Below are 114,287 nucleotides of genomic sequence, written 5' to 3'. Positions count from 1 at the left end.
CTCAACCTTGCAGGTCCAGGGCAACTCGTCAGCGCGCTTGTTTCGGCTGGGGTCCGCCCGGAAGATGCTTCTGCGGCTGCCGCTGCGGCTGCTCCATACCTTGCCAGCGGAGGAGAAATTCACGCCATTCTCGTGCTGGCGACCGGCACTGGTGGCGCGCAGTTGCAGCAACTGCGCGCTGCTCATATCGATGGTTCGGGCGCGATGCTCACGCGGGCGGCAGATGGCAGCTATGCGGTCACGCCGCTGCTCGCCTCCGTCACCCGCAAGATCGAAGTGCTGCGCGGCGAGATTGACAGCGACAGCTTCTATTCCTCTGCTGTTTCGGCGGGTCTGATAGATTCGCTGATCCCGGAATTCATCAACGCCTTTTCCTATGACTTCAACCTTGCCGCCGAAGTCAGCCCCGGCGATGTGTTCGAAGTGGCCTTCGATCAAGAGGTCAATGCCGAAGGGCAGGCCATCGGGCAGCCAAAGCTGTTGTTCGCCCAGCTTACCACCCCGCAGAAAAGCCTTGCGCTCTATCGCTTTGAAGCGCCGGGCGCGGAAGCAGGCTGGTTTGATGGCAACGGGGCGACGACCAAGCGCGGCCTGATGCGCACTCCGGTGGATGGCGCGCGCATCTCCTCGAAGTTCGGCATGCGCTTCCATCCGGTGCTGCATTACAACAAGCTGCACGGCGGCACCGATTTCGCGGCCCCTACCGGCACCCCGATTTTTGCTGCTGCCGATGGCACGATAGAGTTTGCGGCGATGAAAGGCGCGAACGGCAATCTGACTGTTCTGCGCCACGATAATGACTGGAGGACGCTCTATCTGCATCAGAATGTCTTTGCCCCCGGGATTGCCACAGGTGTGCGCGTGACACAGGGGCAGCGCATCGGCGATGTCGGAACCACCGGTCGTTCGACAGGGCCGCATCTGCATTACGAGGTCCACATCAATGGCGAGCGGGTTGATCCGCAAAGCATCCCGGCCGACGAAGCCAGTCGCAAACGCCTTGAAGGCACAGCCTTGCAGGCTTTCCTCAAAGAGCGCGATCGCATTGATGCTGCGCGCGCGCAAGGCGCATCGTGACTTCAGGCATTGGCAACTGCGGGTTTACTGCCTGTACTGACCAGTAGCGGTAGTATAATAGCGCACAATACTACTGCTGCACCAAGACTGGCATTCAGTCCTTCTTCGCTGCCACCCCACCACGCACTACCAACAAGATCGAAATCCATGATCGATCCGAACATCTCATTGCCGGGATTGGGCACAAGCCCGAACACAGAATCCTCGCTGATATTCCATGCGGCATGCGCCATAACCGGGGCGATTATGCCACCACTGCGCAACGCCAGCAGTCCGAACACTACCCCAGCCAGCGCAATGACCAGCATGGACATCGGCTGGATAGTGCCACCGATAAGGTGAAACGCCATGAATGTGATAGAACAGGCAGCTATCCCGGCACTCTGACCGACCCGCTGAATCAACACTGGCTGAAGCCAACCCCGGAACAGCAATTCTTCCATTGCCGATTGCACCAGCGTCAGCATGATTGCTGCCAGCACCATTGCGCCAATGCCGGTCGCATTTCCGCCGGGCACGGTTGCGCCGTTCAGCCAGCTCATCAGCAAGGCGCTGCCGAGCCCGCCTGCCCCCAGAGCCAAACCGATCAGCGCCCAACGCATGGGCGCATTGCCCGTGCGCAGGACTTTGGTTCCGCTCAGCCAACCAGCCAGCAGCGCAAATGGGAGCAATGCCCCGTAAAGCACCAGCGTGAATGCCGCCAGAATGCCCGTTGAAGCCTCTGCGCCCAGAATATCTGGCGCAAAATGAACGATGACCAGCACCCAGCTCCACGTGAGCAGCAGGCCAAGGCCAATCGCAGCCCATTGCCGCCACGCAGGCGCAGGGGTGCCAGCCATGCCAGTACCGTCAGCCGATCTTGGTTGCGCCATCGAACAACACTCCTTCGGCCAGACGATAGTGATGAAGGGCCGTTCCGCCTGCCGATTCAACCGAGAATTGCTGAATGCCCGCAAACCAAGGCACCCGCTCTTCCAAGGTTGCGGCGCGAATATAGGTGTTGAAGACCCGGGGATCGTAGTAGCGGAACAGCACGAGCATGCCATCGGGCAGCTTGGCCTGCAAAAACCGGCGCAAATGGCGGTGCAACTGCTCCAGCGAAAGCTGCGACAGGATCATGATGCCCCAGCTTGCACCATGGCCATGCTGTTGCCAAATGCCCAGCAGTGGATCTGCATCATCGATCCGCACCAGCCACGGCGATGCCGCCAGCAGGCGCTGATCAAGATTGCGCCCCTTGAAAAGGCACATGTGATCGCGACAGGACCGCACGAGATCGATCAGCCGCGGGTCTTGCGCGCAATCGATAACCGCATACCAGGCAGCGTCCATCCCGCGCCTAGCCGATCTGGGCCTTGCTGCACTGTTCGCAGAACGGAAGGCCCTCCTTGGCTGCAGCGATCATGGCATCGACCATCTCGGCAAAGGCGGTGCCTTGTCCTTCAACTCCAATTGGCAGATTGACCATAGCTTGCGACAGACTACCTGCACTGCCACTGCCTGCATCGCCGATCAGCACATTGGGAAGGCCCAGCAGTATCACGCCGCCATGCGCGGTCATATCGCCCATCCGCGCGGCCATGCTGCCTTGGACGAGTACCGTAACGGACCCCATCATGATAACATCCGGTGGGCCGACGCAGAACGCCTGATCGCCAATGCGCGCCTGCGGGAGCGAACCTGTCAGCACCTGAATCGCAGCAGGAGGCAGGATCGGGCCACCAACATGCGGAACCAGACCCGTCACCATCGGACAAGTGTGCATATCAGACACGCGCGCGGCAGGTTTACCCATAACGCTTATCCTTGATCGTCAAGCCACAGCTTGCCGTGCGCAAGATCACACCATGACAAGCTTTATTGCAAGGGTGGCAGTGGATGATCTTTTGCAAGAAACATCATCCCCGCGCGCCCTAGCCAATCCAGCCTCCCAATCATTTGCCAATGCCCTGAGCCAAGGCATTGGCAAAGAGTCATCTACCAGCCGTTGTCGGACCAACCGCAACTGGAGCCACCGCCGCCACTGGCGCAATATCGCGTGGTTGCAATGCGGCTCTTGCCTGTCCGCTCAGCAACGACTTCTGCGCATCGCCGACCAGCACGAACGCCCCCCAGAACAACGGGTGCGAACTGTCCCGATTGGCCATGAGCGAAACCTGCGCCTTTTGCAGAGCACCGCCAATGGTATCGCTGCGCGCATTGGCATAAAAGTCGGAGATCAGCTGAACGCTCTCACCCGCATCCGAAATTGGCCAGTAGGTGGAAAGAACTGCCTGAGCGCGCGCTGCAAGGAATGCACGAACGAGGCCGTCAAGCGACGCACCGACATCTTCCTGCCCCGCAGCGCGTGCGGCACCGATGTTTACACCAGCAGAAGTATCGCATGCCGACAGCACCACGAGGTTTGCATCAAGCCGCAATTGTGCCACTTCCTCGAACGAAAGGATCCCGTCGGAATTGCTTTCGCCAATGCTGGTGACGAGCGCGGGCGGCGCCTTGGCGCAGCCCCACTGCCCTTCGGTCAGGCCATGAGTGGCAAAGTGCAGGACCTGGAACTGATCAAGATCGGTCCGGCTGCGCACGTTCGTATCCGTGAATTCGGCACCGGTAACTTCGGGTGCGTTCTCTACACCAAGTGCGGCGGTGGCCTCTTTCAGCTCTGCGGCATCAATAGGTTCAAGCATGCGGCTGAGTTCAGCAACCTTGCTCAATTCAACTTCGCAGTTGGAACCGATACTTACCATCGCACCACCGGCCGCCGCCTCCACCGGCGTTGGCATGTGTTGTGCAAAACCGATGAAAGGATAAGGAGCCTTCGATGGTGCCAGATTGCGCGATACGATCAGCGATCGCGGTGACAGCGCCGTCGACAGCGCCATCTTGCGGGCAAGGAAAGCAACAGAAGTGTAGTTGTAAGGGTCCTTGCGCCGGTTCTTGGCGAAAGTTGAAGCCGATGTATCATCAGTCACCAGCACGCCTACCGGTAGGGTATCAAGAACGCCCGAACCATCAATGACCAGCGCCGAATAGTCTGCAACGCGGCTTGCCGCAGGCCCGATCAGCAGCTTGTAAAGCGCGTTTGCCCCGCCAACCGAATACACCGGCACATTTTCACCGCCGCCAGTGATCGAAGCGCGTACCGTCTTGATCAAAGGCTCGATCTCTACGGCTGGGCGAGCAACGCGATAGATGCGTGATCCGCTTGCATCGATCAATGCGCCAAAGATATACCCGCCAACCTTGCTGAGCTTGAGATAGCCTTCGCCGGGCTTTAGCACGGTGCGGATTTCCGCCATCGAGGCCGGTGTATCGACCACCTGCCGGAAAGAGCCGTTGGCAGCCAGTTCATTCTGCAAGCCAAGCGAACGGTTTTCCAGCACGGTTCTACGTGCCTCCAACTCTGCAATTTTGGCCGCATCCGTGGCGGAAGCGATCTCGAAGCGCAGGCGGTTGATCTCACGCTCAACCTCTTGCCGGTCTTGCACTTTTGCGGCAAGTGCCGGGTCCGAAGCGATCAAGGACTGCAGTTCAACAAACTGACGCGCAATCGCCGGAGTCGACGCTGCTTGCATAGCGCGGAAAAAGCGCTCTGGCGAAGCGCCATCGGGTCGCTGTGCCGCATCGTTGACCAACGCATCAAGATAGCTGCGGGTCTGCGCCGGGAGGCCGCCAACCCCGGCATCTGCCGAGATCAGGCTGGTCACCGCATCATCGAACTGGGCCAGGACTTCTTCTGCCGAACCACCGCCGCCGGAAAGCACGGCTGCACGCTCCAGTTGGACTTGTGCCAAGGCTGGTCCGTTGTCACCTGCATCTTCGGCAAGCCGCAGATAACCAATGGCCTTGTCGAGCGAGGCCAAAGCAGCAGCCCGGTCTCCACCGCGCAACTGGATGCGCGCGCGTTGACGCTCGATTCGGGCGGCCAGCCACAACAATTGCTGCTGCGGGATCGGCTGTTTACGTAGCGCTTCGAAACTTGAATCTGCAAATGCCAGCGTGGTTGCTGCCTCTTCCGGGCGGTTCTGGCCGAGCAACGCCACGCTCCGGGCCCAGCCCGCCTGCGCATCAATCACCAACTGCGTGCGGCTGCGGTTGTCCCACGCCGAAGCAAGCGCCGATCCAGCCGAGCCGCTGTTTGGCGCCTCGTTCAGCTTCTGCACCTCGCGCGTGTCCATCAGCGGCTGGCCTTCGGCAGCAGCAGACATGCCCGACGTATCAAGCGTAGATGCGGCAACACCAAACTCGCGCTTGTTGATCAAGTGCAGGGCCGCATAGTTGCGGCTCTTCATCTGCAGCACGTCTGCGCCAGGAATGCCCGCGTTCTGTCCAAGCAGGGCGTTGGCGCGGCCAAAGTAATCATCTGCTGAATCGAAGAAGCGCAAGTTGGAATCGGCAAGGCCCGCCAGCAACAACAGATCGATGCGGGTTGCCGGAGCAGTGTCAGCAGGCAAACGCGCCAAGGCATCACTGACAATGCGCGCCGCATCCAGATGCAGCCCTTGCCGCACCAGACGCAAGCCCTGCTGCAGGGCATCCTCGGCATTGGCCACGGCGCCTGCTGCGGAGATATTCACAGCTGGCGATGGTGCCAAGACCCCAATCTCGACCGCCGCCTGCGTCGTGCGTCCACGATCATTGTTTGGCGCCGCAGCGCCGGCCAGAAACCGCAGGCCTTCTTCTGCTGGTCCTTGTGCAACGGCAATCGCGCTTGACGAAAATACACGGCCATCGCGCGAGAACCGCGTTTCGATGGTTTCCTGCCCTAGTAGCTTGTCAAAGCAGCGCCGTGCCGTTGCCGGACCGATGCCTGGAATGGTCACTGCCATGCCCGGCCCACAATCCAGCAGCCCGTCAATCGCATCGATGGAACTGGAACGAACCGCGCGCACGATGCCAAGATAGCGGTTGGCCGTGGGGCCGCGACAAGTGAACGTATAGCTGCCCTTGAACGCGTCCTCTTTCCAGAATGGCGTGGCTACGCAAGGATTCCCCGCACCATTGCGCCCAAGTTCGAGTTGGTCTGGAAGATCTGCAGGCTTGGCCGCAACCGGTGCGGCCGAAACCGCAAGCGCCACTACTGAGAGTGAGGCCAGAAACAAGCGCTTCATCAGTTGCCACCCTTCTTTACTTCGCAGCCGCTTTTGTTGGGATCGCTGCATTCGATCGGAGTCATTGGAAGTTCGCCAAGCCCGAACGATCCAACATCGTCGAACAGGGCATCATTGTTGGTGCCGACCAGCGGGTCGAACGGCACTTGGAAGTCTGGCTTCACGTTGAATATCGACGTCCTGATGTTATCAAGTGACGTCAGCGACGGCGTAAGGTTCTGCACCGATTGGCAGTTACCGCCACCAATCAGACAGCCATTGATGCGCGAGGCGCTGATGTTGTCATAGTGTGCAAGCGGCGGATTGCCCAACAGCGCGGTGGCGATATTGATCACGCCATTGATCGAACCGAACATCGCAAAGACTGGCTGGGTTGCCCCGCTCTGAATATCCAGCGCGACCGCTTGCTGATTGCCATTACCCAGTTTGACACCGGTTGAAAGCAGGCTGCGCGAAGCATCGCTGGTGTTCTGGAACATGGCAAAGTTCGAGAAAGTGACCTTCATCGAGCCGACATCGATCATCGCTTCTCCGGTGCCACCGATGTTGTTGTAAAGCGAACTGCCCGGCGTAAGATTCAGCCGGCTAGCTTCAGCAACCGAGCCAGCGCCACTTACGGCTTGCAAATCATTGGCAAAGGCTTGCGTACCAGCAACAATGCTGGCCGCGGTCAGTTCAAGCACGCCTCCGTTGCTGACAATCGCCCCACCGGCCCCACCAGTCCCAGTCTGCAGGCGGATGATCGAATTTGCCGCCGTGCTGCCGCCAAGCCTCAAGGTGGTGTCAGCATCGAAGGTGATACGGCCGGTAATGTCGATCCGTCTGCCGTTGGCTAGTACCCGGACCGTTTGCGGAACGATGAAATCAACCTGCTTGATTTCGACATTGTCACTGCCATCAGCGCCTAAAGTAAGCGTTTCGGTAGCCCGGAGCTGTGCGATTTCGGTGCGGTTCAGCACAAACTTCCCAGCTTCGGACGCTGCCGTTCCGCCGATCACCAGATTGCCGCTGCCCGAATTGGTCACTTCAATCGTGCGAGCATCTACTGCGCCACCGATCAAGGCATCGGTTGCCGAAAGCCTGACCGCACCCACCGCATTGGCACCCTGCATCAGCGCAACAGGCCCATCCACCATAACCGTGATGTCGGTTGCCGATGAAATCTCGCGATTTGCAGTAAGCCCATCACCAGTCACGGTGACGGAACGGCCATTCGCCGCACCAATCGCAGTGGTCGTGCCCGATGCCAGCGCAATCGCCGATTGCCGTGCTGGCCCGCCATTAAGCGTGGCATTGCCAAGAGCAATCGCGCCAGTCGTGGTCGTCAGTGACAGCGGATCGCCGCCGCTACCATCGCTGTCCGATGTCAGCGTCAGGCCGTTGGCACCCTCGCTAATCGATGCGCCATTGATCGTGATCCCGCCACGCGCCGTCTGCACTTGCCCTGCGCCATTGCCCAGAACAACTGCGCCTGTCGCCATGACAGTGTAGTTGCTTGCAGATGTGACGCGGCCAATGCTGGCGCTAGCGGCATTTACGGTAATGCCGTTGCCCGCGCCCGTGGTCTCGATTTCATTGATCGAGGCCGCATCGCCCGCTGTGATCCCCGCCACGCCGGCTGCCATGATTGTGCCATTGCTCGTAAAATCGCCCCCAGCGGTGGCCGTGAACGCTGCTGAATTGGCATTGGCAAAGCGGATGTCGGTGCCAGCGTCCAGCGTCACCGTCGTCCGCTCTGCTGCTGTCCCGCCAATCAGCGTTGCTCTTGCCAGCGCAATCCCGCCTTCTGCATCTAGCAACAGTGATCCGCCGCCTGCGCCATCAGCATTCGATGTCAGCGTCAGGCTGTCAGCCCCACGCGTGATCGATCCGCCGCCATTGGCCGTGATCGCGATAGATCCCGCAGCAACATGGGTCTGGCCGACGCTCTCGCCCAGCGTCACCCCGCCCGCACCAGAGCTGGTGACGGTGTAGTTACCCGCAGAATCGGCGGTGCCAATCACTGCACCGGCTGCCGTGATGCTGATGTCGTTTCCAGCCCCCGCCGTCCTGATCGCATTGACCGAAGCCGCCCGTGCAGCGGTGATTGTGGCATCGCCCACCGCCATCACGTTGCCGGTGCTGGTAAAGTCACGCACCGTGGCCGTCAGCGCCGCCGAATTGGTATTGGCCACTATGGTATCGGTGACAGACCTCAGCGTAACCGCTGTCCGCTGTGCCATCGTGCCGCCATTCAGCGTGGCCGTATCGAGCGTGATCGCACCTGCTGCACCCTGAGCGTCAAGCAGCATGTCGCCACCGCCCGTGCCATCGCTGTTTGCGGTGAGCGTCAAGCTGTTGGCATTTGCGCCGCGCACAATTGATCCGCCGGTGCTGACAATCGATATCGCACCGCCTGCAGCCTGCGTCTGGAACGGTGCTTTGCCAAGCGTTACGTCGCCATCGGCGCTGATCCGATAATCGCGACCGGCTGTAACGCTGCCAATGCCAACAGTATTGCCGCCTGCCAGCAGATCAAGCCCAGCCGATGCGCTGGAAATGTCGATGGTCGTGGCCTTTACGTCAACCGATCCCGTCCCCGCCGTAACCGTGCCGGCCACAAAGCTGGCGGCACGGGCAGCAGCAGGCCCGCTTGCCGTTACATTGCGTGCTGCGGTGATCCGGTCTGCACTGATCGCCTCGTTCGAAACGAGCGAGACATCATGCCCGGCGCCTTCTGCTGTCACAGTATCGAGCGTAATGCCGTTCAGCGCACGGATGCTGACCGACCCAATCGCCGAAACAGGCCCACTAGCGGTAAAGCTACCGGTAGATTGCGACGTGAAGTTGGCAGAATTGACCCGTGCCAGTTGCACCGGACCGAGCGCGGTCAGCGTGACGTCAGATTGCTGGGCGGGGCCGCCGTTCAGGAAGGCCGCAGGCAATTCAATCTGTCCGCCTGATGCGGTCAGTTCAATCGTGCCGGTGCCGGTGCCCGTGCTGTTTGACAGCAATGTGAGCCGGTTGCCGAGCACGGCATCGCCTTGCCGGATCGAACCGGAAGCGGTGGTCATGCGGATCGCGCCGACCGCCGATTGCGTCTGATTGGCGCCATTGCCCAGTACGATATCGCCGATCGTCGAGTTGACGGTATAGTCTGCCGCCGAAGATACCTGACCGATCCTGGCCGTCTGGGCACTGATCGAGATACCGTTACCCGCGCCGGTCGTGATGACGCGGTTGACGAGCGCTTCGCCCCCGGCGGTGATCATGGCCGGACCCGTTGCGGTGATCGTACCGGTGCTCTGGAATGATCCACCCGCATCTGCGTTAAAGGCTGCCGAATTCGCACTGGCAAATTCGATGCTGCCGTCTGCCAGCAGCGTCACCGCTGTGCGCTGTGCCGTCGTTCCGCCATTCAGCGTAGCGCCTCCCAGACCGATGCTGCCGGTGGCATCAAGCAGCATTGCGCCGCCATTTGCACCGTCGCTGTTAGCCGTCAGCGTCAGATTGTCTGCCCCAAACCCTTGCACAATTGTACCGCCGCCATTGGCGGTGATGATCAGTGCTCCGGCCGCTGAATGGACCTGCCCAGCCACCTGGCCGAGCGTGACACCGCCCGCACCCGACGTGGTAATGCTGTAGTCGCCGGAAGACCTGCCTGTACCGATAACCGCGCTGGCCGCACCAATGGTAATGTCGCTGCCGGATCCGGTCGTTTCGATGCCATTGATCGTGCCAAGACCACTCAGCGTGAACAACGCGTCGCCTGAGGCCCGGATCTGGCCGGTGCTTTCAAAATCACGCGCGGTTACCGTAAGCGCAGCAGAATTGACACTGGCAAGCGTGATCCCGCCAACCGCATTGAGCGTAACGGCGGCACGCTCAGCCGTGGTGCCGCCATTAAGCGTCGCCCCGGCAAGCGAGAGTGCCCCATTTGCACCCTTCGCATCCAGAAGCATCGTGCCACCGCCACCGCCAGCGCCATCGCTGTTCGATGTAACGATCAGTCCGGTGCCGCCTGCAAGGATCGATCCACCCGTGCTGGTGATCGAAACGTTCCCGGCGGCAGACTGGCGCGCATTGTCGCCCAGGCCAAGCGTTACGGCACCTGCAGCGCTTACAGTGTAATCTCCGCCAGCATTGACGTTGCCGATCGTGGCTGCCCGGCCAGCGGTGACCAAGGCCGCACCTGTCCCGGTGTTGAGCGCTTCGATAAACACATCACCCGCCGCACCGGTCGTCGACGTGAACGAAAGTCCGTTGGCTGTGCCGATTGTGGTATGCGATCCAGAGTTCAGCGAGATGGCAGCCTGCCTTGCCGAACCACCATTCAGCGTCATGATGCCGATTGCACCAACCGGGGCAGAGAGTGTCAACGAGCCAACACCGTTGCCGTCACTGTCAGATGTCAGCGTCACGCCCGAGAAGCCTTGCCCGATCGTACCGCCAGTGCTGGTGATCGATATGGCCCCAACTGCCGAGTGGACCTGATTGCCCGAAAAGCCGAGCGTGATGTCGCGAGTGGCATTGACCGTGTAATCACCACCCGCTGTCACGCGATCAATCATTACGTCGCGGCTTGCTGTAATCAGGGCCGCACCGGTTCCGGTCGTCAGCCGCTCGATGATCACGTCACCGGTCGCGCCGTTGCCGGTCGCGGTGACCGACAGCCCATTGGCTGCGCCAACTGCAACTTGCGTTGTGGAATCTACCACGACCGCCGATTGCCTTGCCGGACCGCCATTAAGTGTGGCCGTGCCAAGGCTGATCGGCCCGGCCAGCGTCGCAACTTCAAGATCGCGCGCTCCACTGCCGCCGCTGTCCGACGTAATGACCAGCCCGCTTGCGCCTTCAACAATCGTGCCGCCGGTAATCGACACGGCATCGAGCGCCGTCTGACGCTGATTGTCCGCCTTGCCCAGCGTAACCAGACCAGTGGCGTTGATCGTGTAGGAACCCGTCGTGCCACCAAGCCCTGCGGTAACATTGCCGAGCGTAACGGTCGTGCCTGAAACCGCCACGTCTTCTCCGGCGCGGGTCGTGCCAATATCGGTCGTAACCGCCCGTATGTCGACACTCCCTCCAGTCGCTTCGGCCGTGCCTGCGGTGAACGACAAGGCGCTTGCACCGCTGATTGCCGAAACCGACAGGTCCGTTCCTGCCGTGGCCGCACCAGCAACCTCGATTGCACCGTTCGAGCGCAAATTGATCGCCTGCCCGGCATTCATCGCGCCGACGGTCATCGACTGCGCGAAGGCGTTGATCGTACCCGTTTGCGCGGTCATGGACGTTGCCGACAGGCTTGATGCCGGATTGGCAAGGCTTCCAACTGTCAGATTATTGCGCGCCGCCAGCGTTGTTGCGCCGATCGGGCCATTGCTCGTCAGCACGATGTTCTCGCCGGTTCCGGCGGTCCGCACGGTCTGCAGGTCAAGCCCGGTCAGGCCGGTGATGCTGATGGTGTTTCCACCAAGTGCCGCGGCACTGTCGGCAAGGATCGATCCGCTAGCGGTGAACGTCGTCGCCGCATTTCCGGCAATGCTCGATCCCCGCGCACTGCCGATCACCACATCTGCAGTCACGGATTCAACCGAAACGGAAGCCGATCCGGTGGTGCCGCCAAACAACGCGGCGTTGCCAAGCGCCACAGCATTCTGGCCGGTAATCGCCAGAGCATCGGCAGGTGCCACGTCCCCGTCGTTTGAACGGATGGTGAGCGCGGTTGAACCCGCGCCACGCCCGATCGCGCCAGCCGTCGATGTGATCGTCACTTTGCCATCGGCAAGCATGCTCTGCGCGCCAGAAGTGCCAAGGGTGATGTTGCCAGCAGTCGTCACCAGCAGGCTGCCGCCCACATCGGCAGATCCCAGCGTAACGGCCATCGTTCCGTTCAAGGTGGCGTTCGTTGCGGCCCGAACCGAACTGACCGTCTGGGTATCGGCTTGAATATTGACCTGACCCGTCCGGCTGTTGATGATTCCACCGGTAAAGGATGCCGCGCGCGTTCCGGTCAGGCCCGAAACGGTGAAGTTGCCAGACGGCAGAGTGTTGCCTGATGTGCCTGCCGTGGTTACCTCGACATTACCATCAGAGCGCAATCCGATGGCAAGCCCTGCGGTTGCCGCACCAATTTGCATGCTGCCCGCCGTAGCGGTGATCGAACCATCGGTGGCGGTAAGCGAGCCTGCCGTAATGCTCAGCGCCTGGTTGGCAGAACTGCCGATCGTGAGATTGCGCGATGCCGTCACCGACGTGGCTTCGAAAGCCCCAGTGGTTGACAGGGAGATATCCTGATCTGTGCCAGTAGTGCGTGCCGAATTCAGCGTGATCCCGCCTGCTGCACTGATCGAAAGCGCCGTACCTGCAGGCACCAGAGCCGAATTGTCAGCCGTGATCGAACCGGTTGATGCAAACGTGGTTGCTGCCGATGCGGAGAACCGGCTGGCCACTGCCGACCCAAGGGAAATCGCCCCCGTATTGGAAAGCACCGTGAGGGCCGCTGTGCCAGTGGAACCGGCAGCAAGCGTGGCGTTGCCGAGTAGGGCATCACCGCTTGCCTGAATGAACAGCGCTCCGTTGGCAAGGCCGGTATCCGAGTGCGAACGGATGGCCAGCGTTCCCGGCACTGCTCCGCGTCCAATCGCTCCGGTTGAACGGATCGTTGCCGTACCGCCAGCCTGAATCACGTCTGCCGCACCCACGCCAAGCGTCATGTTGCCGGTTGAGCGCAATTCCAGATTGCCTCCGGCCTGCACTGTGCCTGCGGTTACGGTATCGGTCGCTCCAGCGCCCGAACGGACCAGAACATCACCAGTCGCATCGATCCGTGCGACCGAAACATTGGCGTTTGACGTAACGCTGACATCGCCACCAAGCCCCAGCGTGCGCAAACGTCCGTCACTGACAATGTTGGCCCCAGTTGCCGTTTCCATCGCGGTGGGATTCGCTGCGGTCAGAAGTGTTACACCGCCGCCATCAGCCGTAGCCGTCAACTGGCCACCGACATCCACCTGCAACAGATTAGCAATCGTGCTGGTGCCGTTGGAGGCGGCCACCACGATGCTGCGCCCCTGCACATTGCCGCTGGCCAGCACTTGTGCACCGTTCAACCGGGTCCCGGCGGCAAAGTTGAAGCCAACCGGGCTGCCTGCCTGCGATGTGATGCGCACGTCGCTTGCGGCTACAATGTAAACATCGCCCTGCGCGGTCAGTGATTTGCCGACAGTCACCTGCTCACCCAGCAACAACACCGAGCCGCTGGACGTGAGCGTGCCGGGGCCGGTTTCGAGCTTCAGTTCCACCACACCAAGAGCAGATGCCGGATCGATCACGACATTGCGGCTGTTCAGCGCCGAAGTCCGATCTCCCGCCCCAAACACCTGGCTTCCCGTGCCTGACGCAAAATCGAGCGTTGAGACCACAAGGCTACCACCATTGAAGCTGCCGCTTGGCCCGAACATCACGCCCGACGGGTTGATCAGCCACAGCGCGATATTGCTTGTGGAATTGATGCGCCCATTGATAATCGAAGGGAAGAAGGTGTTCGTGCCGCCAACATCCTTGCCGATCACACGGTTGATCACCGTGACCGGCGTGGCCACGGCCCCGCCTACGCCATCGGTAGACACGAAGTTCACCGTGTTGTTCTGCGCAACCGAGAACGTGCCCCAGTTGATGACCTTGTCAGCCGCAAGAGCATCTACTGTCATCGTATTGCCAGAGGTGCTGACGTTTGCGCCGCCCGCATTGGCCAGTTCAGGCAGCGATTGTCCGAATGCCGAATGCGCCAGCACGATGGTCGATACGCAGGTTGCAATGCCAGTGCCGAGGCGGAGGGCACGACGCTTGCCGTTGATGGCCTTGTTCATCGGTTTATCTCCCCCGGGCTTCAAATGCTGAACGGAACGAACTGGAAGGTCATCGACACAAGCACCCGGTCATCGGGCCTGCGCGAGAAGGCACCTGTCAGCAAAGGCTTGTCGAGCGCGTGCGTGTAGGTCACATCAAGCCGGATGGCTTGCGCCAGCGAGACTCTTGCCCCCCCACCGACTGACGCAATATACCGCTCTCTCTCGGTCGCATTAGGCCCGATGTTCCAGAGCTTTACGCCTTCGTAAAAGCCATAGACCTGCGCCTTGACCTTGGGATCAAGCTTGAAGTTGATGCGCGGTTCGATCACGAAACCCACTGCCCGGTCGCCCGTGTTGGCACCCGGATCATAGCCGCGGCCGATCGTGAAGTTGCCGATGGCATAAGTATCGTAGTTCAATAGCGCACGGTTGGCCCATTGCGCGTTCACTTCACCGGCCAGTTCAAAAACGGGTCCCAGCTTGTAGAAACCTTCGATGTTGCCGCGCACGACCGTGGCCAACGAGCTGCCGTCGGTGCGAGAGATGCCATAGCCATCAACTGGCGTGGCATTGCGTGTTGCGCCGAATACATCAATGCCGCGCCGCACTTCCAGCGATCCGTTCACGCCGCCGATCTGTTCGCCACCTGCATCAAGCTTTGCGCGCGATCCATCAAGGCGCAGATAGAGCGCCGAAATGCGATCCCGCGACAGGGGGCTTGAAGGCCCTCCCGGCTGGAAGAAACGCGAACGCTGCAGGGAATATTCAAACCCGCCACTCAACTTCACCCGGTCTGTCACCGTCCGCAACAGCGGGTGCGCAAAGCCAAGCCCGGCCACGACCGAAACGGTGCGCTGATCCAGCGACAGAATGTCCGGGCGCGCTTCGGCCACAGTGCCGCGCAGTTCCATAGTGGTACCGGCACTGTTCAGCACCATCGCATGGCGCAAAGCGGCGATGCGCTGCTCCTTGAAATCGAACGTGCTCTGCCCGGTCAGCGTCGTGATATCGCCCTGACCCGTAAGGCCGTAGAATTCGGCATGCAAAAGGCCCGTTTCCCGGCCGAGGAAATCCGCATTATAGTTCTGCAGATTGGCAAGCAGCGAGAACGACCGGAACGAAACCGCCAGTTCACCAATCAGATCGCCGGGACGGCCGCTGGCCGGGCTCAGCGCCAGTTCCACGGTCAGGCCCGGGATATCATTGGCGAGGAGCAGAATACGCTCAGCTTCTGCTTCGTTCAGCGGATCAAGTTCTTTCAGTCGTTCGATACGGCGTTGCAGCAGCCCTTCATATGGCCCCACATCCCCGCGCACGCGCATTTCAACAATGCGACCAGATACCACTTCCAGCTTCAGCACGCCCGAATCGATGCGCTGCTGCGGAACCTGCACGCTGGCCACATAACGGGCCGCGCGCAGCCGCGATTGCACTTCATCGCGCAGATCGCACACTTGCCGGATAGGCTGTTCGCCAGCGGCCGGAGCAATCCCTCCGAGCAACTGCGCGATCTCGCCCGGCAAGGCCACGCCACCAGGCGCGGTGATTTCGACACTGGTGATCGTCGTGCGGATATCGCTTGAGGCCAAGGGACACGGCCCTGCCTCGATGCCATCAGAACGCACACGGGCACTGGCTGGTGCTGCCTCTGGCTTGTTTACTGGCAGATCAAGCTGGTCTCTGGTCTGGACGGCCTGTTGTGCCTGAGCGGCGACCCCGGAGACACCAATAGCAACGACACCAGCAAACGTGGCGAACAAAGGCTTCTTCAATTTCGTGCCCCCTGAAACAGTCTTCAGGCAGGCACAATGATGCCCACCTTCCAAACTTCCTTCGCGGCCCGAAATTGTTTTTTTAATCGCTTACAGTTTCTGCCCGAGCACCGTGATCGAGTCAACGCATGTTAACCAACGCGGTTCTGCCAGATCGCCAAGCCTGTTATCCTGACGTTTGACGCCTAGCACCCGTAAGAGTCCGAAAATGTGACAGAGAACACCAAGCTGGCCAGATTGCGCATACACCGATGGACAAAATGCAAAACGGCCGGGCTTTTGCCCGACCGTCTCAACTTGATCCATTTTGGATTTAACCAGCAGCGCCGATATACGCCTGCAAATTTTATGCAGGCAGCAGTTTACGCTCCACCGCGATCCTCTGAATCGCCTTTTGCAGCTTTTCAAATGCCCGCACTTCGATCTGGCGCACACGCTCACGACTCACGTTGTAAACCTGCGAAAGCTCTTCCAGCGTCTTCGGTTCGTCAACCAAACGGCGATCAGTCAGGATATGGCGCTCACGCTCATTCAAACTGTCCATCGCTTCGACCAGCAGCTGGTGGCGATAGCTTGCCTCTTCGGCATCAGCGACCGTTTCATCCTGCAGCGGACGGTCATCGGTCAGCCAATCCTGCCACGACCCTTCGCCGTCCTCGCGCATGGAGACGTTCAGCGACGCATCGCCCCCCATCATCATGCGCCGGTTCATGTTGATCACTTCCTGTTCGGGCACGCCCAGATCGGTTGCAATCTTCTTCACGTCATCGGGATGAAGGTCTGAATCCTCGAAAGCTTCAAGGTTCTTCTTCATGCGGCGCAAGTTGAAGAACAGCTTCTTTTGCGCTGCGGTCGTGCCCATTTTCACGAGCGACCAGCTGCGCAGGATGAATTCCTGCATCGAAGCTTTGATCCACCACATCGCATAAGTCGCCAGACGGAACCCGCGATCAGGCTCAAACTTCTTGACGCCTTGCATCAGGCCGATGTTGCCTTCGGAGATCAGCTCGCTCACAGGCAAGCCATAGCCGCGATAACCCATGGCGATCTTCGCCACCAGCCGCAGATGGCTCGTCACCAGCTGGGCAGCCGCTTCGGGGTCCTGATGTTCCTGAAAACGCTTGGCGAGCATATATTCCTGCTCAGCCGTCAACACGGGGAACTTGCGGATTTCCGATAGATAGCGATTGAGGCTGGCCTCCCCGCCAAGGGCAGGTACGCTTACAGCTTTCTTTGGCTCACTCACCTGAACTTGTCCTTTCGTTGCGTCGGTTCCCTGTGATCGGCCCCCTGATGGGCGACCGGCGGCGGGACCACACTGTGCGGAGCCGCTTCGAGATTTTCGGCCCGACTCCATAGGCTGTATTTACACACCAATTTTTATATCAGCGCCATAACCTTTGCATCATGACCTTCAGCGCACAATTCGACGATCAGTTCCCGCATGTCGACGGGCGTTGTACTGGTAAAGCGGTGCACTGTGCCCGTGACGGGATGGATAAAGCCCAACTCAGCCGCATGCAGCGCCTGCCGCTGAAATCCGAGCCGCTGCAACAGCGGCCGAAGCCTTGAAGGTGTGCGTCCATACACTGGGTCACCCAGTAACGGATGGCCGATTGACGCAAGGTGAACGCGCACCTGGTGGGTTCTCCCGGTTTCCAGCCGACACTCGACCAGCGCCGCCCCATCAAGCGCGGCCAGCGTCCGGTAATGCGTCACCGCGTGTTTACCGCGACCTTCCTCCACAAGCGCCATCTTCTTGCGATCATGGCTGGACCGGCCAATCGCCCCGCGCACGGTATCAGCCACAGGCACAGGCAGACCCGCCGTTACGCATTTATAAGCGCGCACGATCGAATGATCGGCAAACTGTTTGGCCAGCCCCTCATGCGCCACGTCGGTCTTGGCAACAACCAGCAGGCCCGACGTATCCTTGTCGATCCGATGCACGATCCCCGGCCGCGCAACCCCGCCAATGCCTGAAAGCTGCCCTCGGCAATGATGCAGCAGCGCGTTGACCAGCGTCCCGTCAAGATTCCCCGCTGCAGGATGCACCACTAGCCCGGCAGGTTTGTCCACCACGATCAGCGCATCGTCCTCATGGACGACGGAGAGCGGAATATCTTGCGCGATGGCCTCAGCAGGTGCGGCTTCGGGCACACGGATCTTGAACGAAGCGCCCTCGGCGACCTTCACCGAAGCTTGGGCCACGACCTGCCCTGAAAGGCTGATCCGGCCCTCCCCAAGCAACGCCTTCACCCGCTCGCGCGAAAGACCAGAGGCATCGGCCAGTGCCTTGTCGAGCCGCTGCCCGGCAACAGTTACAGTCCCGGAAATGATCGTATCGGCGGCCCCCATTTTGCAGGATATGGGGAGGTTCCGGTGGAGGTGCAAGGCGGTAAACGAACGTAAGGCTGTGAGAGGTTGCAGGGACCAAAAGTAGTGGATTTAGAACGACACCACTGCGATTTCATTTCATGCCATCATGCTGGCGTAGGCCCATAAAGCCAAGAGCCAGCCGCTTACGAGTAAGGCCGCAATGCCAATTGCCTCGATGGAGCGAGCCGGGTCAGATGGCAGCCGTGGACGAGAAATCTCAATTTCCGGCAGTCCGCAATCCGCCTCGCGTTCATAAAATTGATCGAAATCAGATGAATCTGCTTGATGTCGATCGACGAGCTCTCCTGAGTCGCTGGTCACAGCCATCATCCAATCGCGTTTCGTACGCGCACTTTTGGTTCATCAACTTCATGATGAGGTCTTTCGCCCAGCGCTTCTTCAGCCAAAAGGTCGTACATCATCTGAAAAGCCGAATCCGTCAGTTCAATCCAGCGAACCCTATGATCGACCGTGTCATCTGAACGCGTGATCAGCCCGTTTTGTTCAAGCAGACCAATCCACCGCAGGGCCGTTGTTGCCGGAACACTGGCCGCGATGCAGGCATTTTTGATCCTGACCCGGCTGCCCCGCAACCGCATGACAAACAACTCAAGCAGAATATCCCAGGCTGGCTCGCCAAAAATCTCGCTGGGCAACCTCGTCGCCCGTCGCCGACGAAAAGCATAAAGTTGCCTGGCATAATCAAGAACCGTTTTGTCCTTGTCCACCATTTCGTCAGTTGTGATGCCAGAAGGGTAACGTCTAATGCGCCCATCTCGCCCAGATATTTGAACAACAGACAATGCCAACGTTATCTGCTCGGACAAGTCCAAAACCTTGGACAAAGCTTTCTCAATATGTTGGCTTTCTAGTCGGTCTTTAGATGACTGCACCTGAATGCCCCTTGCTATGCATCGAATAAGACGATGACAGTGCCCAATTACAAGCTAATCAAATGCGATTTTTTTCTTCTTACTCAGTAAAGTTTCAATTAATCCAAATATTAAGCCCAATGGAAACATCAACCACAGCGTGAAGATGGCAGTTTGATTTTCACCGATATCGTTATCTATTCCAAACCGAGATAAACATAGAACAGTCATCCTTGCCAAAAGGGCTCCTGCAGAAAAAATCAGCCATAAGCTTTTGCCTGTCAGCGCCAAAGGCAGAACCATCAGCAGGTCCAAAACCGCCAGACTAGCTGCAACTAAATCGGCGACTTCAAGAATTCTTCCACCCATTATTCCGGCAGCAAGATGAAAAATCATGGAGACCAACAATATAGTCCCTGCATTTCTTTCATCTCGTTCACCAAAGCTGACCGAAAAAACGCCGATGATAAAGCTTATGAAAGTTGCAAAAAGCAAAAATTTCATCGATGCCTATCGACTTTCATTCTCTCGATATTCGTCGAAAATTCGCAAACTGCATTCTTGCATAAGCTTCATCATGATGCCCCGGTAAAAATCAATACTTCGTCAATATCACGATCATCATCATTAGAGAGGCTGCTGTCACGGATATCGCCGCCAGCCGTCCAGCGATTATGCCACCAGCATCTATCTGGCTCATGATTGCGGAAGATCGATTGCCGGATGGCCTTTCAGTGCCAGCTTGCGAAAACTCTAATTCTTTCTCGTGCCGATGCTCGAGTCCGTGTTCATTGAAGTTGTCCTCAATCAATTGCTTGCTATCATCCACGCTCGCGCCGCTTTGATCGACCTGAAATTTCGAACCTGTGGATTCTTCACAGGTATCAATTAGTTTCTGATACGCTCTGGCTAAGTCTCCTCGCCGGTCGACACCAAGCTTGCGGCGCGCCGATTGGAGCCTTTGCTCCACCGCTGAAGAAGATATCCTGAGTTTTGCGGCAATCTCCTTGTTTGTTCTCCGATCAACAACGAGATCAAGGACTTCCCTCTGTTTTTCGCTCAGCCCTTCAACCGAAGGTTGTGATTTTTGATCAGTCGCCATTCATCACTCCTTGCCTCAGCAGACTTGATTTCAAGAAGCACGATGTTCGTAAAGCAGGTCAAATGACCTAATGATAAATTCCTCCATTTTGGAATAAATCAGCAATAACTACTCACATGCCTCTCCAGATTGTCTTTTAGCTTTATCAAAATGAACCGTCGTCGCACTTAGGTCTTGGACCGTTTCAGACTGTTTTAGGTGCAGAACGAAGGTGCGGCCGTCTTTTGATTGCCCGGACGAACTGCACAGCAAACGAAATGGCGCTGCGACACTGATGCAGCCAACTGGCCTACATCAATCTTTATCACTCTGTTGTGCGCATTGTATTGTCAGACGCCAATAGTCTCGGCACAGCGGCATAGTGACAGTGACTGTAAGCCAATTTGCGTATGCAACGATCCTCTGCGCCACGCATGCTGCCGCGCCGAACGAAGCCTGTGGCTTGCTGCTCGGCCACGGTTCCATGATAGAAACCGCCTTCCCTACCGCTAATGTCGCCTCCGATCCCGCATTCCACTTCGAGATCGATCCTGCTGCCCTGATCGCTGCGCACCGGGCCTCGCGGGATGGTTCCGGGCCGCAGGTGCTCGGCTATTTCCACTCGCACCCCAACGGCCTTGCCCGCCCTTCGGCCACGGATGAGGCCAGCGCTGCGCGGGATGGGCGGATATGGGCCATTGTGGCCGACGGCGCGATTACGTGTTGGCACGATGGGACGGATGGGTTCGAACCGCTTTCCTACTGCGTCGTGCAAGGCTAAGGCAGTGGCAAGATGATGAGAACAACCCGCCCTGTTGCCCAATCGACACCCGCTTTTGCGGTCGTTTCGTCTGGGCACAAACCGGGCGCGGCAAAGTTTCTCTGGACAGTGTAAACTGTGTAAACCCCTTCAGGAAAAAGGCGCGAAACCTGAACATGCCAGCCAATTCCCACGATCTTGCCAGCCTGCTCTGCTCGCGCCTGTGCCATGATCTGCTCAGCCCGGTGGGCGCGCTTTCCAATGGACTTGAACTTCTCGCCGAGGAGAAGGACCCCGAAATGCGCAAACGGTGCATGGAACTGCTGGAGCAGAGCGCGAAGACCTCGGCCGACAAGCTCAAGTTTTTCCGCCTCGCCTTCGGTGCGGCGGGCGGCTTTGGAGAAAGCGTGCCTGTTGCCGAAGCGCGCGCGCTGGTCGATGCGCTGGTGGGCAACAACGGGCGCGTCAGCGTCAACTGGATGTTCGGGATCGACAGTCTGGCCAAGCCTGCCGTCAAGATCCTGCTCAACCTCGCGCTGATCGGGCTTGATGCGCTGGTGCGTGGCGGCACGCTCGATATCGGGGCCGAAGTGCGCGACGGTGTGGCCGAAATCGTGGTGCGCGCCGCCGGACAGCGCGTGGCATTCGATCCTGCAATCGGACAGGCACTGGAAGGCACGCTGCCATCTGCCGAAATGTCCAGCCGCACAGCGCCTGCTGCGATGGTCCAGCAGCTGGCGACGTCAGTGGGTGGTGCGGTGCAGGTTCATATTACAGCAGAAAGCCTGGTTCTGGGCGCGGTGTTGCCGGTCGCCTGACCGATGCGGCGCTGGCTCGTTCATCGCGAGGTCCCATCGCCCAACTGGAACGCGCGCAAGCTTCCGGTAAACATGGTGGTGCTGCATTATACCGGCATGGAAAGCGCGCAGGCTGCGCTCGATCGGCTGTGCGATCCGGCAGCGGAAGTATCGGCGCACTACCTGATCGACGAGGACGGGACAGTCACCGGCCTTGTCGATGAGGACAAGCGGGCTTGGCATGCTGGTCGGGGATCTTGGCGCGGCATCACCGATGTCAATTCGGCCAGTGTCGGGATCGAACTGGTCAATCCGGGCCACGAATTCGGCTATCGCCCCTTCCCCGATGCCCAGATCGAAGCGCTGCTGCTGCTGCTGGCCGACATAATGAAGCGCCACAACGTGCCACGCGCCAATGTCGTCGGCCATTCCGACATAGCCCCTGCGCGCAAGGATGATCCGGGCGAGCTGTTTCCGTGGGAACTCCTGGCTCGCCACCGCCTGTGCCTGCCCACGCCCAAGCTGAAAATGCGGCTGGTCTATGATAACGAGGCCGCGTTCTTTCTCGCGCTCGAACGCTTCGGCTATGACATTTCGGACCAGAAGGCCGCCGTCCGCGCGTTCCAGCGGCGCTGGCGGCCGCAGCGGATCGATGGCGAAGTAGACGGACAGATCGGGGCATTGCTGTTCGAACTGCTGTTGGAACGCGATCTCGGACATGCTAGGTGACCGCTCGCCAGGGGGCCGGGCAGCCGCGTGATCGCAAGATCCCGAGGAAAGTCCGGGCTCCACGAAACAAGGGTGGCGGGTAACGCCCGCCGGGCTTGGGATTAACGTCCCCGGTCAAGGGAAAGTGCCACAGAGAGCAGACCGCCTCTTTTTGAAGAGGTAAGGGTGAAAGGGTGCGGTAAGAGCGCACCGCGCGACCGGCAACGGAAGCGGCACGGCAAACCCCACCCGGAGCAAGATCGAATAGGGACTGCGCGTTTCCGCAAGGAAACAGGCCTGTTTCGGGCCAGCAGTCCGGGTTGATTGCTTGAGCGTTCCGGCAACGGTCCGCCTAGAGGAATGGCTGCCAGTGCCGATACGGTGCCCGCCAAAGGGAAACCTTGGGCATACCGTCGGCGCTACAGAACCCGGCTTACAGGCCCCCTGGCGCAACACCTGTTTCCTACAAGCCTGCAAGGCGTTAGAGAGGCCCCATGTCCGGCGGCCACCACCATCATCATGACCATCATGGCCATTCTCACAGCCATGCTCCAGCCAGCTTCGGACGCGCCTTCGCGGTCGGGATCGGCCTGAACCTTTGCTTTGTGGTGGTCGAGGCCGTTTACGGCGTGATTTCAGGCTCGATGGCACTGGTGGCCGATGCCGGGCACAACTTGTCTGACGTGCTGGGGCTGGTCATTGCATGGGTGGCCAGCGTGCTGGTGAAGCGTCCGCCTTCGGCACGGTTTACCTACGGGCTCAAATCCAGCTCGATCCTGGCAGCGCTCGGCAATGCGGCGTTTCTGCTGATGGCATTGGGTGCGATTCTGGTGGAGACGATCCGCCGCCTGTTCGAACCTCAGCCGGTGATCGGCGGAACGGTAATGATCGTCGCGGGCATCGGCATCGTGATCAACACCGCCACAGCGCTGATGTTCATGCGCGGGCGTGCGCATGATCTGAACATTCGCGGGGCCTATCTACATATGGTGGCCGATGCGGCGGTTTCGGCAGGCGTCGTGGTATCCGGCCTTGCCATCATGCTGACCGGGCTGACATGGATCGACCCGGTTACCAGCCTGATCATCGTGGGGGTGATCGCATGGGGCACCTGGGGCCTGCTAAAAGATGCGCTGCGCATGAGCCTGCTGGGCGTGCCCTCTGGCATTGACGAGCGCAAGGTCCGCAATTTCCTGCAAAGCCTGAACGGGGTTGAGGCGGTGCATGATCTTCACATCTGGCCGATGAGCACAACCGAAACCGCCATGACGGCGCACCTCGTCATGCCGAGTGGCCATCCGGGCGACAGTTTCCTGCACCTGCTGGCCCATGAACTGGAACAAGATTTCGGAATCGGCCATGCCACGGTGCAGGTTGAAACTATTGATGGTCACGAATGCGTGCTGCTGCACGATTATACCGTCTGACCTGACCTTGCGGGCATAGCCCCAAGGGCCATGTCGCAATGGTGGCTCGCAAAGGCCATTTTTGTTCACGGAGACGTTCTAACCGGGCTTGATTTACCCCTCCAGTCCGGTTCCTCCCCTGACCTCCCGGCTATCTCGTTCCCTTCAGCCGGGGTCCAATTCTATGAGGCGCGCTGCATCTTTGCAGCGCGCCTCTTTTTTTGTTTTGCGCTTTGTAATCAATACCCTGTCCAAAAGGGGCCATGCCCCAAGGGGTATGTGGTTTGTGGGACCCGTAACACCACCTTGTGCATTGGAAGGGCGGACCGGCAGCCCACTGTCTTGCGCCGGCCACAGTCGTGTTTCCATCAAGGAGTTTTCCGATGACAGCTAAGTTCCTGCTCGCCGCGCTCGTTGCCACCACGGCCACCGCAGTGCCCGCACTCATCACCCCGGCCTATGCCCAAGCCGCACCGACCACCACCATCGTTGACACCGCCGTAGCCTCGCCCGATCACACAACGTTGGTTGCCGCCGTAAAGGCAGCTGGCCTTGTCGATACCTTGAACAGCGCCGGTCCCTTCACCGTGTTCGCGCCCACCAACGCCGCCTTTGCCAAGCTGCCCGCTGGCACCGTCGACACGCTGCTGAAGCCTGAAAACAAGGCCACGCTGGCCAAGGTCCTGACCTACCATGTCGTTGCCGGCAAGGTGACGGCTGCCGACGTGCTCGGCCTGATCAAGGCTGGTAACGGCACCGCCAAGATCACCACTGTTGCCGGTGGCACGCTCACCGCCTCGCTGATGGGCAGCACTGTGATGCTGACCGATGAAAAGGGCGGCATGGCCCACGTTGTGGCAGCCGACCTGATGCAGAAGAACGGCGTAATCCACGTGACCGACGCAGTATCGCTGCCAAACTAAGCCTTCGATCTCACCCCTCATTGGGGGCGAGCAAACCCAAAGCGAAAAGGCGAGCACCACGCGGGGCTCGCCTTTTTCTTGGCCAGCACGCACGGTCAGGCCGTTGGCAGGAAGCGCACCATCTTTGCCTTCAGCAAAGACACCAGCGCCGGGTCCATGAAAGCGTAGTCGTCGGGTATATCCAGACAGATGATGCGCTGCCCTGCAAGCGCGGACCGGAACTTGCGCTGCAACTTGTTGCGGTGCGTCTTTTCCATCACCACGATGACGTCCGCCCACGCCACCAATTCGCTGGTCAGCGGATTGTCCGCATCGTTGTTGGTCCCTGCAGAATCCACTTCGACGCCCGGCCAAGACGAAAAAACCTACTCAGCCGTAGGGCTTCGCAGGCGGTTTTGGCTGCAGATGAAAAGGAAGCGCTTCACGCGGGGAGCATCTGCGCAACAGTAACTAGCGGAATACCCCCCCTCCCCGCCGAAAGTGGCAGGCGAGGGGGTATCTTTTGACTTCAGGCCGCTTCTTCTTCCTTGCCCTTGTGGACGCGGATGGGGTCCTTGCGGCCTTCGACCACATCCTTGTCGACCACGACTTCGGCGATGTCGGTTTCGGTCGGAACGTCGAACATGGTGTCGAGCAGCAGGCTTTCGACGATCGAGCGAAGGCCGCGTGCGCCGGTCTTGCGTTCGATGGCGCGCTTGGCGATGGCTTCAAGCGCATCGTCGGTAAAGGTCAACGCCACATCTTCGAGTTCGAAGAGCTTGGCATACTGCTTGATCAGCGCGTTCTTCGGCTCCTTCAGGATCTGGACGAGTGCGTCGATATCCAGATCATTGAGGGTGGCGATCACCGGCAGACGGCCCACGAATTCGGGGATCAGCCCGAACTTGAGCAGATCTTCCGGCTCTGCCTTCTGCAGCAGTTCGCCGATCTTGCGCTTATCGGGATCAGCAACGTGCGCGCCGAAACCGATAGAGCGCTTTTGCAGGCGGTCCGAGATGATCTTGTCGAGCCCGGCAAACGCGCCACCGCAGATGAACAGGATGTTCGTGGTATCGACCTGCAGGAATTCCTGCTGCGGATGCTTGCGCCCGCCCTGTGGCGGCACCGACGCGGTGGTGCCTTCCATCAGCTTGAGCAGCGCCTGCTGCACGCCTTCGCCCGAAACATCGCGCGTGATCGAGGGATTTTCGGCCTTGCGGCTGATCTTGTCGATCTCGTCGATATAGACGATGCCGTGCTGCGCCTTTTCGACATTATAGTCGGAAGCCTGCAGCAGCTTCAGGATGATGTTTTCCACATCCTCGCCCACGTAACCCGCTTCGGTCAGCGTGGTAGCATCGGCCATGGTGAAGGGCACATCGAATGTCTTGGCCAGCGTCTGCGCGAGCAGCGTCTTGCCGCAACCGGTGGGGCCAATCAGCAGGATGTTCGATTTCGAGAGCTCGACCTCGCCACCCTTGCCGCTGTGCTTCAGCCGCTTGTAGTGGTTGTGGACCGCCACCGAGAGCACGCGCTTGGCGCGGTCCTGGCCGATCACATAATCATTCAAGGTCTCGAAGATATCACGCGGCGTAGGAACGCCGCCATCCTTCTTCCCGGCGATACCGGCCTTGGTCTCTTCGCGGATGATGTCATTGCACAGTTCAACGCATTCATCGCAGATGAACACGGTGGGCCCGGCAATGAGCTTGCGCACTTCGTGCTGCGACTTCCCGCAGAAGCTGCAGTACAGGGTGCTCTTGGTATCCGATCCGGAAAGCTTGGTCATTCTTTCATCCCAGGCGCCTCTCCACGAGAGGCGGGTGCGGTTATCCTACTACCCCAAGGGCATTAATCAACCGGACTCGATAACTAGTATCATGTCCCTAGCGGTCAAAATCTTTCGCGAGGCTTAAAACTTTGACCGCAAGAGAAAATCGATCAGGCCGGCGCGCCGCCGGTGCCTTCTTCAACGCCAACCGCATCGGTGGCGGGCCGCGACTCGAACACCTTGTCGACGAGGCCGAACTTCAGCGCTTCTTCGGCTTCGAGGAAGGTATCGCGGTCCATCGCCTTTTCGATCTCTTCGAGCGAACGGCCGGTGAACTTGACGTAAAGATCATTCATCCGCTTGCGAATACGCAGGATTTCACGCGCCTGAATTTCGATGTCCGAGGCCATGCCGCGCGCACCGCCCGAAGGCTGATGAACCATGATGCGGGCGTTGGGCAGGGCGATGCGCATGCCCGGTTCACCCGCAGCAAGCAGGAATGAGCCCATGGACGCTGCCTGACCGATGCACACGGTGGACACGCGCGGGCGGATGTACTGCATGGTATCGTAGATCGCGAGACCTGCCGTAACCACGCCACCGGGCGAGTTGATGTACATGGCGATGTCCTTCGACGGGTTTTCCGATTCGAGGAACAGCAGCTGGGCGATGATCACCGAGGCCATATGGTCTTCAACTTCGCCGGTGACAAAAATGATGCGTTCACGCAGCAGGCGCGAATAGATGTCGAAGCTGCGCTCACCACGGCTCGATTGCTCGACCACAACCGGGATCAGCGCGCCGGTTACGGGATCGTGGGAAAACTTGCCCTGAGAGCCATAAACATTGGCGCCGGAAGCGCCGAACAGGTCGAGCATGGGAATCCTCATCTGGTTAGACAGTGCTATGTCGCGTGCCACGGCAAGATGTTCAAGGGCGTTAACTGCAAATCCGGGGATTTGCGTGGAACTCCACATACACAAAGGTGTTGCTAGGCGCGTGCGCGCTTGCGACGAACAACCATATCCTGAACTGAACGTGCTGACATGCACCTTGCAAGGAACGCCCATGAAACTGCGCTGGTCCGCCTGTGTTTTGGCGTTTTTTGCGGGGACAGCACCTGCATCGGCGCAGACCGTCTACGATTACCTCGCGCGGATTGCCGCCATTGATGATGCCGGGCCGCAGTTGAATGCCGTGCTGGCCATCAACCCCGATGCTCTGAAAGAGGAAGCCGCCGCCCGCACGATCAAGGGGCCGCTGGCGGGCAAGGCGATGCTGATCAAGGACAACATCGAAGTGGCAGGGCCAATGCCGACCACCGCAGGAAGTCTTGCACTGAAAGACAACGTGACCGGGCGCGATGCGCCGCTGGTGGGCACCTTGCGCAAGGCGGGCGTGGTGATTCTGGGCAAGACCAACCTTTCGGAATGGGCCAACATCCGCTCGTCCTCCTCGTCCAGCGGATGGAGCGCAGTGGGTGGGCAAACGAAGAACCCGCATGCGATTGATCGTTCGGCCTGCGGGTCATCCTCGGGCAGCGGCGCGGCGATTGCGGCGGGACTGGCGTGGGCGGCAATCGGCACCGAAACCGATGGTTCGATCACCTGCCCTGCTTCGATCAATGGCATCGTCGGGTTCAAACCCACCGTGGGGATGGTGAGCCGCACCCACATTGTGCCAATCAGCCACAGTCAGGATACGGCAGGCCCCATGACGCGCAGCGTTGCCGATGCTGCGCTGGTGATGAACGCCATCGCCGGGACCGACCATGCCGATCCCGCCACCGCCGAAGCCGATCGCCGCAAAAGCGATTTCACCGCAGGCCTTGCCACGGCCAGCCTCAAAGGCCTTCGGCTGGGCGTGATGCGCAAACAGGCAGGATCCCATCCGGTGCTGCTGGCCTTGTTCGAAAAGGCTTTGGCAGACCTGAAGGCGACTGGCGCGGAATTGATCGATATCTCTTTCGACACCCCGCCCGACATGGGGCGCGATGAATATACCGTGCTGCTTTATGAACTGCGCGCGGACATAAGCGCTTATCTGCGCTCGCTCCCCGCAACGAACAGTCCGCGCACGCTGGCCGATCTGATCGCCTTCAACAAGACGCACCCCGAGGAACTGCGCTGGTTTGGGCAAGACATCTTTGAACTGGCCGAGACGACGAACGACAAGGCCGCCTATCAGGCGGCGCGTGCCAATTCGCTCAAACTGGCAGGGCCCGAAGGCATCGACCGATTGCTGCGCGAACATCGCGTGGCCCTGCTGATCGCGCCAACCGATGGCCCGGCATGGCCCATCGATCTTGTGCTGGGCGATCATTTCAGCAGCGTGGGCGCAGGCGGACTGGCCGCGATAGCAGGCTATCCGCACCTGACTGTGCCGATGGGCGCGGTGGAAGGGCTGCCGATTGGGCTATCGTTCATCGGTGCCAAGTGGGACGACAAGCGCGTGCTGGAAGCGGGCGCAGCCTTTGAACGCGCCCGCACGGAACGTGCACCCATGCCAACCCTCAGGCGGTGGGGTGAGCCGGCTCTGCTTCGGCCAGAAGCTGTTGATAACGCGCTGTCGCCTGATCGAGCAGAACGCGACGGGGCTGCAAGCGGCGTAAGTGCGCGCGGAAACGACCCTGGATTTCCTGCCACAGGACAGCGATGATGGATGGCTGGTCAGCAGACTGTCCTTCATGCCAGCCATAATCTTCGATTTGCGATGATCGCAATTGATCGCCTCGCATTGAATCGGCAGACGCTGCGGCAGGTTGCATCCGCTTTGCCGGACGGGCCATTGTGGCACGGGCTTTAGGATATTTCTTGCGTGCCGGAACCGGGACAAGGGCTTCGCCATCAATGCGCCGGTTATGACGCTTGGCCGCTGGCAACTTGACCGCAACTGCCATGGCAGGCCGCGGTCCAGGAGCAGAAACTCTGCCACCAGGCGTTTCAGAACTGGCACCGCCGGAACCAGAGGCATTGCCTGATTGAGAGCCAGAACGCGCTGAACGGCGGTTTCGCGGTTTTGATGCGGAAGCCATTGTACTATCCTGCAGAGCAATTCTGCGTCCAATAATATTGACACATTTTCACTTATTTGAAACCGCAAACGCACGGACGTTCGTTTCGGTTCGAAATAATCCCGTAATTACATGATTGATCTAAGTATTCATACTGATGGCATTCTTCATGGGATCGACAGCATAACGGTGGGTTGGAACGTAGAAAACGCCCCGATTTCGTATCTGTAAGAGGTGGCATTTGCGTCATACCCAGCAGGCAAGGTGCAAATGCCACCTTTCTTGAACGATGGTGATCAGACAGGGTTGGTGAGCGCAGGCGCGCCCTGGAAAGCATCAATGATCGCCTGTCGCATCGGTTTTGCTGCAAAATCCCGATCGTAAGGACAAGGACGCTGCGGCGTGCCATCACTACGCGGCGCGAAGCTTTGCAGCCAACTGTAACGGTCGGACATGCCCCATGCCAGAACATCGCGGCACTGGCTGTAGCTAAGGGCAATATCAAGATAGCCCTTGACCAAGGTTGCCGTGTCCTGATCACGCACAGCGATGCTGCTGTTGCGGCCGCTGTCGTTTACATCGAGTTCGGTGATCACCAGATCATAACCCAGCGCGACCACGGCATCAAGAAACGCGATCCAGTCTGCCCGCCGTGAGTCCACCACTTGGGTGGCCGTCTGGCCGGAATAAAAGCCGATGTGGCCCTGAATGCCGAGAGCATCGACCGGCACGTTGCGCGCACGGAAACCGCGCAGCAGATCGAGCACGCCGGCACGGTGCCTTGGCGCATCACCGCCGCCCCAGTCCATGTAATCATTATAGACAAGCTGGGCATTCGGCGCCTCTGCCCGCGCCGTGCGGAAGGCAAGATCAATCAGGCTGGTATCTTCGCCCGCCAAGCGGGAAAAGCTGTTTGATCGCAAACGCCCGGTGGCCGGATCAATCGCTTCGTTGACCACGTCCCAGCTGTAAATGCGGTTGCCATAGCGGCGGATGACTGTTTCCACATGCGTGCGCACCAGATCGGTGACGCTGGGCACGGCCGTAGCGCTATATCCGCGCGCCCACGTGGGGAAGCGATCCTCGACGTACCACAGCAGCGTGTGCCCGCGCATGAGCATCGATTTGGACTCGGCATACGCGAGCATGTCGTCAAAGCGCGAAAAGTTATAGGCGGTCGCGCTTGGTCGGATGGATTCCCACTTCAGTTCATTCTCTGCCACCAGCACGCCGCAATCGCGCTCCAGCATGGTGGCGTAGTTGGGATTGGCGAAGGAACCCGCATCAGCACCCGCAGAAGACCACGCAACCGCCGATCCGAACCGCCGCCCCTTTGCTGCCGCAACCGTGTGAATGCTGGCTGCGGGAGTGGCGGTTGGTGAAGGTGTTGGCGCAGGAGTGGGTGTGGTTGTGGGCGTGGCGGTAGGCGTCGGGCTAGGGAGCGTGATCGGGCCTGCGCTGGTCCCGCCGCTGCTACCACCGCCGCACGCAGTAAGCGTGCCTGCGGCAAGAAGTGCCAAGTGCTGCCGCCGGGTCAGTGAATCGAGATTGATGGGGGGCGTTTCTGACATGATGCTCTCCGTTGCAAAGGGCGGCCATGACTGATCAGACACCGTGACGCCGCGAGCTCATAGGCGGCTGACAGCGGAGGTTCAGGGCAGGCTGGCAGAGGACTGGGGTGATTTGGGCGCTAAGCATGGCACCACAATTGTAGCGCTCACATTTCTGGTTACGAAAATGAGGTTCGTGCTGGTGCAGGTTGGATGGAACCAAGGTGTGAAGGCCGTATGCGGATTAAGCCCTGCATCGGCTGGATTGCCAGACCTTGACCGGGACACGCAGGAGCATCGGCAATGCGTAGCAAGGGCCAACTACTGGTATCTTGGTGTTTTTTGCCAAGGCGAACCATGTTGTGCGCTGCTGATTTCATGGCTGTGTGCATGCGAAACATGCTTGCGGCCCACAGACCACGCATGGTCGGTTTCATGACGCCTTCTCCCGATTGTCAATCAGCATCACGCCGTTCCGTGATGATAGCGCTATCGTAACTCGGCAAGCTCCGGTGTCAAGCGGTTCGCATCAAGCCCGGCTGGCCCTGCCCTTTTGGCCACTACCCTGCGTGACGGTGGCAGCAGGTTATCCCCAACGCACAACGGCCCGGCGTGCCTAAGCGCGCCGGGCCGTCCGATATCCAGCCCCGTCGGGCCGGATCAATCTGGTGCGAAGATCAGCCTTCGGTCTTCTTCTTGGCCGGAGCCTTCTTCTTGGGAGCAGGCGCAGCCTCTTCAGCCGCTGCTTCGGCAGCAGGCGCGTCTTCGGCAGCAGCCTTCTTCTTGGCCGGAGCCTTTTTCTTCGGTGCTTCCTCGGCAGCGGCGGGAGCGTCTTCGGCCGACGCATCCTCGATCACTTCCTTCGAAGCTTTCTTCTTTGGCGCAGCCTTCTTGGCCGCAGGCTTGGCTTCGGTGGCAGCGCCATCCTCAGCCTCGATCGCGGCCTGCAGTTCTTCCTTGGTCACTTCACGTTCCGTGACTTCGGCCTTGTCGAACAGGAAATCGACAACCTTGTCTTCATAGAGCGGCGCGCGCAGCTGGGCAGCAGCAAGCGGTTCGGACCGCACGTATTCGACGAAGCGCTGGCGGTCCTGTTCGCGGTACTGCTGCGCCGCCTGCCGGATCAGCATTTCCATTTCCTGGCCCGAAACCTGCACGCCATTGGCCTGGCCGATTTCCGACAGGAGCAGGCCGAGGCGTACGCGGCGTTCAGCGATCTTGCGGTAATCGTCCTTTTCGGCTTCGATTTCCTTCAGCGCGTCTTCCGGGTTCTCTTCGTTCTGGGCTTCCTGCTGAAGCTGGGCCCATATCTGTTCGAATTCGGCTTCGACCATCGACGGCGGCACGGCAAAGTCATGGCCCGCAGCCAGCTGATCGAGCAGCGCGCGCTTCATCTGGGTGCGGGTCAGGCCTGCCGTTTCCTGCTCAAGCTGGCCGCGCAGCAGCGTCTGCAGCTGCTCAAGGCTTTCAAGGCCGAGCATCTTGGCGAATTCGTCGTTGGCTTCGAATTCACCAGCAACCTTCACCGCTTTCACGGTGATGTCGAAGGTGGCGTCCTTGCCCTTCAGGTTTTCGGCCGGATAATCTTCCGGGAAGGTCACGGTGATGACCTTTTCGTCACCCACCTTCACGCCGACCAGCTGCTCTTCAAAGCCGGGGATGAAGCGGCCAGCGCCCAGTTCCAGCGGAGTGTCTTCGGCTGCGCCGCCTTCGAAGGCAACGCCATCGACCTTGCCAAGGAAGTCGATGATGACCTGGTCGCCATCCTTGGCTTCGGCGCCTTCAGGAGCGTCGGTGAAGGACTTCTGGCCGTTGCCGATACGCTCAACCGCTTCGGCCACTTCGGCGTCGGTCACGGGAACAACCAGCTTTTCCAGCTTCAGGCCATCGAGCGAGGGCACTTCGACCTGCGGCAGCACTTCCAGCTCAACCGTCAGTTGCGCGTCCTTGCCCTCGTCATAGCCATCGGCCATCGAGACGGCTGGCTGCATGGCAGGGCGCAGCTTGTTGTCGATGACAAGCTTGTCCATCGCTTCGCGGATCGAGGTCTGCAGCGCTTCCTGATGGATCTGGGCGCCGTGCATCTTGCGCACGAGGTTGGCGGGCACCTTGCCGGGGCGGAAGCCGGGCATTTTGATCTGCGGCGCGATCTTTTTGACCTCACCATCAACCTTGGCGGCAATGTCCGCCGCAGGGATGGTGACGGTGTAGGCGCGCTTCAGGCCCTCGTTGGTGGTTTCGACGATCTGCATCCTGATCCAACTTCCATGTCTGTCTCGCGCCTGCGTAGCGCGGAAAAAGCTGACTCGGACGCCGGCGCGCGGACTGGTGCGGGCGAAGGGACTCGAACCCCCACATCTTGCGATGGCAGGACCTAAACCTGCTGCGTCTACCAGTTCCGCCACGCCCGCATCCGGCGAAAAGCGAGCGGTGCCCCTATCGCAGTGGCTGGAAAAGGGCAAGCGCCTTGGATTTGGGGAGTGAAAGGAACGGTGGAACTGGTTCCGATAGCGGCGAGTTGTGGAAGGAACACTGCTTTAGAGGAGCTGCATGATGGCCACGACCCCCGATTTTCCGTCTCCCGACCGACTCGAGCCGCAATCCCCACCGGAAAGTCCTCCCGTTACCGAGCCGGACGGCGTACCCCCGGTGATCCAGCCTGACGAGATGCCGGTGCTGGAACCGGACCGGGTGCAACCGGGTGCGCCAGATGAGGTGCCGACCGCGCCGGATTGATTCGGAGATCAGAGCATGGGTTGTTCGTCATTGACTTGGCAGAGCAACAACGCTCTCAACCGCAAATATCTCAAGCGGATTGACAGTCATGACACCCCATGCCCTTCTTGCGCCGACCTACCTCCAGATGCTCAGGGCCTTGTCGCAGTGGCTGGACAAGGCAGTGGCGCAGCGGTCCGATGCCGCTGATGATCTCATGTCAGCAAGGCTGGCGACCGATATGTTCCCGCTGGCAACGCAAGTGCGATTTGCTTGTGTGCAAGCGCAGGAAGGCATGTACCGACTGGCAGGCAAGGACTTCCCGCCATCCATCGAAGCCCTGCTGAACGACGGCCGCGCAGCGGGGGACAACCCCGGCACGGTTGCACAGGCGAAGGATCGCATTGCCGAGACGCTGGCTGTCGTGGAGGCGATGATGGAACCTGCTGCGGCGGCCGACGATGCCAGCCCGATCGCCCACGCCCTGCCGATGGGCCTGATCTTCGACTTTACCACGGAGCAATACGCGCGCGATTGGGCGCTGGCGCAGTTCTATTTCCACGTGATGACGGCTTATGCGATCCTGCGCCATCATGGCGTCGCGCTTGGCAAGGGCGATTATGTCGCCCACCTATTCCCTTACGCCCGGCCGGGGACCGTGCCTGGGCAGTAATTGGCGACCCTTGGCCGCGTTGACCAAGGCCGTCGCTCAAAGCATACTTTGCGCACGCCTGCCGCGAAGGAGTGCGCCATGCCCCACGCGTTTGATGCCGTATTCGCCGACCTCCGCTCAATCATGATGGAGCAAGCAAACGGCATGGTGGCCACACTCGACGCCCCAGGCCATCTGGCGATGAAAACGCCGTGGAACGAACCGGGCAAAAAGGAGCCTGCGTGGTTCGGGATGGTGCAGATCAAGAAGGCCTACGTCTCGTACCACCTGATGCCGCTCTACGCGCTGCCCGCCCTGCTGGACGGCGCATCGCCCGAATTGCGCAAGCGGATGCAGGGCAAGAGTTGCTTCAATTTCAAGAAGGCGGAAGCCGACCTCTTCGCCGACCTCGCTACCCTCACCCGCCGCTGCGCCGAGGCTTATGCCGAGCCTGTAGGGGCGGCGGGGTGTTGAGTATGAGCGGTTCAGAGCTTCTACGTAAAAGAGCAGGTAAGATAGTCGCCCCAAAGCCTTTTGCAGCTAACGAGATCGCCACCAAACAACTTTGTAATTGAATCTGGCGCCCGAAATTTCCCAGTCTCAGGATCGAAACCGTTAGCTAGCAGCATTTCCCCAGTCGGATCGTAAATGATCGCTGACCAGTTATCGAGCATACCGGCGGGTTCAAATGCAACCCTAATCGGCGGCCCAATATCAACCGAATAGGTCACTCCGGCATCATCCTCTGCGTACCATTCGGCTCGCCGGGCAGTGCGCGCTTTGGCAATGATTCGTGCATATTCATTTTGGTTGAAGGCAAGTCGGCTCAAGTCACCAATAAATCCGCCAGCAAAGAGTGACGGCCAAGCTATCAGCAAAGCCAGTGAGCACATCATCGGACCTATCAAAACGTAAAACGCGGCCATTGCCTTGCGGTCTTGGCTCTTTGCCTGCCTTACCCCGCGCACCAACCAAACAATTGTCGTTATCGCCAAAGCGATTAGCAACGTTGGCAAGCCAATGAGAAACAGAAGAAAGCCTACTCCGGGAAAATAGGCGTTGATCAGCCCAATCAGAAACGGCGCAAAAGCAAGACAAGCGAAAGCCGAGATCGCTTTTGCTAGAAAGGGCTTCATAAAGATGAGCCTGCCAGACACCTTATAAGTAGACAATCGCGTTGTGTGGGCACACCGACTTGGCCAAAAATCGCCCTACCCCAACAACCGCATCAGCAAACCGAGCACCCCAACCCGCGTCTGCCCATCCTGTGCAGAAACCGCCGCGCGATCCTCCCCCGCACACTCCAGACAGTAAGCCTTGATTCCCCCGTCCGTGGTCAGCCGCACCAGATCCGCCTCCAGCCTTGCCAACAAACCCTGCTGACGCGCTGCCAGCGCACCTGCCAAATCATGCGACCGGCCAGCCGGAGCCTCGCCGGTTTCCATCTGGCGGAAGAACTGGGCGAAGGGGCTGGGTTCGTCTACCACATAGGCCGCGTGGAATATGTCAGCCTTGGCCTGTTTGGCGACCCATGCCACGGCCTGATCCAGACCGCCGAATTCATCGACAAGGCCAAGCTGGCGGGCGGTGCCTCCGTCCCAGATGCGGCCTTGGGCGATCTTGTCGATATCGGCGGGAGATTTGCCGCGTGATTTGCTCACCAGCCCGAGGAAGCGGCCGTAGATGCGTTCCACTTGCCCCTGCAGCACGGCGGACACTTGCGGGCTGAGGCCGCCGAGGATGTCGGGCTGGCCGGACATCGGCGTGGTGCGGATCGCATCGGTGGTGACGCCGATTTGCGGCAGCGCTTTTTCGAAGCTGGGCAGCACGGCGAAGACGCCGATCGAGCCGGTGATCGTGCTGGGTTCGGCAAAGATGCGCTGGGCGGGGGTGGAGACCCAGTAGCCCCCGCTGGCGGCAAGGCTGCCCATCGAGACGGCGACGGGCAGGCCCTTGGCCTTCACCCGCTCCACCGCCTTGCGGATGCGTTCGGACGCCATGACCGAGCCGCCCGGCGAATCGACACGCAGGACCATACCGGCGTAATCGTCGCTTTGCGTCACGCCATCAATCAGAGCGGCGATGCGATCTCCTCCGGCTGTGCCCGGCCCCACATCACCGTCCACGATCTCGCCTGCCACGGTGACCACGGCAATGGCCTTGCCCGCCTTGGATGGCGTTTTATCGGCCAGATAGATGGCAAGGTCGGTGGACTTGAAGCTGCCAAGGCCCGCGTCGGCATCGGTATCAGCGCCAACCAGTTCGGCCACGCGCTTGCCGAAGTCCACGCCATCACCCACACGGTCAACCAACCCGGATTTCACCGCAGCCTGCGCGGCATCGCCGCCGCTGTCGGCCACCCACTTCTCGGGATCGGTCAGCATGGGGGCAAGGTTGGCCTTGGGGCGGGCCTTCTTCACCTCGTCCTGCCAGTTCTGCCACACCGCGCCATAGACGCCCTGCATCGCTTCACGTGCTTCGGGCGACATATCGGTACGCAGGAAGGGCTCGACCGCGCTTTTATAGGTGCCCACCTTGAACACGTGGACGGTGGCTTTCAGCTTGTCGATCAGGCCCTTGTAGAACAGCAGAGAACCGCCAGGACCGGTGACGACAACGCCACCCATCGGATCGACCCAGACTTCGCTGGCGTGCGCGGCCAGTTGCATCGCATCGTCAGTGTAGATCAGCGAGCGGACCAGCACCGGCTTCTTGGCCGCGCGCACTTTGTCCATTGCTGCGCCGATCTGGCTGAGGTGGACCATCGATCCGCCGCCGAACGCCTCCAGATCAAGGACAACCGCCTTGATCCGCTTGTCGGTGGCGGCTTCGGAAATGGCGCGGGACAAATCGCGGGCGGGATATTCTGCCACCGGTGTATTGCCGGAAAGAAACGCGGCGGGAGAAATCTCGCTGGCTTCTTCCACCACAAAGCCGGTCAGCGGCAGATAAAGCGCGCCGTCATTCACTTGTCCCGGAGCCGGGCGGATCGACAGCACCGCGTATAGCGCGGCGAAGAACAGCAGCAGGAACAGCAGGACGAGACCGTCCTTGATGGCGACGAGGATCTTCCAGACCGATTTTGCAAAGCTCATGGTTGCGACTCTATTGTGGACGACCCGGCAAAGCCAGCGGGAAACCGCTTGAGCGCAGGGCACCTGCCCTCTAGGGAACTGGTTTCAATGCAAAGCCCAAACCTTCCCCAAGCAGGCCGCTATCCAGCGGGCGGCCTTGCCTTTCCGCACCGTGACCTGACCGGCATAGGTCAGCTTGCGCGCCACGAAATCCTCTATCTGCTCGATGAGGCGGAGCAATGGGTAGAGCTGAACCGGCAGCCGAAGAAAAAGGTCGATATGCTGGGCGGGCTGACGATCATCAACGCCTTCTTCGAAAACTCCACGCGCACACTGCTTTCGTTTGAAATTGCAGGGAAACGGCTGGGCGCGGACGTGGTGAACATGCATGCCGCCACCAGCAGCGTGAAGAAGGGTGAAACGCTGATCGACACGGCAATGACGCTGAACGCGATGCGGGCCGATGCCATCGTGATCCGCCATGCCAGCTCTGGCGCGGTGCGGCTGATCGCCGAGAAGGTGGACTGTCCGGTGCTGAATGCGGGCGACGGGCAGCATGAGCATCCGACGCAGGCATTGCTGGATGCGCTGACGATGCGGCACGCGCTGGGCCTGCCTGTCGGCGCGGACCTCAACGGCCTGAAAGTGACGATCTGCGGGGACATTCTGCACAGCCGTGTGGCGCGCTCAAACATCCTGTGCCTGACGGCGCTCGGCGCAGACGTACGTGTTTGCGCGCCGCCTGCGCTGATGCCTGCCGAGGTGGAGGCAATGGGCGTAACGCCGTTCTTCGATTTCGATGCGGCGCTGAAAGGCGCGAACGTGGTGATGATGCTGCGGCTGCAGCAGGAGCGGATGTCGGGGCAGTTCATCCCTTCCCCGCGCGAATATCGGCATCTTTATGGCCTTACGCCCGAACGGCTGGCCAAGGCGGAACCCGATGCCTTCGTCATGCATCCGGGACCGATGAACCGGGGGATCGAGATTGATTCGACCGTGGCCGATCATCCAACGCGCAGCCTGATTACGCGGCAGGTGGAGATGGGCGTGGCGATTCGCATGGCCTGTTTGGAAGTGCTGACGCGCCGGGTGCGCGGCTTGCCGGGTTGGGAAGCCGAAGGGACAGCAGCATGATCGCGCGGCCTCTGACGATTATCGGTGGCAAGCTGGTGCTGGGTTCCGGCGAGCCGGTTCCCGGAGCCTTGCGTTGCGAGGGCGGGCGGATCGTGGCGCGGGGTGATGTCACCCCGCAGGATGGCGACGACGTGTTCGACGCTGGCGGCAGGCTGATCGCGCCGGGGCTGGTGGACCTTGGCGTGTTCGCCATCGACAAGCCTGCGTTCCACTTTGGCGGGATCACGCGCGCGGCGCTGATGCCGGATCAGGGGCCGACGCTCGATCACCCGGCGCGAGTGCGCTTTGCCGCGCAATCGGGAAAACCCGACATGTGGGTCCACCCGCTGGCCGCCGCCACGCGCGGGCTGGATGGCAGCGAATTGGCCGAATTGGCGCTGATGCGCGATGCGGGGGCCAAAGCGGTGGCCACCGGTCGCGGGTGGATCAGCGATTCGGGCGTGATGCTGCGATTGCTGCGCTATTGCGCGATGCTGGGGCTGGTGGTGGTGACCCACGCCGAGGATGCGGGCGTTACCGGCAGCGCTGTGGCAACCGCGGGCGATGTGGCAACACGGCTTGGCCTGCCCAGCGCGCCTGCTGAGGCTGAGGCGCTGGCAGTTGCGCGTGACATTGCACTGGCTGAGCTTTCCGGCGCACACGTGCATTTCCGGCAGGTGACGACCGCGCGCGCGCTCGATCTGGTGCGGGCGGCCAAGGCGCGGGGCGTGCGGGTGACGGCGGGGGTTACGCCTGCGCACTTCATGCTCTCGGACCTTGAACTCGTTGGTTTCCGTACATTCTGCCGCCTCTCCCCGCCCCTGCGGCAGGAAGCGGACCGGCAGGCCGTGGTCGCGGCCATTGCCGACGGCACGATCGATGTCATCTCATCAGGCCACGATCCGCGCGGGCCGGAGGATAAGCGCCTGCCCTTTGCCGATGCGGAACCCGGCATGGCCGGTGCCGAAACGCTGCTGCCCTTAACGCTCACGCTGGTGCGCGATGGTGTGATCGGCACGGGCCGCGCGTTCGAGCTGCTGGCTGCCAACCCCGCCCGGCTGCTGGGGGTTGAGGCTGGACGGCTGGAGGTGGGAGCAGAGGCCGACATCGCCGTGGTCGATCCGGCGCGTCCGTGGATCGTCAATTCCGACAAGATGGCAGCCGCTGCTGGCAATACCCCGTTCGACCGCCGCCCGGTGGAAGGCCGAGTCACCGCGCTGTTCAAGGGCGGCAACCGGGTTACCTGACTTCCCGAAATGGATAGGGCGTGGAACCGGATGGTCCCACGCCCTGCGTCGCTCTCAACCAAGATGGAAAGTTCAGCGCTTGGCCATACGCGTTTCAACAGCGCGCTGCTGGTCAGGGGCGGTGCCGCGCATCACAAGGCAGTTGCCGCCGCGCGCCTTGACCGAGCCGCACACGGAGTTTGCCGAAGCATACCCGGCAAAGCCTGCGGCCTTGACCCGCCAGTACTGCTTGCCATTGACGGTGGCCTGCGTGGTCACGTTGGTAAAGCCCTTCAGCGCGGGATTGCGCGAGGTGTAGTGCCGCCAGGCACGGCGTGCGCCCTCAGCGGTCGCAAACGAACCAAGCTGGATCATGTGCGTGCCGCCTTTGGCCACGATCAGCGGTTTCACGGCGGGCCTGCCAGCGCGTGCCAGCAGCTTCGGCTGCCGCTGCGCCTCTACGCGCAAGGGAACTACTGGCTCGGCCAAAGCCGGTGGCTGATCGATCAGCGCAAGTTGCTCTGCCTTGGGTTGCGAGGATGAATCGGCCAGCGCCGGTGCCGGTGCATCGGATTGATCAACGGCAGGCAGTTCATGCACAGCGGCTTCCGCCAGCGCGGGCGCTGCCGCCGCAACCGGCTGCACGCGTGCTGCTGCTTCGGCAGAAAGCTGCTCAGTGCCCGGAAAATTCTTGAGCGCAAGCGCCGCAGGCTGCCCCTTGTCGCCGCGCAAGGGCACATCAAGCAGGCTGGCAATGCGATGGCGGCTATTGTCGGTATAACTCATCAAAGCCCATTGTTCCATGCGGTCTCCGAGTTGCTCAACCGGGACATCTTGCGCTGCCATGGTCCGCGCTTCACGCCAGCGGCCCAGCATCGCATAAGCAAGCGCCAGATTCTGCCGGGTTTTGGGCGTATTGTCGCCCCGGCGCAGCGCATCACTCAGAACTGCAACGCCTTGTGCGGGTTGCCCGGCCAGAGCAAGGGCAAGGCCGTAATCCGAAGGTGCCACAGTATCGCGATAGGAATTGAGCGTATCAACCGCTTCGGCGTAGCGCCCAAGCGCAAGGTCGGCGAGCGCAAGGCTGAGCGCGGTGCGGCTGCTGTCCTCACCCAGTTCCATCGATTCATCATAAGCTTGCCGCGCGGATTCAAACCGGCCAGCCTTCAGATAGGCATTGCCAAGCAGCACGCGGTAGGCCGGGTTGCGCGGGTCGGCCAGCACCGCCTTTTCGGCATTGCTGACCGCTGTATCTACACTGCCCTGTGCCAAAGCCGCCTGCGCCGTAGAGGCAAGCTTGGCATGCTGCACCCCGGCAGCACCGCAACCGGTAAGCAACCCGGCTGCCAGCGCAGTGGATACGATCAACCGCGATGAGCGCAGCGGGAAGAAGGCGGAAAGGTGTGTCATGCGCAATGGTCCTGATCAGTTCCCGCTGCCCACACGGCGGGCCAGCGCGTCGACTTCCGGTATGTCTGCAAGAAAGCGGTCAAGCGCTTCGGTAACCACCGCTTGGGCGCTGCGATCAGTCAGCGTAGAGGCAAGGCGCAAGCGCAAATGGCGGTAACTGTCCAACCGCAGCGTGAACGCGGCCTTGCGGCCTTCGGCCAGCGCCGATCGCACTTCCTTGCCACCTTTCATCCGGCGTGAGGCCAGCGGCGCGTCTTCGAATGGCGCAATAGCGTCGGCCAAAGCCTCCTGCTGCTGCACGACAACGGGCTTTTCACTCTGCTCGAACGGCGGCTCGAAAGCGGGCTCGCCCAGATCGTTCCAGCCCAGATCATCAAGATCCAGAACCGCTGCTGGAGCCGCCTGCCCGCTACCAACAAGCAATGTACGCTGATCATCGTTATCCAGCGCCAGTTGCGGGCGCATGGCTGGCCGAGCGCCGCCCTTGCGCGCCAAAAGGCCTGACGATAGCGATGCGAATGGCTTTACTGCGCTCATCACAGGCGCCTCCCATTGACCGATTGGCCTGTCACAGGCTGCCCCATGATCAAGAGCCGACCACGCGGCGGCCAAAGCCGCCCATCGGGCGTGGCACGCCGGCCATCGGCATGGCGGCGGCCTGCTGCTGCGGCACGGCAAAAACGGTGCGGCGGAAGTTCTTTTCCAGCCGTTCGGAAATGTAGGTCCATAGCGCCGTGACTTCAGCCGCTGACCTGCCGTTGGGGTCCACTTCCATCACCGTACGGCCATCGATCATCGATGCGGCAAAATCAGTGCGATGGTGCAGGGTAACAGGCGCAACGGTGCCATGCTGGGACAGAGCCACAGCAGCTTCGGCCGTAATGCGGGCCTTGGGTGTGGCGGCATTGACCACGAAGATGAGCGGCTTGCCAGCGCGGTCGCAAAGATCGACTGTAGCCCCCACTGCGCGCAGATCATGAGGACTCGGCCGCGTTGGTACCACGATCAGTTCGGCAACCGAAATGACCGACTGGATCGCCATCGTGATGGCAGGCGGCGTATCGATCACGGCCAGCTTGAACCCTTGCTGGCGCAGAATCACCAGGTCTGTAGCCAGACGCGACACTGTGGTTTGCGCAAAAGCTGGAAATTCGGCTTCACGCTCGTTCCACCAATCGGAAAGCGAGCCTTGCGGATCGATATCGATCAGAACCACCGGGCCAGCGCCCGCCCGCTGTGCCTGAACAGCGAGATGACCGGACAACGTGGTTTTGCCCGAGCCGCCTTTTTGCGATGCCAATGCCAGTACGCGCAAAACCAAATCCCCTGAAAAACGCAATCTCGTGATAAGGGGTTTGGCAGACGTGCCTGAAATTTTGGTTAACACCCCAACTTGTCCGATGTGGTGCCACCCGGGTAAAGGTGCAGACGAGCGGACGAAGTTGCGCTAAGACTTCGCTAACGCCTTGTTGACTATATTCCCGCGAAATCGTTCCGCGCTTGCAGAGCACTGATGGCATACCATGCCAGTTTGGCAGCGCCTTCTGGACAGCGGCAAACGAATTACTGGCTAAATCATGACGGGCATTTGAAAGATGGGTGATTTGAAGCAAGCCACGACGACCGCAATGGCTTTCGGACTATCGCTTTCGGCGCTGGTTCTGGCGATGCCGGTCCATGCAGATGTCAAAGCTGGTGTCGACGCTTGGTCACGCGGGGAACATGAGGCGGCGGTCAAGGAATGGCTTGGTCCTGCAGCCAATGGCGATGCCGATGCGCAGTTCAACATGGGTCAGGCCTACAAGCTGGGCAAAGGTGTGCCGCAAGACCTGAAGCGCGCAGAAGCGTGGTATCGCAAGGCGGCCGCCCAAGGACACATCAAGGCTTCGGACACTCTGGGACTGCTGCTGTTTCAGGATAACCGCAAAACCGATGCCCTGCCCTTTTTGCAAGCATCGGCCGAGCGGGGTGAGCCGCGCGCCATGTATATTCTGGGTATTGCCCACTTCAATGGCGATGTGGTGGGGAAGGATTGGGTCCGCGCCTATGCACTGATGAGCCGGTCGGCATCCACCGGGCTGGATCAGGCCAAGCGCGGCCTTGCCACGATGGACGGGATGATCCCGCTTGAACAGCGCCAGATGGGCGTCTCGCTGGCATCAGAACTTGAACAGAAAGCGCAAGCCCGGCGGACCGAGCAGTATGCAGCGGCAGACCTTGGTGTCAAAGCTGCCCCTACGGCTCCGATCCGTGCGACGGCATCGGGTGGGGCGCTTGAAAGAGCCGAGATGCCCCCATCGGTGATCACGGCAGGAGCGGATTTTGCCAATCCTGTCACCCTACCCAAGCCGAACCGCGCAGCAGCGCCTGCGGCGTCTGCACCGGTAACACAGCCCAAGACCCTGCCCGTGGTGCCAAAGCCTGCACCGCCCAAACCACAAGTCGCTGCAGTGCCAGTCAAGGTCGCAGCACCTGCTACCGCTCCTGCACCCATGGCAACACCGGGCCGTGGCAACTGGCGCGTCCAGTTGGGGGCATTCGGGGTAAAAGCCAATGCCGATGGCCTGTGGAACAAGATCAAGGGACGACCGGAAATTGCCGGACACAGCCGGATCGACCTTCCATCTGGCGGTGTCACTCGCTTGCTGGCAGGCGGCTATGGCAATCAGGCCGAGGCTGAAAAGGCTTGTGGCGCGCTCAAGTCTGGCGGATTCACCTGTCTGGTGGTAAAGCCCTGATGGCTTGGCCGAAGATTTAAACCCGCAACGCTCCCATAACCGGATTGAAGCGCTGGATTTCCTGCGCGGCTTTGCCGTGCTGGGCATTCTGGCGGTCAATATCACCGGCTTCTGGGGGCCTTCGCTGGCCGTGTTTTCCCCGGCCCTGCCCTATCCCGAAGCCGGAGCCGACGGCTGGTTTGCCCTGTCGTTCGTGCTGTTCGAAGGCAAGATGCGCGCGCTGTTCACGCTGCTGTTCGGGGCCAGCATGGTGCTGTTTGCTAAGGCGGCGGAGCAGCAGGGTACTGATCCCGGCGTGGCGCAGGTGCGCCGTCTGCTGTGGCTGATGCTGTTCGGCTATCTTCATTTCGCGCTACTGTGGTGGGGCGATATTCTGTTTGCCTATGCGCTCTGCGGGCTGGTTGCGCTGCTGTTTCTGCATCAGTCGCCCCGACGTTTGCTGGCGATGGCAGTGCCGTTTTATGTGCTGGCACAAGGCCTCGAAGCCATGCTCGATCTGCCCGGCGTCTTCACCGAACAGGCCGTGCTGGCAGGGACCGCTCCGGCTGCAGACATGGCCGAACAGGCCACGATGATGGACCGCATCGCCGCATCGGCCGCGCAGGACAATACCGTGCTGAACGCCGGATTCGCTGAAGCGATCCGCCTGCGCCTTACGCAGTCTGCGCTGCAACCGCTGACCAGCGCGATCTCCAACGTCACAGAAACGCTGCCGTTGATGCTGATCGGCATGGCGCTGTTGCGGATCGGCATGTTTTCGCAATGGACGAAGCGCAGCCTTGGGCTGGTCGCCCTATCGGGAATTGGCATTGGCCTTGTTCCCACTGCGCTGGCTCTGCATTGGCTGATGGCCCGCAGCTGGCCCCCGCGGGCAATGTTTGCCGCAATCGAGCATGGCATGGCAATGCCGCATCTGTTGATGGCAGTCGGTTATGCTGCGGCTGTCGTACTGGCGTTTCCCTACATGCAGGCAACCGCCATAGGCATGCGGCTGACGGCAGCCGGGCGCTGTGCCTTTACCAACTATATCGGCACGACGGTGCTGATGGGCGCAATTTTCAGCGGTTGGGGCGTTGGCCTGGGTACTGGGGGACCGGGGCCTGAATTGCCAAGAGCATGGCTGCCTGCGTTTGTTGTGCTGGGTTGGGTCGCGATGCTTGTCTGGCCACGCTGGTGGCTGGCGCGATACCGGCAAGGGCCGCTCGAAGCGCTTTGGCGCGGGCTCGCTCTCCCGCGCGTTAACCTTGTTTCGTAACCTGCGAGCATGGCCCCGTCCCGGCGCGGGACGCCGCCGGATCGGGACTCGTAAGGCCCTGCGTTAATGCCTATTCCTTAAGGCGAAAGGAGCAGGCGGATGATGAAACTGACAGGTCTTTTGAGCAATCGCTGGGTGCGGATGCCGCTGGGCATGCTGGCCACGGGCGCCGCCTCGCTGCTCGCTTTCCATGCAGGCCAGGACATTGCGGGCACCGTGTTCAGCAACAGCATCGCCGAGGCCGCGCCGCTGATCACTGCTGCGGCCGATCCTGCCAATCCCGCCAGCCCTGCGGTGATAACACCAGCAGTTGCTACCCCCAAACCAGCTGACAGTCCCTTTGTGGTCAAATCGATCCTGCCGATCAATGAGCCGATAAAGTTCGGCAAATTCTATTGGGACGAAACCCGCGCCCCTGCCACCGGCCCGCTGGTGGTGACGGTAGACCTGACCGCGCGCGTCATTTCGGTCTTCCGTGATGGACACGAAATCGGCGCTGCCGCGATTCTCAAGGGCTATGGCGAAAAGCCGACGCCGACCGGCGTGTTCCCGATCACCCAGAAAGACGCCGATCATATCTCGAACATTTATGACGCGCCGATGCCGTACATGATGCGCCTGACCAACGATGGCGTGGCGATCCACGGCAGCAAGGTGGAAAAGGGCTATGCCACCAACGGCTGCGTCGGCGTGCCCGACGAATTTGCCCAGAACCTGTTCAAGCTGGCCAAGCTGGGTGACAAGGTGATCATCACCGATGGCCGCAAGATGACCATCGGCGATCCGATCCTGACCGGCGAACACGCTTCCTGATCTGCCAGCCTACAGGATTTCGTACCCCTCACCCAATGCGCTGCGCAGCTTGTCGAGCGCTTGCGCTTTCAACTGATGCACGCGCGGGATGCTCACGCCCAGCACTTCGGCGATTTCGGCAAGGTTGAGCTCTTCAACAAAGTAAAGCTGGATGATCATCTGCAGGCGTTCGGGCAGATCGGTAATCGCAGCCACGACCGAAGCACGCATTTCCTCATCGGCCAGCAGGGCAAAGCTGTCGGGCCGGTCGTCGGCAAAGGCGGCGTTGCTGTCGGAATAGGCATCGTCGATGGCTTCGAAGCGCATCGGCTCGTCCGCTGCTTTCTGGTCCGCCAGCTCCCGTTCGGTCAGGCCCACGGCTGCGGCCAGTTCGGCATCGCTGGGCGGACGGCCCAATTCATTGGTCAGGACCGATGTCTTTTCGCGCAACACCCGCCGCCGCTCAGTGGCAGAGCGGGACAGCGGCGTGGACCGGCGCACCAGATCCACCATCGCCCCGCGCACGCGCAGCTTGGCATAGGCGGCGAAGCCATCCTCGGTCGGCCCATCATGCCGCTGCGAACATTCGGTCAAGGCCACAAGCCCTGCCTGCACCAGATCCTCGATCTCGATCCCGGACCGGCCCGATCCGTGGACATGCCACGCCAGCCGTTTCACCATAGGCAAAAAGCGCCGGATGCGGTCGGATGTCTCGTCTTTCTTATAGGCACGTGCGGCGGCAAAACCGCGGTGGTCATGTTTCATGCGGCAATTCCCTCAAGGGTCGGCTGCTCTTCATGGGGGGGTGTGGTTTGAGCTGACTGGGGAGCCTCGCCTCCGATAACCGAGATCACCTCGATCGGCTGCGCAGGCGGCAGTTCGGCAATGGACAGCACCAGACAGTTGGGCGCACGCAGGCGCAGCAGGCTGGCGAGCGGACGGCGCGCGCGCGGCTGCACGATCAGCGCAATCGGCGGGGCGGCAGGGCCGCGTTCGGCAATGAGGTCAGACACCCGCTCGCCAATCCCGCGCGCCAGATCGGGTTCGATCACCGGCTGTCCGGTGGCCGGATCGTGCATCCCCGATACGATCATCTGCTCAAGCCCCGCTTCCAACGTGACCACGGGCAAGCGATCGTTCGGCCCGCAAATGCGGCCCACGATCATGCTGCCAAGATCGGCACGGAGCAGATCAACCAGCCGTTCGTGATCGGTGGTCTGCTGCAAGGCCTGGCTGAGGGCCGAGAGGATCGGCAGCGGGTGAGCGATGGAAATACCGTCATCAAGCAGCGCGTGGAACAGGCGGGTCAGCGCGCCCAAGGACAGCGGCTGCGGGTGGATCGTATCGACCAGGCCCGCCGAGCGGTCCTTCACGCCTTCGATGATCGCCTTGACCTCGTCCGGCCCAAGCAGCGCCGATGGCCGGTCACCCAGCACCTGATTGAGGTGCGTGGCGATGACCGTGCTGGCATCGACCGTCAGGAATCCTTCGGCAATCGCCAGATCGCGCTGCGCAGGATCAATCCAAATCGCGGGGCAGCCAAAGCTGGGATCGACGGTGCGTTCACCACGCAAACCGTGATCGGGGCTGGCCTCGCCTGCATCGATGGCCAGAATCTTCTCAGGCCGCATGTCGCCCAGCGCAATCGGCACGCCGCCCAGCAGCACGCGATAGGAATTGGGCGCAAGCTCCAGCGAATCGCGCACCCGGAACTGCGGCACGATAAAGCCGAAGCTCTGGCTCAGCTGCTTGCGCACTCCGGTGATCCGCGCCACCAGCGGTGATCCGCGCCGCTCGTCCACCAGATGCACCAGACCATAGCCCATCTCGACCGTGACCAGCGTATGATCGCTGACATCTTCGAGCAGGATCCGGGCAGGATCGATGGCTTCGACAGGCTCAACCACCACCGGCACGGGCCGATCTGAGCGCTTCTTCAGCGTCCACCACAGCCACCCGGAAAGCCCCGCTGCAGGCAGGAAGATCATCTGCGGCATGGCCGGGATCACACCGATGGCCCCCATGATGATCGCCACCGGCAGCCAGATGGCCGGATTGGCAAACTGCCCGCTGATCTGGTCGGTCAGGTTGCGGGCATCGGACACGCGGGTCACGATGGTCGCCGCCGCGATGGACAGGAGCAGCGATGGCACTTGCGCCACCAGCGCATCGCCAATGGCCAGCGTGATATAGAACTCGGCCGCCTGTGAAGCGGTGAGGCCATGGGTAATCATGCCAAGGCAAAAGCCTGCGATGATATTCACGCCAAGGATCAGCAGGGCGGCAATCGCATCGCCCTTCACGAACTTGGACGAACCATCCATCGATCCGTAAAAGTCGGCCTCGGTCGCCACTTCGCGGCGGCGCGCCTTGGCCTCGTCGCCGGTCAGCAGCCCTGCGGCCAGATCGGCGTCAATCGCCATCTGCTTGCCCGGCAAGGCATCAAGGGTGAAACGCGCCGAAACTTCCGAAACGCGGCCCGCACCCTTGGTGACCACCACCATATTGATGATCATCAGGATCATGAACACGAACAGGCCGACCACAAAGTTGCCGCCGATCAGGAACGCACCGAATGCCTCGATCACATGGCCCGCCGCCGCGCCACCTTCGTGCCCGTTGACCAGCACGATGCGCGTGGAGGCCACGTTCAAGGCCAGCCGCAGCAGCGTGGCAAACAGCAGCACCGAAGGGAATGACGAGAAATCGAGCGGCTTTTCCGCATTCATCGCCGCCATCAAAATCGCCACCGACAGCGCGATGTTGAGCACGAAGAACACGTCGAGCAGCACCGCCGGGATCGGCACCACCATCAGCACGATCAGCGTGAGGATGCCGCCGGGCAAGGCAAAGGCAGCGGGAGAACCAAGGCGCTTGAGCATCGCTTAAAGCCCCAGCGCCGAAAGGCGGCCATAGGCCTGTTTGACGTGCGCAGGCGCAGAGCCGCCTTCGTTGAGCGCGAACGTCTGGCGCAAAGTGTCGGCCATTGAATTGCCGCCCGATGGCATCAAACTAGGCGGCAGCGGATTGCCGCTGGCTATTGCTGCGCCTTGAAACTCGCGGGCAATAGGACCGCCGGAAAACTGCGGCGGTGCAACACCAGTGGCAGGCGTCACGCCCATACTGGCGGCCCACTGCAAGGCCTCCTCGCCCCCAGCGCCATCGCTGGCCCGCGCCATCCGCGCGCGGATCAGCTCCATAACTTCGCCCACCGAACGCGCGCCATCGGCATCGTAGAAAGTAGACTGGTTCGCTGCTGCTGCGGCAGGCAGGATGCCAGCGGCACTTTGCGAAGGATCACTGGCCAGTGCGGACAGAAACCTTCCCGCCCCTTCGGCACCAAAGAAATGCGCCAGATAAAGCTCGGCATGATCAGGCGCACGGCCCAGCACACCGCTCAGATGCTCACCGTTATCACCCGCCAGCTCGCCCGCCATGACCGAGGCGATCTGCGGATCGAAGCGTAGTGCCAGCAATTGCGCCCGCGCCGCCGGATCACGCACCGTGCCGCCTTCGATCAGGTCCGCCGCCCAGCCCAGCCCGTGCTTGGCGCCATGCTTGTCCAGCGTGCGCAGCCAGGTTTGCGTGGTAAACTGGTACAGACCGCTGGCGCTGGATGTGCGCGCCTTGGCCGCAGGATCGAGGCTCGATTCCAGCTTCGCCTGCGCCATCAAATAGGCAAAGTCGGTGCCGGTCGCCTGCGCTGCCCCGGCAATCGCGACACGCACATCCGCCCCGGCACCGCTGGTTGCGGCCGGGGCGAATGGGTATGCGGAAATCTGCGGTGAACTCACAAGTCTGCCCTTCCAGCCGCTACTTTGCGGCATTGCGGAAGGGCTTCAGCAAGCCCCGTGCCAAATTGAGATCAGGCGCTGCGCAATCGGTAAATCTGCGCGCTGTTGGCCCGGTAAAGCTGCGCATTGCCGGTCAACGCATCAAGCCTTGCCGAGACATTGGCCGCAATCAGATTGCGCACCTTGCGGTTGGCTTCGTTCAGGCGGCGGGCGGCATCCAGCAGCCCCCGGCACTCCTCGTCCACTAGCGCTGGATCGACATCGGCCAAGGTGCCACACAGGCTGGCCTTGTTCGAAGCGCAGCCCATGATCATGTCCAGATCCATCCCGGCAAGCGCATGCCGTTCCTGCTGCAGCACGGCAAGCATCTGCCGTAGCGTATCACGAACGTCGGTCAGGCTGCCGCCGGTGCCAGTGGGTGCGGTGCCTGTGGCTGCAATGGTTGTAATCGTCATTACTGGTGCGTCCTCAGCAGCATCTGGGCAGCGATCATGGCATCTGCGATCTTGGTCGGGATCACAGGGTAACTGCCTTTCTCAATGGCCTGACGGATAACCTTGACGCGCTCGAAATCGACAGGAGCTGCCTGTCCGGCATCAAGCGCATTTGACCGTTCGACCTGAGCCGCAGCGGCGTTGCTCGCAGCGGTTGCGGCAGCGCCGTCTACAGATGCAACCGGCGCGCCAGTAGCAGTCTTGCCAGTAGCAGTCGTAGCGGTGCGCGCGTTATTGACCTGCACCGGCCCAACCGGGCGCATTGCACCGATTTCAATAGGTGACATGGTTCCGCTCCTCGCGTTTCATGAGAGGCAGAACGGATGCCAAGAAGGTCTTTTAAGGGGCAAAGCGGAAAATTTTTGCCGGTTTGTTAAAATTATCCCGGCAAGATTTGTCACTCAATCGGCACGATCACCAATCCGGGGCGTTCAATCCTGGCGCGAATCGGCACAGCCTTGGCGCTGGTGCGCACACGGATCCATGCGCCAACCGGGCCTGCTTCCATCGCTTCGCCGGGTTGCGAAACGGCAAAGCCATCGCCAGCCACAGCAATAGTTACAGCCTCCCCTCGTGCCACAGCAGGCGGGGCGGCAGATTCCTGCCGGGGGTTGCCGGATGTGGCCACGAACAACCGCCAGCCGCCCGGATCGGGGCAGCGCACCATCACGTTGTCCTGGCCATTGCCATACCACGATGCCACCAGCGGCGAATAACACGGCGCCAGCCGCAAACGCCGGTCCACCGGCATCACCGCCCCACCGGGCAGCCCCGCGCCCGCACCGGTAAAGGCGGCTACAGCTGCGTCTACCGTCGTCAGATCATGATAGCCGGGCGGCTGCGCCATCGCGGGTGACGCGGTAAGCAGGGACAGGGTTAGCGTCAGGGCGATCTTGCGCATTGGTCTGTATCCAGATGTTGGCTTCACACATCTGCACAGCAATCATCGTGCCAATGGCATCGGCTCGGACACCGCCCGTTCGGATGCGTAGGTCAGCGATACACTCGCCCCGGTGCGATCACCCGGCTCCACCAGAATGCGCGCCTGCTTTGCCCGGGCACCCCCCGTTTGCGCCAGTTGCAGCGCCTGAGCGATGGCCGCTTCACGCTGGCCGTCGGCGTAGCGGACCACGATCCGCACCTCCAGCCGGGGATCCTTGCCAGCCTGCGCCAGCCAACTGGCCAATGGTGGCGCGTCTGCGCCTGCGCTCCACACCGCCACAGGATCGCTGTCCAGCGCAGCTGCAACAGCGGATGGTGCAGACGCGGGGGGGGCGACCGACGGCTCACGCTTGCCTGTCAGCGAAAGCGCCGAGGCCGTTGCCAGAAACAGGATGAGCGACAGATCGGCCAGCGCATATTGCCAGCCAGAGCCCGCACGGATGATCATGCAGACTGCCTTTCGCGCGCCGCAGCGGCTGCACGCACGCTACGCACGCCATGTTCGCGCTGCAAAGGCAGATGCGGCATGGCCGGTTCCAGTTGAACGGCCAGCCAGTCAATCACGTCCTGCCGCGCCTGTTCCTCAGCCTGCGCCTGCCGCTCTATCGCCCGGGCCAGTGGTGCCAGCAGGAGATTGGCAAGCAATAAACCGTAAAGCGTGGTAACCACCGCCATCGAAATTGCGCCATTGAGCGCCGCCGGATCAAGCCCGGCTGCAGGCAGGCGGCTGAGCGAAACCAGCGTGCCGACCATGCCGAACACCGGCCCCAGTTCTGCGGACTGTGCCAGGGTTCGCACTGCTACATTGGCCTGCGCCATGCGATTGCGGCGATGCACATGATGGCGCTCGACCAGTGGATCGATAGAGCGCGCGCGGATCATGGCATCGGTCGCGTCGTCGAATTCACGGTCGCCTATGGCGCGCGGGTTGGCTCGCAGGACACCGTCGTTGCGGATGGCATTCACTTGGCCGGCAAGATCGGCCTTGGCCTGTTCAGCCGAAAATCGTGGGTGAAACAGGCCGCCCAGCGCGCGCGCTGTCTGCAAAAGTTCCTTTGGCCCTGATCGCAGCACGGTGGCCAGCGCCGTCCCGCCCAGCACAATGGTTGCGGAAAGCCCGTCGATCAGGGGGTCGAATGCCATGTGCCGAAAAGCTCCTCAGGCCCACAGAACGGCGGCGCATGCCAAAGTTTCAGCCTGCCGCCTGCAATTTGCCGCCACCCGGCAGGACTTTGCCGCCTAATCCCGCTCTTTCGCTGAAAATCCCCGCATTCGGGCAATTGGCACGGCCTTTGCTGAAACATCGACAGCAATCCGTCAGCCAATGAAGGCATAGTGTATGAGCGAGACCCTGTTCGGCATTCACGGCACCGCGCTGGAACTGCGTTCGCAGCGTATGGGCCTGCTCACGTCCAACATCGCCAATGCGGCCACGCCCGGATACAAGGCCAAGGACATCGATTTTGGCGCTGCACTGAAAGCACGCACCGCCGGGGCCAGCGCCGACAAGGCCGTGGATGGTGCCACGCGCTATCGCGTGCCGGTTATGCCCAGCCTTGATGGCAACACGGTGGAAATGGCCACAGAACAGACCGCCTTTGCCGAAAATGCGGTCGGCTATTCAGCTACGCTCAGCTTCCTCAAGGGCCGGGTCGAAACGATCACCCGCGCGATCAAGGGCGAATAAGCGATGCCCGCCAGCAGCCCCCTCACTCTGTTCCAAGTCACCGGCCGCGCCATGTCGGCCCAGCTCGTGCGAATGAACGCCGCTGCATCGAACCTTGCCAACGCCGGAACCGTGACAGCTACCGAGGCCGAGGCCTATCGCCCGTTGCGCACAGTGTTCGGCCAACAGCTTGATCAGGCCAATGGCCTGTCCACTGTGCAGGTGAACGGCGTGATCCGGTCTGATGCCACGCCGATCCGCCAGCACGATCCCGGCCATCCGCTGGCTGATGAAAACGGCGATGTCTGGGCCGCTCCGGTCGATGAAAACGCCGAGATGGTCGAGATGCTCGAAAGCTCGCGCCAGTACCAGAACGTGGTGGAAGCCATGCAGACCGCCAAGCAACTGATGCTCGAAACGATGAGGATGAAATAATGTCGATTGCTTCTGTCACCGCCACCACCGGCGTCAACGGCGCGCAAACATCGTCAAAAGCCGGGCAAGGCTGGGGCGCAATGGGTGCCGAGGATTTCGTCAAGCTGCTCACCACGCAGCTGCAGAACCAGGACCCCACCGAGCCGGTCGACAACACCCAGATGCTCGCGCAGCTCGCGCAGTTCTCGTCGCTGTCCAACCTCAACGACATCAAGGATTCGGTGAGCGGCACCGACGAACAGTCCCAGACGCTTTCGGCCATCGCGACCAAACTCGACACGCTCAACAGCTCGGTCGCGCAACTGCTCGCGCAGCAGTCCGCAACAACCGCCTGATAATCCCCACAGGAGACGCACATGTCCTTTTACACATCCCTGAACGGCCTCAAGAACGCCCAGACCGATCTTGGCGTGATCAGCCACAACATCGCCAACGCCGAAACCAATGGTTTCAAGAAGAGCCGCACCGAATTTGCTGATATTGTCGTCGGCAGCGCCTTTACGAACCCAAGGATGATCGTTGGCGTTGGCGCAACGGTGGAGAGCATCGCGCAGAACTTTTCGCTCGGCCCGGTCGAGCAAACCGGCTCCGCGCTCGACATGGCGATTGGCGGCGATGGCTTCTTCACCACGCGCAACGTGATCACCAGCCAGCTGCTCTATACACGCAATGGCGGCATGACCGTCGATGGCGCAGGCTTCATCACCGATGGCTCCAACAATCGCCTGCAGGTGTTCCCCACCGACGCAACCGGCGCAATCACGTCGACCACACCCACCGATGCCCAGATTCCCGCCAGCAACGGCGTTGATGCAGCCGGCAATCCGATTGAATTTGCTGGCATCACCGTGGGCGGTGATGGATCGGTGATTGCAACGTATGCCGATGGGTCAAACCTGTCGGTCGGCAAAGTCGTCCTTGCCAGTTTTATCGCGCCACAGGGCCTGAAGCAGATCGGTTCGTCCAACTGGGTCACCACGGGCCTTTCCGGCACGCCATCTTATGGCCAGCCGGGCACGGGCCAATATGGCTCGCTCCTGTCTGGCGCCGTGGAGCGCTCGAACGTCGACATCGCCGAAGAACTGGTCAGCTTGATCACCGCGCAGCGCAATTTTCAGGCCAACGCCAAGGCGATCGATACGTCCACGCAGATCACCCAGACCGTGATCCAGCTGCGCACCTGATGGCTTTTGCACACGGAGCCTGATCGATGGATCGCCTGATCTTCACCGCCTATTCTGGCATGGTCGGATCGACCGTGCGCCAGCGCGTCATCGCCAGCAATATGGCCAATGCGCAGACCATCGGCTTTCGCGCCGAACTGCTCAACGCCACGCCGATGACGCTCAAAGGCCCCAGCCTGGAAGCGCGCGCGATGACCGAAGGCGAAGTGCGCGGCGCATCGATGAAGCAGGGCACACTGATCGCCACCGGCAAACCGCTCGATGTGGCGCTCACCGGCGACACCATGCTGAGCGTGCAGGCAGACGACGGCACCGAGGTCTATACCCGGCGCGGAGATCTGGCAGTCAGCGCAGGCGGCGTTCTGCAGAACGGCGAGGGCCGCCCGGTCATCGGCGAAACCGGCCCGATCACAGTTCCATTGGGTTCCAAGGTCACGATTTCCCCCGACGGCGGCGTCAGCGTCGCCAATCCCGAGACACCCGACGCGCCGCCTCAGCTGGTCGGGCGCATCAAAATCGCCTCCACCGTGGGCACCCGGATCGACAAGGGCCTCGACGGCCTGTTCCGAGTGAGCGCGCAAGACGGCGGCGTCCTCCCGCAGGACGAAGACGCGAGGCTCGCCGTCGGCAGCCTTGAACAGTCCAATGTCGATCCCACGCGCGTGCTGGTGGAAATGGTCGAAGCTCAGCGCCTGTTCGACATGCGCACCAAAGTCGTCAGCCAGGCGCGCGAGATTGATGAATCCAGCGCCAGTCTGATGCGCATTTCCTGAATTTGAAAGGTAAGTCCCGATGCCCAGCTCCGCCCTCCACGTCGCCCGTACCGGCCTTGAAGCGCAGGACACGCGCATGCGCGTGATTGCCAACAATCTGGCCAACGTCGGCACCACCGGCTTCAAGCGCGACCGCGCGAACTTTGCCACGCTCGCCTATCAGGATGCGCGCGTGGCAGGGCAGCAGTCTTCAAACGAAACCGCCTTTGCCACCGGGCTGAACCTCGGCACCGGCGTGGGCGTGCAGGCCACCACGCGCATTGATACGCAAGGCTCGCTGCAGACCACCGGCAACGCGCTTGATCTGGCGCTGGATGGCGATGGCTATTTTCAGGTGACGCTGCCCGGCGGCCAGCTGGCCTATACCCGCGCGGGCAATTTCTCGCGCTCTGCCGAAGGCCTGCTTGTGACGGCCCAGGGCTATGCACTGAACCCGGCCATCACCATTCCCGAAGGCGCCAGCGCGATCAGCATTTCGCAAGATGGCACCGTTTCGGCCACCGTCGCGGGCCAGACCGAACCGGCAGGCCTTGGCCAGATTACCATCGCCAGCTTTGCCAATCCCGGCGGCCTGCAATCGCGGGGCGACAACTTTCTGGTAGAAACCGCCGCATCGGGCGCAGCGCAAGTCGGCGCTCCGGGTGAGCTGGGGCGCGGCAATATCCGCCAGGGCTTTCTCGAAGCCTCCAACGTCAACGTGGTGGAGGAGCTAGTCGACATGATCGAGACCCAGCGCGCCTACGAGATCAATTCCAAGATGATCTCGGCGGTCGATGAAATGCTCCAGAACGCGAACCAGACCCTGTGAACCTGGCAAAAGCTGTGAACCTGACAAAAGCTGTGAACCTGATGGAAACCCCGATGGAAACCCCGTTCGAGCGCCACTTCACGCTGACCCGCAAGCCCGCGCCCATCCCCCGTGCGCGCACCCCGCGCGGGCTGCTGACCGGCGCAATTATCGCAGCAGTCCTTACATGGCTGGTCGATCCGGCATCGGCCGCAAAGCCCAAGCCGGGCTTCGAACCTGCCGTGGCCCCGCCGGTCCCAGCCCTGCCCACTGCACCCACCGCCGGATCGATCTTCAACGTCAACACCGGCTACATCGGCTTTGTCGAAGGCCGCCGCGCCCATGCCGTGGGCGATACCTTGCGCGTGATGCTGGTCGAAAACATGACCACCGCCAAGACTGCCAGAGCCCAGACGCAAAAGCAGGGCCAGTTCAATGTGGTCCCACCCACCGCCGGGCCGTTGTCGTTCCTCAATCCCAATGCCCTTAATGCTTCGGGCGGATCGTCGTTCAATGGGCAGGGCAATGCCACGCAAACCAGTTTGCTGACCGGCGAAGTGGGCGTGACGATCGTCGAAGTGCGGGCCAATGGCACCGCGTTTGTCCGCGGGGAAAAGCGCATGGTGTTAAGCCAGGGTCAGGAATGGGTGCAGTTTTCCGGCATCGTGCGCCTTGGCGATGTCGATCAGGAAAACCGCGTCCTGTCCACGCAGGTTGCCGATGCGCGCGTCGAATACGCCGGCAACGGATCGGTCGGCCGCGCCAGCCGCGAAGGCTGGCTCAGCCGGTTCTTCAACGCCATTTCGCCGTTCTGACGAGTGCACATGATCATGTTCCGCTTTGCCCTTCCCCTGCTGCTGGCCCTTTCGGCCCTCCTGCCCACCCCGGCACTGGCTGAGCGCGTGCGCGATCTGGGCGAGTTTCAGGGCGTGCGCGCCAACCAGCTCACCGGCTATGGCATCGTAGTGGGCCTTGCGGGCACCGGGGATGACAATCTTGAATACCTGACGCAGGCGATGCGCGGCACCGCCGGAAGGCTGGGTGTGCAGTTGCCCCAAGGCATCAGCCCCCCGCTCAAGAACGCTGCTGCCGTGCTCGTCACCGCAGAACTGCCCGCCTTTGCCAAACCCGGCCAGCGTATCGATGTAACCGTATCGACCATCGGCCGTGCCAAATCGTTGCGCGGTGGCGCGCTGATCATGGCCCCGCTTTACGGAGCGGACGGCCAGATCTATGCGATGGCGCAGGGCAATCTTGCCGTCGGCGGCCTTGGCATTGCCGCGCGCGATGGCTCGCAGCTTACCGTCAATATCCCCACCGTTGGCCGCATTGCCGAAGGGGCCAGCGTTGAACGCGCGGTCGCCACCGGGTTCGACAGCGGCGAAGTGCTGCGCTGGAACCTGTTTGACGCCGATTTCCTGACGATCCAGCGCGTGCGCGATGCGATCAACCAGCGCTTCCCGCAGTCCGCCATGATCGAGGATGGCGCAACGCTGGCCTTGCGCCTGCCCGCAGGAGCCGATGCCCGCGCCACCACGATGGCCGCCATCGAAATGCTCGACATCACGCCTGCCGAAACCCCGGCCCGCGTGATCGTCAACAGCCGCACCGGCACCGTGGTGATCAACAGCGCGGTGCGCCTTGCGCCTGCTGCGATCAGCCATGGCCGCCTGGTCGTGAAGATCGACGAAAAGCCGCAAGTCTCGCAGCCCGCCCCCTTCAGCCGGGGCCAGACCGCGATCACACCCAGCAGCGACATCAAAGTCGAAGAAAAGGACGCCAAAGTCGCGCTGTTCAAACCCGGCGCATCGCTGTCCTCGCTGGTCGATGCGCTGAACAAGCTGGGCACCAGCCCGTCAGACCTCGTGGCAATCCTCGAAGCGCTCAAGCAAGCAGGCGCGCTCAAAGCCGAGATGGTGGTGATATGACCGCGATTTCCTCCACCTCATCCACCGCGCTCTCGCTCACGCCTGCCGCCGCGACCGACCGCGAAAAGCTGGCCGGTGCCGCAAAGCAGTTTGAGGCGATTTTCCTGCGCCAGATGCTGGCAGCGGCCCGCTCAGTCGATTTCGGCGGCGATGACGTGTTCGGCAAGATGGACGAAACATTCGTGCAGATGCGCGATGAACGCTTTGCCGAAATCGCCTCGCAATCAGGCGCGCTGGGCCTTGCCGCGCAAATCGAACGGCACCTTGCCGCGCTGCTTCCGGCAACTGCTGCAACCCCAGCGACGGAGGCAAAATAAGCCATGGGATCAGACCTCCTCGCCATTGCCCGCAGCGGCGTTCGGGCTGCCAAGATCGGGCTGGACCTGACCGCGCAGAACATCGCCAATGCCTCGTCCGAAGGCTATGTCCGCCGCTCTGCCAACTTTGTCGAAGTAGCGCAGTCCGGCGGCGCAAACCGCATTGGCGATCTGTCGCTTTCGGGCGTGCGGCTGGATGGCATCGTGCGCAATGCCGATGCCTTTCGCCAAGCCGAAGTGCGCCGCACTGGATCGGATGTTGCCCGCGGCAGTGCCGAAGTGGCGGGCCTTGCCAACATTGAATCCGCCATCGAACAATCGGGCGTCTACGAAGCCATCGTTGATTTTGAATCGTCGCTGCAGCGGCTGACGCAAGATCCGGTCGACACCTCGTTGCGCGCCTCGGTGATCGAAAAAGCGCGCACGATGGTCAGCACTTTCAACATCGCCGGGCAGGAAATGGCAGCGGCTGGCGAAGGCCTGCGTTTCCAGGCGACCGATGGCGTAACGCAAATAAACCGCCTTGCGCAGGAACTGGCACGCACCAACAGCCGCCTTGCCCGCGCCTCCGATGCGACCAGCGATCAGACCGCGCTGCTCGATCAGCGCGACAAGCTGCTCGAAGACCTCAGCGGCTTTGCGAATATCGCCACCACGTTCGGCGCAGACGGGCAAGTGCAGGTCAAGATCGGCGGCACCGGCGGTGAAGATCTGGTCACTGGCAACAACGCCGCCACCGTGGCCATCGCAACAGCAGCAGATGGCACGATCAGTTTCAGCGTTGGCGCAAATCCGCTGGCGCTTTCCGCGGGATCGCTGGCGGGGCAGCAACTGGCCCTGACCAAGAGCGCGCAGTTGCGGGCCGATGTGGATCAACTCGTCGATGACTTGGTTACCGATTTCAACGCTGCCCAGACAGGTGGCGATGATCTGGATGGTGCCGCCGGTGTGCCGATCTTTGCCGGCAACAGTGCCACATCGTTTGAACTGGTGGTGGATGATGGGCGCAAACTGGCCACAGCGCCGGCAGGCAGTGATCCCGGCAGCCGCAGTGCCGCAAACCTTGCCGCGATCCGGTCGGCGCTCGCCGGGGTCAATCCCGCTGGCACGATGGACGCCATCCTGTTCGACATCTCGGGAACGCTCGCGGGCCGAAATGTCACGCTTGGGGCGCTTCAGGCCATTGCCGATACGGCCAAGGTCGCGCTTTCAGCGCAAGCGGGCGTCGATCTCGATCAGGAAGCCGTCAACCTCGTACGATTCCAGCAGGCCTTTCAGGCCTCTGGAAAGGTCATGCAGGTAGCATCCGACATTTTCGACACCATTCTGGCCATCAGATAGCCAAACAGCAGATGAACGGCAGGTAATCAGCCATGAGCACGATCTTTGGCACATCCACAGCAGCGTTCTATGACCGCTCCTTGTCCAACCTGTCCGCCTTGCGCAGTCAGGCCGAGGAAACGCAGGCCGAACTGTCCAGCGGCCAGCGTCTGCAGCGGTCCTCTGATGATCCAGTCGCCGCCTCGCGCCTGCGTCAGCTCGCCCGCGCTGATGCCTTTGATCAGATTGATGAAGCCGCGACCAATCGCGCCACCACCGATCTGACGCTCGCCGACGATGCCCTGACACAGATCACGACGTTCGTAATCCGCCTGCAGGAACTGGCAACACAAGCGGCCTCGTCCACACTCAGCAGCAGCCAGCGTGCCGGGATTGGGCAGGAAGTCATCCAGATCCGCGAGAATCTTGTCGGGCTGGCCAATTCCCGCGATGCTGCAGGCAATGCTCTGTTCGGCGGTGTCAGTGCTGGTGCTGCCTACACGCTGGATGCTGCGGGCAATGCGACTTATACCGGCATCGGTGATCCCGGCACCATTTCGCTTGGCGCGGGCCAATTCGTTTCCCGCGGAGTAACCGGACCGGAGTTCCTGCAATTTCAGTCGGGCGGCGTGCCCACCGATCTGCTCACCTTGACCAAAGATCTGGCTGACGCGCTGACCAGCGGAACCGGCGGGGCGGCGGCGGCCACGGCTGCGCTTGCAGGCCTCAGCGATGGCCTTGATGCTATCACCACCGCACAAACCGTGATCGGCTCACGGCTCAACTGGATCGATCTCAACACCGAACGCCGCATTGGCCTTTCGGAACTGCGTATGACCGAACAGACTGAAGTGGGCGGCACCGACATGACCGAATCCATCGCAAAGCTGCAGAACACCATGCTGGTGCTCGAAGCCAGCCAGGCCAGCTTCTCAAGGCTCGCCAACCTTTCATTATTCAGCGTGCTGCGTTGATCGCCCACGCCGCAGACCGGGATAACCTGTCATGTTCGTAGCCATCGGTATCGTCATTCTGCTCGCCATGGTGTTTGGCGGTTTTGCCATCACCGGCGGCGATCTGGGCCCCGTGCTGCACGCACTGCCGCACGAAATGCTGATCATCGGCGGCGCTGCGGTGGGTGCCATCGTCACCGGCAACTCGATGCACGAGTTGAAGGGCATCGGCGGCGGCTTTGCCAAGACCTTCAAGGGACCAAAGCACAACAAGCAGGATCACATCGATGCGATCGTGCTGTGCACCAAACTGATGAAGATCCTGCGCAGCGATGGCCCGGTGGCGCTGGAAAGCCACGTCACTGACCCCAAAAACTCGCCGATCTTTGCCGAATACCCGCGCCTTGTCGCCAACCACGCGCTCACCTCGTTGATCTGCGATACGCTGACCCTGATCGTCGTGTCCTCGGGCACGCTTGAGGTCCACGCGGTGGAGGACGTGATGGACCATGCGATGAAAACGCACTTCCATGAAGAGCATGAAGCGCAGCATGCCATTCAGGGCCTTGCCGATGCACTCCCCGCATTGGGCATCGTGGCCGCCGTGCTCGGCGTGGTGAAAACCATGGGCTCGATCGACAAGCCGCCATCAATTCTGGGCGCGATGATCGGCTCGGCGCTGGTCGGCACGTTCCTTGGCATTCTGCTTGCCTATGGCATGGTCGGCCCCATCGCGGGGCGGCTCAAGCAGGTGCTGGAACAGGACGAGATGATCTTTCAGGCGGTCAAGCAGGTGATCATCGCCAGCTTGCACGGCTGGCCGCAACCGCTGGTGGTCGAAAGCGCCCGCTCCGGCCTTGGCCACGCCTATCGCCCCGGCCTTTCGGAACTCCTCGACGCTCTGCGCGGCCGTTAATCGTGCGTTTCCGTTACACAAAAACGCAGTCGGCACCGGCCTGCCCTCCCGCCCGGCCACCCATTCAGGATACTCGCATGGGTGGCCGGGCGGGGGAGCGGGCCGGCGCCGCTTCCGCCGTAGCGGAAAAGGATACCTGACCGATGGCCAAGGCACCGGCAAAGGGCAAGAACGAGCCGCCCAAACCGATCATCGTCAAGAAGATCACGATTGTCGCAGGCGGCCACCACGGCGGCGCGTGGAAGGTTGCCTATGCCGACTTTGTAACCGCGATGATGGCGTTCTTCCTGCTGATGTGGCTGCTGGGTGCCACCACCGAAAAACAGCGCAAGGGCATTGCCGATTACTTCACCCCCACGCTGGTCAAGATGAAGCAAGGCAGTGCAGGCGGCAATGGCGTGCTGGGCGGGTCGTCGCTGACCGATGCCGACAAGTATCCGCATCGCGCAGGCCAGACCGGCACCCAATCGCTAACCGTACCACGCGATGCCAGCGGCGGTCCCAAGGAGGGCGCTGCAAAGTCCAAGCGGACGCAGGCCATGAAGGAGCGCATCGCGCAAAAGCTTGAACAGTCCGAAAAGCTGCGCAAACTGGCGCGCCAGGTGCGGATGACCGAAACCCCCGAAGGCATCCGCCTTGATCTGGTAGACGATGCGAACTTCTCGATGTTCCTTCTGGGCACCACAGTACTCACCCCCGATGCGGCCGAGCTGCTGAGCGCCATCGGACAGGCCATCGCGCCCGATCCAAGCCAGATCACCGTGCGCGGCCACACCGATTCGCTGCCGTGGAAGAATGGCGTGGCCAACAACTGGTCGCTTTCGGCCGGGCGCGCCGAATCCACCCGGCAGGCGCTGATGCGCCAGGGCATTGCCGAACCGCGCTTCCGCCGGATCGAGGGCGTGGCCGATCGCGAACCGCTGATCCAGGCCAACCCCGCCGACCCCCGCAACCGACGCATGTCGATTCTGCTCATCGGTTGATCCGATTATTCAAAAGTTTCAAACGCTTCACCGCACGCTTTAGAAAGCGTTAACGGCTTGGCGCGCTTATGGATGGCAACCGCCAGACCGGAGTCGCCCAGTGCCGTTTCTTGAAAAGCTGCTCGCCGCGCGCGATCCGGGGCTGACCGATCTGGTCGATGCAGGAAGCGCCCTGTTCGATTGCCCGATGGCGATTGTCAGCGTGCTGGATGGCGATTGCCAGCGCTTCATCGCCCGTCGCGGCATCGCAGCAGAACAAACCCCGATCGAGCAATCCTTCTGCCGTGTCGCAGTTGCTCAGGATAGCTTGCTGGTGGTGCCTGATACCCACCTTGACGCGCGCTTTGCCAACAATCCGCTGGTCACGCAGGACCCGCACATCCGCTTCTATGCCGGCGCGCCGATCCGGGTGCGCGCGCATCCCGATGCCCCGATCGCTGGCATCGGCGCATTCTGCCTGATCGACAGCGCCCCGCGCACCTTCTCGCCGGCAGATAGCGCCCGCCTGATCTCGTTCGCTCGGGGCGTGGAAGCCATGGTGCAGTCGCGCCTGTCCAGCATTGCGCTGGCCGAGGACACCGTGCTGCTGAAAGCCATGCTGGCCGAAAAGGAGCGCGCCGAACGCCAGTTCCGTCAGGCTGAACGCCTCACGTCCATCGGCTGCTGGCGGCTGGATCTGGCCACCGGCCGCGTCAATTGGTCCGAAGGCGTGCATGATATCTATGGCGTCCCGTTCGGCGGCTCGCAGCAGCTTGAAGATGCCCTCGCCTATTATCCGCCGGATCACCGCACGCGGCTCGAAACCGCGCTCGCGGCGACAATCGAGACCGGCAATCCGCTTGATATCGAACTCGATTTGCTGCCCGCAACCGGGCCCAAAAAGCGGGTGCGCGCGATTGGTGAGGCAGAATTGGCCAATGGCCAGATCACCGGCCTGATCGGCGTGTTGCAGGACGTGACCGCAAGCCACCGGTCAATCCGCGAACTGTCCAAACGCGCCAACACCGATGAGGTGACGCTGATCGCCAGCCGCCACAAGTTCGTGTCCTACATCGATGCCCGCGTCGATCTGGCCAAGATTGCGCGCGAACGGCTGGCACTGATGCTGATCGATCTTGATCATTTCAAACAGGTCAACGATACACTCGGCCATGCTGCCGGAGACGATGTGCTGCGCGCTGTGGCTATGGTGCTGCGCTCGCCCTGGCTTAAAGGCTCGCTCGCCGCGCGGCTTGGCGGCGATGAATTTGCCCTCGTCATCACCGATCCCGCACTGGTGGCGCAGCTTCCCGAAGTTGCAGCGCGGCTGGCGCAGGAATTGCGCTTCCCGCGTACGTCGGCTGCAGGAGACTTCACTGTTTCGGCCACGATTGGCTGTTCCGAATTGACCGGCACCAGCGATACCCGTCACGATCTGCTGCAACGCGCCGACCGGGCTCTTTACCGCGCAAAGGCACAGTCGCGTGGCACGTTCTGGGTGGATTCCACCGTAGCTGCCTGAAATCTTACAAAAGAAGCCCGGCGGCCTTGGGAAAGGGGCCGCCGGGCTCTTTGATCGGCCCCCGGTGGAGACGGGAGCCGGTTTGATCAGCGCCCGGTGGAGACAGGCGCCGATCGGTTGAGAAACTTAGCGCAGCAGCGACAGCACGTTCTGCTGGCTCTGGTTGGCCTGCGCCAGCATCGCGGTCGATGCCTGGCTCAGGATCTGGGCCTTGGCCATCGCCGTGGTTTCGGCCGAATAGTCGGTATCCTGAATGCGCGAACGGGCATCCGAAATGTTGGTGATGTTGTCGTTCAGGTTGTTCACAACCGATTCGAGACGGTTGATGCCTGCACCCAGCGTGGAACGCGCGCTGGAGATGGCATCAAGATCGGTGTCGAGATCGGTCAGCGCCGCGTTTGCAGCTGTGGCGGTTGAAACGTCATAAGAACCAGCACCGCCGTTTGCAGTCAGCGCCGTCAGGTCGGCCATGGTCAGATCGACCGTATCGACACCTTTCGAACCCGTCTGCACCGTGACTGTTGCCACCGAAGCGTCAAACAGCTTCACACCGTTGAATTCGGTGTTGTCGGTGATCTGCACGATCTGCGCGGTCAGTTCATCGACTTCGGTCTGCATATAGGCACGGTCGGTGGTGTCCTGATAGGTGCCCGATGCCGATTGCACGGACAATTCACGCACACGCTGCAGCATGTTCGAAACTTCGTTCAGCGCGCCTTCTGCGGTCTGGGCAAGGCTGATGCCGTCGTTCGAGTTGCGCACGGCCTGGCTCATGCCGCGGATCTGCGCCGTCATGCTCGTCGAAATGGCAAGGCCTGCCGCATCGTCCTTGGCACCGTTGATACGCTTGCCGGTCGACAGGCGCTCCATTGCCGTGCCGAGCATCTTGGATGCGCTGTTTGCAGAATTGCTGGCGCGGATCGCGCTGATGTTGGTGTTGATAACGGCCATTTTTCCAGTCTCCGATGTGGGGGTGTCGTCCCGAATGGACTGCCGGGCCAAGGGGATCGACGCGGCTGTCGAGACAAAGACCGGCAAAGGCCTGCCGGTTTTAAGTCACCCCCCGGCAAAAGCCTGCCGCATCTAGGTATTGGCACTAGGGGATTCCCTACCCCTTAAAGTTTCAACCTGTTTGCCGGTTACGCGCGAAAGATGGGGCCACACAGGATGGTTAACAGGGGTTTCAAAATGATTCGCGATTTCGGGGCATTGCAGTTCACCGAAGCGGCAGCGAAAGCCCATCCCGCGCTGGTGCAGCGCGCGGCATCGGTGCTTTCGTCCTATGGCGCGCCGGGCGATGCCATATTGGCAGACGCATTCGAGAACGCCACGGTGCCACCGCGTGCGCAGGCAGTGCTGCTTGAACGCGCCAGCACGGCTGCCATCGAACGTCAATCGGGCAGCCGCATCGCCACCTTGCGCTATGCCGATGGTGCAGGCGAAGCCACACTTGCCGCACTGCTGGCCTGCGCCACCAAGCCCGGTGCGCCAATCGCGGCTGATCCTGAAAGCCTGTCGGTCCTCGCGCTGGCTGAACGCATTGCCGCCACCGACATCCCTGTCCTGATCAACGGCCCCACCGGTACCGGAAAGGAAGTGCTCAGCCGCTTCATCCACGAACGCTCGGCCCGCGCGGGCAAGCCGTTCATCGCCATCAACTGCGCTGCCATGCCCGAAGCGATGCTCGAAGCGCTGCTCTTCGGCCATCAGAAAGGCGCCTTTACCGGAGCCAATGCGGCCAGCGAAGGCTTTTTCCGGGCGGCCGATGGCGGCACGCTATTGCTCGATGAAATCGCTGAAATGCCCCTGCCCTTGCAGGCCAAGCTGCTGCGTGCCTTGCAGGAAAGCGAAGTCGTGCCTTTGGGCGCAACCCAGCCGATCAAGGTGGACGTGCGCGTCATCGCCTGCGCCAACCGCGATCTGCCACTGGAAGTGGAGGAAGGCCGATTCCGCGCCGACCTGTTCTATCGGCTTAACGTCTTCCCCCTTGCACTGCGCCCCTTGAACGAACGGCCCGCCGATATCGCCCCGCTCGCCTTTGCCATGGTGCTGCGCCATGCGGCCCAAAGCCCCTGGATTTCGGATGCGGCGCTTGCGATGCTTAAAGGCCATTCCTGGCCGGGCAATGTGCGCGAACTGGAAAACGTGGTCCGCCGCGCACTGGTGCTGGCTGGCCCCGCCGAGGCCATCGGCCCTGAACATATCGCGTTTGACCGCACGACCCGCCTTGTCAGCGCGCCTATCGCCCCGCCCGAAACGGGTGATGCCAGCCTGTCGAACATCGTGCAGATGTCGGAAGCGCGTGCGATCATTTCTACGTTGGAAGCTTGCAACGGCAGCCGCGTGGCGGCCGCGCGCCAGCTCGGCATCTCCGAACGCACGTTGCGCTATCGCCTTGCCAGCTTCCGCGAAGCCGGCATTGACATGACCTTCCGCGCCGTGGGTGGCCGGCGATGAGCGGCATCTCCGGTTTGGGGAGCCGGGCTGCGGGCATTCAGGACATCATGGCCCTGCGCCAGCAGATCATGGAGCGTTCGCAACTGCTCCAGCAGGTCAGGGCACCAGATGCCACTGCGGCTCCGCAGGCGCCATCCGGCCCAGCAGGCAGCTTTACCGATACGTTGAAGGGCGCGCTCGATACGGTCAACGCCGCCCAGCAGAAATCGTCAGAGATCAGCGCAGCCTATGAAAAGGGCGAAGTGACCGACATCGCCAAGGTCATGCTGGCCCGGCAGGAATCGGGCATCGCCTTCGAAGCCACGCTGCAGGTCCGCAACAAACTGCTGAATGCCTATCAAGACATCATGCGGATGGGAGTGTGAGTAAATGGCCGACCAGACCGACCAGACTTCGCCCACCACCTTCGGCACATTGACCGATCCCGCCACCGGTGGCCCCGGCGCGCGGGCCAAGGCCTTTCTGGCGCAGCCACCCGTGCGCAAGATGCTGCCCTGGTTCGCAGGCATGTCCGCCGCAGGCCTCACCGGCGTGCTGTGGCTGGCCATGTCGCCTGCCCCGCAACGCATGCTCTACAGCCAGCTGTCCGATGGCGAACGTGCCGAAGTGATCGCCAGTCTGGAAAAGGCCGCCATCCCCTATCAGATCGATAGCGGCACCGGTGCCATCACAGTGGGCGAGGATGATCTGTACAAGGCGCGTATGGTCGCCGCTTCGGACGGGGCCATCGCCACGCCCGAAACCGGAACGCAGATGCTGGACAAGTTGCCGATGGGCGCCAGCCGCGGGCTTGAAGGGCAACGTCTGAAAGCCGCGCGCGAACGTGAGCTGGAACTGACGATGATGGAGATCGACGGCGTCGAAACCGTCCGCGTCCATCTGGCAGAGCCCGAAAAATCGGTCTTCGTGCGCGACAATTTCGCGCCCAGCGCTTCGGTCATGGTCAAACTGAAAAGTGGGCGGCAATTGTCCGAAAGCCAGGTCCGCGCCATCGTCAACCTCGTTGCAGGATCAGTTCCGGGCATGGCGATTGATGCGGTCCGCGTGGTCGATCAGCATGGCCGCTTGCTATCAGAACCGGGCGGCGTGGATGGAGACCGGCTCGAACTGCAGCAGCGCATGGAAGAAAAGCTGCGGCTGCAAGTGTCGCAATTGCTCACGCCGATGTTGGGCGAGGGCAATTTCTCGTCCGAAATTCAGGTCGATCTGGATATGGATCAGGTCACCTCCGCGCGCGAATCTTATGACAAGGAAGGCGTGGTTCGGCAAGAAAGCCAAAACGCTTCGCAATCTGCCCAACCCGCCCCCGCACAAGGCGTGCCCGGCGTTACCGCCAACACCCCGCCGCCTGCCACCGTGGCGCAACCAGGGGCACCTGCAGGAACGCCGCCTGCCGCCGCCGCGCCAACGCCGCAAAACACCGAATCCAGCTCGACCAAAACCTATGAGCTGGGCCGCGAAGTGGCAGTCTCCAACCGCGCGCCCGGAAAGCTGCGCCGCCTTTCGGTGGCCGTGGCACTCAGCCAGGAAGCGATGGCCAAGGCCAAGCCGCAGGATATCGAACAGATCAAGCAGTTGGTCAGCGCTGCCGTGGGGGCAGACCCGGCGCGCGGCGATCAGGTGGCGGTGGCAGTGCGCGCGTTCAAACCTGCCGTCGAAGAACCCATGCCCTTCTGGGAAACGCCGTGGTTCGCCACGATCCTGCGCAATGCCGTGGCACTGATCGCGGTGCTGCTGGTCCTGCTGCTGGGCGTGCGCCCGCTGATCAAGGCGCTGAAGCGTGATCCGGCCAAGCCCGAGGATGATCCCAAAGCCAAGAAGAAGAAAAGAGGCAAGAAGGGCGAAGCGGCTGAACACGACGAATCTGAAGAAAGCGAGGAGCAGGCCAAAGCCGAAGTTATCGAAGAAGCTGCACCACAGGTGACTGCCGAAGAAGTCGCTGCCGCCATGCAGCCTGCGCAAGACCCGCAAACCGGCGTGGTCGATGCCGAAGCGCTCGCCCGGCAGGTCGGCCTTGCCCAGCGGCTGGTCGAAGAAAAACCCGACAGCGCGCTGGTGGCCCTGAAGCAGATGCTGAAAACGCCCGAAGAAGAAGGTGCCGCATGAGCGAGATGACCGAAATCGTCGCCGCAGATGAAGTGCAGATCTCCGATCCCGAACGCGCCGCCGTGATGGTCATGCTGCTTGACGACGATCAGGCCGCGAAGATTCTTTCGCAGCTTGAACCTGCCGAACTGCGCCTGCTGGGTGAAAAGATGTGCGCGCTGGGCGAAATTGGCCCTGTCGCCATTGCGCAGGCCATCGCCGGTTTCGTGGAAAAGACCGAGCGTCTGGGCCTGATCGCGCATGATCGCGTTGGGCAAGTTCGCACACTGATGACCAAGGCCGTGGGCGAGGTGAAGGCTGACAGCCTGATGCAGCGCATACTTCCCGATGATCGTTCGCAAATGCCGACCATCGAACTTGCCCGCTGGCTCACTCCGCAAGTTATTGCGCCGCTGATCCGCGATGAACATCCGCAGGCGATTGCCGTGTTACTCGTCCATCTCGATCCAGAAGTGGCCGCCGCAGTGCTGCACAGCCTGCCCGATGACAGCCAAAGCCAGGTGGTGCACCGCATCGCCTCGCTCGGCCCGGTTGCGCCCGAAGCGATTGGCATGCTGGAAGAAATGCTCAACCGCCGCATCGCCGAATGTCATGGCACTGCGGCCCTCGCCATGGGCGGCCCGCGCGAAGCGGCCGATATCATCAACGCTTCGGCCCGCACGGTCGAAAAGCGCGTCATGCCCGAAATCGCCAAGCAGGACCGCCAACTGGCCAAGGCCATCGAAAACGAGATGTTCAAGTTCGAGCACCTCTATGTGCTCGACGAAAAATCGATGGGCGCGCTGCTGCGCGAAGTGGACAGCGATGCGCTGATCGCCGCATTGAAGGGCATTGCCGAGGAACTGCGCGAACCGTTCTTCCGCTCGATGTCGTCTCGCGCCGCAGATGGCATCCGCGATGAAATTGCCGCGCGCGGGCGGATGAAGATGGCTGAAGTGATCGAAGCGCAAAAAGCGATGATCGCCGCCGCGCGCCGCCTTGCTGCCGAAGGGGTGATCGTGTTCGGCGCGGGCGATGATGATTATGTCTGACGCGCTCAGAGCGGTATCTCTGGCAGACCTCGGAAACCGGTCCACAGGCTTTGCGCACGACCGTCGGTTCCTGCCGGAAGTGGCAATTCCTGAAGTGCACCTAGATGCACCTAGCACGCACTTGGCTGCACCAGACGACACACAAGTGCCTGAAGAAGCACCCGATCCTGTGGCTGAAGCATGGGCCGATGGATACGCGCGCGGCTTGGGCGATGCCCAGGAAGCCGCCGCCCAAATCATCGCCGAACGCGAAGCCGCGAGCGGCAAGATCGAGCTGACTTTGTCGCGTCTCGATGCCGCGATGCAGTCCGATCTGAAAGACCGTCTGCGCGAAACTGTGATCGCCCTGTGCGAATCCGCCATCGCCCCTGCCGCGCTCGATCCCGAAGGCCTCACCCGCCGCGTGGAAGTCGCCGCCGCAATGCTCGCCCGCGCCGAGGATGCGCGCGTGATCCGGCTTCACCCCGAAGATCTGGCGCTGATCGCCGCGCGTCTGCCCGAAGACTGGCACTTTGAACCCGATGCCGCGCTGGAACGCGGCGCGGTGCGGGTGGAAGGCGCGATTGGCGGGGTGGAGAATGGCCCGGCGCAATGGCGACAAGCGATTGAGGAAGCGTTGCGCCAATGCTGAGCTTTATCGAACCGGTGCTGGATGGCATGGCGCTGTGTCAGCCCGATTTCACCCCGCCGCGCTATGGCCTGCTGGCAGCGTGCGATGGCGGAATGCTTGAAGTTTCAGGGCTTTCGGTCCCCATCGGCACCCAATGCCGCATCGCCCATGGCGCAGGATCATTGAGCGCAGAGACCATCGGCTTCCGCAACGGACGCACCTTAATGATGCTGCTGGGCGATCCCGTGCTGCTGCGCCCCGGCGCAAAGGTCCGCCCCGAAGGCCGCCCCGGCATGGTCCCGGTGGGCGAGGCGTTTCTGGGCCGCGCGGTGGATGGCGAGGGCAAGCCGATTGACGGGCTTGGCCCGATCAACAACCGCCACGAATGGCCATCGGGGGGCGTGCGCGCTGCCGCGCTCGACCGGTCCCCGGTACGCGAAAGTTTTGATACTGGCGTGCGCGCGCTGAATGCGCTGACCACGTTTGGCGTGGGCCAGCGCATTGGCATTATGGCGGGATCGGGCGTGGGCAAATCGGTGCTGCTCGACATGATCGCGCATGGCGCGGAAGCGGAAATCGTGATCGTCGGCCTGATTGGCGAACGTGCGCGCGAAGTGTCTGATTTTGTTGAACGACATATGCAGGGGGCCAAGCGTGAGCGTTCGGTCATCGTGGCCGTGCCTGCTGACCACGCCCCTAATTTACGCATCCGTGGCGCGATGATGGCCACGGCCTTGGCCGAATACTTCCGCGCGCAGGGCAAGCGCGTGCTGCTGATCATGGACAGCCTGACGCGCGTGGCTCATGCAGGGCGCGAAATTGCGCTGCTGCTGGGCGAACCGGGCGCGGCGCGCGGCTATCCGCCGTCGGCGCTCGCCACGATCACCAAGCTGGTGGAGCGCGCGGGGAATTCTGCACAGAGCGGGGGTTCGGTGACGGGCCTTTACACCGTGCTGGCCGATGGCGACAACCAGGACGATCCGGTGGTCGATACCGCGCGTTCGATCCTTGATGGGCATATCGTGCTGTCACGCGATCTGGCCCAGCGCGGGCAATATCCGGCGATAGACATCGCCGCATCGCTGAGCCGCGTGATGAACGATATCACCGCGCCCGAACACCAGAAAGCCGCGCGCACATTCCGTGCGTTGGTGGCCAGTTACGAGGCCAATCGCGATCTGGTGCTGATGGGCGCGTACCGCGCCGGGGCCGACCCGCAGCTTGACCGCGCGATCGCCATGCACGACGTGCTAACCGGCTTCATCAGCCAGCCGCAGCGTGAGATCGTGCCGATGGCACCCAGCATTGCCGCGTTGACGCAGCTGATCGGGCCATGAAGGCAGAACGCGCCCGGTTGGCCCGGCTGCGGCGGCTGGAGCGCATCCGCGACATTGCCCGGCAGACCGCGCTGGCCGAAGCGGGTAAGGCTGAGGGCACGTTGGCGCAGTTGCAATCGCTGGTTGAGCGCACGAGCCGCCTGTCTGCCGACTATTCCGCCCGCACCGACGCCCGTGATGCCCACGGACTGCAGCAAATGCGGCATTTCGTGGCGGGCCTTGACCGCATTACCACCGGCACCCGCGCTGATGCCGAAAACGCCAAACGCATTGCCGATGCGCGCGCCCAGGAAGCCGCTGCGGCCGAGCGCCGCCGCGCCGCTGTGGAAGAGCGCGCGCAGGCTCAGGAGCGGCTGATCGCGCGAAAGATTGCCTCAGGTGCAATACCTGTAACCGGCAAGAAGCCATCTGGCACGGGTCTTGAATAGACAAGGTTAACGCAACCGCCGGAGACCTTGTCCATGCCCGATATCTCTGCCTTTTCCCTGCCAACAGCGCTGATACCGACCGTGGCGGCACCGCTGGAAAACGCAGGCGTTCCGGCAGAACCGGGCACAGGTGCAGGCACTGCCCATCCCGTTCCCAGCTTCGATGCCCTGCTGGCAATCCAGGCCAATGCCCATTCGGCCACTCTGCCAGCGGCAAACGCGATCTTGCCGGAAAGCGGCAAATCTTTGCCGGTTGAAGCCAGCACGGTTGCCGCGCGCATCCAAGCCAATCTGCCGCAAGCCATTCTGGTGAAGGCAGGCGTGGGCCGCCCATCGGCTGACCGTAATGCAAACACGACAACGCCAGAGCCAACCGAGACCGAAGAACTGGCAGGTGAAGCGCGGAGCCCTGACCCCGAAGCCAGCATTGCACCCATGCCAGACATCGCGCTGTTTGCAGCGATCTTTGCCGCGCCGGAACGGTTGGCACATCCAGCAAACGAACTGCCCACCGGACCGGCGCTGGCCAGATTCGACATGGCAACATCGGCGACCGATGCACCTGCTGCTATCGCTACGACGCCAACACAGAATCTGGCGCAGAATCCGGCAGCAAATCTGGCACAGAATCCGGCAGCGCCCGGTGCCGTGGCTGCAGCCATGGCCAGCACAGCGCAGATGGAATTGATTGCGCCGACACCGAAAAGCCTAATCGCAAGACCTGCGCCTGCCATTGCGCAAGCTACAGGGCCAACCACAGCGCCTGTTGCCCAGCCCTTTTCAGGGCCTTCTACAGGGCCTGCCGTGATGCAGGCCAATGCGCCCGAGCGCGCTGCGCTGCTTGCGACAAATGGCGAACCTGCAAGCGACGAAGCCGCACTGGCCACAGCCGCGAGGAGCGCCGTCGCTGCCCGGGAGCCATCCAGCAGCGCAAACGCGTCTGCGGCGCAGCTGATCGAAAACGCGATGGCTGGCACCATCGCCGCCGATGCACCGATGCCGACGGAGATGCTGCCCTCCGCCCCCACCCGCAGCGAAGCCAAGGCCGAACGCATCGATTTTGCCACGCTGGTCGATACGTTGAACCGCGCGCGCGAGGAGGCATCGCCCCGCACCCTGAACGTGGCGGTGACCAATACTGATTTCGGGCGCATCTCGATGCGTTTTGACAGCACGGATGCGGGCCTTTCGGTGGCGATGAGCGCGGCTGATCCCAGCTTTGTGCGTGCGGTTGGCGCCAGTAGTGAAGCGGCCGCCAGCTCTGCCGATACGCGTGGGCAGAACGGCCAGTCGCAGGCCGATGCGAGCGCCACCCGTCAGCAACAGGGCCAAGCGCAGGGCCAGCCATCCCAGCAGCAAGCCGGAACCGCGCGCACCGACACGCGCCCTTTGACCAACGCTGCACCAAATTCCCGCATGGGCGATGACGCCGCTTCGGGCAGCGCCACAACCCGCGACAGCGGCATTTATGCCTGATCCTGACCTTCCCATTCCGAGAGACAGACCATGAGCGACAAGACCGAAAAGGAAGAAAAGCCCAAGAAGAAAAAGGGCGGCGGCATGATGATCAAGGTCATCGGTGCCATTGCCCTGCTGGGCGCAGGCGGCGGCGGCGTGTTTGGCCTTGTGGCCGCTGGCGTGATCGGCGGTGGCGGTCCGCACGAAGTGATCAAGGTGGACAACAACCCCAAACTGATCCGCAAGGGCGAGGAAGACCCCTATGCCCCTGTTGCCAAGGAAGGCGAAGGCGAGGCGGGCGGTGCCGAAACCGATGGCGATGGCGGCAGCGAATTCCGCACGATCTACTACAACTTCCCCGACGATTTCACATCGAACCTGCGCGATTCCGATGGGCTGCTGCAGGTCAATATCTCCGCATCCACCCGCCGCGATTACCGGGTGGTGCTGTGGATGAAGAAGCACGAGTTGGCCATCCGGTCCGCGCTGCTGATCGCCATTGCCGACACGCCCGAAGAGGATGTGATGACGCCTGAAGGCAAGGGCCGCTTCCAAAAGCGGCTGACGGCAACGATCAACCGCGTTCTGGAAGAGAACGAAGGCTTTGGCGGGGTCGAAAACATCTACTTCAAGTCCTTCATCGTCCAGTAAGCAGGAAGGCCAACCGCTTCCCATGAAACCAGAACGCGCCTTCATTGCCGAACGTGCAATCGCACGGCACGATGTGGCGCTGCTGCGCCCCGGACCTGATCCGGCAGAACTGATCCCGGCGCTGGCCCGGATGAGCGAGCGTTTGGCCAAGGCCGTGCGCGGGGCGCTGGCACCGCTGCTGGGCGGTATGGAACCGCAAATCCAAACGGTTGCGCCGACCAAGACGGATTTTGCCGATTTCTGCATGTTCATCCCGCCGCTGGCCGCAAACTGCCTGATGCAGATCGGCACGGGTCCGTTCATGATGTCGATCGAGGGGGCAAGCGTGCTGCGGCTGGTGGACCGGGCGTTTGGCGGCCCTGGCGATACGCCGGCATCGCTGCCACGCGAATTTCCGCTGTCTGCCGAACTGATGATTGCACGGATCGAACAGAGCATCGCCACATGCCTTGCGCTGGCGCTGGGCGGCAAATGCGGCCCGATCCGCGCCGTTCGGCGCGATCCCAACCTGGCGCAGCTTCAAGCTATGCCGGACACTACGCAGATTGCCACGTTGACGCTCAACGTGGTGGAAAAGGGGCGCGCAACATGGGCCATTTCGCTGGCTTTTCCGCTGGACACGCTGAGCCAGATGTTTGCGCCCGGAGCGTTTGGACAGGGACAGGGCACGCAAGCGGCAAAAACCCACCGCGGCCCAGCCCGGCCTACTGACGCACCGTTTGCCGATATGCCCATCAATCTGACCGCCGTTCTGGTGGACATAGCCCTGCCCTTGGCCACGGTTTCGCGGCTGGAAGTGGGGCAAGTGCTGCCCGTACCCATCGCGCGCAACGTGCCGCTGGTGGTGGGCGACAAGACTTATGCCCACGGATCAATCGGCGCGATCGAAGACCGTGTTGCCATCCAGATTTCTCAACTTTCCTGAATAACGAGGCAAGAACCCATGACCTTTCAACCCCGCGGTTTCGATTTCCTCAAGGATGTGGATGTCCGCCTGACCGTTGAACTTGGCCGCACGCAGATGAAGCTGAAGGACGTGCTGGGCCTGTCAGAAGATTCAGTGGTGACGCTGGACCGGATGACCGACGAATTGCTCGACGTGATGGTCAACGGCAAGCTGATCGCGCGCGGTGAAGTGGTGGCGCAAGGCGACCGCTTTGGCCTGCGCATCGTGGAGCTGGCAGGTTCGGACGGCGAAGAACCAGCAGTTGCCTCGCCCGAGAAGAAGGCCCCGAAGGCCGCCCCCAAGGGGGATGATGCCTGATGTTCTGGTACGTTCTCAAACTGCTGGTGCTGCTGCCGCTGATCGGCGGCCTTGCCTGGGCCAGCCTGAAATTTGCCAAGCGCATGGAAGGCCGTTTCATGGGCGGTACTGCGCCGAAATCGGTGCGCATCATCGAAACGCAGATGCTGTCTCCCACGCTGCGGCTGGCTGTGCTGGAGTTTCATGGCCGCGAGATCCTTGTCTCGGCGGGGAAGAACGGGCTGGTGCGGCTGGCCGAGGCTCCGGCACGGGTACCGGTTGAGACGGAGGAGGTGCGGTGAAGCGCTTTTTTTGCGCGCTGACGACCGCGCTGGTCCTGCTGCCGCATCATGCGATGGCAGCTGTAACCCCGGCTCCCTCCCCGGAACCGGCAGCGCTTTCGGGCGCGCTGGACCGGGCCTTTGGCCAGATGGCTGGCGCACAGAGCGGCGGTTCGCTGTCGCTTTCGTTGCAGCTTTTGCTGATCATGGGGCTGCTGACGATCCTGCCCACGCTGGTGCTTATGATGACCAGCTTCACCCGGATATTGATCGTGCTGTCGATCTTGCGGCAGGCGATGGGTTTGCAGCAATCGCCGCCCAATCAAGTGCTCATCGGGCTGTCGCTGTTTCTCTCATTGTTCATCATGGGGCCAACGCTGGACAAGGTGAACGCCAATGCCATCCAGCCCTATGCCAGCGGGCAGATTGGGGCAGAGCAGGCATTCGTGGCGGGAGGGCGGGAGTTTCACAGCTTCATGATCCACCAGACGCGAGAGACGGACCTGCGCATGTTTGCCGATATGGCCAAGGCCCCGCGTTTTGCCAGCACCGCAGAGGTGCCCTATTCGATCCTGCTGCCGGCCTTTGTCACCAGTGAACTGAAGACCGCGTTCCAGATTGGCTTCATGCTGTTCCTGCCGTTTCTGGTGATCGATCTGGTGGTGTCATCGGTGCTGATGAGCCTTGGCATGATGATGATGTCACCTACCATCGTGTCCTTGCCGTTCAAGCTGTTGCTGTTCGTGCTGGTTGATGGCTGGGCGCTGCTGATGGGCAGTCTTGCCGCGAGTTTCGGATAATGGAAGATACCGCCTCGCTCCTTTCGCTGGCTGACCGGATGCTGTGGATCACCGCGCTGGTGGCCGCCCCTGTTCTGCTGGCATCGCTGGCCATCGGGCTTGTCGTCGGCATCATTCAGGCGGCAACGTCGGTGAACGAACAGACGCTGACGTTTGTGCCCAAACTGGCGATTACCGCGCTGGTGCTGGTGCTGTTCGGATCGGCCATGCTGGGCCTGATCGGGGATTTCACGAAGGAAATCTTCGATCAGATTGCGATGACGGGGAAGTAGCCGCGTGTTGCAGCTCAACTTCGGGTTTGGCGCGCTGGAGGCCGACTTCTGGCGCTGGATGTTTGTGATGACGCGGATTGGTGCGGCGATGTTTGCTGCGCCCCTGTTTGGTGCAGCAACGGTGCCGCCGCAGGTGCGCGTTATTGCCACCGGCGCGATTGCGCTGCTGGTCTGCGGATGGACGCCCGTCGTCGCGCCGCCTGCGTTGCTATCGTTGAACGGACTGCTTTGGACCGCCAACGAAGTGGTGATCGGCCTTGCCATCGGGTTCGTGCTGCAACTGTCATTCGCCGCGCCGACTTTGGCCGCAGAATTGATTGGCGGGGGCATGGGCATGTCGATCGCCACAGCGGCCGATCCGGTCAGCGGGGCCAGCTCGCCCGCGCTGGGGCAATATTTTGCGGTGGTGCTGACTGTGATTTTCCTTGGCACCGGCGCGCATCTGAACTGGATTGCTCTGCTGGTCGATAGTTACGCCACCTTCCCGCCGGGTGCGCCGTGGCTGGCGCCGGGGCGGATGGAGCTGATCACGCAATTTGCCGGGCAGATGTTCATCACCGCGCTGCTGATCGCGCTGCCGGTCACGCTGATCCTGCTGCTGGTGCAGGTGACGACAGGCATCATCAGCCGCTCTGCCCCCAGCCTCAACCTGTTTTCGCTGGGCCTGCCCGCAGGCGTGCTGGCGGGCCTTGCCGCGATGATCGCCGCCGCGCCGATGCTGACCGATGTGATGGTGGAAATCTCTGCCACCGCTGTTGGCCAAGCCGCCGCGCTGATCGCGCAATAGGGGGCGGCTGTGGCTGAGCAGGAGGGCGAAAAGACCTTTGCCCCAACAGACAAGCGCAAACGCGAGGCCGCCAAGAATGGCGATGTCTTGCGTTCGCGCGATCTGGCGACGGCCGTGGGCGTGCTGGTGGGCGCGGTCTGGCTCAAGTTTGCCGGGCCGTGGTTGTTCGATGCGCTGCAGGACACGTTGCGCGCCGCGTTCACGCTCGATCGCGGCGCGATTGAGGATTTCACGCCGAACAAGCTGCTGATCGGCGCGCTGGTGGCGGTACTGCCACCGGTGTTCGTGCTGGGAGGGCTGGTGCTGGCAGGATCAGTGTTCTCGCAGATCGGCATGTCCGATGGGCGCTGGAACGCCGGGAACCTTGCGCCCAAAGCATCGCGCATCAACCCCATGTCGGGCCTGAAACGCATGTTCGGGCCGCAGGGCTGGATCGAACTGGCCAAGGGGCTGGCCAAGCTGATCCTGCTGGGCACGATCGCGTGGTTCTGGGCATCGGGCGAGATTTCGCGGCTGATCGGGCTGGGCCACGGCGACATTCATGGGCAACTGGTGCAGGCGTGGGATGCGATCACCTCGCTGGCCTTTGCGCTGGCGGCGGGGCTGATGATCATCGCGCTGATCGATTTTCCGATCCAGTGGGTGCGCCGCTTTTTCCGCCTGCGCATGACGCTGCAAGAGATCAAGGACGAGCACAAGGAATCCGAAGGTTCGCCCGAACAGAAGGCCGCCGTCCGGGGCAAGCAGCGCCAGTTGGCGATGGGTGCGATGCAGGGCGCGATGGCCAAGGCGCAGTTCGTGATCACCAACCCCACGCACTTTTCCGTGGCGCTGACCTATGACCCGGACCTTGCCCCTGCCCCGGTGGTGCTGGCCAAAGGGCGCGGGGAAAAGGCGCTGGCAATGCGGCAACTGGCCGCAGAGCTGGGCGTGCCGACCATCGAAGTGCCGCCGCTGGCCCGCTCGGTCTATTTCACCACGCGCGAAAATCAGATGATCCGCGAAGACTTGTATGCCGCCATCGCATCCGTTCTGGCCTTCGTCATGTCGCTCAAGCGGGGGGACAATCCCGTATTGCCGCCTATCGATCTGCCAATCCACCTGCAATTCGACGCCGATGGCCGCCCCGAAGCAGTGGTGCAGCTTAATCGCACGCCTTCGCAGCCGTCCTGATAGCCATGGCCTCTGCTCCCCCCTCCTCCACCGCGTCGTCATCGGCAACTGCGCAGATCATTTCGTCATTGGGCGCAGGCAGCGGCATCAATACCGCGCAGCTGGCCGAACAGTTGGCCGCCGCACAGTTTGCCAGCCGTATCGACCAGCTTTCTGCCAAGAGCGAGAAGGTCGCGCTGCAGATTTCCAGCGCATCGAACTTGCGCTCGCTAATGACCACGCTGTCCACTTCGATCGGCACCTTGATCCGCACCGGCGATCTGGCCGTGCGGCCATCGATCTCCAACAGCAATGTGGCCACGGTCAGCAAGGGCACGTTAAGCGGAAGCGGCACTTATAGCCTTGAAGTGACGAGCCTTGCCAATGCGCAGCGGCTGGTCATGCCGGCCTATCCCGCAGCTACATCTACCGTCGGCTCAGGCACGCTGACGCTGCGCTTTGGCACGGTGGCCAGCGGCGGGTTCAACCCCGATGCGACGCGCGATGCGGTGGATATCGCCATTCCCACCGGCGCGACGCTGACCGATGTGGCCCGTTCGATCAATGCGGCAGGCGCTGGCGTCACCGCCTATGTCGCCAATGGCACATCGGGTGCGCAACTGGTGCTCAAAGGAGCCGAAGGCGCAAACAGCGGCTTCGTGATCGAGGCCACGCCCGATGTGGGTGGCGAAGACCTTGCCGCGCTGGCCTGGGCCCCTGCCACCAACACCACGCAACTGCGCGCCACGGCCACCGATGCGGCGTTCACGCTCGATGGTGTGGACTACACCGGAACCAGCAACACGGTGAACGATGTGGTCCCCGGGCTGAACCTGAAGCTGACCACCACCAATGTGGGCAACCCCGCCACGATCAGCTTCAGCGATCCATCGGCGGGCATTTCCACCGCGATGAACGACCTGACCGAAGCGCTGAACGAGGTCGTCGGACAGCTGAACGAGGCGATGCAGCGCGAAACGGGCGAGCTTAACAACGATCCCGGCGCCCGCGCCCTGCGCACCGCACTGACCCAGCTTGCCGGGCAACGTATCATGATCAACGCCGCGCCGGGCGAGCCTGCAACCCTTGCCGACCTTGGCCTGAAGACCGAACGCGACGGCAGCTTCACGCTTGATACCGAACGGTTGAACCGCACGCTGCAGGATGCGCCGCAAGCGGCAGGCGCAATGTGGACCACAGGTATTTTCGGCGTGTTTTCTGCGATAGACCGCATCGCCCGCAACACATCGTCGATCACCGGCATTTCGCTGGGCAGTTCGATCACGCGCAACACCGCGCTGCAAAAAACACTGGCCGACCGGTCCTCTGCGCTCGCCGAAAAGCAGGAAACCCTGCGTCAGCAGATGATCAGCCGCTTTGCCGCGATGGATACCCGCGTGAGTGGTTCGCAATCGACCCTGTCTTTCCTGAGGGCGCAGATCGACGCCTGGAATTCGAGTGATAACTGATGCTGCACCACCGCAATGACCCGACCGAAGCCTATCGCCGCATCGATTTTGATGCGCGCGTGTGCGGTGCGGATTCACGCCAATTGGTGGATTTATGCCTGGAGCAGGTCATCGGTTCGGTCGGCCGCGCGCTTCATGCGCAGGAACGGGCTGACAATGCCGCCAAAAGCGCCGCGCTTACCCGCGCTGTTTCTGCGCTAACCGCGTTGCAGATGGGAGTCGACATGGCCAACCCCACTGCGGGCGCACTGGTGCAGATGTATCAGGCCGCGCGCGGGGCGATCCTCGATTGCGTGACACGGTTTGATCCGATCAAACTTGCTGCCATCCGGCAGGACTTCATCGACATACGCGAGGCCATGCTGCGCAGCATTGCGGCCTGACACCCGCCAGCAGACCCGCCGCGCAGCAATCACAGGAAAACGATCATGCCGCCTGCCCGCACAACAGGTCTGCAACCGCTTGCCCGCAATGGCGAGGCCAGCCTGATGGACGCCTTTGAAGCATCGCTGCCCGGCATCAGCCCCGGGGTTTTTGACGAGGCCGACTTCAGCGCGATTGCCGAAATCGCTCACAAGGAGGCCGGGATCGTCCTGCCTGAGGGCAAGGCGATGCTGGTGTTTGCGCGGCTCTCCCCGCTGGTGCGCAACACCAATTGCGCCACGTTTGCCTCCTATGTGATCCGTATCCGCGAAGATGTGGCCGAACGCCGCAGAGCCATCAGCGCGCTAACCACCCATCACACCGCATTTTACCAGTACCCCCATCAGTTTGAGCATTTCGAGCAAATCGTGCGCCCCGCCTATGTCGAGCGACTGCTGAACGGGGGCAAAGTGCGCCTGTGGTGTGCCGGTTGCTCCAGCGGTGCCGATGCCTGGGCCATGCTGATGTCGCTGCTGGGCGATGACGAGGCGCAAGGCGAAGCTCTGGCCAAAGCCGACCTGCGCCTGCTCGGCACCGATATCGCCACCCCCGCCATCACCACAGCCCGCGTAGCCACCTATCGCAACGAAGACTTAAAGCCCGTCCCCTCCCGATTTCGCGACGCTTGGACGCACCCCAACGGCGAACATTCGATCATCGCCCCCCAAATCCAGCAACTTGCTCGCTTCCGGCCGCTCAATCTGCTGGGCGAATGGCCAATGCAGGGCCAATTTGACATTATCTTCTGCCGCACTGCGCTGCGCCATTTTGATGACACGGCAAGGGAGAGACTGGTGCTGCGGCTGGCAGAGCAGCTAACGCCCGGCGGTTGGCTCTATCTCGGCGATGGTGATGTGGTGAGTGGTGCGGCAGGTGAGGTGCTGGTGCCAGCAGGTCCTGCAACCTACCAGAAGCGCACCGTCTGAAACCGCCGCCCCACATCCAACCCGCTCCCCCGCCCTTCGGCTGGCTGGCAGGCCAGCCGCTCAGGATAAACTTCTGGCGAAGCCAGAAAGCGGGGGCCGCAGTCGCTTTACACAACATTGGCGTAAACCGCCTGAGGTCCCCGCCTGCCCTTCGGGCAGTTTATCCCGAGCTTGTCGAGGGGCGGGGACGCACAGGAATGAACCTTGCAAGAATCGCTCCTGCCGCAAAGTGTCCTCGCGCTTGACGATTGGGCGTGCGCCTATTCGCCGCTATCGGATCGAGTGGTGCAGTCACCCCTAGACTTCCCCCCCATCCCCGCGCAATGCTCCTCGGCATGTGGCAGCTTCATCAATTCCCCTTATGTCCTTTCAGCCGCAAGGTGCGGCTTTTGCTAAGCGAGAAGGGCGTCGCCTATGATCTGGTGCGCGAAAATCCGTGGGAGCGGCGTGAGGGGTTTGGGCATCTCAGCCCGGCCTATCGCACGCCTGCGATCCATAACCCTGAGCGCGGGCTGAGCCTTGCGGATAGCCGTGCGATCTGCGAGTATTTTGAAGAGACGGTCGACAAGACCCCGATGATCAACGGCACTGCGCCCACCCGCGCGGAGATTCGGCGGCTGGTCGCGCTGTTTGATGAAAACTTCTATGCCGATGTCACCGGCCCCCTGCTGGATGAACGCATGAAGAAGCGCCTCGTCTATCGCAGCCCGCCTGACAGCAAGCGGCTGCGCGATGCGATGCGGCTGGCAGATGAACACCTCGACTATATTGATTACCTGATAGACAACCGCCCTTGGCTGGCAGGCGCCACGATGAGCCTTGCCGATCTGGCCGCCGCAGCGCAGATTTCGGTCGCCGATTACCTTGGCGGGATTGACTGGTCGGGCCACGAACAGGCGCGTGGCTGGTATTCGGTGTTCAAAAGCCGGCCCAGCTTTCGCCCCTTGCTGGCCGAACGGATGGACGGCATCCAGCCGCCCAGCCACTACGCCGATGTCAATGCCTGAACAATTTTACCAGCGCGGCGCGGCAAAGGATCAGTTGTCGCGGACCACGCCGTAACCCTGCGCCATCAGGTTGGCGATGGTCATCATCGCCATCAGGTCCAGTTGCACCGCCGGATGCAAATCATCGCGCGCATAGCCGCGTGCAAGATAGGACTGGCCGCAGATCCGCACCGAAACCCCGGCGGCAGCCAGTTCCTCCAGAAGCTGGCGGCTGGGGTTGGGTTTGCCAAAGCGCTTCATATGCGCAGCATCGGTCAGCAGGTTATTGTCTGGCGCGCCGTGGACCACGATCGCGATGGCACCGGCTTTGGGCCTTACCCCGTTTGCCGCCATGGCATTGAGCATACTGGCGGCGCGGGCGAATGTCTGATGCGGCTTTGCGGGATCGCGATTGGGTTCGGACACATCAAACAGGATACGGTATTGCAGCGCCGGATCCGGTTTTTCCATCGCACCGGGAATATCTTGCGGAATGCCCGCTGATGGCACGGCCTTAACCAGCGTTTGCGCCAAGGCCGGGGCTGCTGTTGCAAGGGCAAGGGCGACGAAAGCTAAACGCAGGACTTGGGCCATGGGGGACTTTCCTTTGACAGAAGCCCCCGGGACAACCGCATCCCGGCGTTGTGCTTCAGGCTGACTTTGCCTTTACACCGAACCGCCCGAACTTGCGATAGCGCGTCATCCAGCGATCCAGGAACAGGCCCAGCGGGCGCGGGCTGACTCCCAGCGCATCGATGCCGGGCAATGTGCCAGTAGCAAAGTTGCCCGCCTTCAGTAGCTTCCACTGGCTGGTGCTCATCGGCGCGCCCGGCAGCCAGCCGGTGAGCGCGGCAAAGGCACCGGAAACCGCATCGGGCAGATCGAGCCACACCGGCGAGCGCCCCGCCGCCTTGGCGATCATGCGGTTGAGCTGGCCCATCGTCACCACTTCGGGTCCGGCCAGTTCAAACGTCTTGCCGCCATGTATTCTGGGATGCGCCAGCGCATTGCCCACTGCCTCGGCCGCATCATCAACGAACACCGGTTGCAGCTTGGCATCGGGGCCGAACACGGGGAGCACTGGCAGCTTTACCAGCCCGCCGAACATGTTGAGGAAGTTGTCATCCTCGGCAAACAGGATCGATGGGCGCATGATCGTGGCGGTCGGGAATACGGCCAGCACTGCAGCCTCTCCCTCGGCCTTCGTGCGCGCATAGGGCACATCGGACGAAGCATCGGCCCCCAGCGCAGAAATGTGGACAAACGCGGTTGCGCCCGCGTCCTTGGCGGCCTGCGCCACGCGGCCTACGCCGGTGCCCTGCAGCGCATCGAGATTTCCGGCAAATGCGCCAACAAGGTTTACCACTGCATCAACGCCGGTCAGCGCCTTGGCCACGGTCTCAGGCCGGGTCACATCGGTGCCCACCATCTGCACCTGCCCAAGGCCACCCAGCGTCTTGACCCGGAACGCCCGCTCTGGGTGACGGCTGCAAATGCGCAACCGTGCCCCTCGCGACAGGAGTTCCTGCGCCAGATGCGTGCCAAAAAAACCGCTGCCGCCCACCAAGGCCACCAGCATTCCATCCAGATCGCGCGTACGGTCGGTCGTTTCGCCATTTGCCATGTGCAAGTTCCTGCCTGCCCGCCCGAAACCCGGGCATTGTCCGTGCCGCCTTTGGCACAGCCGTGGCTGCGCTTTCAATGCCCAAACGCTCCAACCGGGGCTAGCTGGCAAAAAGACGGCCCACACGGATTTGCCCCGTTGACACCCCGCCGTGCGTGGCCTAGTGGCGCCCTCCTACCCGGCGAACGGCGCACCTGCCCTTCGCCCCGTGCCCAGATGGCGGAATTGGTAGACGCACCAGCTTCAGGTGCTGGCGCTCGCAAGGGCGTGGAGGTTCGAGTCCTCTTCTGGGCACCATTTGTTCTCCTCGGAGACCCCTGATCCATCGACAAAACGGCAGAAATCTGCCATTTTGTCCTTGGTTCTGTCCGGGTCCGTTCGCTGGAGTTTCAGGCAGTCTCACGAAAATGGGGCCATGAAACTGGCCATTGATGGCACCACTTAAATCTCGTGGCACCACCCATTCCGAGGGACACTGAAATAGCCTTGGCCCGACAGCGTTTCGAGGAGATCCGTCTGTGCCGCTCAAGGATATGCAAATTCGGCTGCTTAAGCCGGCAAGCAAGATTTACACTGCCGCCGACAATCGCGGCCTCTAGCTGGAGATCCACCCCAACGGTTCGAAGCTATGGCGTTAGAAGTATCGCCACGTGGGTACGCAAAAGCGCATCGCGCTCGGGCGCTATCCCGACACGGGCCTGGCCGAAGCGCATCGCAAGCGTGACGATGAACGGCGCAAGGGGGAGGACTGTCTCGACCCGTTGGCGACGCGGCAACGGGAAAAACTGCTTGCCGCTTTCAACGCGGCAAATACCTTCGGGGATATCGCCAAGGAGTATATCGACAAGATGGTTGCCGAGGGTCGGGCAAGCCAGCGGCCTCAATCGTCAACAGCAGTGCGATGGTTGCACGGCGCCTCTAAAGCGGCTGCAACGAAACAACCACAGCAGCACCCCGTCGTGCCCGGCGAGCTCGGACAAAGCTTGATGGCGCCGGTCATCGCGAGACTTCTTGTATGTGAAAAGGTCTTCCGCGCGGATACGGCGGTGGCGCCCTACGAGCATGTGCGGAATTGCCTCCTTTTCCAGGAGCAAGATGAGGTGCGGATGCGAGACATTGAGAATGTCGGCCGCTTGCTGTGTCGACAGCATCTGACGGACGGGCACGAGGGTCTACAAGACGGCGGAGCTTAAGCCGGACGTGTTCGCCGACCGCCTTGCTCAGGCCCCGACGATCGTCGACCGCTGCACCGTATTCGTGGAGACGCGTGAGTATGGCGAGCGCATCCTCGAGATCGTGGATCGGTACACGCACAGCTACCGGACCTACTACGCGGAGGACGACCGTGCGCATCTCGTGGCGTTCGCCAAAGGTGAGATCGACTGTCTGATCATGTGCCACCGCATCTCGCAGGGGATCGACATCCGGTCGTTGAGCACTGTGGTCCTGTTCGCGTCCGCGAGGGCGCGGCTGGAGACGATCCAGCGTATCGGCCGGTGCCTTCGCGCCGACGCGACGCTCCCTGCGCGTGTCAAGCCGCCCTTGTTCGCAACTCGTCAAAGCTGTGGCGCACCAGCAGTGTCCCTTTTCGCCATACCGGGCGCAGCAGGTTGTCGGTATCGGCTACATCCTCGACCCGCCGCACCACCAAGCCTCCCTTCTGCAGCAGCACCGCCTGTCTTCCGGCCTTGCTCGCCTTGCCGGGATCGGTCGCGGGAGCCTTGGCGACATCGTGCCACACGCCATTGGCATCGCGCATGGCGTTGGCCTTCATTGCAAAACGCAGTGTATCACGATTGACTTGCTGGAGCAGGCCGCCGCCCATGCCGAAGGCGATGTTGTCGATGGCGAAACCTTCTTCGATCAGCCGGTCTATCAACTGCGCGATAGTGGCGGGCGTCATACCATCGCCCTGAATCACGCGGACATGGGGATCGAGCACGCGATAGCCCTTGGCGTTGACGGTGCCGCCGAAGGCATCCCACAGAGTGTTGATAGTCCGCACCGGGGTTTCCACCGGATCGCCACTGTCGGGCCGGACGACCAGCGTGCCCTTGCGGGTCAGCACCTTGTTGCGCAGGCTGCCGCCCCAGATGCGGGTCAGCGCGGCATCCAGATCATAGCTGTCCGAGACAACGGCCACGGCCTTGCCCACACCATCGAAGGCATCGAGCATGTTGGCATAGGCCGCTTCCTCGCGCTCCCTCCCCCAACTGGTCATCGTGCTATGTTCAGCCGCCGGGATCGAGAACCCGGCCATATCCGCCCCGTAATAGCGGCGGGCAGCCATCAGCCCTTCCATCGTGTCAGTGCCCATGAAGTTCACAAGGTGCGCCATGCCGCCAAGGCCTGCGCTCTCGCCGCTAGTGGTGCCGCGCGCGCCGAAGTCGTGCAGCTTGAACGGCAGTTGGCCTGCAACGTCCTCGCTGGTCTTATCCAACCCTGCGCGGATGATCAGGCGGCATTGGCGGCTGAGCGTGGCGACGGTGGTCGGATACCAGATCGCGCGCAGCAGCGCGGTCTCTATGAAGGTCGCCAGCCACGGCAGGCGTGGATCGGTGGTCTCGACCTGCACCAGCGGCACGCCGGTGGGCACGATCATGCCTTCGGGCAAGGCGCGGATTTCGATCGGCAAGTAGCCTTCGTACTCGTCCAGGATGATCTGCCAACCCTCGCGGTTGAAGGGGACACCGTGCGCAGTGCAGATTGCTTCGGCCTCATCAATGTCAGCCGCATTGATCGGTCGTGCCAGATAGTCGATGAGATAGGGCTGCAGGCCCATGAACAGCACTTCATCAGCAAAATCGTTGGGCCGCGCCTCGATATAGGCGCTGATCGCGCGGGCCTCGGGCGGGTATTGCAGGAAGTGGCTGTGCTTGTAGCTGTCGGTTGCCAGAATCAGGTTGGTCATGATGTGAACTCCTCACATGATTGCCGGATGCAGGGCTCCCCTGCGCGGCGTGTCAGTCTTCAAAGATCGGCCATTTCCTCGATGACGGCCCAGTGGTCCTCGAACAGCATTTCCGGGGACAGGTCGCCAAAGCGGTACCAATGCGCATGGGCCGCATCGTCGCCGCCTTTCACGCTGAACAGCTTGCGGCGTTCAGGCAGGCGGAAGAGGAAAGCGTGGGTGATGATCCGCCCGCGCAGCGAGCGGCTCGGTGCATCGAACACCCGCGTGCGTGCATCCTCGATGAAGCTGGCGAGCATTGCAGGCGGGATCTGGCCCTTGCCATCGCTGATCGCGGTTTCCTCGCGCAGTTCGCGGATGGCGGCATCACGGATGCGTTCGGCCGAATTGACGAAACCGCCGGGCAACGCGAGCAGGCCTTTGCCAGGCGCGCGGCCCCGCTCCACCAGCAGGATGTGGCCCGACTGGATGACGACAGCATCGGCGGTGACAAAAGGCCCCGTGCCCCACTGCGCGGGATAGGCGGCGAGGAACTCGGCTTCTTCAAGCAGAGACTTAAACGGCGCACCCAGCATGAACTCGCGCAGAAAGTCGGCTACGCCCGCGGAGAGGATGCTGGCGGGCACTTCGGGGATGCGCTGGAAATAGCGCTGGCGGACATCACTCGACGAAAAGGTGCCGTACTGGCTCTCAACCTGCAGGTTCTCCCATTCGGGAAATAGCTTGAGGTAATAGGACGAAGCATCCTTGCCATAACCGGCCAGCGCCACACGGAAATCGCGCAGGCCATGGTTCTGGAAGCCGTGGCCGTTGCCATGCTCAAGCACCAGTGCGCGCACCTTGCGCTGGATTTGCGTGACCCAGGCGGTGTCGGAATAGAGGTGATCGTCAATCGGCGCGATGATCAACCGGCCTTGCGCCACCTCGTGCCGGAAAGCGGAGCGCAGCATCGCCTCACGCTCGGCATAACTGAAGGGATTGCGTGGATCGCGGGCGACGTTGGCCGAGCCTACCAAAACAATCAGCCGCTCGACCTGATCGAGGGCGCGGGCGATGACATGTTCGTGGCCAACGTGCAGAGGCTGGAAGCGTCCGATGAAGACGCCGAAATCAAACTTGCTCATATCCGAGGCTCCCCCAGATGATCAAAGCGAGGCGGACTCCCCGACTCGCTTTGACCTTATGCGCACTAGACTTATATTCAGTCAAGATATAAGTATGGCAACATGAGCTACCCGCCTTTTGCCGTTACCGTTGACTTGGTGCTGATGACCGTTGCTGATGGCACTTTATCAGTCCTTCTTCAGCAGCGGGCCGAGGAGCCGTTTGCCGGAATCCTTGCGCTGCCCGGGGGCTTTGTCGGGATCGATGAGACACTGGAGAGCGCCGCGCGCCGAGTGCTGGCAGACAAAGCGGGTCTTGCCGCTGGTGGAAACGCGTGGCTGGAGCAGCTCTACACCTTCGGCGATCCGCAACGCGACCCGCGCATGCGCACGGTCAGCATTGCCTACTTCGCCCTGCTGCCGCACATGATGCTGGAAGGGGCCACGACATCCCGCTCAGATCTCAACCTCACCTCGGTGATCGAACCAAGCGGGCCACTGGCCTTTGACCATGCCACCATCATTTCCACAGCGCATGATCGGCTGAGGGGTAAGCTGGACTACGTGCCCATCGCCTTTGCGTTGCTGCCAGAGCTGTTCACCCTGCGTGACCTGCAGACAGTGCACGAGGCCATTACCGGCACCACTTTCAACAAGCCCGCCTTCCGCCGCCGCATGCTCGACACCGGCTGGATCGAACCTACCGGCATGCGCGAAAGCGACACGCGATTTCGGCCAGCAGAGCTTTACAGGGCAAGCAGGCAGATTGCCGACCGGGCAAGCCGGGCGGAAATGGAGGCGCAATCAGAACTCTGACCAGTCGGTATCGATGGCAAGATTGCCGCTGACGGCGGGAAGCGGTGCCCGCTCTTTGCTGGAAAAATTGGAAACCTGCCGCACGGATGGTGCAACGCGTGCCGGTTGCCGGATCGGGCGCTGCGTGGCGGGCGCCGAACCAAGGTTGCCCTGCCCGCTCCGCTCACTGGAAATCTTGAAGCTTGAAAAGGCGTTGGCGAGTTGCGCAGCCTCCTGCGTCAAGTTCTTGGTCGCGGCATTGGTTTCCTCGACCATGGCAGCATTCTGCTGCGTCATCTGGTCCATGGTGCCAATGGCCTGGTTGATCTTTCGCAGAGCGACGCTCTGTTCGCCAGCCGTTTCAGCAATTGTTGAAATCGATGCGGTCACGGTACCGACGCGGGTAATGATCGTCTCGAGCGCAGAGCCCGTTTCGTTCACCAGCGACACGCCTGAACGGACGTGTCCGGTCACGGCCTCAACCCGCTGCTTAATGGCGTTGGCAGCATCGGTAGCCCGTTGCGCCAGAGCACGTACTTCGGACGCAACGACCGCAAAGCCCTTGCCTGCCTCACCAGCACGGGCAGCTTCCACGCCTGCATTAAGTGCGAGGAGGTTGGTCTGGAAAGCAATTCCATCGATCATCGTCGTGATTTCGGAGATTTCGGCGCTCGCGCGCTCGACATTGTCCATTGCCTCGATTGCCCTGCTGACGATCTTGCCGCCGTTCTCGGCCTCGCCACGGGCCTCGATCATCGAACCGCTGACATCCGATGCAATCTTGGCATAAGCTTCGATCTGCGTGGTGAGGTGGTCCATCGACGAGGACGAGGACTGCAGGCTGGCAGCCTGCTGTTCGCTGCGCATGGCAAGGTCGGTGGTTGCCTGCTGAATCTCGCTTGAGGTCAGGTTAATCGCCTGAATGCTGTCCTGCACCAGTTCCATCGCATTGCACAGCCGCTCCATCGCCTCGTTGAAATCGTCGGCGACAGTCTGGAAGGCGGGCGGCACGTTGGAAAGGCGCACGGAAAGGTTGGCCTGCGCAACGGCGGCAAGATTGGCACCGATCTTGGCCATGGCCTCCTCGCGCTCCTTGACCGCACGATCCCGTTCGATTGCGGCATCCCGAAAGACCATGACGGCCTGTGCCATGGCGCCCAGTTCATCGCTGCGATCGCTGCCGGGGATCACCACATCGCTTTGGCCTCGGGCCAATATGGACATCGTCTGCGTAAGGTTCACGATCGGGGTGGCAATCGATTTTGAAAGCTTGCGAGCCAGCATCAGCGTCAAGCCGATAAGGAGTGCGCCGCCGACAATGAGCCCAGCCCAGGCAAAGATCATCGCGCTTGTCTGACGCTCCGTCTCGGCAGTTATGGCCTTATGCTGCGCATCGCGCACCGTCCGCAGCGGGAGCACTGCATCGCTGACCAGCACTGCCTTGCCAGCATCGCGGATCGCCTGCTGCGCGGCATCACGTTGGCCAGACTTTACGACTTCGATGTATTTATCGCCCCAGTTTTCGCGCCATTTCAGTGTCTCTGCGCGTGAGGTGCGCACCAGTTCCTGCAATGCAGGATCGGTCAGCCGCTTTTCCAGCGCGGCCGAGGTCTTGTCATAATCGTCCCGCCCTTCGAAGTAGGACTTCAGATACGTTGCATCACCTGTGACAAGGTATCCGCGCATCTGGCTGTTCTGCCGCAGCAGCGCAGTTTCCAGTGTCAGCGTATCGGCCAGCACGGCCTGGCTTTCGGTGTTGCGCGCAGTGACGCTGGAAATCATCGCAAGGCTGATGCCGAATATGATCATCATCACAGCCGCGGTGACGTTTAGCGCCATGAAGGCAACGCCGAGCCGGCGCGGAATGTTCATGCGCTCAAGAGCAGATTTGGCGAGCACGGTGCGGGGTATCCTTGAATTGAAGGGCTGCGAATTGAAGGGCTGCGGCCCGCCACCGGGAGGGACGGGCCGCAATGGGATCAAAATGAATAGCGCAGCGCGGCGGTGACAGTCCGGCCGTTCATGACCTGAGCATTGACCAGACCACCGGCCGGGATCACCGCCGAGGCGAGTTGCACGACGGCGAGCTTGTTGAACACGTTGAAGGCATTGATGCCGATCTGGACGCGCTCGGCCGGGCGGAGCTGCAGGTAGGGGCTGACCAGAACATAACCGGGCTGGCGCAGGATATTGCTATCCTGAGCAAAGCTGCCGGTCGTACCGTTTACCACGGTGCCGAATGTGACTTTGCCAAATTCCACCTGCGGCCGGGCCTGGAACGCGAACGATGGCAAGTGGCGTGGCCGATTGCCGTTCAGCGCAGGGTTGGACCGATCGTTGTCGATGGTGGCCTTTGTCCACGTTCCGCCCAGCGTGAGCGAAAACGGCCCCTTGCGAATATCGCCTTCGAGCTCGATACCCTTGGCGCTGTAGGTGCGATCCACCTGGATCACCACAACACGCCCGTCGGCATCGGCACCGATCTGGTAGTTGCGCTCTCCGGTCGAAGCCCAGAAGCCGGTGACATAAAATGTGACATCGTCCTTGCGGAACTTCACGCCCGCTTCTGCCTGCTTGACCACATTGAAGGCAATCGAAGGATCAAGAAGGCTGCCCGAATTAGGGTTCAAGCCTGTAGGGCCAAGGATGCGCTCGGCATTGGCGCGGCCGCCGCGGCTGTAGCGGGCAAAGACCGAGATCGGTTCGGCAATGCGGTAGTTCACACCTGCCGAGTAGGACAGGTAATCATAGTCGTAATCGACAATGGCAGGCCGGCCCAAGGGCAGGATCGCCACCTTGGTTTCTGCCACCGAAATCGTGCCGTTACGGTTGATATCAAGCGCAGTCTCGCCAACCCGACCACCACCGAAATCGGCATCGAGCACATTGCCCGTAACACTTCCGCGATCCCAGCGCACACTGGCGCCAATCGCCAGCTTGCCGATCTGGTAGTTGACCGATCCATAGGGTGCGATGATGTTGTAGTTCAGATCATAACGGGTGTGATACGTCGACACCGGAATGGCAAATCCGAAGCCGTAGGCATAAACGCCGTTGTCGGTCAGCGGCACACCTGCCGGGCTTGTCAGGTTGACCGGGGCATTGCGCCCTCCACCTGCCAGATCATTGAATGAATTCTGGAAATTCCAGTACATGTCTACCGACTGGCTGGACTTGTAGAGACCCGCTGTCGTCGTGAGGCGCCCTTCACCCACGTTCCACACGCGGCTGGCACGCAGATCATTGGTCAGGTTGCTGATATCGTTGAGCTGGGCGTTGATGCGGATCGAATAGGCCAGCAGACGACCATCGGTTATGGCCTGCCCTGCCGATGGGCCTCCGACATAGCTCAGCGCGCTGCCCGGTGCGCCGATGATCGCGGCCAGAACCGGGCCAGGCGCGGTGACCATCGCAATGCTTTCGTTGTATTCGCCACTGTTGCTGGCAAAGCGGAAGCGATTGCTGACCGTCCAGCCGGCAACATCGAACTGTGCCTCAAGGCCAATGGCCTTGCTGATGCCGCGCAAGCCGTTGGAAGCATCGAAAGTGGTCGGGTTGTTGTTCTGATCCACGCCGAGGTAGCGAGCGCTGAAGCGGGATTCATAGGCATCACCGCGCACACTGTTGCCCGGCAAGTCGGCAATCTTCGGTGCTTCGTTGGTGCCCGATACAACGACCGGAAACAGCGCATAGTTGGGCTGTCGATCATCCAGATACTTACCGTAAAAGCGGATGTAGCCATTGGCGAACTGCTTGGTCACATTGGCTTTGATCTGACCGCCGCGAAAACCATCATAGCCGAGGTCGCGCGGGCCTTCGCCCTGGCGGAAGAAGCCACCGACGTGGAAGCGCCAGCCATCGCCCAGCGGGCTGCCATAGGCAAAGTCCATGCGCTTCAGATCATGGCCGACGCCGCTGGAAACCTGCATCACGCCCCCTGCCGTCTCACCCGTGCGCGAAATCAGGTTGACCACGCCGCCAGGCGAATTCGATGCAAATGTCGAGGCTGATCCTCCACGGATGGCCTGAACCTGCGACAGCGTAAGGTCGGCACGCAGGAACTGGTCAGCTGAAGCAAAGTGCAGATCGCCAAATTCCAGCACTGGCAACCCGTCTTCCTGCAGCTGCAGGAACTTTGATCCGTCCGCCGAAAGCGGGAGGCCGCGCACGGTGATAGCGGAAAAACCGTCGATATCCGATGTTTCGGCGCGAATGCCAGGGATGTTCTGCATGATGCCAGCAATCGAGTTGACCGAAAGCTTGGAAAGATCAGCCTCGTCGATCACGCTTGCCGAAATTGCAGTATCGAGCAGGTCACGCCCCTTGGCTACGCCTGTGCTGAACGCTTTGCGCGCTGATGCGGGCGCTTCGGTGTCCGCGCCTCCTGCAGGCTGGCTTGCTTCTGACGAAGCGCCATCCTCGGCAGCCCAGACGGGTTGGTACATCGTTGTGGCAAGAAGAGCGGCAACAAGAACTGATACTTTATGCATGGACTACCTCGTATGACGGCTGTGCGTCGCTCGTGAAATTCGAGGGTTAGCCCTAGTTTGCTCGTCTTAATCGGCGGCGCTGGCGCGGTTATGTATTTCTACGACGGTTGGCTAACATCTTCACACAACTCGCTTTTCAAGAAGCATACGCATTTTCCCCTAGCTGGGTGTTGGCACGGATTTGGTCATGTCTGCCTATTTGCTGAGGCGAATGCCCCTTTCCATGAAAGACCTGTCACTTGACCTCTTCCACCGCTTTCGTGCCTGCGGGCGTTCCTGCAATCGAGCCTTCGTGGAATGAGAGCCGGGCCGAAGCGCAACTGCAGGTCGAAGCCGAAAAAGCGCGCAACTTTGGCAAGAACATGGTGGCAGCGGTGCTGGAAAGTGTCGCCCGCGTACTACCGCAAGCACCACAGATGCGCGCGCTCATCGAAAGCTGGCCCGGCGATCTTGCTGGTGCTGGCGTGATCTTCCGGCTCAATGCGGGACTGCACGCCTTGGCCCGATCCGGCAGGAATACAACCTTGCAAGCAATCTATACCGATGGGCAGGCAGGATTGATTGCCGCCCCGGCAAGGCTCGATGCGGCTGTGGGCGAAGCCCTTGCCAATCATACGCAGGATCTGATGCATTGGATGGCCGGACCAACGCAAACCAATGAGGTAGCGCGCGTGGCGGGCTTTGTCGGCGCAATGCTCGAACTTGCTTCGCCACACTCACTGCCCTGCGAGGTACTTGAATTTGGCAGCAGTGCCGGGCTGAACCTCAATTTCGCGCACTATGCCTGCCATCTTGGCACTACGGTTAGCGGCCCGACAGGCAGCCCTGTGCAGCTTACGCCACGCTGGGAGGGGCGCTCACCGCCGGAAACCGCGCTGGTCATCAAAAGTGCCGCCGGGGTAGACCTTAGCCCGCCCGACATCCGCAACGATGCCGATTGTGAGCGGCTGCACGCCTATATCTGGCCCGGCGAGCAGGAGCGGACCGAGCGGTTGTGCGCAGCCATTGCCATCGCCCGGGTTCGTCCCCCGCAGGTTGAGGCTGGCCTGGCCAGCCATTGGCTTGCCCGCCAACTGGCTTTGCCACAGCACGAGGGCACGCGCCGGGTCGTGATCCATTCTATGGTGGTGCAGTACATGAGCAAGCAGGAGCGCGCTGCGGTTGATGCTGCGGTTGTGCTGGCCGGAGCTGCAGCCACCCCCGCACGGCCCCTTGCGCGGATTGGCATGGAATGGAACGAAGATCGCAGCGCAGTAGAGTTGTGCGTAACGCAATGGAACGGATCGCCGGAAAGCGGCAAAAAGATCATTGCGGCGCGTTGCCATCCTTATGGTGAATGGTTCCGCTGGTATGGGATCAACCAAGCCTGAGCTGGACTTCGGACGCACAACACCATGGTGCGCGACAAATGCTTTTCAGCCCTACGAACCAGGCGGCCGGGGTTGTCGCCCCGCAATGATGCTAACACTTTAGGATTGCTGCGACCGGGTTTCAGCCCTGATTGCACTTGGCCAGTAGGGTATCAGTCAGCGCCTCCAGCGGCAGTCCGCTTACGGCCGCGCCTGCTGCCAGTGCCGCCGCCGGGGCCTCACCCACAGTGGCGGTGGATGGATCCTGCACCAGCGTTTCGCAACCGGCATCACGCATCAGCTTCAGTCCACGTGCTCCATCGTTGCCTGTACCCGACAGCACAGCCCCCACTGCGGGCACTGCAGCACGCGCCAGAGTTCCGAACAGCAAGGTGGCCGAGGGGCGTGCGCCTTCTACAGGATCACGCTCGACAAGCCGCAGCCGGTGCGGATCACCCGCTTCAAAACAGACATGCCGGTCGGGGTCGTAGGCGATGTGAATGGTGCCCTGCACCAGCGTTGCCCCATCCTTGGCCGCAACGACTTTGCATTCCAGTTCGCGATCAAGCTTGGCGATGAAGGATTCCACTAGCGCAGGTTCTGCCTGCAAAGCCACGACGGTGGGCGGACAATTGGGCGGGTAGGCTGAAAACAGCTCGGTCAGCGCATCAATTCCGCCCATCGACGCGCTCAACGCGACGACATGGCCATTCCACGCAAAGGTAGCGACGGTTTCCTTTGGCACAACCTTGCGACGGCCGTCGCGGATATTGGAATTGGCGGCAGCCAGCACGATCTTGCCGAGCTTGCCCACGGTCTTGGCGAATTGTTCCGGCGTTGCCTTCAGTGGCTTTGGGAAACATTCCACAGCCCCAAGTTCAAAGGCCTTGAGCGAGGTTTCGGCTCCGCTTTGCGTCAAGCTGGAAAGCATGACCACCGGCATTGGACGCTCCTCCATGATCTCGGCCAGGAATTCGATGCCGCTCATGCCCGGCATTTCAACGTCCAGCGTCAGCACATTGGGCCGCAGCTGGGCAATCTGGTTGCGGGCATCGGCGGCATCGCGTGCGGTGCCAACCACGGTAACACCTTTGGACTGATCGAGAATATCGGAAAACAGCGCACGCATCGCGGCGGAATCATCGACGACAAGAACGCGTGCATCATGCATGGCTGGATACTCATTTGGTGAAACGACCGTGACGACAGCTTTAACGGTTACTGTTCAAGCAGGCCCTGCCATCCCCCTCCGTGTGTTCCCCTAGTGCAGCCTTAGCCGCCTGTTTTCCGGGCTAGGTTAACAAGCATCGCAATAGACACGCCAGATCGGGCCGAAACGGGGAAATCATGCGACATTTCCATCTTACGCCGCTGCAAAATGCAGCGGACTATAAGGTTTGCACCTCGGTTCGCGACCATGGCACCGCGCTTTTGACGGTTGCTGCACATGACGAAAAAACGGGAGCCAATCCAGATGCCTGATGACCTTCGCCAACGTCTCGACTTCTATGGTCTGTCACACGAAACAGCCGCCTTGCAGCGCATGGGCAACAACGTAACGCGCCATCTCGATGGCGCGCTGGCCCGCTTCTATGACAAAATCTCGGCCACCCCCGCTGTAGCCAAGCTATTTTCCGGCCGCGGTCACATGGATGGGGCCGCCCGCTCGCAGAAGAACCACTGGGTTTCGATGTTCGAGGAGGGGCTGAACGAAAAGTACCTGCAGCGCGCCAATGTCGTGGGCAATGTGCATGCCCGCATCGGGCTGGAGCCGCGCTGGTACATCGGCGGTTATGGCCTGATTCTGGACGAGATGATCAAGCGCATGGTCGCACCCGGGTTGCTGGGACTGTTGCCGTGGAAGCGGCGACAGGCGCACGAATTGTCGCTGCTGGTGCGCGCCTCGTTGCTGGACATTGATCTGGCGCTGTCTGCCTATTTTGTGAAAGCCGAGGAACAGACCCGCAATATCGTGTTGGGCCAGATGGGCGAGGCTTTGGCCAAGCTTTCACAGGGCGATCTCACCGCGCGGATGAGCGGTTTGCCGCCAGCCTTTATTCCGGCTGAAAATGATTTCAATTCCGCCATGGCTTCGTTGCAGCAGACCATTGATGGGGTGGTGTCCGGCATCAGGTCGATCTCCACAGCATCGGCAGAGATCCGGTCGGCCTCTGATGATCTGGCAATGCGCAACGAACAGCAGGCAGCGAGTCTTGAAGAGACCGTTGCAGCGATGAACCAGGTAACCGCCAGCGTGAAGGATACCGCATCGAATGCGGGCGAAGTGCGGCAGGCAATGGATGGTGCACATCGGCAGGCCAGCGAAGGCGGCTTGGTGGTGAAGCAGGCGACCGAAGCAATGGCTGCGATCGAACAATCCGCCCGGCAGATTTCGCAGATTATCAGCGTAATCGACGGGATTGCTTTCCAAACAAACCTCTTGGCCCTTAACGCCGGGGTAGAAGCTGCGCGCGCTGGCGATGCTGGCAAGGGCTTTGCCGTGGTGGCCAATGAAGTGCGGGCGCTGGCACAGCGCAGTGCCGATGCTGCGCGCGATATCAAGGATCTGATCACCACCAGTACCGAACAGGTTGGCAGCGGCGTGGAACTGGTCGGCCAGACCGGGAACTTGCTGGAGCGGATTGTTGGCAGCGTGGGGGAAATCAACGAGCTGGTGCGCGGGATTGCCGATGCCGCTGCGACACAGGCCGAGAACCTGCAGCAGGTGAATGCCGCCGTGGGCGAAATGGACCGCATGACGCAGCAGAACGCCGCCATGGTCGAACAATCCACCGCCGCTGCGCGCGGCATGGCCGATGAGGCAGGAAACGTTCTGCGATTGGTGGCACAGTTTGACATCGGCAAGCCGGTCGCGTTGTCGGCCCCGGCCCGTCAGGCACCGGCCAGCGCCCGCGCAAGCCAGCCCAGCGCTCCGCGTCCGACGCCCTCGCGCAAGGCTGCGCCTGTGCAGGGCAATTTGGCGATAAAGGCCGAAGTTGCGGAAGACTGGAGCGAGTTCTGACTCGCGTGATGGAGACGACAACCATGGCCACAATCATTCTTCCAGCCCGCTGCGACCGTGCTGCCACCACCGCCCTGCTGCCCGAATTCGTGGCCGCGATGGGCAACGAGGATCTGGAGATTGACGCCAGCAAGACCACGCTGGTGGGCTATGCAATGCTGCAGCTGCTGGCGAGCGCGAAGAACAGCTTTGCGCGATTGCGCATCATACCATCCGAAGCTCTGCGTGATGCAGCGCGGCTGACGGGCCTGGAAGTTCACCTGTTTGAAGAGATGGCGCAATGACCCCTGAGGAAATCCAGCAGATATTCTTTGTCGAATGCGAAGAATCGCTGGCCGCGGCCGAAACGGGTCTGGCGGCATGCCGAGACGGCACGCAAGATGACGATACTGTCAATAGCGTGTTCCGCGCAGTCCATTCGATCAAGGGCGGGGCCGGCGCTTTCGGCTATGCTGCCTTGCAGGCCTATACCCATACCTTCGAAACGCTGCTTTCCGATGTTCGAGATGGCAGTGTGGCCTTGAGCGATACGCTGTGCAGCCTGTTGCTGCGCGCGCTGGACACGCTGAGCGATCATGTGACAGCAGCGCAGGAAAGCACAGCGGCGCCCGATGATGCAGCATTGCTGGCCGAGCTGACTGCAGCACAGGCTGATGGCGCGGCGGCTGCAGCTCCCCCCGCCCCTGCGCCACCTGCGTGCACAGCAGAGGCACCATCGCCTATGCCGGATGCCGATGTCGAGCCGAGTGAGGCTGAAGTTGATCTTGATGCCTTGCTTGACGATCTGATTGGCCCCGCGCCGACGGCTGAGCCAGTTGCGCCCGCCCCTGCTCCCGATTGGCAATTGCACCTGCACCCACATGCCGGTGCCATGCGCAACGGGGCCGAACCGATGGCCCTGCTACGCGAACTGGCAAGCATGGGCGCACGTTGCATCACCTGCAATCTCTCGCATCTGCCAGGGCTCGACATGCTGGATTGCGAGCAGGGCTATCTTGGCTTTACGTACGAGGTGCCTAACAGTGTTGCAGAGGCGGACGCGACGGAAATCTTTGATTTCGTGCGCGATGACTGGGGCATTGCCGTTGGTGATGATGCCGCAAGACCGCCAGTGGAAATCGCAGTCAGGAAGCCGCCCCCAGAAGTGACGGTCAAGGAAGAGGTTGCACCGATTGCTTCGATGACCGTTGACGCGGGCGAAGCCATCCCAGCAACAGTTGCTGCGGCCACTGCAGCACCGGGTGCGCCCGCTGCTGGCCAATCGATCCGCATCGATCTGGCCAAGCTGGACCGGCTGATCGACACCGTGGGCGAAATGGTAATTGCGCAGGCCATGCTGGCCCAGCGGCTGGAAGGCGATACTGCCGCCAAGGAAGAGCTGCAGATGCTGGAAGGGCTGACGCGCGACATTCAGGAAAGCGCCATGTCAATCCGTGCCCAGCCGATCAGTTCGGTGTTTAGCCGGGTGCCCCGCATCCTGCGCGAACTGGCCGTTTCGACCGGCAAACATGTGCGGTTGGAAGTGATCGGTGAAACCACCGAACTCGACAAGACCGTACTCGAACGGCTGGGCGAGCCGCTGACCCATCTGATCCGTAACGCCGTGGACCATGGCATTGAAAGCGCCGATCAGCGTCTGGCCGCAGGCAAGCCTGCCGAAGGCACGCTGACGCTTTCGGCGGAACAACGCTCTGGCCGCATCCTCATCAAGGTGGCTGATGACGGCAAGGGCATCGACCGGGCGCGCGTGCTGGAAAAAGCCATCGCGCAAGGCATAGTTGCGGCGGAAAACCAGCTCACCCCCGAAGATATCGACCATCTGATCTTCGCGCCGGGTTTCTCCACTGCGCAAGCAGTCACCAGCGTATCCGGCCGTGGCGTGGGCATGGATGTGGTGCGCCAGAACGTGAAGAATCTGGGTGGCCGCATCACAATCGAATCCGAAGCCGGAGTGGGCACGACCTTTACGCTTGCGCTGCCGCTGACGCTGGCCATTTCGGACGGCATGATCGTCAACGTCGGCGACCAGACGCTGGTCGTCCCGCTGACCCATGTGGTGGAAAGCCTGCGTCCCACTGCGCAGGAAGTGCAGGGTCTTGGCACGGCACGCCAGATGCTCAACGTGCGTGGGCGGTTTGTGCCGATCATCCCGGTGGGGCACCACACCGGCTTTACCGGCAAGGTAATGCAGCCCCACGACGGCGTACTGATCATTGTTGATACGCAAGTGGCCGGGCAAGCAGCACTGCTGGTGGATACCATCAGCGACCAGCGGCAATTCGTCATCAAGAGCCTTGAGGCCAATTATCGTGCTGTCGAAGGCGTTGCGGGAGCTACCATTCTTGGCGATGGCCGAGTGGCGCTGATCCTTGATGTCGACAGCCTTGTCGGTGGCGCGCTGGGGCAATCATCCACCATCCGTGAGGCGGCATGAATCTGACCGCTGCCTTTGCTGATGGCCGCGTGCCAGGGGTCAGTCCGAATGTCTATTCGGACGCTGATTTCCGGGCGATTGCGGATTTGATCTATGCCGAATCCGGCAATGTCCTGCCCCAGGGCAAAGCGATGCTCGTCTATTCGCGCATTGCACCGCTTGTGCGCAAAACGGGCAAGCAGAACTTTGCCGACTATATCGAGTTGATCCGCAACGATCCCGATGAGCGCAAGTGCGCAGTAGACGCGCTGACGACCAATCACACGTTCTTTTTCCGCGAAAGTCACCATTTCCGCCATTTTGCCGAGCATGTGCGCCCGCATCTGATGCAGCAGATGGAAGCAGGGGGGCGTGCACGGCTGTGGTCGGCCGGCTGCTCCAGCGGTGAGGAAACATGGTCACTGGTTTTGACACTTCTGGGCGAAGACCGCTCGGAAGGCCTGCGTATGTTGAAACGCGATCTGGTGCTTCTGGCCAGCGATTTGGCTGCGCATGTGCTGCGCAAAGCCGCTTCTGCGACCTATACCGCATCTGAAATCAAGGATTTGCCGCCAAAGTTGAAAGCCAACTGGCTCAAACATGTTGGTGACAGCATATCAGTGAACGAGGAGGCGCGTGCCATTGTGCGCTTTCGCGAACTCAATCTCCTTGGCGATTGGCCGATGCGCCAGGAGTTCGACGTGATCTTCTGCCGCAATGTCATGATCTATTTCGACACCGAGACAAAGGAGCGTCTGGTCGCGCGCTTTGTCGAGCAGCTCAAGCCTGGCGGGTATCTTTACATCGGTCACAGTGAGCGGGCTTCGGGGCCAGCGATGAAGCAGATCGAGTGTGTCGGTCCAACAATCTACCGGAAGAGGGCGGCATGACGATACGCGTGCTCATCATTGACGATTCCGCAACCATGCGCGCAATCCTGACCTCGCGGCTGTCTAGCGAACCTGACATCACGGTCATCGGCGCGGCCGGCAATGCAGCCGAAGGGCGGGCGATGATCAAGGAACTCGATCCCGACGTGGTCACACTCGACATCGAGATGCCAGGCATGAACGGGCTGGATTTTCTTGAAAAGATCATGACCTTGCGGCCCACGCCGGTCATCATCGTTTCAGGCACCACGCAAAAGGGCAGCGAGATGACCGCGCGCGCTCTCGCATTGGGCGCAGTGGATTGCTATTCCAAAAGCAATCGCGCGGGCGGCATGCCGCTGGATGACGATGGCAAGCTTGCCAGCCTTGTTCGCCACGCTGCAAGAATGGGCTTCACTGGCGGGCTGCCGCAGCCCTCGGTCACAGCACAGCGGGCGGCCGATACTGTGCCGTTCGATGTGCAGGCGATTGCCATCGGTTCATCGACCGGTGGTGTGGAAGCCTTGCAGATTCTGCTGCAAGACTTCCCGACCGATTGCCCTCCGACGCTGATCGTGCAGCACGTCAACGCGCGCTTTGCACCAGCAATTGCCCAATCGCTTGACCGTGTTTGCCCGGCCAAGGTGATCATGGCCGATAGCGACATGCGGTTGCAACGCGGAACGGTTTACTTCGCGCCCGGCGGTGATCGCCATCTGATGGTGCGGGGTAGTGGCCAGGCTTTCACCAAGTTGCGGCAGGGCGATCCGGTTTCTGGCCACGTTCCCAGCGTGGATGTGCTGTTTCAGTCGATGGCCGAAGTCTTTGCCGATCGTGCGGTGGGCATTCTCCTCACCGGAATGGGCAGCGATGGAGCCAAAGGCTTGCTGGCAATGGCTGAACGCGGCGCGTTCACGATTGCGCAGGACGAGGCAAGTTGCGCTGTCTTCGGCATGCCGCGCGCGGCCATTGCACTTGGCGCTGCCCGGGTGGTCGCCCCCATTGAACACATCACTCGCCACGCTTTCAGCAAGGCCGCCTGACCGCCATGACCTCAACCATCATTCTTCCAGAAAAGCCGATCAACCGCATTACCGTAATGCAAGGGCAGGCTCGTGTAAGCGCAGGACCACAGGTTGAATTCAACACCGTGCTGGGCAGTTGCGTTGCCACCTGCTTGTTCGATCCCGAAGTGGAGACGGGCGGCATGAACCATTTTCTGCTGGCCGAGCCCCCCAAGAGCCATGGCAAGGTAACCGTGGACGAGCATTACGGCGTTTATCTGATGGAAGTGCTGATAAACGAAATGCTGGCCAATGGAGCAGCCAAGCATCGCATGCGCGCCCATCTTTATGGCGGGGCCAACATGCGTGCCGGCATGGCCCAGATCGGCACCATGAACGCCGATTTCGCCCGCCGATTTCTGGAGCATGAGCGGATTCCTCTGGTCCGTGAAGATCTTGGCGGAACATCTGCCCGTCGCATCGAATTTCGTCCCGCCCATGGTCAGGTCCGCTGCCGCACGGTGGCCAATACGATGGTGAAGGAAACCCAGCCGACCTCGCATGTGCCACGCGGCGCGGGCGACGTTGAACTCTTCTGAAGAAAGTGAGCCGACCCATGAGCAATGCTTTGCGAATTCTGACAGTTGATGACAGCGCCAGCATGCGCGCGCTGCTGTTGCACGCCCTGAGCAGCCGGGGTTTTGACGTGGTTCAGGCCGATGATGGCCAGGCTGCGTTGCAATGGCTGGTGACCAATGATGTCGATGTCATCATTACCGATATCAACATGCCACGGCTGGACGGCTTTGGCCTGATCGAACGCCTCCGTTCGGGCGAGCGCCATTGCGACCGCCCGATCCTGGTGCTGTCGACCGAAAGTTCGGACGAGAAAAAGGCGCGTGCTCGTGCCGCAGGGGCCACAGGCTGGATCGTCAAACCGTTTGATGCCGATAAACTCGTCGCCGCTGTGCGGCGGGTCGCTCACTGATCGCCTGAGAGGAAATGACAATGAAGGTCGAACTGATCGCTTTCGAAGCTGGCGGACAATTGTTCGGGCTCGACATCATGGCGGTAAGAGAAATCCGGGCCTGGACCCCGGTCACGCCCTTGCCGCAAGTGCCGCATTATGTGGCCGGCGTGGTCAATCTGCGTGGCGCGGTGCTGCCGGTGATTGATCTGGCTGCTCGGCTTGGCTGGCCACCCACGGTAACCACGCCACGCCACGCGATCATCGTCATCCAGCTTGGCGCACAGACCGTAGGGCTTATCGTCGATTCCGTCAGCGACATTGTGGCGCTTCCCGCTGATGCGTTGCAGCCTCCGCCCAGCACCGGGCAGGACGATGTCGTGCAGTTCCTGCAAGGGCTTGCAGCATTGAGTGACCGCATGGTCATGGTGCTGGATCTGGCGCGCTTGGAAGCCACTGAAACCATGGCGAAAGCTGCGTGAGCGCGCCTATGATCCCGATTGATCTGGCACGCGTTGCAGAAGTGCTGGATCTGCTAGGCGAAGAGGTTGAGGCTCTGGGTCGGCAATTGTGCGCCGACCCAGCATTGGTCAGCGCCTATATGACCGAGATGCAGGCAATTGATCGGATTGCCCAGCATCAACATGCGCTGGCCTCCTTGTTGCGGGCAGATTGCATGACAAGCGCGGTCAATTCACTAGGACTGGAGGACCTCGCTCACCGCCTGCGCGCGCATTGCTGAAACCTCTGGGCTAAGCCATAGGCTGGTTGCATCACGGCATAGGGTGCGCTGCAACCGTGATGACCAGCTTTCCGGTGCGTCCACGACTTTGCAGGCTATGGAAAGCACCCCGTGTGCGGTCGAGGCTGTAGGGGCACACTGTGGGAGCCGCAATTTCACCACTGACGATGCGGTCAAACAGCAACCGTAGCCGCGTCAGGAACGCAGGCTGGTCGTGGGTGGAAAAGTCGCGGATATCGATGCCGACAAGATCCGCATTCTTCAAAAGCGCAAGATTTACCGGAAGCGAAGGAATGCCTTGAGCCGCAAAGCCGATCACAAGATGTCGCCCGCGTTTGGCCAAACTGCGGAATGCCAATTCGGTAAACTGACCGCCCAAAGGATCAACGACAACGTCCGGTGCGGTGACTCCAGGGATTGACCGCAATTCTTCACGCCAGGCACCGGACGACAGATCGACGGTGCAATCGGCACCATTGCGCAAGGCTATGTCACGCCGTTCATTGCACGATACCCCTGCAACGATCAGGCTTCCCGCCGCTTTTGCAAGTTGCATGGCAGCATGGCCAACGCCGCCGTTTGCGCCAAGCACCAGCACGGTTTCGCCCGGCTGCAACCGACCCCTGATGTGCAAGGCATAGTCGGCCGTGGCAAAATCGAGCAGCACGGCAGCGGCCGTTTCAAGCCTAAGCCCTGCTGGCACAGGCACAAGGGAACTGGCTGAAACAACGCAGAATTCGGCCAGACCCCCGCCCATTTGCCAAGTCGCCACCTGCTGGCCAACCGCCCAACCGGCAACGCCCGAGCCGATTGCATCCACGACGCCCGCAATTTCGCCGCCGGGCACATAGGGTAGTGGCGGCTTCCATTGATACTGGCCCGAAATCAGCAACCCATCGACGAAACCCAAGCCCACGCAAGTCACCCGCAGGCGAACTTCTCCCGGGCCAGGCTCGGGAAGGTGTGCATTCTCGATGATAAGCGCTTCGACGCCATCGAGAGAATGAAGGGCGACCCGCCTCATGCGGTCGGTCATGTTTGCGTGCCCCTTTCTGCCAGAAATCAGGCAGCCCGTTCAGCGGTTTCCTTAGGCCTTGAAGTAAACGTCAGGTCTTCGCGCTTTGCCTCGCGCGTCATCCGCCAGAACGCATCGTTGCGCCACGGCGTGATTGCCACCACGCGCCCGCGTGAATTGCGATACCAGTTGGTTGCACCGGGATGAGTCCACACCAGCTTTTCGTGCGCCGCGTCGATCCTTGCCTTGTAGTTGGCATAGACATCCTCGCGCACTTCCACCGCATCTGCGCCGGAATTCACCAGCGCCTCAATCACGCGCATCGCATAGTGCGCCTGATTCTCGATGTTACGAATCATACTGCCACCGTGGCCAGAGCCGACATTTGGGCCAAGCAGGATAAAGAAGTTGGGAAAGCCCGGCACCAGCGTGCCGAGATAGGCTGCGGCATTATCGCCCTCCCAGAACGCATGCAAATCGCGGCCATCACGCCCGATGACTTCGTAGGAGCCAAGCACGTTGGCGGCCTGAAAGCCCGTGGCAAGGATCAGCACGTCGGCTTCGATTTCCTGCCCATCGCCTGCCACCAGAGTGTGATCGCGCACTTCGGACAGGCGCTGGGCCACCAGTTGCACATGGGGTTTGCGCAAGGTACGAAACCAACCGTTGTCCAGTAGCATGCGCTTGGCAAAAGGCGGGTAATCCGGCAGCACCAGCGGCAGCAGGTCCTGCCGCTCGCCCAGTTCTTCGCGCACATATTGCGTAAAAAACTCGCGGTGCCCGTCGTTGATCGCGTTTACCGCGCGCGCCGGTTCGGCCCACTCAGGATCGCGGAACAAGGTGCCATGCACCCGGTCGTTGAACGTCCACGAAAGGCGCTGTTCCACCCATGCGCGATAGAGCGGCACGACCTGCATCAGATACCTGACGCCCGCAGGCACCGGCTTTCTGAACTGCGGAAACGGTGCTGCCCACTGTTTGGAACGGGCGAACAAGGTCAATTCGGCCACCTCGTCGGCAATCGCCGGGACCACCTGCATGGCCGACGCACCATTGCCAACCACGGCCACGCGCTTGCCTTTCAGGTCAAGGCCTTGCGGCCAATCGCTGGTGTGCACAATCTGCCCGGCAAAACCGGAAAGCCCCTTGATATCGGGCACGACCGGCATGTTGAGGATGCCCACCGCGCTCATCACGATATCGGCGTGGTGGACTTGCTGCGTGCCATCGGGCGCCTGCACGCTCACTTCCCACTGGTTGCGGTCTGCCAGCCATTGGGCGCGCTCCACTTTGGTGCCAAAGCGCACGCGATCATAGAGCCCACTCGCCCGCGCCGTATCGAGCAGGTAATTCTCGATCTCGTCACGCAACGGGAAAAAGGCCGACCAATCGTTGGGGCGAAACGAGAAGGTATAGGTCAGGTTCGGCGTATCGACCCCGCAACCCGGATAGCGGTTTTCCCACCAGGTGCCGCCGAACTCGGTGTTCTTTTCAAAGATCACATGCTCAATGCCCATTTCGCGCAGGCGCACGGCGGCAACCATGCCTGAAATGCCCGCACCGATGATGATTGCCCGCAAAGGCTTTGCCGGACGCGCTGGTTCGGCCACAGGATCAAGATGCATCGTGGCGGCAACGATATCGCCATATTCGGGAGGCACAGCCTCGGTCATGGCAACGGCCAGCATGGCGGCCAGATCAGCATTGGCCGGGCGTGGCAGCGCCGGTTCGCGGCCATCGACCCAGGCAATGATCGCATCCCAAGCGGCGTTGCGGATCAGCGCCTGCACGTCTTCGGGCAGGCCGCCGCTGTCATTGTCATCCAGTCCCTTGCCCCGGCTCGGCGCAAAGGGGGGCTCAAGATAGCGACGGTCCCCGGTCAACTGGACCAGCACCATCAGCAGCGCAGGAATGTTCGCCTCGTCAACGCCCTGCCGCAACAGGGCACGGTCAACGGCCTGTGGTGTAATCGGGCGGTCGGTAATCTTCAGAGCGTTCATGTCATTCCTTGTTGGCCCGGATCAGGCGTGGCTGCCGGATTATACCTGAAATAAGAAATATCTACCGGATAGTATATCACGTCAACCGCCGACCGCAATCGCCCTGTAACAGTCAGCGGCGTTGCGTGTTCCAGCGGGGCATGGATGCACTCCACCCTATCGCCAAGCACCGCTCGCATCCGATGTCAGCCCGATTGCGCGATAGGCCGCATCAATCAGCGACTGGCCGCGCGCATTGAGCAGGATGCCCGCCCCCATGCGGTTCATCGTATAGCCAAAGCTCAGGCCTTGGGCCGGATCGGCAAAGCCGATGCTGCCGCCCATGCCGACATGGCCAAATGCTGTCTCGCCCAAAATCAGGCTGTCTCCGCCCAAAGCGCGATTGTCGGTGCTCATCATGAAACCCATGGCAAAGCGCATCGGCTGACACAGCACGGCATCGCTATGCGTCGCGGCGCTGACCCGGCTCATGCGGTGGAAAGTATCAGCCGAAACCAACCCGCCACCTTCACCACGGGCCAGTGGCGCATACATTCCGGCAAGGCCGCGCGCGTTGGTAATGCCGTTGGCGCTGCCAATCTCCGCTGCATGGATCTCGCGCGAATTGAAGTCTGCTCCGCCAAGATTCGTCAGGAACAAGTTGGGCAGGCTGCCGGGCTGCGTCGTTGCAGCGCGAAAGAAGGCTGAGCCGAAATTGACCTCCGCCGGAACAGGCGCAATCATCGGAGCAACGCGCGGCTCCTCGCTTTCTGGCAAGCCAATGTGGAAATCCAGCCCGAGCGGGTCGGCCACGTGCTGCCGGAAGAACGCGCCCAGCGGCATTCTGGAGATCAACCGCACCAGTTGCCCCACCGTCCACGCATAAGTCACGCCGTGATAGCCCTGTCGCGTCCCCGGCACCCAGTGCGCAGGCTCTGCCGCAACGCGCGCGGTCATATAGTCCCAGTCTGCCAAACTCCCGCGTTTGATTGGCTCTACCACATGCGGGACCGGCGATGTGTGGGCCAGCATCATGCCAACGGTCGTCGCTTCCTTGCCTCCCGCCGAAAATTCCGGCCAGATATCGGCAACCCGCGTCTCATACGTCACCCGCCCCTGATCAACCAGCATGTGCAGGCACAGCGCGGTCGCTGCCTTGGTGCAGGAATAGACGATCGAGACCGTATCCTGCGTCCACGGCTGTGCCGTTTGCGGATCGGCAAGCCCGCCCCACAAGTCCACCACGGTCCGGCCCTGATGGGTAATGCACAGGCTTGCGCCCACTTCCTTGCGCTCGGCAAAGTTGGCGCAAAAAGCTTCCAGCACCGTGGTGAATTCGGGCTCGCAGTGGCCGGAAATGGTCTGTTCACCCGGCAGTTCAACCGAAATAGCGCTCATATCAGGGGCACATCCTCTGGTTTCATGGTCTTGGCCATGTTTTCGTTAGCACCCACCGGGCGCGACATTGGCAAGCAATTGAGCAGCACGGCTGCGCCGGTGTCTGCAACGGTGTGGGTTGCAAACCATGCCAAAGCCGCCCCCCTGATTACCGCTTGCAATCTACTTAGCTTGTCAGGTATCTACGCACCAGTAGATAAAAATGCACGCAGTTTACACAGCGGCAATTAGGGGAGAGAACATGGTGCGCACGCATTTTTCCGCGTTCGGGGCAATCCGCATGAATTCGCTTGGGGCCACCCAGCGCGCCACCCGCTCCGCCGTGTTGGGCGTGCTGCTTTCCGGGGCTGCGCTCTTTGCGTCTCCGGCAACGGCGCAAGAGGCCGCACCGCCGGCCGAAGGCCTCACCGATATCGTTGTCACCGCCACGCGCAGTTCGGAATCGCTCTCCAAAGTCGCCGCATCGGTTTCTGCCGTATCCGAGGCTGCACTTGGCGTTGGCGGGGTAAAGGACGTTGCTTCGCTGGCCACGGCAATCCCTAACCTTTCGGTGGGTGACCAGTTCGGCGTGAACCGCATCTTCATTCGCGGCATCGGCCTTACCAGCATCGACCTTGGCGCAGATGGCGGCGTGGCGTTCCTGCAGGACGGCGCACAGATTGCCCGCCCAGCGGCACAGCTTTCAGGCTTCTATGATCTAGAGCGCGTCGAAGTTCTGCGTGGGCCGCAGGGCACGCTCTATGGCCGCAGCGCCACGGCAGGCGCAATCAACCTGATTACCAAGCGCCCGACCGAGGAATTGGAAGGCTACGTCCGCGCAAGCTATGGCAATTACAACGCCGTCGCGCTCGAAGGGGCTGTTGGCGGGGCGTTAAGCGGCGACCAGCTGATGGTCCGCATCGCAGGCAAGTATGACCGGCGCGATGGCTATGGCATCAATGAATTTACAGGCCAAGATATTGATGACCGCAATGCCTATGCCTTGCGTGGCAGCATTCTGGCCAAGCCCGCCGATGACCTCGAAATCCTTGTCTCTGGCGAGTATTTCAAGGAAGACGACAGCAACTATGCGTTCCACTATTTCGGCCCGACCGTGCAGCCGGAGAACGCGCTGGGTTCGCTGATCGGCGGCCAATCATTGTTCACCGTTGCCGCCGCCGCAGGCCGCCAGCCCAATTTGCGCAACATCTATTCCGATCAGGAAGCGCTCAACCAGCGTGATGGTTACAGCGTTACCGGCACCATCGCTTGGACGCCGGGCAATTGGGACATCAAATCGATCACCTCGTATCGCAACTTCGAACGCTTCAACCGCAACGACCTCGATGGCTCGAACGCCAACATGTTCGGCCAGAACAACTATAACGAGACCAGCAAGACCTTCAGCCAGGAATTCGTTGGCACCTACCGCAGCGAAAAGTTCGATGCGCTGCTGGGTGCGATGTATTTCAACGAAGAGCTGTTCGGCAGTGTGCGTGTGCCGCTCACCAACCTTGGCGTCCTGTTCGGCGTGCCAGCCAACACGTTTGACGGTGCCAACTACCTGCAGTTCGGCACGGTCAACATCGATGCCATCGGCGTCTATGCGCAAGGCAGCTACGCGGTCACCGACAAGCTGAAAATCACGGCCGGTGGCCGCTTCAGCTATGAAAAGCGTAAAGGCGTTGGCACTTTCGATTTCCTTGGCAGCGTGAACACCAACAAGGCCAAGAGCTGGAATGCCTTCACCCCCACCGTGACGCTCAACTATCAAGCCAGCGATTCTACGCTGGTCTATGCCTCGGTCACGCGCGGGTTTAAATCTGGTGTGATCAACGTTGGATCGCGCAACGATGTGATCAACCCGGAATACGTCTGGAGCTACGAAGTCGGCCTGAAGACCACAACCGCCGACCGCAAGCTGCAGGCCAATATCGCCGGGTTCTATATGGACTACACCGATCTTCAGGTCGGCTTCGTCGATGCCACCAGCGTTGTCACCACGGTCAATGCCGCCTCGGCGCGCAACTATGGCGTCGAAGCTGAGCTACGCGCCAAGCCGGTGCCGGGCCTTACGCTGGAGCTGTTCGGCACTTACCTCAACGCCAAATACAGCCAGTTCACCACGGGCGATTACCGGCGCGGGTTTCAGCAAGTCAGCGTCGCAGGCAATCGCCTGTCGAACGCGCCGGAATTCTCGTTCCGTGCAGGGGCCAATTACGACATCCTGATCGGCTCGGCAGGCACGCTGAATGCGCGCGCCGAAGTAAACTGGCAGGACCGCGTGTTCTTCACCGAATTCAACAACGCTGATGCCACGCAAGCACCCTATGCGCTGATCAATGCCGGACTGCGCTTCACCACTGCGGACGAGAAGTTTACCGTCGATGTCTGGGGCCGCAACCTCGCCAACAAGCTGGTGATTACCAACAACATCATCACCGCACCGCTGTTCAACAGCGTCCGCGTCGGCTCGCTCGCCCCGCCACGCACCTTTGGCGTTACAGTCGGGGTCAACTTCTGAGGCCCTGAAGCTCGATGGCGGGGAAGGCTATGGCCTTCCCCGCTCGGCTAAAGCCGCTCCTTCTTCAGCCTGATCCCGGCCTTCTCGCGGTCCCACGTATCGGGCGTGATCCCTTCAGCGCGCAGTTCGGCCTTCATCACTTTGGCCGTCGGCGTCTTGGGCAGTTCGGGCAGGATGCGGATATAGCGCGGAACCATGAAATAAGGCATCCGCGCCGCCAGAAATTCAGACAGCGCCACCGGATCGATGCTCGCGCCCGGAACCGGGGCGATCACCGCCATGACCTCGTCTTCGGAATATTCGCTCGGCACGCCGATCACTGCCGCCTCGCGTACGTCGGGGTGCGCGGTAACGTCGCTTTCCACCTCGAATGAAGAAATGTTCTCCCCCCGCCGCCGGATCGCGTCCTTCACTCGGTCAACGAAGTAGAAGTAGCCGTCCGCATCCTGACGAAAGGCGTCGCCAGTGTGGAACCAGCCATTGCGCCACGCGCGCGCCGTGGCTTCGGGGTTCTTGTGATAGCCGTGGTTCATCGCCCAGGGCCGGTCGGTGCGCACGATCATCTCGCCCACCGTACCCACCGGGACCTCGCAATCATTGGCATCCACAAGCCGTACATCGGCTCCGCTGCGCAACTTACCACACGTGCCCAGCTTCACCGGATTGGGCTCGGAGACAATGGGCGAGGAAATCTCGGTCATATTGAAGATGGTGTAGACGTCTATACCGAACCGCTCATGAAACGGCCCCGCCGCTTCGGTCAGCGGCACCATGAACGCCTTGCGCACCCCATGATCCCGATCTTCCGGCCCCGGTGGACGCTTGATCAGGAAAGTTGCCATCACGCCCAGCAGGAAGATCGTGGTGCACTGCGTGCACTTCACGAAATGCCAGAACGTGTCGGTCGAGAAGTTCTCCATCAGCGCGATGGAGCCGCCCCGCGCCAGCATCACGAAGGGAATGCCCAAGCCGCCGATATGGAACACCGGCATGTTGACCAGAAAGCGGTCGTCACCGCCCACAAAGTGCCAGCTTTCCGGCCCGGCATTGGTGTAGAGATGAAGGTAGGAGGAGAGCACGCCCTTCGATGGCCCCGTGGTGCCCGAGGTATAGATGATCGATTGCGTGTCCCAAGGCTCGATGGGTGCGCCAAGCGGCGCAAGGTCCGCCTCCTCGCCTTCAACCACATCAAAGGCATGGACCGCAAAGCGCGCGGGGGCCGCACCCTCGCCCAGCGTCACGACGGTCTCCACCGCTGCCGTATCAATCCCTTCCAACCGATCGAGCAGCCCGCCATGCGCCACCAGCAACCGGGCATCCGAATTGGCCAGCACATGCTCAAGGATCGTGCCCCGATAGGCCGTGTTGAACGGCACGAACACGCCGCCAAGGTAATTGATCGCATAGAACGTGATCAGCGCCTCGCGCCCGTTGGGTAGCCAAACCGCCACATGATCGCCGCGCTTTACGCCCAGCTTCTCCAACCCTGCCGCCTTGCGCACCACCAAGTCGCGCAATGCCGCATAAGTCCACTGCCCGCCATCCTCAAACACGGCATAGGTCGCGTCGGGCTGCGAGGCGGCAAAATCATCAATCAGATAGCGCAGCACGCATTTGCGTCGGTCCAGCACGCGCGGGTCGGTATGCGAGGCTCCAACAGGTATGGTTCTTTCAGCCATTTGGGCCTCCTGCTGGCTGAACCATCTTCTGCACCATCATGATCGCGTCCATCACCACCTCAGTGGCCGACCAGCGCCCGCCATCGTGATACCAAAGCGCAATCCAGCTCAGCAGGCCGCTCACCCAAATCGCCGTGCGCGATGGTGCCGCCACATCAAACTCCCCGGTCTGCTTGCCCTTTTCCAGCAGCGCTGCCAGCTTGGTATCGAAAGTGTGCCGCAAATCGCGGATGCGGCGTGCGTCATCGGGCGTAAGGCTCTTCTCCTCACGCAGATAGACCGTCACATAGCGCTGGTTTTCGATGATGATCCGCGCCACGCGCTCCACCACGATCTTTAACTGCTCGGTCGCAGTGCCTTCAACGGCCAGCGCCTCTTCCAGCGCGCTCAGCGAGAGCTGAATGCCGGTCTGGCAGATTTCGTAAAGCAACTCGCCCTTATTCTTGTAGTACGAGTAGATGAACGGCTTGGTGACATTAAGCTGCTCGGCCACCGAATCCAGCGTCGTCGCCTCATATCCGTTGGCAAAGAAGAAGTGGCTCGCCTCCTCCAGAATTCGGCGGCGCTTGTAGGCCGTTATTTCGCCCTTCAACTGCGCTGCAGCGCGCTTCTTTTTCGGCTTTTCCGTCATGTCCACTGAATAAGCGCTTTCGGCTAGTTTGTGCATCACCCCATCGCGGTCCGCAGAATTTCCATGACATCGGCCGCCGTCTTGATCGTGCGGGGATTGGTGCGGCCCCAGATATCTTCCAGCGTATATTCCGAGATCAACTGCAACTGGTCTTCACGCACGCCCACTTCGCGCAGTGAGCGCGGCATACCAAGACCCCGGATCAGCGCATCGAGCAGTTCCGAAGCCGGACGCGACGCATCGCCAAGGCAAGCGCTGATGCGTTTCTGCCGCTCTGCGTTCACCGCAAGGTTGAACGCCTGGACATAGGGCGACATGACGCAGCTGGTGTGGCCATGCGGCACATCGCAAGTGCCACCCAGCACATGGCCGATGGCATGGCTCGCCCCCATCGGCACGCCGCCGATGATCGGGATCATCGATTGCCAAGCGCCGATCTGGCATTTCAGCCGCGAATCGAGGTCGGTCGGGTCGGCTTTCACCGCCGGGAGGCCCGCTGCGAGCAAGCGCAGCGCGCTGTCGGCAATGCCGTCACAGAAGTCGTTCGAAAGGAACGAGGCGAGCGTCTCCGTCGCGTGATCGACCGCGCGCACCCCGGTGGAAAGCCACAGCCACTCGGGCGTATGCACCGTGATCGCAGGGTCGAGCACGACGCAGATCGGCACCATTTCGCGCTGGGTATAGGCCTGCTTGAGCTTGATCGCCTCGTCCGTAGCGCCCGAAAGCGGGTTGAACTCGCCGCCTGAAAGCGTCGTCGGCACGCAGATCGCGCGCACGTCCGGCCCGGCAAAATCGGGGATCACCATGTTGCCATCGTCGTCCACCTGCACGCGATAGCTGTCGAACTGCTCGATGGTTGTGATGTTGTGTTTCAGGCAAATGAGCACGATCTTGCCCGCATCAGTTACCGATCCGCCGCCAACAGTAACGACCAAATCAGCGCCTGCACTGCGCGCGGCATTCGCCGCTGCCAACACATCGCTGCGTGGGGCATGTGGCTGAATACCATCATGCGTGGCCGCATGCCGCGCGCCCAGTGCCGACTCGATCCGGCGAATCTCGTCCGTCTGGCGGTTGAGGAAACTGCTCGCCAGAATAAACACTTGGCTCGCCCCACGCGCCGCAGCTTCCTGCGCCACCGCTTCGGCTGCAGGAACGCCAAGCGTCACCCGCTCGGTTGCCGTGAGGATAACCTGTGAGGCCGTTACCATCATCGCTCTCCTGTTTTTTTGGTAGGTTATACTGGTAAGTAGCATTTTTGGAATAACGGTCAACCACAGGCTCACGGGGGCTGCGAGGTGCTGCGCAGATTTCCTTAGTTTATGCCCGGGACAGTGCGGGCAGGATTGAGCTCATGCTCTTGGTGTCAACACGCAAGAC

The 114,287-nt window shown here is 61.4% G+C and carries 106 protein-coding genes, 2 tRNA genes, 1 other RNA gene and 1 pseudogene (1 of these 110 running past the window's edge); 65 read left to right on the top strand and 45 right to left on the bottom strand.

The genetic code is table 11. The features are described from left to right. Positions 1 to 1,077, top strand: the 3' portion of a protein-coding gene (locus AC2A1F_RS00550; protein WP_484206834.1) for a peptidoglycan DD-metalloendopeptidase family protein. 360 nt of this gene lie to the left of the window's left edge; only the last 1,077 of its 1,437 coding nucleotides appear in the window; its start codon lies off the left edge, out of view; its stop codon occupies positions 1,075 to 1,077. 2 nt (positions 1,078 to 1,079) lie between these two features. Here the strand turns inward: AC2A1F_RS00550 and AC2A1F_RS00545 are convergent, their stop codons facing one another. The 12 genes from AC2A1F_RS00545 to AC2A1F_RS00490 form a co-directional block, all read right to left on the bottom strand. Continuing rightward, positions 1,080 to 1,562, bottom strand: coding sequence for a CPBP family intramembrane glutamic endopeptidase (locus tag AC2A1F_RS00545; protein ID WP_484208134.1), 483 nt, complete (start codon positions 1,560 to 1,562; stop codon positions 1,080 to 1,082). Positions 1,563 to 1,926: 364 nt separating this feature from the next. Beyond that, complete coding sequence (locus AC2A1F_RS00540) at positions 1,927 to 2,409, bottom strand: DUF4123 domain-containing protein (protein WP_484206833.1); 483 nt, start codon at positions 2,407 to 2,409, stop codon at positions 1,927 to 1,929. A 7-nt stretch (positions 2,410 to 2,416) separates the two neighbouring features. After that, complete coding sequence (locus AC2A1F_RS00535) at positions 2,417 to 2,872, bottom strand: PAAR domain-containing protein (RefSeq protein WP_484206832.1); 456 nt, start codon at positions 2,870 to 2,872, stop codon at positions 2,417 to 2,419. 178 nt (positions 2,873 to 3,050) lie between these two features. Continuing rightward, a complete protein-coding gene (locus AC2A1F_RS00530; protein ID WP_484206831.1) occupies positions 3,051 to 6,185 on the bottom strand; it encodes a CHAT domain-containing protein in 3,135 nt (1,044 codons plus the stop codon). Then, complete coding sequence (locus AC2A1F_RS00525; protein WP_484206830.1) at positions 6,185 to 14,035, bottom strand: filamentous hemagglutinin N-terminal domain-containing protein; 7,851 nt, start codon at positions 14,033 to 14,035, stop codon at positions 6,185 to 6,187. The genes AC2A1F_RS00530 and AC2A1F_RS00525 overlap by 1 nt, the downstream gene beginning before the upstream one ends. 20 nt (positions 14,036 to 14,055) lie before the next feature. Continuing rightward, positions 14,056 to 15,789, bottom strand: a complete 1,734-nt coding sequence (locus AC2A1F_RS00520) for a ShlB/FhaC/HecB family hemolysin secretion/activation protein (protein WP_484206829.1) — start codon at positions 15,787 to 15,789, stop codon at positions 14,056 to 14,058. Between the two features lie 346 nt (positions 15,790 to 16,135). Further along, complete coding sequence (gene rpoH, locus AC2A1F_RS00515) at positions 16,136 to 17,035, bottom strand: RNA polymerase sigma factor RpoH (protein ID WP_292630034.1); 900 nt, start codon at positions 17,033 to 17,035, stop codon at positions 16,136 to 16,138. Positions 17,036 to 17,169: 134 nt separating this feature from the next. After that, entirely contained in the window at positions 17,170 to 18,147 is a 978-nt protein-coding gene (locus AC2A1F_RS00510; RefSeq protein WP_484206828.1) for an RluA family pseudouridine synthase, read from the bottom strand. Positions 18,148 to 18,264: 117 nt separating this feature from the next. Then, a complete protein-coding gene (locus AC2A1F_RS00505) occupies positions 18,265 to 18,495 on the bottom strand; it encodes a hypothetical protein (RefSeq protein WP_484206827.1) in 231 nt (76 codons plus the stop codon). After that, positions 18,495 to 19,061, bottom strand: coding sequence for a hypothetical protein (locus AC2A1F_RS00500; protein WP_484206826.1), 567 nt, complete (start codon positions 19,059 to 19,061; stop codon positions 18,495 to 18,497). Before AC2A1F_RS00500 ends, AC2A1F_RS00505 begins: the two co-directional genes overlap by 1 nt. A gap of 54 nt (positions 19,062 to 19,115) precedes the next feature. Further along, complete coding sequence (locus AC2A1F_RS00495; protein WP_484206825.1) at positions 19,116 to 19,544, bottom strand: hypothetical protein; 429 nt, start codon at positions 19,542 to 19,544, stop codon at positions 19,116 to 19,118. 91 nt (positions 19,545 to 19,635) lie between these two features. Beyond that, positions 19,636 to 20,142 carry a response regulator transcription factor gene (locus AC2A1F_RS00490; protein WP_484206824.1) on the bottom strand — a complete coding sequence of 169 codons (507 nt, stop codon included), beginning with the start codon at positions 20,140 to 20,142 and terminating at the stop codon, positions 19,636 to 19,638. A 361-nt stretch (positions 20,143 to 20,503) separates the two neighbouring features. On the opposite strand from AC2A1F_RS00490, the gene AC2A1F_RS00485 reads away from it, so the two are divergent. From AC2A1F_RS00485 to AC2A1F_RS00460, 6 genes are all read left to right on the top strand, one after another. After that, a complete protein-coding gene (locus tag AC2A1F_RS00485; RefSeq protein ID WP_484206823.1) occupies positions 20,504 to 20,902 on the top strand; it encodes a M67 family metallopeptidase in 399 nt (132 codons plus the stop codon). 155 nt (positions 20,903 to 21,057) lie between these two features. After that, complete coding sequence (locus tag AC2A1F_RS00480; protein ID WP_484206822.1) at positions 21,058 to 21,699, top strand: histidine phosphotransferase family protein; 642 nt, start codon at positions 21,058 to 21,060, stop codon at positions 21,697 to 21,699. Positions 21,700 to 21,702: 3 nt separating this feature from the next. Then, positions 21,703 to 22,407, top strand: a complete 705-nt coding sequence (locus tag AC2A1F_RS00475; RefSeq protein WP_484206821.1) for an N-acetylmuramoyl-L-alanine amidase — start codon at positions 21,703 to 21,705, stop codon at positions 22,405 to 22,407. A 7-nt stretch (positions 22,408 to 22,414) separates the two neighbouring features. Further along, positions 22,415 to 22,838, top strand: an RNA gene (gene rnpB, locus AC2A1F_RS00470) — RNase P RNA component class A. A 42-nt stretch (positions 22,839 to 22,880) separates the two neighbouring features. Further along, positions 22,881 to 23,813, top strand: a complete 933-nt coding sequence (locus tag AC2A1F_RS00465; protein ID WP_484206820.1) for a cation diffusion facilitator family transporter — start codon at positions 22,881 to 22,883, stop codon at positions 23,811 to 23,813. Between the two features lie 362 nt (positions 23,814 to 24,175). Beyond that, complete coding sequence (locus tag AC2A1F_RS00460; RefSeq protein WP_484206819.1) at positions 24,176 to 24,715, top strand: fasciclin domain-containing protein; 540 nt, start codon at positions 24,176 to 24,178, stop codon at positions 24,713 to 24,715. A 95-nt stretch (positions 24,716 to 24,810) separates the two neighbouring features. Here the strand turns inward: AC2A1F_RS00460 and AC2A1F_RS00455 are convergent, their stop codons facing one another. The 3 genes from AC2A1F_RS00455 to clpP form a co-directional block, all read right to left on the bottom strand. Next, a complete protein-coding gene (locus tag AC2A1F_RS00455) occupies positions 24,811 to 25,053 on the bottom strand; it encodes a hypothetical protein (RefSeq protein WP_484206818.1) in 243 nt (80 codons plus the stop codon). A gap of 170 nt (positions 25,054 to 25,223) precedes the next feature. Beyond that, positions 25,224 to 26,483 (bottom strand): ATP-dependent Clp protease ATP-binding subunit ClpX, encoded by a 1,260-nt coding sequence (gene clpX / locus AC2A1F_RS00450; RefSeq protein ID WP_292632411.1) that lies wholly within the window; start codon positions 26,481 to 26,483, stop codon positions 25,224 to 25,226. A 152-nt stretch (positions 26,484 to 26,635) separates the two neighbouring features. Beyond that, complete coding sequence (gene clpP, locus AC2A1F_RS00445) at positions 26,636 to 27,343, bottom strand: ATP-dependent Clp endopeptidase proteolytic subunit ClpP (RefSeq protein WP_484208133.1); 708 nt, start codon at positions 27,341 to 27,343, stop codon at positions 26,636 to 26,638. Positions 27,344 to 27,533: 190 nt separating this feature from the next. Here clpP and AC2A1F_RS00440 point away from each other — a divergent pair, with 190 nt between their 5' ends. Next, a complete protein-coding gene (locus AC2A1F_RS00440) occupies positions 27,534 to 29,123 on the top strand; it encodes an amidase (RefSeq protein ID WP_484206817.1) in 1,590 nt (529 codons plus the stop codon). A 651-nt stretch (positions 29,124 to 29,774) separates the two neighbouring features. Here the strand turns inward: AC2A1F_RS00440 and AC2A1F_RS00435 are convergent. From AC2A1F_RS00435 to AC2A1F_RS00425, 3 genes are all read right to left on the bottom strand, one after another. Continuing rightward, complete coding sequence (locus AC2A1F_RS00435) at positions 29,775 to 31,049, bottom strand: endo-1,4-beta-xylanase (protein ID WP_484206816.1); 1,275 nt, start codon at positions 31,047 to 31,049, stop codon at positions 29,775 to 29,777. A gap of 656 nt (positions 31,050 to 31,705) precedes the next feature. Next, positions 31,706 to 33,280 (bottom strand): trigger factor, encoded by a 1,575-nt coding sequence (tig, locus tag AC2A1F_RS00430; RefSeq protein ID WP_484206815.1) that lies wholly within the window; start codon positions 33,278 to 33,280, stop codon positions 31,706 to 31,708. 74 nt (positions 33,281 to 33,354) lie between these two features. After that, positions 33,355 to 33,439, bottom strand: a tRNA-Leu gene (locus tag AC2A1F_RS00425). A 142-nt stretch (positions 33,440 to 33,581) separates the two neighbouring features. Between AC2A1F_RS00425 and AC2A1F_RS00420 the strand changes: the two genes are divergently transcribed. The 3 genes from AC2A1F_RS00420 (at position 33,582) to AC2A1F_RS00410 (ending at position 34,869) form a co-directional block, all read left to right on the top strand. Next, complete coding sequence (locus AC2A1F_RS00420) at positions 33,582 to 33,764, top strand: hypothetical protein (protein ID WP_484206814.1); 183 nt, start codon at positions 33,582 to 33,584, stop codon at positions 33,762 to 33,764. Between the two features lie 88 nt (positions 33,765 to 33,852). Continuing rightward, a complete protein-coding gene (locus tag AC2A1F_RS00415) occupies positions 33,853 to 34,416 on the top strand; it encodes a DUF1993 domain-containing protein (RefSeq protein WP_484206813.1) in 564 nt (187 codons plus the stop codon). A 78-nt stretch (positions 34,417 to 34,494) separates the two neighbouring features. Then, the gene (locus tag AC2A1F_RS00410; protein WP_484206812.1) at positions 34,495 to 34,869 is read left to right on the top strand and encodes a hypothetical protein; all 375 of its coding nucleotides are present in this window, start codon (positions 34,495 to 34,497) and stop codon (positions 34,867 to 34,869) included. Between the two features lie 20 nt (positions 34,870 to 34,889). On the opposite strand, the gene AC2A1F_RS00405 is transcribed toward AC2A1F_RS00410, so the two are convergent. Together AC2A1F_RS00405 and sppA are read right to left on the bottom strand one after the other, a co-directional pair. Further along, on the bottom strand, positions 34,890 to 35,531 hold the full coding sequence (locus AC2A1F_RS00405; RefSeq protein ID WP_484206811.1) for a hypothetical protein: 642 nt from the start codon (positions 35,529 to 35,531) through the stop codon (positions 34,890 to 34,892). Positions 35,532 to 35,606: 75 nt separating this feature from the next. Further along, positions 35,607 to 37,490, bottom strand: coding sequence for a signal peptide peptidase SppA (gene sppA, locus AC2A1F_RS00400; RefSeq protein ID WP_484206810.1), 1,884 nt, complete (start codon positions 37,488 to 37,490; stop codon positions 35,607 to 35,609). A gap of 87 nt (positions 37,491 to 37,577) precedes the next feature. Here sppA and AC2A1F_RS00395 point away from each other — a divergent pair, with 87 nt between their 5' ends. After that, positions 37,578 to 38,603, top strand: a complete 1,026-nt coding sequence (locus tag AC2A1F_RS00395; RefSeq protein ID WP_484206809.1) for an aspartate carbamoyltransferase catalytic subunit — start codon at positions 37,578 to 37,580, stop codon at positions 38,601 to 38,603. Further along, positions 38,600 to 39,829 carry a dihydroorotase gene (locus AC2A1F_RS00390; protein WP_484206808.1) on the top strand — a complete coding sequence of 410 codons (1,230 nt, stop codon included), beginning with the start codon at positions 38,600 to 38,602 and terminating at the stop codon, positions 39,827 to 39,829. Before AC2A1F_RS00395 ends, AC2A1F_RS00390 begins: the two co-directional genes overlap by 4 nt. 72 nt (positions 39,830 to 39,901) lie before the next feature. On the opposite strand, the gene AC2A1F_RS00385 is transcribed toward AC2A1F_RS00390, so the two are convergent. The 3 genes from AC2A1F_RS00385 to AC2A1F_RS00375 are packed head-to-tail and all read right to left on the bottom strand — an operon-like array spanning position 39,902 to position 42,533. Further along, a complete protein-coding gene (locus AC2A1F_RS00385) occupies positions 39,902 to 41,218 on the bottom strand; it encodes an SPOR domain-containing protein (protein ID WP_484206807.1) in 1,317 nt (438 codons plus the stop codon). Between the two features lie 15 nt (positions 41,219 to 41,233). Further along, positions 41,234 to 41,755, bottom strand: a complete 522-nt coding sequence (locus tag AC2A1F_RS00380; protein ID WP_484206806.1) for a hypothetical protein — start codon at positions 41,753 to 41,755, stop codon at positions 41,234 to 41,236. Positions 41,756 to 41,804: 49 nt separating this feature from the next. After that, the gene (locus AC2A1F_RS00375; protein ID WP_484208132.1) at positions 41,805 to 42,533 is read right to left on the bottom strand and encodes an AAA family ATPase; all 729 of its coding nucleotides are present in this window, start codon (positions 42,531 to 42,533) and stop codon (positions 41,805 to 41,807) included. Positions 42,534 to 42,813: 280 nt separating this feature from the next. On the opposite strand from AC2A1F_RS00375, the gene AC2A1F_RS00370 reads away from it, so the two are divergent. From AC2A1F_RS00370 to AC2A1F_RS00360, 3 genes are all read left to right on the top strand, one after another. After that, complete coding sequence (locus tag AC2A1F_RS00370) at positions 42,814 to 43,956, top strand: SPOR domain-containing protein (RefSeq protein ID WP_484206805.1); 1,143 nt, start codon at positions 42,814 to 42,816, stop codon at positions 43,954 to 43,956. Between the two features lie 4 nt (positions 43,957 to 43,960). Beyond that, entirely contained in the window at positions 43,961 to 45,211 is a 1,251-nt protein-coding gene (locus AC2A1F_RS00365) for a DUF418 domain-containing protein (RefSeq protein ID WP_484206804.1), read from the top strand. Between the two features lie 99 nt (positions 45,212 to 45,310). Then, positions 45,311 to 46,024 (top strand): L,D-transpeptidase family protein, encoded by a 714-nt coding sequence (locus AC2A1F_RS00360; RefSeq protein ID WP_484206803.1) that lies wholly within the window; start codon positions 45,311 to 45,313, stop codon positions 46,022 to 46,024. Positions 46,025 to 46,033: 9 nt separating this feature from the next. On the opposite strand, the gene AC2A1F_RS00355 is transcribed toward AC2A1F_RS00360, so the two are convergent. The 8 genes from AC2A1F_RS00355 to AC2A1F_RS00320 form a co-directional block, all read right to left on the bottom strand. Further along, positions 46,034 to 46,768, bottom strand: coding sequence for a sigma-70 family RNA polymerase sigma factor (locus AC2A1F_RS00355; RefSeq protein WP_484206802.1), 735 nt, complete (start codon positions 46,766 to 46,768; stop codon positions 46,034 to 46,036). Next, positions 46,765 to 48,885: a flagellar biosynthesis protein FlhA gene (locus tag AC2A1F_RS00350; RefSeq protein ID WP_484206801.1), complete on the bottom strand. Its 2,121-nt coding sequence runs from the start codon at positions 48,883 to 48,885 to the stop codon at positions 46,765 to 46,767. The genes AC2A1F_RS00355 and AC2A1F_RS00350 overlap by 4 nt, the downstream gene beginning before the upstream one ends. Positions 48,886 to 48,888: 3 nt before the next feature. Next, positions 48,889 to 49,797 carry a lytic transglycosylase domain-containing protein gene (locus AC2A1F_RS00345; protein WP_484206800.1) on the bottom strand — a complete coding sequence of 303 codons (909 nt, stop codon included), beginning with the start codon at positions 49,795 to 49,797 and terminating at the stop codon, positions 48,889 to 48,891. A gap of 71 nt (positions 49,798 to 49,868) precedes the next feature. Next, the gene (locus tag AC2A1F_RS00340) at positions 49,869 to 50,252 is read right to left on the bottom strand and encodes a flagellar protein FlgN (protein ID WP_484206799.1); all 384 of its coding nucleotides are present in this window, start codon (positions 50,250 to 50,252) and stop codon (positions 49,869 to 49,871) included. Next, entirely contained in the window at positions 50,252 to 50,578 is a 327-nt protein-coding gene (flgM, locus tag AC2A1F_RS00335) for a flagellar biosynthesis anti-sigma factor FlgM (protein WP_484206798.1), read from the bottom strand. The genes AC2A1F_RS00340 and flgM overlap by 1 nt, the downstream gene beginning before the upstream one ends. A gap of 110 nt (positions 50,579 to 50,688) precedes the next feature. Next, positions 50,689 to 51,192, bottom strand: coding sequence for a flagella basal body P-ring formation protein FlgA (locus AC2A1F_RS00330; protein WP_484206797.1), 504 nt, complete (start codon positions 51,190 to 51,192; stop codon positions 50,689 to 50,691). 42 nt (positions 51,193 to 51,234) lie between these two features. After that, positions 51,235 to 51,681 carry a hypothetical protein gene (locus tag AC2A1F_RS00325; protein WP_484206796.1) on the bottom strand — a complete coding sequence of 149 codons (447 nt, stop codon included), beginning with the start codon at positions 51,679 to 51,681 and terminating at the stop codon, positions 51,235 to 51,237. Continuing rightward, positions 51,678 to 52,376, bottom strand: a complete 699-nt coding sequence (locus AC2A1F_RS00320; protein ID WP_484206795.1) for a MotA/TolQ/ExbB proton channel family protein — start codon at positions 52,374 to 52,376, stop codon at positions 51,678 to 51,680. Before AC2A1F_RS00320 ends, AC2A1F_RS00325 begins: the two co-directional genes overlap by 4 nt. A 196-nt stretch (positions 52,377 to 52,572) precedes the next feature. Between AC2A1F_RS00320 and flgB the strand changes: the two genes are divergently transcribed. From flgB to AC2A1F_RS00250, 14 genes are all read left to right on the top strand, one after another. Beyond that, on the top strand, positions 52,573 to 52,920 hold the full coding sequence (gene flgB / locus AC2A1F_RS00315) for a flagellar basal body rod protein FlgB (protein ID WP_484206794.1): 348 nt from the start codon (positions 52,573 to 52,575) through the stop codon (positions 52,918 to 52,920). A 3-nt stretch (positions 52,921 to 52,923) separates the two neighbouring features. Further along, a complete protein-coding gene (gene flgC, locus AC2A1F_RS00310) occupies positions 52,924 to 53,334 on the top strand; it encodes a flagellar basal body rod protein FlgC (RefSeq protein ID WP_484206793.1) in 411 nt (136 codons plus the stop codon). After that, entirely contained in the window at positions 53,334 to 53,669 is a 336-nt protein-coding gene (locus AC2A1F_RS00305) for a flagellar hook assembly protein FlgD (RefSeq protein WP_484206792.1), read from the top strand. Before flgC ends, AC2A1F_RS00305 begins: the two co-directional genes overlap by 1 nt. Before the next feature lie 21 nt (positions 53,670 to 53,690). After that, positions 53,691 to 54,518 (top strand): flagellar hook-basal body complex protein, encoded by an 828-nt coding sequence (locus AC2A1F_RS00300; protein WP_484206791.1) that lies wholly within the window; start codon positions 53,691 to 53,693, stop codon positions 54,516 to 54,518. 26 nt (positions 54,519 to 54,544) lie between these two features. After that, the gene (locus AC2A1F_RS00295) at positions 54,545 to 55,291 is read left to right on the top strand and encodes a flagellar basal body rod protein FlgF (protein ID WP_484206790.1); all 747 of its coding nucleotides are present in this window, start codon (positions 54,545 to 54,547) and stop codon (positions 55,289 to 55,291) included. A gap of 19 nt (positions 55,292 to 55,310) precedes the next feature. Further along, positions 55,311 to 56,099: a flagellar basal-body rod protein FlgG gene (gene flgG, locus AC2A1F_RS00290; RefSeq protein ID WP_484206789.1), complete on the top strand. Its 789-nt coding sequence runs from the start codon at positions 55,311 to 55,313 to the stop codon at positions 56,097 to 56,099. A gap of 14 nt (positions 56,100 to 56,113) precedes the next feature. After that, the gene (locus AC2A1F_RS00285) at positions 56,114 to 56,893 is read left to right on the top strand and encodes a flagellar basal body L-ring protein FlgH (protein ID WP_484206788.1); all 780 of its coding nucleotides are present in this window, start codon (positions 56,114 to 56,116) and stop codon (positions 56,891 to 56,893) included. A 15-nt stretch (positions 56,894 to 56,908) separates the two neighbouring features. Next, the gene (locus AC2A1F_RS00280; RefSeq protein WP_484208131.1) at positions 56,909 to 58,006 is read left to right on the top strand and encodes a flagellar basal body P-ring protein FlgI; all 1,098 of its coding nucleotides are present in this window, start codon (positions 56,909 to 56,911) and stop codon (positions 58,004 to 58,006) included. Further along, positions 58,003 to 58,323, top strand: a complete 321-nt coding sequence (locus AC2A1F_RS00275; RefSeq protein WP_484206787.1) for a rod-binding protein — start codon at positions 58,003 to 58,005, stop codon at positions 58,321 to 58,323. The genes AC2A1F_RS00280 and AC2A1F_RS00275 overlap by 4 nt, the downstream gene beginning before the upstream one ends. Positions 58,324 to 58,326: 3 nt before the next feature. Continuing rightward, positions 58,327 to 59,664 carry a flagellar hook-associated protein FlgK gene (gene flgK / locus AC2A1F_RS00270; protein ID WP_484206786.1) on the top strand — a complete coding sequence of 446 codons (1,338 nt, stop codon included), beginning with the start codon at positions 58,327 to 58,329 and terminating at the stop codon, positions 59,662 to 59,664. 32 nt (positions 59,665 to 59,696) lie between these two features. Then, complete coding sequence (locus AC2A1F_RS00265; protein ID WP_484206785.1) at positions 59,697 to 60,617, top strand: flagellin N-terminal helical domain-containing protein; 921 nt, start codon at positions 59,697 to 59,699, stop codon at positions 60,615 to 60,617. A gap of 31 nt (positions 60,618 to 60,648) precedes the next feature. Continuing rightward, positions 60,649 to 61,512 carry a flagellar motor stator protein MotA gene (gene motA, locus AC2A1F_RS00260; protein ID WP_484206784.1) on the top strand — a complete coding sequence of 288 codons (864 nt, stop codon included), beginning with the start codon at positions 60,649 to 60,651 and terminating at the stop codon, positions 61,510 to 61,512. 143 nt (positions 61,513 to 61,655) lie between these two features. Continuing rightward, complete coding sequence (locus AC2A1F_RS00255) at positions 61,656 to 62,495, top strand: flagellar motor protein MotB (RefSeq protein WP_484206783.1); 840 nt, start codon at positions 61,656 to 61,658, stop codon at positions 62,493 to 62,495. A gap of 100 nt (positions 62,496 to 62,595) precedes the next feature. Then, a complete protein-coding gene (locus AC2A1F_RS00250) occupies positions 62,596 to 63,996 on the top strand; it encodes a diguanylate cyclase domain-containing protein (protein ID WP_484206782.1) in 1,401 nt (466 codons plus the stop codon). A 126-nt stretch (positions 63,997 to 64,122) separates the two neighbouring features. Here the strand turns inward: AC2A1F_RS00250 and AC2A1F_RS00245 are convergent, their stop codons facing one another. Next, positions 64,123 to 64,947, bottom strand: a complete 825-nt coding sequence (locus tag AC2A1F_RS00245; RefSeq protein ID WP_484206781.1) for a flagellin N-terminal helical domain-containing protein — start codon at positions 64,945 to 64,947, stop codon at positions 64,123 to 64,125. Between the two features lie 237 nt (positions 64,948 to 65,184). Between AC2A1F_RS00245 and AC2A1F_RS00240 the strand changes: the two genes are divergently transcribed. The 20 genes from AC2A1F_RS00240 (at position 65,185) to AC2A1F_RS00145 (ending at position 82,434) form a co-directional block, all read left to right on the top strand. Then, positions 65,185 to 66,453 carry a sigma-54 interaction domain-containing protein gene (locus tag AC2A1F_RS00240; protein WP_484206780.1) on the top strand — a complete coding sequence of 423 codons (1,269 nt, stop codon included), beginning with the start codon at positions 65,185 to 65,187 and terminating at the stop codon, positions 66,451 to 66,453. After that, positions 66,450 to 66,818, top strand: a complete 369-nt coding sequence (fliE, locus tag AC2A1F_RS00235) for a flagellar hook-basal body complex protein FliE (RefSeq protein WP_484206779.1) — start codon at positions 66,450 to 66,452, stop codon at positions 66,816 to 66,818. The genes AC2A1F_RS00240 and fliE overlap by 4 nt, the downstream gene beginning before the upstream one ends. A gap of 4 nt (positions 66,819 to 66,822) precedes the next feature. Continuing rightward, complete coding sequence (fliF, locus tag AC2A1F_RS00230; protein ID WP_484206778.1) at positions 66,823 to 68,559, top strand: flagellar basal-body MS-ring/collar protein FliF; 1,737 nt, start codon at positions 66,823 to 66,825, stop codon at positions 68,557 to 68,559. Further along, positions 68,556 to 69,590: a flagellar motor switch protein FliG gene (gene fliG / locus AC2A1F_RS00225; RefSeq protein WP_484206777.1), complete on the top strand. Its 1,035-nt coding sequence runs from the start codon at positions 68,556 to 68,558 to the stop codon at positions 69,588 to 69,590. Before fliF ends, fliG begins: the two co-directional genes overlap by 4 nt. Then, positions 69,574 to 70,221: a FliH/SctL family protein gene (locus AC2A1F_RS00220; RefSeq protein ID WP_484206776.1), complete on the top strand. Its 648-nt coding sequence runs from the start codon at positions 69,574 to 69,576 to the stop codon at positions 70,219 to 70,221. Before fliG ends, AC2A1F_RS00220 begins: the two co-directional genes overlap by 17 nt. Continuing rightward, positions 70,215 to 71,537, top strand: coding sequence for a FliI/YscN family ATPase (locus AC2A1F_RS00215; RefSeq protein ID WP_484206775.1), 1,323 nt, complete (start codon positions 70,215 to 70,217; stop codon positions 71,535 to 71,537). Before AC2A1F_RS00220 ends, AC2A1F_RS00215 begins: the two co-directional genes overlap by 7 nt. After that, entirely contained in the window at positions 71,534 to 71,965 is a 432-nt protein-coding gene (locus AC2A1F_RS00210) for a hypothetical protein (RefSeq protein ID WP_484206774.1), read from the top strand. The genes AC2A1F_RS00215 and AC2A1F_RS00210 overlap by 4 nt, the downstream gene beginning before the upstream one ends. Positions 71,966 to 71,998: 33 nt before the next feature. Then, entirely contained in the window at positions 71,999 to 73,441 is a 1,443-nt protein-coding gene (locus AC2A1F_RS00205) for a hypothetical protein (protein WP_484206773.1), read from the top strand. A gap of 30 nt (positions 73,442 to 73,471) precedes the next feature. Next, entirely contained in the window at positions 73,472 to 74,074 is a 603-nt protein-coding gene (locus AC2A1F_RS00200; RefSeq protein WP_484206772.1) for a flagellar basal body-associated FliL family protein, read from the top strand. 22 nt (positions 74,075 to 74,096) lie between these two features. Next, complete coding sequence (locus tag AC2A1F_RS00195) at positions 74,097 to 74,999, top strand: FliM/FliN family flagellar motor switch protein (RefSeq protein WP_484206771.1); 903 nt, start codon at positions 74,097 to 74,099, stop codon at positions 74,997 to 74,999. Positions 75,000 to 75,017: 18 nt separating this feature from the next. Next, positions 75,018 to 75,338 (top strand): flagellar motor switch protein FliN, encoded by a 321-nt coding sequence (fliN, locus tag AC2A1F_RS00190; RefSeq protein ID WP_484206770.1) that lies wholly within the window; start codon positions 75,018 to 75,020, stop codon positions 75,336 to 75,338. Beyond that, complete coding sequence (locus AC2A1F_RS00185; RefSeq protein WP_484206769.1) at positions 75,338 to 75,619, top strand: flagellar biosynthetic protein FliO; 282 nt, start codon at positions 75,338 to 75,340, stop codon at positions 75,617 to 75,619. Before fliN ends, AC2A1F_RS00185 begins: the two co-directional genes overlap by 1 nt. Positions 75,620 to 75,672: 53 nt before the next feature. After that, entirely contained in the window at positions 75,673 to 76,398 is a 726-nt protein-coding gene (fliP, locus tag AC2A1F_RS00180) for a flagellar type III secretion system pore protein FliP (RefSeq protein WP_484208130.1), read from the top strand. After that, complete coding sequence (locus AC2A1F_RS00175) at positions 76,398 to 76,670, top strand: flagellar biosynthetic protein FliQ (RefSeq protein WP_484206768.1); 273 nt, start codon at positions 76,398 to 76,400, stop codon at positions 76,668 to 76,670. Before fliP ends, AC2A1F_RS00175 begins: the two co-directional genes overlap by 1 nt. 4 nt (positions 76,671 to 76,674) lie before the next feature. Next, positions 76,675 to 77,457 (top strand): flagellar biosynthetic protein FliR, encoded by a 783-nt coding sequence (gene fliR, locus AC2A1F_RS00170; RefSeq protein WP_484206767.1) that lies wholly within the window; start codon positions 76,675 to 76,677, stop codon positions 77,455 to 77,457. A 9-nt stretch (positions 77,458 to 77,466) separates the two neighbouring features. Further along, on the top strand, positions 77,467 to 78,630 hold the full coding sequence (locus AC2A1F_RS00165) for an EscU/YscU/HrcU family type III secretion system export apparatus switch protein (protein WP_484206766.1): 1,164 nt from the start codon (positions 77,467 to 77,469) through the stop codon (positions 78,628 to 78,630). A 5-nt stretch (positions 78,631 to 78,635) separates the two neighbouring features. Then, positions 78,636 to 80,078: a flagellar filament capping protein FliD gene (gene fliD / locus AC2A1F_RS00160; RefSeq protein ID WP_484206765.1), complete on the top strand. Its 1,443-nt coding sequence runs from the start codon at positions 78,636 to 78,638 to the stop codon at positions 80,076 to 80,078. Continuing rightward, positions 80,078 to 80,461, top strand: a complete 384-nt coding sequence (locus AC2A1F_RS00155; protein WP_484206764.1) for a flagellar protein FliS — start codon at positions 80,078 to 80,080, stop codon at positions 80,459 to 80,461. The genes fliD and AC2A1F_RS00155 overlap by 1 nt, the downstream gene beginning before the upstream one ends. Before the next feature lie 45 nt (positions 80,462 to 80,506). Next, the gene (locus AC2A1F_RS00150) at positions 80,507 to 81,427 is read left to right on the top strand and encodes a CheR family methyltransferase (protein ID WP_484206763.1); all 921 of its coding nucleotides are present in this window, start codon (positions 80,507 to 80,509) and stop codon (positions 81,425 to 81,427) included. 335 nt (positions 81,428 to 81,762) lie between these two features. Further along, on the top strand, positions 81,763 to 82,434 hold the full coding sequence (locus AC2A1F_RS00145; protein ID WP_298284254.1) for a glutathione S-transferase family protein: 672 nt from the start codon (positions 81,763 to 81,765) through the stop codon (positions 82,432 to 82,434). Positions 82,435 to 82,464: 30 nt separating this feature from the next. On the opposite strand, the gene AC2A1F_RS00140 is transcribed toward AC2A1F_RS00145, so the two are convergent. Both AC2A1F_RS00140 and AC2A1F_RS00135 read right to left on the bottom strand, forming a co-directional pair. Beyond that, positions 82,465 to 83,007 (bottom strand): DsrE family protein, encoded by a 543-nt coding sequence (locus AC2A1F_RS00140; RefSeq protein WP_484206762.1) that lies wholly within the window; start codon positions 83,005 to 83,007, stop codon positions 82,465 to 82,467. Between the two features lie 55 nt (positions 83,008 to 83,062). Next, on the bottom strand, positions 83,063 to 84,037 hold the full coding sequence (locus AC2A1F_RS00135) for a complex I NDUFA9 subunit family protein (RefSeq protein WP_484206761.1): 975 nt from the start codon (positions 84,035 to 84,037) through the stop codon (positions 83,063 to 83,065). Between the two features lie 210 nt (positions 84,038 to 84,247). On the opposite strand from AC2A1F_RS00135, the gene AC2A1F_RS00130 reads away from it, so the two are divergent. The 3 genes and pseudogenes from AC2A1F_RS00130 to AC2A1F_RS00120 all read left to right on the top strand — a co-directional run. Further along, positions 84,248 to 84,334: transfer RNA gene (locus tag AC2A1F_RS00130), tRNA-Leu, on the top strand. A gap of 353 nt (positions 84,335 to 84,687) precedes the next feature. Next, positions 84,688 to 85,230, top strand: coding sequence for a hypothetical protein (locus AC2A1F_RS00125; protein ID WP_484206760.1), 543 nt, complete (start codon positions 84,688 to 84,690; stop codon positions 85,228 to 85,230). A 7-nt stretch (positions 85,231 to 85,237) separates the two neighbouring features. After that, a pseudogene (locus tag AC2A1F_RS00120) lies at positions 85,238 to 85,534 on the top strand (helicase-related protein); the annotation flags it as partial. A 34-nt stretch (positions 85,535 to 85,568) separates the two neighbouring features. Here AC2A1F_RS00120 and AC2A1F_RS00115 read toward each other — a convergent pair. Continuing rightward, positions 85,569 to 86,948 (bottom strand): nicotinate phosphoribosyltransferase, encoded by a 1,380-nt coding sequence (locus AC2A1F_RS00115; protein WP_484206759.1) that lies wholly within the window; start codon positions 86,946 to 86,948, stop codon positions 85,569 to 85,571. A gap of 59 nt (positions 86,949 to 87,007) precedes the next feature. After that, entirely contained in the window at positions 87,008 to 88,072 is a 1,065-nt protein-coding gene (locus AC2A1F_RS00110) for a bifunctional nicotinamide-nucleotide adenylyltransferase/Nudix hydroxylase (protein WP_484206758.1), read from the bottom strand. A gap of 102 nt (positions 88,073 to 88,174) precedes the next feature. On the opposite strand from AC2A1F_RS00110, the gene AC2A1F_RS00105 reads away from it, so the two are divergent. Continuing rightward, positions 88,175 to 88,867 carry an NUDIX hydrolase gene (locus AC2A1F_RS00105; protein WP_484206757.1) on the top strand — a complete coding sequence of 231 codons (693 nt, stop codon included), beginning with the start codon at positions 88,175 to 88,177 and terminating at the stop codon, positions 88,865 to 88,867. On the opposite strand, the gene AC2A1F_RS00100 is transcribed toward AC2A1F_RS00105, so the two are convergent. Together AC2A1F_RS00100 and AC2A1F_RS00095 are read right to left on the bottom strand one after the other, a co-directional pair. Continuing rightward, positions 88,856 to 90,745 carry a methyl-accepting chemotaxis protein gene (locus tag AC2A1F_RS00100; protein WP_484206756.1) on the bottom strand — a complete coding sequence of 630 codons (1,890 nt, stop codon included), beginning with the start codon at positions 90,743 to 90,745 and terminating at the stop codon, positions 88,856 to 88,858. The genes AC2A1F_RS00105 and AC2A1F_RS00100 overlap by 12 nt on opposite strands. 80 nt (positions 90,746 to 90,825) lie before the next feature. Beyond that, entirely contained in the window at positions 90,826 to 93,291 is a 2,466-nt protein-coding gene (locus AC2A1F_RS00095; RefSeq protein ID WP_484206755.1) for a TonB-dependent receptor domain-containing protein, read from the bottom strand. A 284-nt stretch (positions 93,292 to 93,575) separates the two neighbouring features. On the opposite strand from AC2A1F_RS00095, the gene AC2A1F_RS00090 reads away from it, so the two are divergent. After that, positions 93,576 to 94,706, top strand: a complete 1,131-nt coding sequence (locus tag AC2A1F_RS00090; RefSeq protein WP_484206754.1) for a DUF2332 domain-containing protein — start codon at positions 93,576 to 93,578, stop codon at positions 94,704 to 94,706. Positions 94,707 to 94,827: 121 nt separating this feature from the next. Here the strand turns inward: AC2A1F_RS00090 and AC2A1F_RS00085 are convergent, their stop codons facing one another. Then, on the bottom strand, positions 94,828 to 95,856 hold the full coding sequence (locus tag AC2A1F_RS00085; protein WP_484206753.1) for a chemotaxis protein CheB: 1,029 nt from the start codon (positions 95,854 to 95,856) through the stop codon (positions 94,828 to 94,830). Positions 95,857 to 96,159: 303 nt separating this feature from the next. On the opposite strand from AC2A1F_RS00085, the gene AC2A1F_RS00080 reads away from it, so the two are divergent. Genes AC2A1F_RS00080 through AC2A1F_RS00040 form a run of 9 tightly spaced genes read left to right on the top strand, consistent with a single transcriptional unit; the run spans position 96,160 to position 103,702 of the window. Continuing rightward, positions 96,160 to 97,707, top strand: a complete 1,548-nt coding sequence (locus tag AC2A1F_RS00080) for a methyl-accepting chemotaxis protein (RefSeq protein ID WP_484206752.1) — start codon at positions 96,160 to 96,162, stop codon at positions 97,705 to 97,707. A 23-nt stretch (positions 97,708 to 97,730) separates the two neighbouring features. Further along, positions 97,731 to 97,991 (top strand): chemotaxis protein CheX, encoded by a 261-nt coding sequence (locus tag AC2A1F_RS00075; RefSeq protein WP_484206751.1) that lies wholly within the window; start codon positions 97,731 to 97,733, stop codon positions 97,989 to 97,991. Next, positions 97,988 to 100,141, top strand: coding sequence for a chemotaxis protein CheA (locus tag AC2A1F_RS00070; RefSeq protein WP_484206750.1), 2,154 nt, complete (start codon positions 97,988 to 97,990; stop codon positions 100,139 to 100,141). The genes AC2A1F_RS00075 and AC2A1F_RS00070 overlap by 4 nt, the downstream gene beginning before the upstream one ends. Next, the gene (locus tag AC2A1F_RS00065; protein WP_484206749.1) at positions 100,138 to 101,010 is read left to right on the top strand and encodes a CheR family methyltransferase; all 873 of its coding nucleotides are present in this window, start codon (positions 100,138 to 100,140) and stop codon (positions 101,008 to 101,010) included. Before AC2A1F_RS00070 ends, AC2A1F_RS00065 begins: the two co-directional genes overlap by 4 nt. Further along, positions 101,007 to 102,032, top strand: coding sequence for a protein-glutamate methylesterase/protein-glutamine glutaminase (locus AC2A1F_RS00060; RefSeq protein ID WP_484206748.1), 1,026 nt, complete (start codon positions 101,007 to 101,009; stop codon positions 102,030 to 102,032). Before AC2A1F_RS00065 ends, AC2A1F_RS00060 begins: the two co-directional genes overlap by 4 nt. A gap of 5 nt (positions 102,033 to 102,037) precedes the next feature. Next, complete coding sequence (locus AC2A1F_RS00055; protein WP_484206747.1) at positions 102,038 to 102,592, top strand: chemotaxis protein CheD; 555 nt, start codon at positions 102,038 to 102,040, stop codon at positions 102,590 to 102,592. A gap of 17 nt (positions 102,593 to 102,609) precedes the next feature. Further along, a complete protein-coding gene (locus AC2A1F_RS00050) occupies positions 102,610 to 102,981 on the top strand; it encodes a response regulator (protein WP_292632753.1) in 372 nt (123 codons plus the stop codon). A gap of 20 nt (positions 102,982 to 103,001) precedes the next feature. Then, on the top strand, positions 103,002 to 103,442 hold the full coding sequence (locus tag AC2A1F_RS00045) for a chemotaxis protein CheW (RefSeq protein WP_484206746.1): 441 nt from the start codon (positions 103,002 to 103,004) through the stop codon (positions 103,440 to 103,442). Continuing rightward, entirely contained in the window at positions 103,439 to 103,702 is a 264-nt protein-coding gene (locus tag AC2A1F_RS00040; RefSeq protein ID WP_484206745.1) for a hypothetical protein, read from the top strand. The genes AC2A1F_RS00045 and AC2A1F_RS00040 overlap by 4 nt, the downstream gene beginning before the upstream one ends. Before the next feature lie 31 nt (positions 103,703 to 103,733). Here AC2A1F_RS00040 and AC2A1F_RS00035 read toward each other — a convergent pair whose 3' ends face one another. The 3 genes from AC2A1F_RS00035 to AC2A1F_RS00025 form a co-directional block, all read right to left on the bottom strand. Beyond that, positions 103,734 to 104,738 (bottom strand): NADPH:quinone oxidoreductase family protein, encoded by a 1,005-nt coding sequence (locus tag AC2A1F_RS00035; protein ID WP_484206744.1) that lies wholly within the window; start codon positions 104,736 to 104,738, stop codon positions 103,734 to 103,736. 26 nt (positions 104,739 to 104,764) lie between these two features. Then, positions 104,765 to 106,717 carry a flavin-containing monooxygenase gene (locus AC2A1F_RS00030; protein WP_484206743.1) on the bottom strand — a complete coding sequence of 651 codons (1,953 nt, stop codon included), beginning with the start codon at positions 106,715 to 106,717 and terminating at the stop codon, positions 104,765 to 104,767. Positions 106,718 to 106,873: 156 nt separating this feature from the next. Continuing rightward, a complete protein-coding gene (locus AC2A1F_RS00025) occupies positions 106,874 to 108,094 on the bottom strand; it encodes a serine hydrolase domain-containing protein (protein ID WP_484206742.1) in 1,221 nt (406 codons plus the stop codon). 241 nt (positions 108,095 to 108,335) lie between these two features. Here AC2A1F_RS00025 and AC2A1F_RS00020 point away from each other — a divergent pair, with 241 nt between their 5' ends. Next, entirely contained in the window at positions 108,336 to 110,597 is a 2,262-nt protein-coding gene (locus AC2A1F_RS00020; RefSeq protein ID WP_484206741.1) for a TonB-dependent receptor, read from the top strand. 47 nt (positions 110,598 to 110,644) lie between these two features. On the opposite strand, the gene AC2A1F_RS00015 is transcribed toward AC2A1F_RS00020, so the two are convergent. Genes AC2A1F_RS00015 through AC2A1F_RS00005 form a run of 3 tightly spaced genes read right to left on the bottom strand, consistent with a single transcriptional unit; the run spans position 110,645 to position 114,118 of the window. After that, positions 110,645 to 112,276, bottom strand: coding sequence for an AMP-binding protein (locus AC2A1F_RS00015; RefSeq protein WP_484206740.1), 1,632 nt, complete (start codon positions 112,274 to 112,276; stop codon positions 110,645 to 110,647). Further along, positions 112,269 to 112,907, bottom strand: a complete 639-nt coding sequence (locus AC2A1F_RS00010) for a TetR/AcrR family transcriptional regulator (RefSeq protein WP_484206739.1) — start codon at positions 112,905 to 112,907, stop codon at positions 112,269 to 112,271. The genes AC2A1F_RS00015 and AC2A1F_RS00010 overlap by 8 nt, the downstream gene beginning before the upstream one ends. A gap of 35 nt (positions 112,908 to 112,942) precedes the next feature. Then, entirely contained in the window at positions 112,943 to 114,118 is a 1,176-nt protein-coding gene (locus AC2A1F_RS00005; protein WP_484206738.1) for an iron-containing alcohol dehydrogenase, read from the bottom strand. Positions 114,119 to 114,287: the final 169 nt, after the last annotated feature.

Source organism: Novosphingobium sp. HNCC26BN242, assembly GCF_057180525.1.
The sequence above is the reverse complement of the archived record's forward strand: the minus strand, read 5'-3'. Positions and strand labels throughout refer to the sequence as shown.

Bases quoted from the DNA above. Each gene is read 5' to 3' on its own strand.
- AC2A1F_RS00440 (WP_484206817.1), top strand. From the start codon at position 27,534: ATGAAACTGCGCTGGTCCGCCTGTGTTTTGGCGTTTTTTGCGGGGACA.
- AC2A1F_RS00410 (WP_484206812.1), top strand. From the start codon at position 34,495: ATGCCCCACGCGTTTGATGCCGTATTCGCCGACCTCCGCTCAATCATG.
- AC2A1F_RS00420 (WP_484206814.1), top strand. From the start codon at position 33,582: ATGGCCACGACCCCCGATTTTCCGTCTCCCGACCGACTCGAGCCGCAA.
- AC2A1F_RS00110 (WP_484206758.1), bottom strand. From the start codon at position 88,072: ATGAGCAAGTTTGATTTCGGCGTCTTCATCGGACGCTTCCAGCCTCTG.
- AC2A1F_RS00060 (WP_484206748.1), top strand. From the start codon at position 101,007: ATGACGATACGCGTGCTCATCATTGACGATTCCGCAACCATGCGCGCA.
- AC2A1F_RS00380 (WP_484206806.1), bottom strand. From the start codon at position 41,755: ATGAGCGCAGTAAAGCCATTCGCATCGCTATCGTCAGGCCTTTTGGCG.
- AC2A1F_RS00185 (WP_484206769.1), top strand. From the start codon at position 75,338: ATGTTCTGGTACGTTCTCAAACTGCTGGTGCTGCTGCCGCTGATCGGC.
- flgG (WP_484206789.1), top strand. From the start codon at position 55,311: ATGCCCAGCTCCGCCCTCCACGTCGCCCGTACCGGCCTTGAAGCGCAG.
- AC2A1F_RS00080 (WP_484206752.1), top strand. From the start codon at position 96,160: ATGCCTGATGACCTTCGCCAACGTCTCGACTTCTATGGTCTGTCACAC.
- sppA (WP_484206810.1), bottom strand. From the start codon at position 37,490: ATGAGCTTTGCAAAATCGGTCTGGAAGATCCTCGTCGCCATCAAGGAC.
- AC2A1F_RS00300 (WP_484206791.1), top strand. From the start codon at position 53,691: ATGTCCTTTTACACATCCCTGAACGGCCTCAAGAACGCCCAGACCGAT.
- AC2A1F_RS00465 (WP_484206820.1), top strand. From the start codon at position 22,881: ATGTCCGGCGGCCACCACCATCATCATGACCATCATGGCCATTCTCAC.
- AC2A1F_RS00070 (WP_484206750.1), top strand. From the start codon at position 97,988: ATGACCCCTGAGGAAATCCAGCAGATATTCTTTGTCGAATGCGAAGAA.
- clpP (WP_484208133.1), bottom strand. From the start codon at position 27,343: ATGCTCGACCTGTTCGGCGCTTCCGGCGCCAATGTTTATGGCTCTCAG.
- AC2A1F_RS00135 (WP_484206761.1), bottom strand. From the start codon at position 84,037: ATGGCAAATGGCGAAACGACCGACCGTACGCGCGATCTGGATGGAATG.
- AC2A1F_RS00145 (WP_298284254.1), top strand. From the start codon at position 81,763: ATGTGGCAGCTTCATCAATTCCCCTTATGTCCTTTCAGCCGCAAGGTG.
- AC2A1F_RS00305 (WP_484206792.1), top strand. From the start codon at position 53,334: ATGTCGATTGCTTCTGTCACCGCCACCACCGGCGTCAACGGCGCGCAA.
- AC2A1F_RS00350 (WP_484206801.1), bottom strand. From the start codon at position 48,885: ATGCTCAAGCGCCTTGGTTCTCCCGCTGCCTTTGCCTTGCCCGGCGGC.
- AC2A1F_RS00530 (WP_484206831.1), bottom strand. From the start codon at position 6,185: ATGAAGCGCTTGTTTCTGGCCTCACTCTCAGTAGTGGCGCTTGCGGTT.
- AC2A1F_RS00075 (WP_484206751.1), top strand. From the start codon at position 97,731: ATGGCCACAATCATTCTTCCAGCCCGCTGCGACCGTGCTGCCACCACC.
- AC2A1F_RS00195 (WP_484206771.1), top strand. From the start codon at position 74,097: ATGAAACCAGAACGCGCCTTCATTGCCGAACGTGCAATCGCACGGCAC.
- AC2A1F_RS00480 (WP_484206822.1), top strand. From the start codon at position 21,058: ATGCCAGCCAATTCCCACGATCTTGCCAGCCTGCTCTGCTCGCGCCTG.
- fliF (WP_484206778.1), top strand. From the start codon at position 66,823: ATGGCCGACCAGACCGACCAGACTTCGCCCACCACCTTCGGCACATTG.
- AC2A1F_RS00215 (WP_484206775.1), top strand. From the start codon at position 70,215: ATGCTGAGCTTTATCGAACCGGTGCTGGATGGCATGGCGCTGTGTCAG.
- AC2A1F_RS00525 (WP_484206830.1), bottom strand. From the start codon at position 14,035: ATGAACAAGGCCATCAACGGCAAGCGTCGTGCCCTCCGCCTCGGCACT.
- AC2A1F_RS00220 (WP_484206776.1), top strand. From the start codon at position 69,574: ATGATGATTATGTCTGACGCGCTCAGAGCGGTATCTCTGGCAGACCTC.
- AC2A1F_RS00140 (WP_484206762.1), bottom strand. From the start codon at position 83,007: ATGGCCCAAGTCCTGCGTTTAGCTTTCGTCGCCCTTGCCCTTGCAACA.
- AC2A1F_RS00275 (WP_484206787.1), top strand. From the start codon at position 58,003: ATGACCGCGATTTCCTCCACCTCATCCACCGCGCTCTCGCTCACGCCT.
- AC2A1F_RS00490 (WP_484206824.1), bottom strand. From the start codon at position 20,142: ATGGCGACTGATCAAAAATCACAACCTTCGGTTGAAGGGCTGAGCGAA.
- AC2A1F_RS00045 (WP_484206746.1), top strand. From the start codon at position 103,002: ATGAAGGTCGAACTGATCGCTTTCGAAGCTGGCGGACAATTGTTCGGG.
- AC2A1F_RS00210 (WP_484206774.1), top strand. From the start codon at position 71,534: ATGAAGGCAGAACGCGCCCGGTTGGCCCGGCTGCGGCGGCTGGAGCGC.
- AC2A1F_RS00295 (WP_484206790.1), top strand. From the start codon at position 54,545: ATGGATCGCCTGATCTTCACCGCCTATTCTGGCATGGTCGGATCGACC.
- fliD (WP_484206765.1), top strand. From the start codon at position 78,636: ATGGCCTCTGCTCCCCCCTCCTCCACCGCGTCGTCATCGGCAACTGCG.
- AC2A1F_RS00385 (WP_484206807.1), bottom strand. From the start codon at position 41,218: ATGACACACCTTTCCGCCTTCTTCCCGCTGCGCTCATCGCGGTTGATC.
- AC2A1F_RS00435 (WP_484206816.1), bottom strand. From the start codon at position 31,049: ATGTCAGAAACGCCCCCCATCAATCTCGATTCACTGACCCGGCGGCAG.
- AC2A1F_RS00115 (WP_484206759.1), bottom strand. From the start codon at position 86,948: ATGACCAACCTGATTCTGGCAACCGACAGCTACAAGCACAGCCACTTC.
- AC2A1F_RS00255 (WP_484206783.1), top strand. From the start codon at position 61,656: ATGGCCAAGGCACCGGCAAAGGGCAAGAACGAGCCGCCCAAACCGATC.
- AC2A1F_RS00150 (WP_484206763.1), top strand. From the start codon at position 80,507: ATGCCGCCTGCCCGCACAACAGGTCTGCAACCGCTTGCCCGCAATGGC.
- tig (WP_484206815.1), bottom strand. From the start codon at position 33,280: ATGCAGATCGTCGAAACCACCAACGAGGGCCTGAAGCGCGCCTACACC.
- AC2A1F_RS00055 (WP_484206747.1), top strand. From the start codon at position 102,038: ATGACCTCAACCATCATTCTTCCAGAAAAGCCGATCAACCGCATTACC.
- AC2A1F_RS00005 (WP_484206738.1), bottom strand. From the start codon at position 114,118: ATGGTAACGGCCTCACAGGTTATCCTCACGGCAACCGAGCGGGTGACG.
- AC2A1F_RS00390 (WP_484206808.1), top strand. From the start codon at position 38,600: ATGATCGCGCGGCCTCTGACGATTATCGGTGGCAAGCTGGTGCTGGGT.
- AC2A1F_RS00495 (WP_484206825.1), bottom strand. From the start codon at position 19,544: ATGAAATTTTTGCTTTTTGCAACTTTCATAAGCTTTATCATCGGCGTT.
- AC2A1F_RS00535 (WP_484206832.1), bottom strand. From the start codon at position 2,872: ATGGGTAAACCTGCCGCGCGCGTGTCTGATATGCACACTTGTCCGATG.
- AC2A1F_RS00155 (WP_484206764.1), top strand. From the start codon at position 80,078: ATGCTGCACCACCGCAATGACCCGACCGAAGCCTATCGCCGCATCGAT.
- AC2A1F_RS00395 (WP_484206809.1), top strand. From the start codon at position 37,578: ATGCAAAGCCCAAACCTTCCCCAAGCAGGCCGCTATCCAGCGGGCGGC.
- fliP (WP_484208130.1), top strand. From the start codon at position 75,673: ATGGCAGCTGTAACCCCGGCTCCCTCCCCGGAACCGGCAGCGCTTTCG.
- AC2A1F_RS00065 (WP_484206749.1), top strand. From the start codon at position 100,138: ATGAATCTGACCGCTGCCTTTGCTGATGGCCGCGTGCCAGGGGTCAGT.
- AC2A1F_RS00265 (WP_484206785.1), top strand. From the start codon at position 59,697: ATGAGCACGATCTTTGGCACATCCACAGCAGCGTTCTATGACCGCTCC.
- AC2A1F_RS00245 (WP_484206781.1), bottom strand. From the start codon at position 64,947: ATGGCCGTTATCAACACCAACATCAGCGCGATCCGCGCCAGCAATTCT.
- AC2A1F_RS00035 (WP_484206744.1), bottom strand. From the start codon at position 104,738: ATGACCGACCGCATGAGGCGGGTCGCCCTTCATTCTCTCGATGGCGTC.
- AC2A1F_RS00175 (WP_484206768.1), top strand. From the start codon at position 76,398: ATGGAAGATACCGCCTCGCTCCTTTCGCTGGCTGACCGGATGCTGTGG.
- AC2A1F_RS00505 (WP_484206827.1), bottom strand. From the start codon at position 18,495: ATGGCTGTGACCAGCGACTCAGGAGAGCTCGTCGATCGACATCAAGCA.
- AC2A1F_RS00205 (WP_484206773.1), top strand. From the start codon at position 71,999: ATGCCCGATATCTCTGCCTTTTCCCTGCCAACAGCGCTGATACCGACC.
- fliN (WP_484206770.1), top strand. From the start codon at position 75,018: ATGACCTTTCAACCCCGCGGTTTCGATTTCCTCAAGGATGTGGATGTC.
- AC2A1F_RS00340 (WP_484206799.1), bottom strand. From the start codon at position 50,252: ATGACGATTACAACCATTGCAGCCACAGGCACCGCACCCACTGGCACC.
- AC2A1F_RS00085 (WP_484206753.1), bottom strand. From the start codon at position 95,856: ATGCATGATGCACGCGTTCTTGTCGTCGATGATTCCGCCGCGATGCGT.
- AC2A1F_RS00370 (WP_484206805.1), top strand. From the start codon at position 42,814: ATGGGTGATTTGAAGCAAGCCACGACGACCGCAATGGCTTTCGGACTA.
- AC2A1F_RS00200 (WP_484206772.1), top strand. From the start codon at position 73,472: ATGAGCGACAAGACCGAAAAGGAAGAAAAGCCCAAGAAGAAAAAGGGC.
- AC2A1F_RS00545 (WP_484208134.1), bottom strand. From the start codon at position 1,562: ATGGTGCTGGCAGCAATCATGCTGACGCTGGTGCAATCGGCAATGGAA.
- flgK (WP_484206786.1), top strand. From the start codon at position 58,327: ATGGGATCAGACCTCCTCGCCATTGCCCGCAGCGGCGTTCGGGCTGCC.
- AC2A1F_RS00360 (WP_484206803.1), top strand. From the start codon at position 45,311: ATGATGAAACTGACAGGTCTTTTGAGCAATCGCTGGGTGCGGATGCCG.
- AC2A1F_RS00460 (WP_484206819.1), top strand. From the start codon at position 24,176: ATGACAGCTAAGTTCCTGCTCGCCGCGCTCGTTGCCACCACGGCCACC.
- flgM (WP_484206798.1), bottom strand. From the start codon at position 50,578: ATGTCACCTATTGAAATCGGTGCAATGCGCCCGGTTGGGCCGGTGCAG.
- flgB (WP_484206794.1), top strand. From the start codon at position 52,573: ATGAGCGAGACCCTGTTCGGCATTCACGGCACCGCGCTGGAACTGCGT.
- AC2A1F_RS00030 (WP_484206743.1), bottom strand. From the start codon at position 106,717: ATGAACGCTCTGAAGATTACCGACCGCCCGATTACACCACAGGCCGTT.
- AC2A1F_RS00330 (WP_484206797.1), bottom strand. From the start codon at position 51,192: ATGCGCAAGATCGCCCTGACGCTAACCCTGTCCCTGCTTACCGCGTCA.
- AC2A1F_RS00095 (WP_484206755.1), bottom strand. From the start codon at position 93,291: ATGTACCAACCCGTCTGGGCTGCCGAGGATGGCGCTTCGTCAGAAGCA.
- AC2A1F_RS00510 (WP_484206828.1), bottom strand. From the start codon at position 18,147: ATGGGGGCCGCCGATACGATCATTTCCGGGACTGTAACTGTTGCCGGG.
- fliE (WP_484206779.1), top strand. From the start codon at position 66,450: ATGAGCGGCATCTCCGGTTTGGGGAGCCGGGCTGCGGGCATTCAGGAC.
- clpX (WP_292632411.1), bottom strand. From the start codon at position 26,483: ATGACCAAGCTTTCCGGATCGGATACCAAGAGCACCCTGTACTGCAGC.
- AC2A1F_RS00405 (WP_484206811.1), bottom strand. From the start codon at position 35,531: ATGAAGCCCTTTCTAGCAAAAGCGATCTCGGCTTTCGCTTGTCTTGCT.
- fliG (WP_484206777.1), top strand. From the start codon at position 68,556: ATGAGCGAGATGACCGAAATCGTCGCCGCAGATGAAGTGCAGATCTCC.
- AC2A1F_RS00020 (WP_484206741.1), top strand. From the start codon at position 108,336: ATGGTGCGCACGCATTTTTCCGCGTTCGGGGCAATCCGCATGAATTCG.
- AC2A1F_RS00025 (WP_484206742.1), bottom strand. From the start codon at position 108,094: ATGAGCGCTATTTCGGTTGAACTGCCGGGTGAACAGACCATTTCCGGC.
- AC2A1F_RS00355 (WP_484206802.1), bottom strand. From the start codon at position 46,768: ATGAAACATGACCACCGCGGTTTTGCCGCCGCACGTGCCTATAAGAAA.
- motA (WP_484206784.1), top strand. From the start codon at position 60,649: ATGTTCGTAGCCATCGGTATCGTCATTCTGCTCGCCATGGTGTTTGGC.
- AC2A1F_RS00320 (WP_484206795.1), bottom strand. From the start codon at position 52,376: ATGGCATTCGACCCCCTGATCGACGGGCTTTCCGCAACCATTGTGCTG.
- AC2A1F_RS00280 (WP_484208131.1), top strand. From the start codon at position 56,909: ATGTTCCGCTTTGCCCTTCCCCTGCTGCTGGCCCTTTCGGCCCTCCTG.
- AC2A1F_RS00415 (WP_484206813.1), top strand. From the start codon at position 33,853: ATGACACCCCATGCCCTTCTTGCGCCGACCTACCTCCAGATGCTCAGG.
- flgC (WP_484206793.1), top strand. From the start codon at position 52,924: ATGCCCGCCAGCAGCCCCCTCACTCTGTTCCAAGTCACCGGCCGCGCC.
- AC2A1F_RS00540 (WP_484206833.1), bottom strand. From the start codon at position 2,409: ATGGACGCTGCCTGGTATGCGGTTATCGATTGCGCGCAAGACCCGCGG.
- AC2A1F_RS00475 (WP_484206821.1), top strand. From the start codon at position 21,703: ATGCGGCGCTGGCTCGTTCATCGCGAGGTCCCATCGCCCAACTGGAAC.
- AC2A1F_RS00325 (WP_484206796.1), bottom strand. From the start codon at position 51,681: ATGATCATCCGTGCGGGCTCTGGCTGGCAATATGCGCTGGCCGATCTG.
- AC2A1F_RS00050 (WP_292632753.1), top strand. From the start codon at position 102,610: ATGAGCAATGCTTTGCGAATTCTGACAGTTGATGACAGCGCCAGCATG.
- AC2A1F_RS00105 (WP_484206757.1), top strand. From the start codon at position 88,175: ATGAGCTACCCGCCTTTTGCCGTTACCGTTGACTTGGTGCTGATGACC.
- AC2A1F_RS00015 (WP_484206740.1), bottom strand. From the start codon at position 112,276: ATGGCTGAAAGAACCATACCTGTTGGAGCCTCGCATACCGACCCGCGC.
- AC2A1F_RS00240 (WP_484206780.1), top strand. From the start codon at position 65,185: ATGATTCGCGATTTCGGGGCATTGCAGTTCACCGAAGCGGCAGCGAAA.
- AC2A1F_RS00010 (WP_484206739.1), bottom strand. From the start codon at position 112,907: ATGACGGAAAAGCCGAAAAAGAAGCGCGCTGCAGCGCAGTTGAAGGGC.